86 protein-coding genes and 1 pseudogene (2 of these 87 cut by a window edge) are annotated in these 115343 nt (G+C 60.1%); 50 read left to right on the forward strand and 37 right to left on the reverse strand.

Annotation, left to right across the window (positions count from 1 at the left end; all coding sequences use genetic code 11):
• Positions 1 to 805, forward strand: partial view of an alpha/beta hydrolase family protein gene (locus tag BLL38_RS00780; protein ID WP_076960861.1) — the 3' portion only. The gene continues 233 nt to the left of window position 1, outside the view; 805 of the gene's 1038 nt are visible here — the last part of the coding sequence; its start codon lies beyond the left edge, outside the window; the stop codon is at positions 803 to 805.
• On the opposite strand, the gene BLL38_RS00785 is transcribed toward BLL38_RS00780, so the two are convergent.
• Both BLL38_RS00785 and BLL38_RS00790 read right to left on the reverse strand, forming a co-directional pair.
• Positions 799 to 1971, reverse strand: coding sequence for an MFS transporter (locus BLL38_RS00785; RefSeq protein WP_076960862.1), 1173 nt, complete (start codon positions 1969 to 1971; stop codon positions 799 to 801). The genes BLL38_RS00780 and BLL38_RS00785 overlap by 7 nt on opposite strands.
• Positions 1972 to 2138: 167 nt before the next feature.
• Positions 2139 to 3725: an ABC-F family ATPase gene (locus BLL38_RS00790; RefSeq protein WP_076960863.1), complete on the reverse strand. Its 1587-nt coding sequence runs from the start codon at positions 3723 to 3725 to the stop codon at positions 2139 to 2141.
• Between the two features lie 469 nt (positions 3726 to 4194).
• Between BLL38_RS00790 and BLL38_RS00795 the strand changes: the two genes are divergently transcribed.
• Positions 4195 to 5007, forward strand: a complete 813-nt coding sequence (locus BLL38_RS00795; protein ID WP_076960864.1) for a class I SAM-dependent methyltransferase — start codon at positions 4195 to 4197, stop codon at positions 5005 to 5007.
• 134 nt (positions 5008 to 5141) lie between these two features.
• On the opposite strand, the gene BLL38_RS00800 is transcribed toward BLL38_RS00795, so the two are convergent.
• Complete coding sequence (locus BLL38_RS00800) at positions 5142 to 5552, reverse strand: TIGR03067 domain-containing protein (protein ID WP_076960865.1); 411 nt, start codon at positions 5550 to 5552, stop codon at positions 5142 to 5144.
• A 405-nt stretch (positions 5553 to 5957) separates the two neighbouring features.
• Between BLL38_RS00800 and BLL38_RS00805 the strand changes: the two genes are divergently transcribed.
• From BLL38_RS00805 to BLL38_RS00820, 4 genes are all read left to right on the forward strand, one after another.
• Positions 5958 to 7298, forward strand: coding sequence for an LPS O-antigen chain length determinant protein WzzB (locus BLL38_RS00805; RefSeq protein WP_076960866.1), 1341 nt, complete (start codon positions 5958 to 5960; stop codon positions 7296 to 7298).
• Between the two features lie 284 nt (positions 7299 to 7582).
• A complete protein-coding gene (gene lpxO, locus BLL38_RS00810; protein ID WP_076960867.1) occupies positions 7583 to 8482 on the forward strand; it encodes a lipid A hydroxylase LpxO in 900 nt (299 codons plus the stop codon).
• A gap of 185 nt (positions 8483 to 8667) precedes the next feature.
• Entirely contained in the window at positions 8668 to 8985 is a 318-nt protein-coding gene (locus BLL38_RS00815) for a hypothetical protein (RefSeq protein WP_076960868.1), read from the forward strand.
• Between the two features lie 19 nt (positions 8986 to 9004).
• Complete coding sequence (locus tag BLL38_RS00820; protein ID WP_076960869.1) at positions 9005 to 10165, forward strand: PQQ-dependent sugar dehydrogenase; 1161 nt, start codon at positions 9005 to 9007, stop codon at positions 10163 to 10165.
• 42 nt (positions 10166 to 10207) lie between these two features.
• Here BLL38_RS00820 and BLL38_RS00825 read toward each other — a convergent pair whose 3' ends face one another.
• Positions 10208 to 10687 (reverse strand): nuclear transport factor 2 family protein, encoded by a 480-nt coding sequence (locus BLL38_RS00825; RefSeq protein ID WP_076960870.1) that lies wholly within the window; start codon positions 10685 to 10687, stop codon positions 10208 to 10210.
• A gap of 44 nt (positions 10688 to 10731) precedes the next feature.
• On the reverse strand, positions 10732 to 11295 hold the full coding sequence (locus BLL38_RS00830) for a TetR/AcrR family transcriptional regulator (RefSeq protein ID WP_076960871.1): 564 nt from the start codon (positions 11293 to 11295) through the stop codon (positions 10732 to 10734).
• A gap of 124 nt (positions 11296 to 11419) precedes the next feature.
• Between BLL38_RS00830 and pssA the strand changes: the two genes are divergently transcribed.
• A complete protein-coding gene (gene pssA / locus BLL38_RS00835) occupies positions 11420 to 12763 on the forward strand; it encodes a CDP-diacylglycerol--serine O-phosphatidyltransferase (RefSeq protein WP_076960872.1) in 1344 nt (447 codons plus the stop codon).
• Here pssA and BLL38_RS00840 read toward each other — a convergent pair.
• Complete coding sequence (locus BLL38_RS00840; RefSeq protein WP_076960873.1) at positions 12760 to 13962, reverse strand: MFS transporter; 1203 nt, start codon at positions 13960 to 13962, stop codon at positions 12760 to 12762. The two genes, pssA and BLL38_RS00840, sit on opposite strands and share 4 nt — an antisense overlap.
• Before the next feature lie 183 nt (positions 13963 to 14145).
• On the opposite strand from BLL38_RS00840, the gene BLL38_RS00845 reads away from it, so the two are divergent.
• Entirely contained in the window at positions 14146 to 15162 is a 1017-nt protein-coding gene (locus tag BLL38_RS00845; protein WP_076960874.1) for an AraC family transcriptional regulator, read from the forward strand.
• Between the two features lie 88 nt (positions 15163 to 15250).
• Here the strand turns inward: BLL38_RS00845 and BLL38_RS00850 are convergent, their stop codons facing one another.
• From BLL38_RS00850 to BLL38_RS00885, 8 genes are all read right to left on the reverse strand, one after another.
• Complete coding sequence (locus tag BLL38_RS00850; protein WP_076960875.1) at positions 15251 to 16666, reverse strand: efflux transporter outer membrane subunit; 1416 nt, start codon at positions 16664 to 16666, stop codon at positions 15251 to 15253.
• A complete protein-coding gene (locus BLL38_RS00855) occupies positions 16663 to 19842 on the reverse strand; it encodes an efflux RND transporter permease subunit (RefSeq protein ID WP_076960876.1) in 3180 nt (1059 codons plus the stop codon). Before BLL38_RS00855 ends, BLL38_RS00850 begins: the two co-directional genes overlap by 4 nt.
• A 15-nt stretch (positions 19843 to 19857) precedes the next feature.
• Positions 19858 to 21105 (reverse strand): multidrug efflux RND transporter periplasmic adaptor subunit MexE, encoded by a 1248-nt coding sequence (mexE, locus tag BLL38_RS00860; RefSeq protein WP_076961133.1) that lies wholly within the window; start codon positions 21103 to 21105, stop codon positions 19858 to 19860.
• A 242-nt stretch (positions 21106 to 21347) separates the two neighbouring features.
• Entirely contained in the window at positions 21348 to 22310 is a 963-nt protein-coding gene (locus BLL38_RS00865; protein WP_076960877.1) for an arsenic resistance protein, read from the reverse strand.
• Between the two features lie 62 nt (positions 22311 to 22372).
• Positions 22373 to 22999 carry a LysE family translocator gene (locus BLL38_RS00870; protein ID WP_076960878.1) on the reverse strand — a complete coding sequence of 209 codons (627 nt, stop codon included), beginning with the start codon at positions 22997 to 22999 and terminating at the stop codon, positions 22373 to 22375.
• A gap of 96 nt (positions 23000 to 23095) precedes the next feature.
• Positions 23096 to 24508: an ArnT family glycosyltransferase gene (locus BLL38_RS00875; protein ID WP_076960879.1), complete on the reverse strand. Its 1413-nt coding sequence runs from the start codon at positions 24506 to 24508 to the stop codon at positions 23096 to 23098.
• Positions 24508 to 25494: a glycosyltransferase family 2 protein gene (locus BLL38_RS00880; protein WP_236309530.1), complete on the reverse strand. Its 987-nt coding sequence runs from the start codon at positions 25492 to 25494 to the stop codon at positions 24508 to 24510. Before BLL38_RS00880 ends, BLL38_RS00875 begins: the two co-directional genes overlap by 1 nt.
• A complete protein-coding gene (locus BLL38_RS00885; protein WP_076960880.1) occupies positions 25475 to 25882 on the reverse strand; it encodes a GtrA family protein in 408 nt (135 codons plus the stop codon). The genes BLL38_RS00880 and BLL38_RS00885 overlap by 20 nt, the downstream gene beginning before the upstream one ends.
• Before the next feature lie 870 nt (positions 25883 to 26752).
• On the opposite strand from BLL38_RS00885, the pseudogene BLL38_RS31770 reads away from it, so the two are divergent.
• Together BLL38_RS31770 and BLL38_RS31775 are read left to right on the forward strand one after the other, a co-directional pair.
• A pseudogene (locus BLL38_RS31770) lies at positions 26753 to 27037 on the forward strand (HAMP domain-containing protein); the annotation flags it as partial.
• A gap of 132 nt (positions 27038 to 27169) precedes the next feature.
• Complete coding sequence (locus BLL38_RS31775; RefSeq protein WP_413469161.1) at positions 27170 to 27895, forward strand: methyl-accepting chemotaxis protein; 726 nt, start codon at positions 27170 to 27172, stop codon at positions 27893 to 27895.
• Between the two features lie 60 nt (positions 27896 to 27955).
• Here BLL38_RS31775 and BLL38_RS30250 read toward each other — a convergent pair whose 3' ends face one another.
• The 3 genes from BLL38_RS30250 to BLL38_RS00905 form a co-directional block, all read right to left on the reverse strand.
• On the reverse strand, positions 27956 to 28972 hold the full coding sequence (locus BLL38_RS30250) for a fimbrial protein (protein ID WP_130898188.1): 1017 nt from the start codon (positions 28970 to 28972) through the stop codon (positions 27956 to 27958).
• Positions 28973 to 29162: 190 nt separating this feature from the next.
• Positions 29163 to 30575, reverse strand: a complete 1413-nt coding sequence (locus BLL38_RS00900) for an amidase (protein ID WP_076960882.1) — start codon at positions 30573 to 30575, stop codon at positions 29163 to 29165.
• A gap of 87 nt (positions 30576 to 30662) precedes the next feature.
• Complete coding sequence (locus tag BLL38_RS00905; protein ID WP_076960883.1) at positions 30663 to 31955, reverse strand: MFS transporter; 1293 nt, start codon at positions 31953 to 31955, stop codon at positions 30663 to 30665.
• 97 nt (positions 31956 to 32052) lie between these two features.
• On the opposite strand from BLL38_RS00905, the gene BLL38_RS00910 reads away from it, so the two are divergent.
• Complete coding sequence (locus tag BLL38_RS00910) at positions 32053 to 33036, forward strand: Lrp/AsnC family transcriptional regulator (protein WP_076960884.1); 984 nt, start codon at positions 32053 to 32055, stop codon at positions 33034 to 33036.
• A gap of 96 nt (positions 33037 to 33132) precedes the next feature.
• Here the strand turns inward: BLL38_RS00910 and BLL38_RS00915 are convergent, their stop codons facing one another.
• Positions 33133 to 33795, reverse strand: a complete 663-nt coding sequence (locus BLL38_RS00915) for a hypothetical protein (RefSeq protein WP_076960885.1) — start codon at positions 33793 to 33795, stop codon at positions 33133 to 33135.
• Positions 33796 to 34055: 260 nt separating this feature from the next.
• Here BLL38_RS00915 and BLL38_RS00920 point away from each other — a divergent pair, with 260 nt between their 5' ends.
• The 7 genes from BLL38_RS00920 to BLL38_RS00950 all read left to right on the forward strand — a co-directional run bounded on the left by BLL38_RS00920 (position 34056) and on the right by BLL38_RS00950 (position 41451).
• Positions 34056 to 35003: an AraC family transcriptional regulator gene (locus BLL38_RS00920; protein WP_076960886.1), complete on the forward strand. Its 948-nt coding sequence runs from the start codon at positions 34056 to 34058 to the stop codon at positions 35001 to 35003.
• A 107-nt stretch (positions 35004 to 35110) separates the two neighbouring features.
• Entirely contained in the window at positions 35111 to 36487 is a 1377-nt protein-coding gene (locus BLL38_RS00925) for a Rieske 2Fe-2S domain-containing protein (RefSeq protein ID WP_076960887.1), read from the forward strand.
• Entirely contained in the window at positions 36484 to 36972 is a 489-nt protein-coding gene (gene benB, locus BLL38_RS00930; protein WP_076960888.1) for a benzoate 1,2-dioxygenase small subunit, read from the forward strand. The genes BLL38_RS00925 and benB overlap by 4 nt, the downstream gene beginning before the upstream one ends.
• A gap of 10 nt (positions 36973 to 36982) precedes the next feature.
• Positions 36983 to 38005 carry a benzoate 1,2-dioxygenase electron transfer component BenC gene (gene benC / locus BLL38_RS00935; protein WP_076960889.1) on the forward strand — a complete coding sequence of 341 codons (1023 nt, stop codon included), beginning with the start codon at positions 36983 to 36985 and terminating at the stop codon, positions 38003 to 38005.
• 10 nt (positions 38006 to 38015) lie between these two features.
• Positions 38016 to 38777, forward strand: coding sequence for a 1,6-dihydroxycyclohexa-2,4-diene-1-carboxylate dehydrogenase (locus BLL38_RS00940; RefSeq protein WP_076960890.1), 762 nt, complete (start codon positions 38016 to 38018; stop codon positions 38775 to 38777).
• Positions 38778 to 38830: 53 nt separating this feature from the next.
• A complete protein-coding gene (locus BLL38_RS00945) occupies positions 38831 to 40165 on the forward strand; it encodes an MFS transporter (protein WP_076960891.1) in 1335 nt (444 codons plus the stop codon).
• 38 nt (positions 40166 to 40203) lie between these two features.
• Positions 40204 to 41451, forward strand: coding sequence for an OprD family porin (locus tag BLL38_RS00950; protein WP_076960892.1), 1248 nt, complete (start codon positions 40204 to 40206; stop codon positions 41449 to 41451).
• Positions 41452 to 41613: 162 nt separating this feature from the next.
• Here BLL38_RS00950 and BLL38_RS00955 read toward each other — a convergent pair whose 3' ends face one another.
• Positions 41614 to 46464 carry an RHS repeat domain-containing protein gene (locus BLL38_RS00955; protein ID WP_076960893.1) on the reverse strand — a complete coding sequence of 1617 codons (4851 nt, stop codon included), beginning with the start codon at positions 46462 to 46464 and terminating at the stop codon, positions 41614 to 41616.
• Positions 46465 to 46622: 158 nt separating this feature from the next.
• Between BLL38_RS00955 and BLL38_RS00960 the strand changes: the two genes are divergently transcribed.
• Entirely contained in the window at positions 46623 to 47567 is a 945-nt protein-coding gene (locus BLL38_RS00960; protein WP_076960894.1) for a Dyp-type peroxidase, read from the forward strand.
• A 3-nt stretch (positions 47568 to 47570) separates the two neighbouring features.
• On the opposite strand, the gene BLL38_RS00965 is transcribed toward BLL38_RS00960, so the two are convergent.
• The 3 genes from BLL38_RS00965 to BLL38_RS00975 form a co-directional block, all read right to left on the reverse strand.
• Positions 47571 to 48632, reverse strand: a complete 1062-nt coding sequence (locus BLL38_RS00965) for a YkvI family membrane protein (protein ID WP_076960895.1) — start codon at positions 48630 to 48632, stop codon at positions 47571 to 47573.
• Between the two features lie 82 nt (positions 48633 to 48714).
• On the reverse strand, positions 48715 to 49095 hold the full coding sequence (locus BLL38_RS00970) for a RidA family protein (RefSeq protein WP_076960896.1): 381 nt from the start codon (positions 49093 to 49095) through the stop codon (positions 48715 to 48717).
• A gap of 27 nt (positions 49096 to 49122) precedes the next feature.
• A complete protein-coding gene (locus BLL38_RS00975; protein ID WP_076960897.1) occupies positions 49123 to 50259 on the reverse strand; it encodes an NAD(P)/FAD-dependent oxidoreductase in 1137 nt (378 codons plus the stop codon).
• Positions 50260 to 50451: 192 nt separating this feature from the next.
• Here BLL38_RS00975 and BLL38_RS00980 point away from each other — a divergent pair, with 192 nt between their 5' ends.
• Positions 50452 to 51048, forward strand: a complete 597-nt coding sequence (locus tag BLL38_RS00980; protein WP_076960898.1) for a helix-turn-helix domain-containing protein — start codon at positions 50452 to 50454, stop codon at positions 51046 to 51048.
• 13 nt (positions 51049 to 51061) lie between these two features.
• On the opposite strand, the gene BLL38_RS00985 is transcribed toward BLL38_RS00980, so the two are convergent.
• The 3 genes from BLL38_RS00985 to BLL38_RS00995 all read right to left on the reverse strand — a co-directional run bounded on the left by BLL38_RS00985 (position 51062) and on the right by BLL38_RS00995 (position 53403).
• The gene (locus BLL38_RS00985; protein WP_076960899.1) at positions 51062 to 51961 is read right to left on the reverse strand and encodes a LysR substrate-binding domain-containing protein; all 900 of its coding nucleotides are present in this window, start codon (positions 51959 to 51961) and stop codon (positions 51062 to 51064) included.
• Between the two features lie 57 nt (positions 51962 to 52018).
• Entirely contained in the window at positions 52019 to 52771 is a 753-nt protein-coding gene (locus BLL38_RS00990) for a maleate cis-trans isomerase family protein (RefSeq protein ID WP_076960900.1), read from the reverse strand.
• 134 nt (positions 52772 to 52905) lie between these two features.
• Positions 52906 to 53403, reverse strand: a complete 498-nt coding sequence (locus BLL38_RS00995) for an Lrp/AsnC family transcriptional regulator (protein ID WP_076960901.1) — start codon at positions 53401 to 53403, stop codon at positions 52906 to 52908.
• A gap of 194 nt (positions 53404 to 53597) precedes the next feature.
• Here BLL38_RS00995 and BLL38_RS01000 point away from each other — a divergent pair, with 194 nt between their 5' ends.
• From BLL38_RS01000 to BLL38_RS01040, 9 genes are all read left to right on the forward strand, one after another.
• Positions 53598 to 54431: an alpha/beta hydrolase gene (locus BLL38_RS01000; RefSeq protein ID WP_076960902.1), complete on the forward strand. Its 834-nt coding sequence runs from the start codon at positions 53598 to 53600 to the stop codon at positions 54429 to 54431.
• Positions 54428 to 55369, forward strand: a complete 942-nt coding sequence (locus BLL38_RS01005) for a tryptophan 2,3-dioxygenase (protein ID WP_083743017.1) — start codon at positions 54428 to 54430, stop codon at positions 55367 to 55369. The genes BLL38_RS01000 and BLL38_RS01005 overlap by 4 nt, the downstream gene beginning before the upstream one ends.
• A 5-nt stretch (positions 55370 to 55374) precedes the next feature.
• Positions 55375 to 56595 (forward strand): kynureninase, encoded by a 1221-nt coding sequence (kynU, locus tag BLL38_RS01010; RefSeq protein WP_083743024.1) that lies wholly within the window; start codon positions 55375 to 55377, stop codon positions 56593 to 56595.
• Between the two features lie 172 nt (positions 56596 to 56767).
• A complete protein-coding gene (locus BLL38_RS01015; protein ID WP_076960903.1) occupies positions 56768 to 58162 on the forward strand; it encodes an amino acid permease in 1395 nt (464 codons plus the stop codon).
• Entirely contained in the window at positions 58159 to 59214 is a 1056-nt protein-coding gene (locus tag BLL38_RS01020) for a carbon-nitrogen hydrolase family protein (RefSeq protein WP_083743018.1), read from the forward strand. Before BLL38_RS01015 ends, BLL38_RS01020 begins: the two co-directional genes overlap by 4 nt.
• Entirely contained in the window at positions 59204 to 60322 is a 1119-nt protein-coding gene (locus tag BLL38_RS01025) for a cupin domain-containing protein (protein WP_076960904.1), read from the forward strand. The genes BLL38_RS01020 and BLL38_RS01025 overlap by 11 nt, the downstream gene beginning before the upstream one ends.
• A gap of 1 nt (position 60323) precedes the next feature.
• Positions 60324 to 61241: a fumarylacetoacetate hydrolase family protein gene (locus tag BLL38_RS01030; protein ID WP_076960905.1), complete on the forward strand. Its 918-nt coding sequence runs from the start codon at positions 60324 to 60326 to the stop codon at positions 61239 to 61241.
• A 111-nt stretch (positions 61242 to 61352) separates the two neighbouring features.
• The gene (locus BLL38_RS01035; protein ID WP_076960906.1) at positions 61353 to 62621 is read left to right on the forward strand and encodes an OprD family outer membrane porin; all 1269 of its coding nucleotides are present in this window, start codon (positions 61353 to 61355) and stop codon (positions 62619 to 62621) included.
• 244 nt (positions 62622 to 62865) lie between these two features.
• Positions 62866 to 64725, forward strand: a complete 1860-nt coding sequence (locus BLL38_RS01040) for a calcium-binding protein (protein ID WP_076960907.1) — start codon at positions 62866 to 62868, stop codon at positions 64723 to 64725.
• A 168-nt stretch (positions 64726 to 64893) separates the two neighbouring features.
• On the opposite strand, the gene BLL38_RS01045 is transcribed toward BLL38_RS01040, so the two are convergent.
• From BLL38_RS01045 to BLL38_RS01075, 7 genes are read right to left on the reverse strand one after another with little or no spacing between them, the layout of a single operon-like run.
• Positions 64894 to 65718: a DUF4198 domain-containing protein gene (locus BLL38_RS01045; RefSeq protein ID WP_076960908.1), complete on the reverse strand. Its 825-nt coding sequence runs from the start codon at positions 65716 to 65718 to the stop codon at positions 64894 to 64896.
• Between the two features lie 8 nt (positions 65719 to 65726).
• Complete coding sequence (locus tag BLL38_RS01050) at positions 65727 to 66050, reverse strand: hypothetical protein (protein WP_076960909.1); 324 nt, start codon at positions 66048 to 66050, stop codon at positions 65727 to 65729.
• 29 nt (positions 66051 to 66079) lie between these two features.
• Positions 66080 to 67075 carry a metal ABC transporter solute-binding protein, Zn/Mn family gene (locus BLL38_RS01055; RefSeq protein WP_242627581.1) on the reverse strand — a complete coding sequence of 332 codons (996 nt, stop codon included), beginning with the start codon at positions 67073 to 67075 and terminating at the stop codon, positions 66080 to 66082.
• Entirely contained in the window at positions 67072 to 67977 is a 906-nt protein-coding gene (locus tag BLL38_RS01060; RefSeq protein WP_076960910.1) for a metal ABC transporter permease, read from the reverse strand. Before BLL38_RS01060 ends, BLL38_RS01055 begins: the two co-directional genes overlap by 4 nt.
• On the reverse strand, positions 67974 to 68654 hold the full coding sequence (locus BLL38_RS01065) for a metal ABC transporter ATP-binding protein (protein WP_076960911.1): 681 nt from the start codon (positions 68652 to 68654) through the stop codon (positions 67974 to 67976). The genes BLL38_RS01060 and BLL38_RS01065 overlap by 4 nt, the downstream gene beginning before the upstream one ends.
• A gap of 14 nt (positions 68655 to 68668) precedes the next feature.
• Positions 68669 to 69601, reverse strand: a complete 933-nt coding sequence (locus tag BLL38_RS01070) for a metal ABC transporter solute-binding protein, Zn/Mn family (protein ID WP_076960912.1) — start codon at positions 69599 to 69601, stop codon at positions 68669 to 68671.
• Positions 69598 to 69867, reverse strand: a complete 270-nt coding sequence (locus tag BLL38_RS01075) for a DUF6162 family protein (protein WP_169897583.1) — start codon at positions 69865 to 69867, stop codon at positions 69598 to 69600. The genes BLL38_RS01070 and BLL38_RS01075 overlap by 4 nt, the downstream gene beginning before the upstream one ends.
• Positions 69868 to 69883: 16 nt before the next feature.
• Between BLL38_RS01075 and BLL38_RS01080 the strand changes: the two genes are divergently transcribed.
• The 4 genes from BLL38_RS01080 to BLL38_RS01100 all read left to right on the forward strand — a co-directional run bounded on the left by BLL38_RS01080 (position 69884) and on the right by BLL38_RS01100 (position 85689).
• Complete coding sequence (locus BLL38_RS01080; protein ID WP_090412714.1) at positions 69884 to 83770, forward strand: hemagglutinin repeat-containing protein; 13887 nt, start codon at positions 69884 to 69886, stop codon at positions 83768 to 83770.
• Positions 83771 to 83785: 15 nt separating this feature from the next.
• The gene (locus BLL38_RS01090; protein WP_076960913.1) at positions 83786 to 84025 is read left to right on the forward strand and encodes a hypothetical protein; all 240 of its coding nucleotides are present in this window, start codon (positions 83786 to 83788) and stop codon (positions 84023 to 84025) included.
• 300 nt (positions 84026 to 84325) lie between these two features.
• A complete protein-coding gene (locus BLL38_RS30255; RefSeq protein WP_139201304.1) occupies positions 84326 to 84634 on the forward strand; it encodes a hypothetical protein in 309 nt (102 codons plus the stop codon).
• 617 nt (positions 84635 to 85251) lie between these two features.
• Positions 85252 to 85689, forward strand: coding sequence for a WapI family immunity protein (locus BLL38_RS01100; RefSeq protein ID WP_076960915.1), 438 nt, complete (start codon positions 85252 to 85254; stop codon positions 85687 to 85689).
• 457 nt (positions 85690 to 86146) lie between these two features.
• Here the strand turns inward: BLL38_RS01100 and BLL38_RS01105 are convergent, their stop codons facing one another.
• Both BLL38_RS01105 and BLL38_RS01110 read right to left on the reverse strand, forming a co-directional pair.
• The gene (locus tag BLL38_RS01105; protein ID WP_076960916.1) at positions 86147 to 87415 is read right to left on the reverse strand and encodes a tyrosine-type recombinase/integrase; all 1269 of its coding nucleotides are present in this window, start codon (positions 87413 to 87415) and stop codon (positions 86147 to 86149) included.
• Positions 87416 to 87568: 153 nt separating this feature from the next.
• Positions 87569 to 88483: a LysR family transcriptional regulator gene (locus BLL38_RS01110; protein ID WP_076960917.1), complete on the reverse strand. Its 915-nt coding sequence runs from the start codon at positions 88481 to 88483 to the stop codon at positions 87569 to 87571.
• Positions 88484 to 88730: 247 nt separating this feature from the next.
• On the opposite strand from BLL38_RS01110, the gene BLL38_RS01115 reads away from it, so the two are divergent.
• The 4 genes from BLL38_RS01115 (at position 88731) to pgm (ending at position 95065) form a co-directional block, all read left to right on the forward strand.
• A complete protein-coding gene (locus tag BLL38_RS01115) occupies positions 88731 to 89753 on the forward strand; it encodes a zinc-dependent alcohol dehydrogenase family protein (RefSeq protein WP_076961139.1) in 1023 nt (340 codons plus the stop codon).
• A gap of 700 nt (positions 89754 to 90453) precedes the next feature.
• Positions 90454 to 91866: a hypothetical protein gene (locus BLL38_RS01120; RefSeq protein WP_076960918.1), complete on the forward strand. Its 1413-nt coding sequence runs from the start codon at positions 90454 to 90456 to the stop codon at positions 91864 to 91866.
• 43 nt (positions 91867 to 91909) lie between these two features.
• On the forward strand, positions 91910 to 93310 hold the full coding sequence (locus BLL38_RS01125) for an aminotransferase-like domain-containing protein (protein WP_076960919.1): 1401 nt from the start codon (positions 91910 to 91912) through the stop codon (positions 93308 to 93310).
• Positions 93311 to 93424: 114 nt separating this feature from the next.
• Positions 93425 to 95065, forward strand: coding sequence for a phosphoglucomutase (alpha-D-glucose-1,6-bisphosphate-dependent) (pgm, locus tag BLL38_RS01130; protein WP_076960920.1), 1641 nt, complete (start codon positions 93425 to 93427; stop codon positions 95063 to 95065).
• Between the two features lie 158 nt (positions 95066 to 95223).
• Here the strand turns inward: pgm and BLL38_RS01135 are convergent, their stop codons facing one another.
• Positions 95224 to 95919, reverse strand: a complete 696-nt coding sequence (locus BLL38_RS01135) for a pirin family protein (RefSeq protein WP_076960921.1) — start codon at positions 95917 to 95919, stop codon at positions 95224 to 95226.
• Positions 95920 to 96146: 227 nt separating this feature from the next.
• Between BLL38_RS01135 and BLL38_RS01140 the strand changes: the two genes are divergently transcribed.
• A complete protein-coding gene (locus tag BLL38_RS01140) occupies positions 96147 to 98612 on the forward strand; it encodes a UvrD-helicase domain-containing protein (protein WP_076960922.1) in 2466 nt (821 codons plus the stop codon).
• 45 nt (positions 98613 to 98657) lie between these two features.
• Here BLL38_RS01140 and BLL38_RS01145 read toward each other — a convergent pair whose 3' ends face one another.
• Positions 98658 to 98930, reverse strand: coding sequence for a DUF1652 domain-containing protein (locus tag BLL38_RS01145; RefSeq protein ID WP_076960923.1), 273 nt, complete (start codon positions 98928 to 98930; stop codon positions 98658 to 98660).
• 257 nt (positions 98931 to 99187) lie between these two features.
• Between BLL38_RS01145 and BLL38_RS01150 the strand changes: the two genes are divergently transcribed.
• Genes BLL38_RS01150 through BLL38_RS01165 form a run of 4 tightly spaced genes read left to right on the forward strand, consistent with a single transcriptional unit; the run spans position 99188 to position 102977 of the window.
• Entirely contained in the window at positions 99188 to 100012 is an 825-nt protein-coding gene (locus BLL38_RS01150) for a helix-turn-helix domain-containing protein (RefSeq protein ID WP_076960924.1), read from the forward strand.
• 49 nt (positions 100013 to 100061) lie between these two features.
• Positions 100062 to 101468, forward strand: a complete 1407-nt coding sequence (locus BLL38_RS01155; protein WP_076960925.1) for an NAD(P)/FAD-dependent oxidoreductase — start codon at positions 100062 to 100064, stop codon at positions 101466 to 101468.
• A 27-nt stretch (positions 101469 to 101495) separates the two neighbouring features.
• Entirely contained in the window at positions 101496 to 101837 is a 342-nt protein-coding gene (locus tag BLL38_RS01160; RefSeq protein WP_076960926.1) for a cupin domain-containing protein, read from the forward strand.
• Positions 101838 to 101897: 60 nt separating this feature from the next.
• On the forward strand, positions 101898 to 102977 hold the full coding sequence (locus BLL38_RS01165) for a polyamine ABC transporter substrate-binding protein (RefSeq protein ID WP_076960927.1): 1080 nt from the start codon (positions 101898 to 101900) through the stop codon (positions 102975 to 102977).
• A gap of 62 nt (positions 102978 to 103039) precedes the next feature.
• Here BLL38_RS01165 and BLL38_RS01170 read toward each other — a convergent pair whose 3' ends face one another.
• Positions 103040 to 103834, reverse strand: a complete 795-nt coding sequence (locus BLL38_RS01170; RefSeq protein ID WP_076960928.1) for a helix-turn-helix transcriptional regulator — start codon at positions 103832 to 103834, stop codon at positions 103040 to 103042.
• 212 nt (positions 103835 to 104046) lie between these two features.
• Here BLL38_RS01170 and BLL38_RS01175 point away from each other — a divergent pair, with 212 nt between their 5' ends.
• The 8 genes from BLL38_RS01175 to eprS all read left to right on the forward strand — a co-directional run.
• Complete coding sequence (locus BLL38_RS01175) at positions 104047 to 105411, forward strand: APC family permease (RefSeq protein WP_076960929.1); 1365 nt, start codon at positions 104047 to 104049, stop codon at positions 105409 to 105411.
• Between the two features lie 9 nt (positions 105412 to 105420).
• Positions 105421 to 106518: a DmpA family aminopeptidase gene (locus BLL38_RS01180; RefSeq protein ID WP_076960930.1), complete on the forward strand. Its 1098-nt coding sequence runs from the start codon at positions 105421 to 105423 to the stop codon at positions 106516 to 106518.
• Positions 106519 to 106933: 415 nt separating this feature from the next.
• Entirely contained in the window at positions 106934 to 108382 is a 1449-nt protein-coding gene (locus BLL38_RS01185) for a serralysin family metalloprotease (RefSeq protein ID WP_076960931.1), read from the forward strand.
• Between the two features lie 72 nt (positions 108383 to 108454).
• A complete protein-coding gene (locus BLL38_RS01190) occupies positions 108455 to 108823 on the forward strand; it encodes an AprI/Inh family metalloprotease inhibitor (protein ID WP_076960932.1) in 369 nt (122 codons plus the stop codon).
• Between the two features lie 175 nt (positions 108824 to 108998).
• Complete coding sequence (locus tag BLL38_RS01195) at positions 108999 to 110750, forward strand: type I secretion system permease/ATPase (protein WP_076960933.1); 1752 nt, start codon at positions 108999 to 109001, stop codon at positions 110748 to 110750.
• Entirely contained in the window at positions 110747 to 112069 is a 1323-nt protein-coding gene (locus tag BLL38_RS01200) for an HlyD family type I secretion periplasmic adaptor subunit (RefSeq protein WP_076960934.1), read from the forward strand. The genes BLL38_RS01195 and BLL38_RS01200 overlap by 4 nt, the downstream gene beginning before the upstream one ends.
• A 2-nt stretch (positions 112070 to 112071) precedes the next feature.
• Complete coding sequence (locus BLL38_RS01205) at positions 112072 to 113409, forward strand: TolC family outer membrane protein (RefSeq protein WP_076960935.1); 1338 nt, start codon at positions 112072 to 112074, stop codon at positions 113407 to 113409.
• 92 nt (positions 113410 to 113501) lie between these two features.
• Positions 113502 to 115343, forward strand: the 5' portion of a protein-coding gene (eprS, locus tag BLL38_RS01210) for an autotransporter serine peptidase EprS (protein WP_076960936.1). The gene runs 1083 nt beyond the window's last position; 1842 of the gene's 2925 nt are visible here — the first part of the coding sequence; it begins with the start codon at positions 113502 to 113504; the stop codon falls past the right edge of the window.

A 115343-nucleotide genomic window follows, 5' to 3' on the forward strand; every position in this document is an offset into this window, starting at 1 on the left:
CATCGGCCGCTTTGCGCTGCTGATGCTGTCCCACGGCAATACCGGCACGCCCCTGGCCTTGCACGACCTGGCAACGTCGCTGGCGCGCAAAGGGTTTGTGGTGGTGGCGGTGCTGCATCCTGGTGACAACTACAAGGACCACAGCCGCCTGGGCACCTTGAGTAACCTGTATGGGCGCCCGCTCCAGATTTCTGCAGCGATTAGCGCCACCCTGGGCGACCCGATGCTGTCGCCGTTCGTCAATGTGGGCCAGGTGGGCGTGATCGGCTATTCGGCGGGCGGCGAGACGGCGCTGATCCTGGCCGGGGCCAGGCCGGATTTCGAGCGCCTGCGCCGCTATTGCCAGGAACGTCCCGAAGACCGCGACGCCTGTACGACCAAGGGTGAGCTGGTGGTCGACCGCGATGACCTGCAACCCCAGGCCGATCCCCGGATCCACGCGTTGATGCTGATGGCCCCGCTGAGCCTGATGTTTGGTCGCCATACCCTGGGCGACGTGCATGTGCCGGTGCTGCTGTACAGCGGCGATGGCGACAAGCTGGTGGCCGTGGACAAAAACGCCGCCGCCCTGGCGCGCAAGCTGCCGCAGCCGCCGGATTTCAAACTGTTGGCCGGGGCCGGGCACTTTATCTTCATGGCGCCCTGCGATGACGAGCAACTGGCGCTGATGCCAGCGCTGTGTACCGATGCCGATGGGGTGGACCGCGAGGGCATCCACCGCGACCTGGTCTCCGAGGCCGGGCGTTTTTTCAGCCGCGCCCTCGGCCAGCACGCGCGGGCCGGCATGCAGACCGCGGATCAGTAGGCCCGGCGCATCAGCAGCAAGGTCAGGCCCAGGCCCGTGACGCAGAGCAGCGCCGCGCCGAAGAAGATCCATGAGTAACCCAGGTTCAAGGCCACCGCGCCCATCAATGGCCCGGCAATCGCCAGCGCCAGGTCGAAAAACACCGCATAGGCACTCAGCCCCGCGCCGCGGCTGCTGTTGGGCACCTGTTTGATGGCTTCGACGCCCAGTGCCGGGTACACCAGCGACAGGCCAAACCCGGTGAGGCCGGCGCCGATCAGGGCGATGGCGGGAGAGGGCGCGAGCCATAGCAGGGCCAGGCCGAGGGTTTCCAGGCTCATGCAGGCAATTGCTGCGCGAAAGCCGCCAAAACGGTTGATGCTGGAGATAAACAGCAGGCGCGAGAGGATAAAACAGATTCCAAACACCGTCAGGCACCAGGCGGCGTCGGTCCAGCCGCGACTGAGGTAGAACAGGGTAATAAAGGTGGTCAGGGTGCCGTAGCCGATGGAGGCCAGGCACAGGCTGGCGCCAAATGGTGCAATCCGCCCGAACACCGCCCAGAACGGCAGGCGCTCGCCGCGCACCACCGGCACCGAGGTTTTTTTGCGGATCAGCACCAGGCCCAGCCCGGCCAGCAGCGCCAGGGCCAGGCCCAGGCTGTTGTAGCCGTATTGCGCAACCATCACCACGCCCAGCGGTGCGCCAATGGCGATAGCGCCATAGGACGCGATACCGTTCCAGGAGATCGAGCGCGCGGTGTGTTCGGCGCCGACCTGGCCCATGCACCAACTGATGGTGCCCACGCCGATCAGGCCCTGGGCCACGCCCAGTAGCACGCGGCCGACTAGCAGGATCCCCAGGCTCAGGCTGGGCAGGCTGTGCAGCAGCGTGGCGAAAAAGGTCAACACGCCGCCGAGCAGGATGCCGCTCAAACCGAGCACGATCGCCCGTTTGGTGCCGAGGTTGTCCGAGATACGCCCGGCCATGGGGCGGCTGAGAAGGGTGGCCAGGTACTGCGAACCGATGGTGATGCCTGCCACCACGGCGCTGAAGCCCAGTTGTTCATGGACGTAGCCGGGAATCACCGCAATCGGCAGGCCGATGCAGATAAACGCGATAAAGGTATAGAAGACGATGGAGACGATCTGCAGGGTGATCGACAGGGAGCTGGGGGCGGCAGGCATGGAGGCTTATTCGCGGCAGGGCGGTGAACGCATCATGGCAAGGGCATGGGAAAAAAGGAAGCAGGCTAACGATCCAACGACAGCGTCATTTCCGTCAATGCAAAAAGCCCCGTCACTGCTGACGGGGCTTTTACTTGCTGCTTGTGGCTAACCGCTATTGGCTGCCCTTAAAACACCACACCCTGGCTACGCAGGTAGTCGTCGTAGGTGCCGCTGAAGTCGATCACGCCGCTTGGGCTCAGCTCGATGATACGGGTGGCCAGGGACGATACGAACTCACGGTCGTGGCTGACGAAAATCAGCGTGCCCGGGTAGTTCTCCAGCGCCAGGTTCAGCGCCTCGATGGATTCCATGTCCAAGTGGTTGGTCGGTTCGTCCATGATCAGCACGTTGGGTTTTTGCAGGATCAGCTTGCCGAACAGCATGCGACCTTGCTCGCCACCGGAGATGACCTTGACCGACTTGAGGATCTCGTCGTTGGAGAACAGCATGCGGCCAAGGGTGCCACGGATCACTTGTTCGCCTTGAGTCCATTGACCCATCCAGTCGAACAGGCTCATGTCGTCTTCAAAGTCATGGGCGTGGTCCTGGGCGTAGTAACCCAGTTCAGCCGCATCGGTCCACTTCACGCTACCGGCGTCCGGGGTCAGTTCGTTGACCAGGGTGCGCAGCAGGGTGGTCTTGCCGATACCGTTCGGGCCGATGATCGCCACGCGCTCGCCGGCTTCAACCTGGAAGCTGAAGTCCTTGAACAGCGGCTTGCCGTCAAAGCCTTTGGCCATGCGCTCGACGATGACCGCCTGGCGGTGCAGCTTCTTGGTTTGCTCGAAGCGGATGAACGGGCTCACACGGCTCGAAGGCTTGACCTCGGCCAATTGGATCTTGTCGATCGCCTTGGCGCGGGACGTGGCCTGCTTGGCTTTCGAGGCGTTGGCCGAGAAGCGGCTGACGAACGATTGCAGTTCGGAGATCTGCGCTTTCTTCTTGGCGTTGTCCGACAGCAACTGCTCGCGGGACTGGGTCGCCACGGTCATGTACTCGTCGTAGTTGCCCGGGAACAGGCGCAGTTCGCCGTAGTCCAGGTCAGCCATGTGGGTGCACACGCTGTTCAGGAAGTGACGGTCGTGAGAGATGATGATCATCAGGCTGTTACGTTGGGTCAGGACGTTTTCCAGCCAGCGGATGGTGTTGATGTCCAGGTGGTTCGTCGGTTCGTCGAGCAGCAACACTTCCGGGTCCGAGAACAGCGCCTGGGCCAGCAATACACGAAGCTTCCAGCCTGGGGACACTTCGCTCATCGGGCCGAAGTGCTGCTCGATGCCGATACCCAGGCCCAGCAGCAGTTCACCGGCACGGGATTCGGCGGTGTAGCCGTCCATTTCGGCGAACTCGGTTTCCAGCTCGGCCACGGCCATGCCATCTTCTTCGCTCATTTCCGCCAGCGAGTAGATGCGATCGCGCTCGGCCTTGACCTTCCACAGCTCTTCGTGACCCATGATCACGGTGTCGATCACGTTGAATTCTTCGTAGGCGAACTGATCCTGGCGCAGTTTACCCAGGCGCACGTTCGGCTCCAGCATGACCTGGCCGCCGGACGGATCGAGGTCGCCCCCGAGGATTTTCATGAAGGTCGACTTGCCGCAACCGTTGGCACCGATCAAACCATAACGGTTACCGGCGCCGAACTTGACCGAGACGTTCTCAAACAGCGGCTTGGCGCCGAACTGCATGGTGATGTTAGCTGTGGAGATCAATTACTTTACCTATCAATAGCTTGGGGTGCGCTTATTTGGGCCGGGACCCATTCGGAGCCCGGGCCAACGGGCATGCGTCAACAGCGACATCAAGGCGTGAAGCCCAGTCGCCGAGCAGAAAATATGGGGTGCATGTTGGAATTTGGCGCGCATTGTCGCATATGTGAGGCGCGAGTTATATGACAGGCAGGCCTGTCGGACGGCGAGCAGTGCCTGGCTTGGTTATTTGGGCTGTAAATTCTACAAAATTCATCAAGTTGTATCGAAATTGTCTCGATTGTCCGATCCCGTGTTGATAACAGTTGAACATCCAATGGTCGTGGATTAAGTTTCCACCGTTCGCCCTGCAGTGATGGCTCTTTACCGGTTCAGGGATGGCGAGGCTGTCGGTGCGGGGCGAACCACCTTTTTATTTTTTGACGGCGCTCATTGCCATTGTGTTGCGCACGCTCAACCGTTTGGAGACGCAATGGACACGCTGTCTGCTCAACAGGCCATCGCCAGTAACAAGGCCGCCTGGAACGAATCCGCCGCACACCATAAAGCGACCGAGCACTGGCAAGGCCTGCTTGAGGCCGTTGGCGAGCCGGGGTTCAGTTGCCTGGATCCGACCCTGACCGCCCTATTGTTGCAAGTGGGGATCAAGGGCCGGGACGCGGTACAACTGGGGTGCAATAACGGCCGTGAAAGCCTGTCGCTGTATGGGCTTGGCGCCAGCAGCGTGGTCGGGATCGACCAGTCCGATGCGTTTCTTGCCCAGGCTGCGGAACTGGCCAGCCGGTCGCCACATTCACCTGAGTTTATCGAAACCGATATTCATCATTTACCCGAGCGCCTGCACGGGCGGTTTGACATCGCCCTGATCACCATCGGCGTGCTGAATTGGATGCCGGATATCGCGCTGTTTATGCGGCATGTCGCCAGCACCCTGAAAGCAGGGGGGACGCTGGTGATCTACGAGACCCATCCGTTCCTGGAAGTGTTCGACCCCCAAGCTGCCAACCCGATGTTGCCGGCCACTTCATACTTTCGCCGCGAGCCTTTTGTGCAGCACGAGGCAATTGTCTATGAGGGGGCGAGCAAGGGGGCCGCGGCTGCCTCTTACTGGTTCGTGCATACCCTGGGGGAGATTGTCAGCGCGGCCATCGCGGCGGGGTTGCAGTTGCGGCATCTGCAGGAGTACCCACACTCCAATCGTGAAGAAGTCTACGACCAGTACGAGGACCAGGCGGCGCAATTGCCGATGTGCTACACCCTGACCGCCGTCAAGTGCCCGGCCTGAAAAAGCCAGGCAAAAAAAGGCCCGCTGGGGCGGCGGGCCAAGGGATTTACTTGAGGAGTTGGGTTCAACTTATCGCGCCAAACGTGAAGCGTTTGTGAAAATCCTGTCGCTAAAACGGATGCCGCCCAACCCCCTCAAGCCCGGCGCACGAAGGTGCGCATTATCTGCCCTGGCGTCGTACTGAAATGCGTCGGCCGGGGCATGCCTTCATCTGCTGCGATAAACACGAAGCGCTCATCTTCCAGGGTGTAGCTCGCAGGCAGGCATTTGCCGGCGTCGGCCCCGATGGCATCGATCCAGGTAATGCTCTTGGGCGTGGTGCGGGCGTCCAGGGTAAAACACCCCTCCAGCAAGACCTTGCCATCGAGGGTCATGACCTGGAATCGATCCCCCTCAATTGTGGTTAGCGCACCGGGCGCACTGTGTTCATCCGGTGGGTTGGCGATGCCGCTGTCTTCCAGGGCGATCTGCTCCCAAGTGCCTTGCAGGGCCTGTCGATCCCGTTCGGTCGGGCACGGGGTGGCGTGGGAAGAGGGCAATGGCATGCAAAAACTCCTGTTTTGATAAGGCCTCAATGGCGGGCTCGCCGACAGCAAGAAATGTTTCCTGTCGAGTTTGGTTATTAGGTTTTGTAGGAAATCTCCCAAAGTTGTGCGCCTGTCGGGTTTTTTCCTTTGCCAGCAGATATTTAAAACGATTTTGGCCTATCGTGAGAAGGATGTTTCTTGATATGTCATCTACGCTGAGCGGCGTCCTATATGACATTAATCTTTCTGAAGGAAAACAATCTCGATGCGGTAGGGACTTTTTCAGTGACTGAATGGTCGGATGACCGTTGCCTTATGTCGTATTAGCCATATCCAGGGCGTTGTCCCTGCATTCTCAATTGGTTATTCAGATCTATTGTGTAGTGGGCAGCCAGTGTCCACTTTTTGAAGGGTGTCCCCATTTTGAATAGAACTCCTCAGGTTCAAGCCCCCGTGGTGTCTGATGAAATTGATTTATTTGACCTGTTCCACTCGATCTGGCGGCAAAAGAAACTGGTAATCGGTTGTACCCTTTTTGCAGGCCTGGTGGGCGTTGGCTACGCGTTGTTGGCCCCCCGTGAGTACCAGGTCAGCAGTGTGCTGCGCCCTGCGGCTATCAATGAGTTGGATGCCCTCAATCGTTCCGAAGTCTACAAGTTGCCGCCGGCGGACGCGCTGGCCAAAGTGGGCGCGCAACTGGATTCGTACGATGCGCGACTGAGCTTCTTCAAGGCCAACCCGGCGTTGTTCCAGGCGTTCCAGAAGCCGGGGCGCAGCCTGGAACAGAGTTTCGAGGCGTTCAACCGCAACTCGATCAAGCTGATCCTGCCTGACCCGAAGAAAGCGGACTCCTTGAGCAGCTATATTCGCCTCGAACTGCAATACCCCACGGATATGGACGGGGTGGCGATTCTCAACGGGTTTGTCGACTACGCCATTGCCGCCGAGCGCGAACAAGTGGGCGCCGACCTGAAGGTGATCGTCAACAATCGCCTCACTGAGCTCAAAGGCAAGATTGACGCAGCACGCGCCAATTACGAAACCGACAAGGAATCGAAAATCGCCAAGCTGCTCGAAGGCGACAAGCTCAAGCGCGCCCAGCTTGAAGATGAACTCAGCGCCTTGCGCCTGCAGATGAAAATGCAGCGCTCCAACCGCTTGGCCGAGCTCAATGAAGCCATTTCGATTGCCAAGTCCATGGGCATCAAGAACCCGACCACCCCGTCGTCCATGGCCGATGCCGGGCGCAACGGCTCCAGCCAGGTGATGCGCACCGAGGTCAACAACCAGCAGATTCCCCTGTACTTCCTGGGTACTGAGGCCCTGGAAGCCGAGCGCACGGCCTTGCAGCAGCGGACCAGCGACGACTTCACCAACAGCCGTGTCGCGGAAATCGGCAAGGAACTGCAGTTGCTGGAGGTCAATCGCCAGGTCGAGGTTATGAAGCGGCGGGGCAATGAAGATATTTTCCTGCAGGATGTCGAGCCCTTGCGTGCTGAAGTGGCCCGCCTGCGCGGCCTGAATATCGATATGAGTGCCTTGAAGCTGGTGACGATTGACCGGCGCGCCCAGGAGCCGCTGAGCCCGATCAAGCCGAAGAAAGTCCTGGTGGTTGCCTTGAGCCTGGTGGCCGGGTTGCTGTTGGGGATGTTTATTGCGCTGGTTCGCCATCTGGTCCTGACACGGCGTACCGTGGGCTATCCAGCCCTGGACGATGACCGCTTTACCCGGCGCGAACGCAAGGATGACCAGCCATTGGGCTGAGTCGCGCGAGGCCTTTCCCGGGCTGCGTCGCAGCCCGGCATACCCGCCACCGCACTTTCGGGGTGGCGCGGCTATACAGTTGGAAGACACCTTTTCACAATTCTTAGTTAACCTTTGGTTACAATCTGTGGCTAAAATAACTGCCATTGGCCACTATCCGAATGGTCTCCAAGACACTCGTGGGCCTGTTAACGAATTGTGATTTCAGGGGCTGCATTTTCCATTTCGGGCTCGGCAGGGCCTAAAGGGGCAGCCAGTACTCTTCTGATATGTGACGAATTCCCGTGAAACTCATCATTGTTGCCCTTTACGTTGTCTCCATTGCGTATGTACACCTGCGTGGCCGGGTGCGACATAAGCTGGGCCGGCAGTTAAGCGACCACTCGACCTTCCTTGCACCGGTCAACTGCTTCCTCTACGCGTTCTCCAGGTTGCCCGGCCGGCCTTACTTGTCGCCCAGTGACTTCCCCGACCTGAGCCCGCTGCAGGAGCATTGGCAGGTGATTCGCGAGGAAGGCCAGAACCTGATGCGGGCCGGGGAGATCAAGCGTTCGGATCAATACAACGACGTGGGTTTCAACTCGTTTTTCAAGTCGGGCTGGAAGCGTTTCTACCTCAAGTGGTACGGCGACAGTCACCCTTCGGCCATGAAGCTGTGCCCACGCACCACTGAGCTTGTGCAAAGTATCGGTTCGATCAAGGCCGCGATGTTTGCCGAATTGCCGCCAGGTTCCAGGCTGGTGCGCCATCGTGATCCCTACGCGGGTTCCTATCGTTACCACCTGGGCCTGGATACCCCCAACGATCCAGGCTGCTATATCAATGTGGACGGTGAGAACTACTACTGGCGTGACGGCGAGGCGGTGATGTTCGATGAGACGTACATCCACTACGCCGAAAACACCACGACGCAAAACCGCATCATTCTGTTCTGCGATATCGAGCGGCCCATGAAGTATCGCTGGGCGGCGGCGTTCAATCGCTGGTTCAGCCGCAACGTCATGGCCGCTGCCGGCTCGCCCAATGATGCCGGGGACAAGACCGGCGGCTTGAACCGCGCCTTTACCCGCCTGTACAAAATCCGCCTGCGGGGCAAGGAGCTGAAAAAGCGCAACCGTAGCCGCTACTACCTGGAAAAGTGGGCGATCTTCGCCGGGTTGGCGCTGCTCTTCATATTGATCTGATCTCATCCGGGGGGCATATCAGTCCGACGGATTCGTCCCCCAGTCTCTGCGCCATCTGCTGGCTGTTGCCCAGGCTCTGCAAAGCCGTGTTACACCTGCCTGGAAACTATTTAGTTACCCAGCCCGAACCCAACGCGTAGCGTGTTATCGAATGCAGGTATTCCTCGCCCCAGAGAGGCTTTGTCATGAACCGCCGTACACGCAGCCTTGTGGTGCTGGTCCTGGGCCTCGCCTTGAGTGGCGGGGCCCAGGCGCAGAACCTGCCCGGCAACAACAACCCGTATAACAGCCCGATCAAGCGGGCCAACCCCAACAGCATGCAGGGCACGCAGCCCTCGATGCCCGCCACGCGTGGCACCTACACCGCGCCTGTGCCTCGGCCGCCGACCCTGGAAAACGGTGGCATCGGCAACCGCTACCCGCAGCGTGATGCAGCCCCCGCACGTCCTGCCCCGCAACCCTCAGCCCCGACGCAAGATGCCAACGGCAATCGCCGGCCCTGAACGCAAGGAGCCCCACGGTATGTTTCTACGCAAATCTCTTTTAGCGACCTGCTGTGCCAGTGTCTTGGCCGCCGCACTGCCCGCGTTTGCTGCTGCCGATACCCGGCAGTTTCCCAGCGAGCAAGGCAGCATCAGCGTCACCCCGATTGTCAAAGGCCTGGACCACCCCTGGGCCGTGGCGTTTTTGCCAGACAAGCAGGGCTTCCTGGTTACCGAACGTCCTGGCGCGCTGCGCTTTGTGAGCAGTGATGGCAAGTTATCCGCCCCCCTGAGTGGCGTGCCGCACGTGTGGGCCAAGGGGCAGGGGGGCTTGCTGGATGTGGTGCTGTCGCCTGATTTCAAGGAGGACCGCCTGGTTTATCTGTCTTACGCGGAAGGCGGCGGCGAGGGCGGGACGGCTGGCACGGCGGTGGGGCGTGGCCGCTTGAGCGCGGACCTGAGCGGCTTGCAGGACTTCCAGGTGATCCTGCGCCAGGAGCCCAAGTTGTCTACCAGCAATCACTTTGGTTCACGCCTGGTGTTTGACCGCGATGGCTACCTGTTTGTGACATTGGGGGAAAACAACCAGCGTTCCACAGCCCAGGACCTGGACAAGTTGCAAGGCAAGGTCGTGCGGATCTACCCGGATGGCCGCGTGCCGGATGACAACCCGTTTGTCGGTCAGCCGGGGGCCCGGCCGGAGATCTGGTCCTATGGCCAGCGCAACCCCCAAGGTGCCGCACTGAACCCCTGGACCGGCACCCTCTGGGAAAACGAACACGGCCCGCGCGGTGGCGATGAAATCAATATCATCGAGCGTGGCAAGAACTACGGCTGGCCACTGGCGACCCATGGCATCAACTATTCCTTGCTGCCGATTCCCGAGGCCCTTGGCAAGACAGCAGACGGCACGGTCGGCCCGCACCATGTATGGGAAAAGTCGCCGGCCATCAGCGGCATGGCGTTCTACGACGCCGACCGGTTCAAGGCCTGGCAGCACAACTTGTTTATCGGCGCCTTGGCCAGCCAGGAGCTGATCCGCTTGCAGTTCGACGGCGATCGGGTGGTGCACGAAGAGCGCCTGCTGGGCGAGTTGAAGGCGCGCATCCGCGACGTACGCCAGGGCCCGGATGGCTTCCTGTACGTGCTCACGGATGAAGCGGATGGCGTGTTGTATCAGGTGGGTTTGCAGCAGGATTGAGCTATAAGCGGCAAGCACACTGGGTGCTTGCCGCGAAACCCCCTACAACCCCAATTCCGACAACCCCGGGTGATCATCCGGGCGCCGGCCCAGTGGCCAGTGGAATTTGCGTTCGCTTTCCTTAATCGGCATGTCGTTGATGCACGCATACCGGTTGGACATCAGGCCATCCTGGTCAAACTCCCAATTCTCGTTACCGTAGGAGCGGAACCAGTTGCCGGAGTCGTCGTGCCATTCATAGGCATAACGCACGGCGATGCGGTTGCCGGTAAAGGCCCACAGCTCCTTGATCAGGCGATAGTCCAACTCCCTGGCCCACTTGCGTGTGAGCAATGCCCGGGCCTGCTCGCGGTTGTGGGCGAATTCGGCGCGGTTACGCCACTGTGTGTCCAGGGTGTAGGCCAGCGACACGCGTTGCGGGTCACGGGAGTTCCAGCCGTCTTCGGCCAGGCGGATCTTTTCAAGCGCCGATTCCCGAGTAAAGGGCGGTAATGGCGGACGCAGGTGTGCATTGTCTGACATTTGAGAGTTCCTTCAGAACATTAATCGTTAAACCCATCCAACGTTCAAAGTGCCAATAACGTTTGCGCCATGCATTGCGCATTATCAGCAGCGGTTACATCGCCCATGATCAGGGCCATGGTAATGGCGCCATCCACCAGGATCAGCAGGTGCGCGGCCTGTTGCTCCGGGGCGGGGGTGCCATGTGCCTTGCACAGTTCGAGCAGGTACTCGAACAGTTTCTGTTTGTGCGCCTTGGCCAGCAGGCGTACCGGGTCTTGCGGGTTGCCGGTCTCGCCGCTGGTGTTGATAAAGGCGCAGCCGCGAAAGTCCGCGGAGCCAAACCAGCGCTTGAGGGCGCTGAACACGCCAAGCAAGCGCGCGCCGCTGTCAGCGTAGGGCTCGACCTCGCTGCGCAGCCACTGCAGCCAGCGCTCGTCGCGCCGCTGCAGGGCGGCGATCACCAGTTCGTCCTTGTTGGCGAAGTAGCGGTAGATGCTTTTTCTGGAGACGCCGGCGGTTTTCACCAGCAGATCCATGCCGGTGGCCGCAATGCCATGCCGGTAGATCAACTTTTCGGTGACGTCCAGGATAATGTCGCGGGTTTCACTGCTGGTCATATCGTTCATGTCGCCAACAGTAGAACGATCGTTCTTCTTGGTCAATCAATTATTTTCGGCATCCCGTGGGCAGACCTGGCCACCCCCATGGTGTAAGCTCTCGGGCTCTTCGGATTCGATCATTGCGGGCCCTATGCCGTCGTTATTCAAACGTTCCCTGTTACCCAAGTTGCGCGGTTTTCCCCTGACCGCCGATGCTATCGAGGTGCTGTCCGGCGCCGCTGAGTTTCGCCGCTGCCTGCTGGAGAACATCGCCCAGGCCCAACACCGTATCTACCTTGTCGCCTTGTACCTGCAACAGGACGAAGCGGGCCAGGAGGTGTTTGACGCGCTGCATGCCGCCAAGGCTGCGCGGCCCGAGCTGGAGATCGTGGTGATGGTGGACTGGCTGCGCGCCCAGCGCGGCCTGATCGGCGCGGGCAAGCAGCCGGGCAACAGCGCCTGGTACCAGGCGATGACCCAGGCACACCCCACGCACGTGCCGGTGTACGGGGTGCCGGTGCAAACCCGCGAGCTGTTTGGTGTGCTGCACCTGAAGGGCTTCGTGATCGATGACAGCGTGCTGTACAGCGGCGCCAGTCTCAACAATGTGTACCTGCACAAGTTCGACAAATACCGCTTCGACCGCTATCACCTGATCCACAACAAACCATTGGCCGACTCCATGCAACACCTGGTGGAGCACGGGCTGGTCGCGTCCAAGGCGGTACACCGCCTGGACCTGCCCAACCTGCCCACCACCCGCAGCCTGCGCAATGACATCGGTGACTTGCGCAGCCGGCTCAAGCACGCGACCTATGACACCACGGCCGGCCAGGCTGGCATTGGCGGGTTGTCGGTCAGCCCGTTGCTGGGGGTGGGCAAGAACAACCCGCTGAGCCGGGTGATCTGCGAGCTGATCGCCAGCGCCCAGCAGCAGTTGACCCTCTGTACCCCGTATTTCAACCTGCCGCTGCCGGTGACCCGGGAAATCAACCGTGCGCTGGCCCGTGGGGTGAAGATCGACATCATCGTCGGCGACAAGACCGCCAACGACTTCTACATCCCGCCCAGCGAACCCTTCAGGATCATCGCCGCGCTGCCGTATCTCTACGAAATCAGCCTGCGCCGCTTTGCCAAGCGCCACCAGCGCATGATCGACAGCGGCCAGCTCAGCCTGCACCTGTGGCGCGATGGGGATAACACCTATCACCTCAAGGGCATGTGGGTCGACGAGCGCTACACCTTGCTCACCGGCAACAACCTCAACCCCCGAGCCTTCCGCCTGGACCTGGAAAACGCCTTGCTGATCGACGACCCCCAGGGCCAGTGGCTGGCGCCACGGCGCAGCGAGCTTGCAGAGATTTTCCGGCATGCCACGCGGATCCAGGGCTACCAGCAGTTGCAGACGCTGGTGGATTACCCCGAAGCCGTTGGCAAGTTCTTGCGCCGGGTCAGCCGGGTGCGGGTCGAGCGCTTGCTGTACCGGATCCTCTAGTGGCGCGGTGCCGGCCAGAGCGCAACGAGCAACAACAGGGCGGCGGCGACCAGGTAGGGTAGCCGCGGTTCGACGGCATAGATCAGGGTGGCGGCCAGGGGCCCGACCACCACGCCCAAGCCTTGCGCCGCACCCACCGAGCCGGCGGTGGCGCCTTGTTCCGAGGCCTCCACCGCATTGGCCGCCAGGGCGGCAAACGCCGGGAAGATCCAGCCCATGCCCGCCGCCGAGACGAAGAAGCACAGCCAGAGGATCCACGCCGTATCGGCGAACATGCTGCCGGCAAAGCCCAGGGCGGCGACGATGGCGCCGACGCGGATCATCCGCAGCGGTGGCCACTCCAGTTTACGCACCAGCAACTGCGAGCAGATCAAGGCCAGGCCCACCATCGTCAGGGCGATCCCGGCGGTTTGGGCGGCGTCAGCCGGGTTCATTTTCAGGCGATCAAGGGCGAAAAAACCCACGGTGATCTGGGCGATGGACACACACAACATGGCGACAAAGGCCACCACCAGCGGGCGGCGCAGGCGTGGGTCCGCGAGGTTGACGGCCTTGGGCGGTTGCTTGAGGTGCAGTTCCTGGCGGGGCAGTTTTACCAGCAGCACCAAAAAGCCCGCCATTGGCAACAGCGCCATGGCATAGAACGGCAGGCTCAGGCTGTAGCGGGCCAGCAGCGCGGCAATCGCCGGCCCCAGCACCAGGCCACAGGCGTTGGCCGCCCCCAGCGAGGCCATGGCCTGGGTGCGGTGGGCCGGCTCGATATTGTCCGCGATCAGCGCGTAGCCACCGACCGGGATCGCGGCGTAGAACACCCCGATCAACCCGCGCCCCAGCACCAGCCCGATAAACGCCAGCATGGCCGAGGGCAGCAGTTGCAGGGAGGCATCGATAAACACGCACAGCGCCCAGTACGCCAGGGTGAAGCCGCCGGTGCCCAGCAGCAGCACCCGCCGCCGGCCCAGGCGGTCACTGGCCTGGCCCCAGGGGCGCGCCAGCAGCATCCAGATCACCCCGGACACCGTCACCGCCGCCCCCGCCTGCCAGGTCGCCAGCCCCAGCACCCGGGCGATGGGGCCGATCAGCGAGACAAACGCCATCATCGCCATGGTGCAGGCCATATTGGCGATCAGCAGGGGGCGCAGGTTGAATGTCACTGGAGTGGGCAAGGCAGCATCAAGGCTGGCGGCTGAATCAGGCATGGGAAATCTTCCGTGAATAGGATCGATTGAACGTTATAGGTAAGACGGCTAAACACAAAGCGCGATTAACCACGATGATACAAATCCACAGCCCACGCGCGCGCGGCATCGGTGCGCAATTTGGGTTTCTCATCTGCCCACACGCTCCTACAATGGCCAACCTACAAGCTTGAGCCCTGGCCCATGTCGGAAAAAGACACAATCTCCATCCACCTGGTTGGCGAAGCCCTGTTGCAGAGCTGTGCCCCCGGTGCAGCGACGTGGGAGGCCCTGAACAAGGTCGGGATCGACCCCGTGTTGCTGGAGCAGCCCGCCGCCCGGGTCCCGGCGCTGGCGTACGCCCGGCTCTGGCGCTTGCTGGCGCGGCGCCGGGATGATGAGTTCTTTGGCATGGACCCACGCAAGCTCAAATCCGGCAGCCTGGCGTTCCTGTGTCATGCCTCCATGGCCCAGCCCACCCTGGGCGAGGCCCTGGAAACCGGCCTGGGCTTCCTGTCGTTGATGCTCGAACACCTGCCCGCGCAATTAGTGCGCCAGCAAAGCCTGGCGGAAATCGTCTTGCTGGAACCCGAGCCCGAACCGCGGCGGGCGTTCACCTATTTTTGCTACTGGATGATCGTCCACGGTGTTGCTTGCTGGTTGGCCGGCCGGCGCATCCCGATCCTGGCGATTGAACTGCGCGGCGCGCAGCCGGCGTTTTGTGAGGATTACCAGGTGATGTTCTCTGACAACCTGCGCTTCGACCGGCCCCGCACCCGGATGATCTTCTCGGCTGACTGCCTCGACCTGCCGATCAAGCGCAGCCCCGAGGAGCTCAAGCGCTTCCTGGCCCATGCGCCCGCCAACATCCTGGTCAAATACCGCGACCCGGACAGCCTGGCGATGCGCATCAAGCATGACCTGCGCCAACAGCCGGCCCAGCAGTGGCCGGAAACCGAAAGCCTGGCCCAGCAATTGTGCATGTCCGCGTCCACCCTGCGTCGGCGGCTGGCGGAAGAAGGGCAGACCTACCAGGGGCTCAAGGACAGCGTGCGCAAGGAGTTGGCGATTGTCTGGCTGGCCGAAGCCGAGATCAGCTTTGCCGAGATTGCCAGTCGCCTGGGTTTTGCCGATGTGAGTTCGTTCTACAAGGCTTTTCGCAAATGGTCGGGATCCAATCCTGGGCATTACCGTAGTTTGATCCTCACCGAAGTCAACTGATCGCACAGACAAAAAAAGCCCCATGACCGAATGGACCACGGGGCTAAAAATTGGTTGGATGCGACCAACCAAAGGAGCTCTGTCTACATCATTGGCGGCTGGCGACCACCGTTTCGGGCTGCCAGCCACCACCCAGTGCCTTGTAGATCGCCACGATGCCGCGATACAGGTCCACTTCGGCCAGGGCCTGGGCGTCTTCGGCGAGCAGGCGCTCGCGCTGGGCGTCGAGTAGCACGAGGAAGTCGGCGGTGCCTTCGCGGTAGCGGATCTCGGCCAGGTCGGCGGCGGCGCGGCTGGATTCGCTCTGGCGGATCAGCGAGACCAGACGTTGCTGGCGCTTGCCGTAGTCGCTGAAGGCGTTCTCTGACTCTTCCAAGGCCAGCAAGACTTGCTGCTCGTAGGTGGCCAGGGCGCCATCGGCCTCGGCATCGGCACCGCGCAAACGCGCGCGTACGCTGCCCAGGTCAAAGGCGGCCCAGGTGATGCTCGGGCCCAGGGCCCAGGCATTGGCGGCCGATGAACCGATCTGCGAACCGCGGCCAGCCGTAAACCCGAGGAAACCACTGAGGCTGACCCGTGGAAACAGGTCGGCCTTGGCCACGCCGATACGCGCGGTGGCGGCTGCCAGTTTGCGTTCGGCGCTGAGAATGTCCGGGCGCCGTTGCAGCAGTTGCCCCGGGTCGCCAATCGGCAAGGCCTTGGCAATCGCCGGCAGGTCGGCCGGGCTCAGGTCCACCGTGAGTTTGTCCGGGCGCTGGCCGAGCAGGGTGGCGATGCGATTGCGCTCGCGCACTTGCTCGGCCTGCAATTGCGGCACGCTGGCCTCGACCGCCGCCAGGCGCGCATCGGCACGCACCACGTCCAGTTGGTCGCCGACGCCGGCATCGCGCAGGCTTTCGGTGATGGTGCGCGAATCCTGCTGGTTCTTCAGGTTGGCCAGGGCGATTTTTTCCCGCAGTTGCGCGCCGCGCAGTTGGCCGTAGGCGTCCACCAGTTCGGCAATCATCGTGACTTGCAGTTGGTAGAGGTCGGCCTCGGCCGCTTGCTGGTCGGCGTCACTGGCTTGCAGGTTACGTTGGATACGGCCAAACAGGTCCAGCTCCCAGGCCATGTCCAGGCCCAGGTCATAGCGCTCGCTACTGACTCGGCGGGTAGTCTGGCCGGGGATCTGGCCCTTGGCCAAATCACTGCTGGCACGGCTGGTGATGGTTGGCATTGCATCATTGCTGGCGTCATCGCGAATCGCCCGGGCGGCCCGCAGGCGGGCAAAGGCGACCCGCAAGTCACGGTTGCCACTCAACGACTGGAGGACCAACTGGTTAAGGGTCGGGTCCTCGAACTGCTGCCACCAGATGCCTTCAAACTTGGCGTGGTCGTACTGCCGGGCATCGGCGGCGGCGGTGATAGTGGCCGCCTCCAATGGCTGGGTTTTATAGTCCGGGCCCACGGCACAGGCGCTGAGCGCCAACACCAGCAGGCTCGGCAGGAACACCTTCACACTCATTGCTGTGTCTCCAGCTTCAAGGCCTTGGCCGCTTTGCGCGCATCGCTGCGCTCCACATAACGACGGATCAACACGTAGAACACGGGCGTCAGCAACAGGCCGAAGAACGTCACCCCGATCATCCCGGAGAACACGGCTACACCCATGGCATGACGCATCTCGGCACCCGCGCCGCTGGAGAGCACCAGGGGCACCACGCCCATGATGAAGGCGAACGAGGTCATCAGGATCGGCCGCAGACGCAGGCGGCAGGCTTCCAGCACCGCAGCCAGCGGGTCGAGGCCTTCTTGCTGTTTATCCTTGGCGAATTCGACAATCAGAATCGCGTTCTTACAGGCCAGGCCCACCAGGACGATCAAGCCGATCTGGGTAAAGATGTTGTTGTCGCCACCGGACAGAATCACCCCGGTAATGGCCGACAGCAGGGTCATCGGCACAATCAGGATCACCGCCAACGGCAGGCTCCAGCTTTCGTATTGGGCGGCCAGTACCAGGAACGCCAGCAAGACACACAGCGGGAACACGAACAGCGCGGTATTGCCCGAGAGGATTTGCTGATAGGTCAGGTCGGTCCACTCGTAGGTCATGCCGTTGGGCAGTTCCTCTTTCAACAGTTTCTCGATCGCCTCTTGCGCCTGGCCCGAGCTGTAGCCAGGGGCGGCGTTGCCGTTGATCTCGGCGGTGATAAAGCCGTTGTAGTGCATCACGCGGTCCGGCCCCGAGGTGTCGCTGACCTTGATAAAGGTCGCCAGCGGGATCATCTCGCCCTTGTTGTTGCGCACTTTCAACTGGCCGATCTGCTCGTCTTCAAGACGGAACTGCTGCTCGGCCTGGACGTTGACCTGGTAGGTACGGCCAAAGCGGTTGAAGTCGTTGGCATACAACGAGCCCAGGTAGATCTGCAGGGTGTCGAAGATGTCGCTGATCGCCACGCCGTGGGTCTTGGCCTTTTCACGGTCGATGGCGGCATCGACCTGGGGCACGTTGACCGTGTAGCTGGTGAACAGGCCAAACAGTTCCGGCACGTTGTGGCTCTTGGTGATGATGTTCTGCACTTCTTTGTACAGTTCCTCGTAGCCCAGGTTGCCGCGGTCTTCGACTTGCAGGCGGAACCCGCCGATGGTACCCAGGCCCTGTACCGGCGGCGGTGGGAAGATCGCCATGTAGGCTTCCTGGATATCGGCGTACTTGCCGTTCAGGGCACCCGCGATTGCTCCGGCGGACATACTCGCGTCCTTGCGCTGGTCAAACGGCTTCAAGGTCACGAACACAATGCCGCTGTTGGGGCTGTTGGTGAAGCCGTTGATCGACAGGCCGGGGAAGGCCACGGCGCTTTCCACACCCGGTTGCTTGAGGGCGATATCCGACATGCGCTTGATCACGTCTTCGGTGCGATCCAGGCTGGAAGCGTCCGGCAGTTGGGCGAAGGCCACCAGGTATTGCTTGTCCTGGGCCGGGACGAAACCGGTCGGGGTGTGGGCAAAGCCAAACCAGGTCAGGACCATCAGGCCGGCATACAGGAACAGGGCGATGCCACTGCCACGGATCACCCGGCGCACGGTGCTGACGTAGCCACCGCTGGCCCGCTCGAAGAAGCGGTTGAACGGGCGGAACAGCCAGCCTCCGAACAGCTTGTCGAGCACCTTGGAGAAGCGATCCTTGGGCGCGTCATGGCTGCGCAGCAACACGGCGGCCAGGGCCGGGGACAAGGTCAGGGAGTTGAAGGCCGAGATCACGGTGGAAATCGCAATGGTCAAGGCGAACTGCTTGTAGAACTGCCCGGTCAGGCCGCTGATAAAGGCCGCCGGAACAAACACCGCACACAGCACCAACGCAGTGGCAATGATCGGGCCGGTCACTTCGCTCATGGCTTTTTCGGTGGCCGGGAACGGTTCCAGGCCCAGCTCGATATTACGTTCGACGTTCTCCACCACCACAATGGCGTCGTCCACCACGATACCGATGGCCAGCACCAGGCCGAACAGTGACAGCGCATTGAGCGAGAAGCCAAACAGGTGCATCACGGCAAAGGTGCCGATCAACGAGACCGGCACGGCCACCAACGGAATGATCGAGGCGCGCCAAGTCTGCAAGAACAGGATCACCACCAGCACCACGAGGACCAGGGCTTCAAACAGGGTATGCACCACAGCCTCGATGGAGCCACGCACGAAGATGGTCGGGTCATAGACGATGCTGAAGTCCATGCCTTCGGGGAAACTCTTTTTCAGCTCCGCCATCTTGTCGCGCACTTCGTTGGAGATCTGGATCGCATTGGAGCCAGGGCGCTGGAAGATCGGCAGTGCGACCGCCGGCTGGTTGTTGAGCAATGAGCGCAAGGCGTATTGGCTGGAGCCCAATTCGACCCGGGCAATGTCCTTGAGGCGGGTGATTTCACCGTTATCGCCGGCACGGATAATGATGTTCTCGAACTCGTCCTCGGTGACCAGGCGCCCCTGGGTGTTGACGGACAGCTGGAAGCTGGTGGCCGTCGGCGCGGGTGGCGCGCCCAGCGCACCGGCCGCTACCTGGCGGTTCTGTTCGCGGATCGCAGTCACCACATCGGTGGCGGTCAGGTTGCGCGAGGCGGTCTTGTTCGGATCCAGCCACACCCGCAATGAGTAGTCGCCCATACCGAACAACTGCACATCACCGACACCCCCCAGGCGCGCCAGCTCATCCTTGATATTGAGGATGGCGTAGTTGGACAGGTAGAGCATGTCGTAGCGCTGGTCCGGGGAGGTCAAGTGCACCACCATGGTCAGGTCGGGAGAGGCCTTGTCCACGGTGATCCCGATGCGCGTCACTTCTTCCGGCAGTTTGGGCTGGGTGCGGGTCACCCGGTTCTGCACCTGCACCTGTGCATTGTCCAGGTCAGTGCCCAGGGCGAAGGTGATGGTCAGGGTGAGCTTGCCGTCGGCGGTCGACTGCGAGGACATGTAGAGCATGTTCTCGACGCCGGTGATTGCCTGTTCCAGCGGCGCGGCCACGGTTTCCCCGATGACCTTGGGGTTGGCGCCGGGGAAGTTGGCACGCACGACCACGGTCGGCGGCACCACTTCCGGGTATTCGCTGATCGGTAATTGGAACAGCGAAATCGCGCCGGCGATCAGGATCAGCAGCGACAGGACCGCTGCGAAGATCGGCCGCGAAATGAAGAACTTGGAAAAATTCATCTTGTGTGTAGTCCCTTAACCGCGTGGAGTCGTGACACTGGCGAGCTTGGACGCGGTTTTATTTTGCGGGGCGACTTGTTCCAGGTTGCTGGCTTCAAGCGCTTGTCGTTGTTTGGCCAAGGCGGCGAGGGTGGCCTGGCTGGCCATCGGGACGGTTTGCGGGGCGACCGGCGATCCCGGGCGTACCCGTTGCAGGCCCTTGACGATAATGGTGTCGTCCTTGCTCAGGCCGCTGCGCACGATACGCAGGCCTTCGATCTTCGGCCCCAGTTCCACGGCGCGGTAGGCCGCCTTGTTGTCGCCCTCCATCACCAGCACGAATTTCTTGCCCAGGTCGGTGCCCACGGCTTCGTCAGTGATCAACACGGCGGAGTAGGTGCCGCTGCCCACCAATTTCAGGCGCGCATACAGGCCGGGGGTGAAACGCCCGTCAGTGTTATCGAACACGGCACGGCCACGGATGGTGCCGGTGGCCGGGTTGACCTGGTTGTCGACAAAGTTCATCTGGCCCAGGTGCGGGTTGCCGTCTTCATTGGACAGGCCCAGGTACACCGGGGTGGTCGCGCCGCGACGGCCCTGGCGCGCCAGCTCGGTGTACTTGAGGTACACACGCTCATCGGCGTCGAAATAGGCGTAGACCTTGTCGGTGGAGACCACGCTGGTCAACTCGGTGACATCGGCGGTGACCAGGTTGCCGGCGGTGATCGCGGCGCGGCTGACACGGCCACTGATGGGCGAGGTGACCCGGGTGAAACTCAGGTTCAGGCGGGCCAGGTCCAGTTGTGCCTGAATCCCGGCCACGGCGGCGCGGGCTTCCTGGGCGGCGGTGGTGCGCGAGTCGGCCAGTTCGGCGGAAATCGCATTGCTCTGGCGCAGGCGCTCGCCACGCTGGGCCTCGTTGTCACTGCGCGAGGCGGCGGCGCGGGTTTGTTGCAACTGGGCTTCAAGGCGACGCACTTCAGCCTGGAACGGACGCGGGTCGATCTGGAACAGCAGGTCGCCTTTTTTCACCAGCGCGCCCTCGGTAAAGGCTACCTGATCGATCTGGCCCGACACGCGTGGACGGATTTGCACGGTTTCCGGCGCTTCCAGGCGGCCGGTGAATTCATCCCATTCGTTGACCGGTTGTTCCAGGACCTTGGCAACGCTGACTTTGCTGGCGGGCATGGCAGCGGCCTGCTCGGGGGCCTTGCCGCATGCGCTTAACACCAGCACGGCCAAAAGGGCCAGGGGATAGCGCAAATGTTTGAGTGACTGTTCCATGAGGTGCATCCGCCAATCTATTTGAGATGGGCGGATCATGCTCGGCCTGTGTGCTATCTCACGAATCGAATGAAACAAAGGTAACTATCATTCGGAATGATATAAGCGTCAGCCAAGCCTTCTAGGATGGGGGTTTTGTTAGGGGGCTATCAATCCCATTGATGACAAGACACTGTTGCGCGAACTGCAACCCAGCAAAACGCCGGCTTGCTGGTACGCTGGCATGCGACACGGGCGCAACCCTAGCGGCTGCGCCAGACCAGGGCCGGGATGAGGCGGATATAAATCAGCTCAAACACCAGCTCGATCAAGGTCTGGGTGATGACGGCAGCGGCGGCCAGCGCGCGGAGCTCTTCCGGCAGCGCCAGCGCCAGCGGCAGGACCACCAGCGAGTTGCGGGTTGCGCTGCTGAACGTAACCGAACGCGCGGTGGTTGCCGGCAAACCAAAGGCCCGGGCCGTCAGCGCGCCGACCACGGGCGCCAGCAGCATAAAGCCTAAATAGACGGGCACCACCGGCAGCAACTGTGCAAACGCCTGCGCAACCAAGGCGATCTGCGACCCCATCACCACGATCAACACCGCCGCCATGGCCGGTACGGGCATCCACGCCCAAGCGTCGTTCCAGCGTTCGACCATACGCGAGCGCCGGGCCCCGGCGCCGGTCAGCACCGCCAGCAGCAGTGGCAGCACGATCAGCAGCAAAAAGGCCTCGACAAACGGGCCGATGGCGATCGCCACCGCCGCGTCGCCGGCCGGTATCAACGCCAGGTACAGCGGCAGCAGCGACAACTGCAGCAACAGCAAGACCGGGGTGGCGGCCAGCGTCAGCCGGGCATCGCCTTTGCCAAGATGGGTAAACACCACCACGTAGTCGATGCACGGCGTGAGCAGCACCAGCAATGCACCGATCAGGATGGCCGGCCGGTCGTGCAAGCCGAGGGTCAGGCCCCAGACCAGCAGCGGGATCAACACAAAGTTGGCGACCAGCAGCGCCGCCATAAAGCGTTTGTTGGCAAGCCCCTGGCGCAGTTGCAGAAACGGGATCTGCAGGAACATGGCGTACATCAGCACGGCAATTGCCGGGGTTACCAGGGCGCCAAGACCCGGTGCGGCCTGCGGGGCGAGCAGGCCTGCGAGGGCCGCGCCGATAACGGCGACGAGGTAGACGGGGATCTGGTTCTGCTCAAGTTGCTCTCGGGTCACGGGGTGTCCTGGTCACGGAGGCGGGGCGGTCTGCGCCGTGCAGGGTAACCGAAACAAGGCCCTTATTTTTGACTGAGTGCCGCCACCGAAAGCCCGGACGCGACGAAGGTCAGTCCGGCCCCCACATTCAACCCATTGACGACTTTGGGCTTGCGCTGCAGCCACGTCGAGAGGCGTGTCGCAAAAATCCCCATGAGCGCGAAGCCCAGGGCGGTCAACGCGGCGAACCAGGCACCGTAGACCATCATTTGCAGCGTGACCGAGCCCAGTGACGGGTTGACGAATTGCGGAATGAACGCGAGCACAAACAGCCCAGGCTTGGGGTTCAGTGCCGCCGACAGGAAACCGGTGAGGAAGATGCTGTTGAGCGGTTGCCGTGCCGCCGGCTTGAAGTTGATCAGGCTGCGTGAACGCAAGACCTTGATGCCCAGCCACAACAGGTAGCTGGCGCCGATGACCTTGACGACCCAGAAGGCCACGGCAGAGGTCTGCATCAACAGGGTCAAGCCCAGTGAGGCCGTGGCCACATGAAACACAATCCCGGTGCCCGATGCGAGCCCCGAAACGGCCGCCGCCATGCGCCCCTGGCTCAGGCCCCTGGCGATGGCCAGCAGGTTGTCCGGGCCGGGGGAGAGCACCAGCAACAGGCAGGCGGCGGTATAGGTCAGCCAGATATCCAGGGGGAACATAACGACAGTCCTTTTCGTCAGGGCGAAGGCCGCTATCCTGCTCCCGCGGGCGCCCCGAGATCAAGAGTGCTGTCGCCACCGCCCAGGCCGGTGTGCTCAGGCAGGAGGCTTGAGCGGTTCGCACCTGAACAACACACTCTGGCTGGCACGCAGCTGTTCGACACAGTTGAACGGCTGCAAGGCCTGGATGCCACGCTTGAGGTCGCGTTCACGACGGGCGATATAGAACCTGGGGTCATCCGGCAGGGTGCTGAAGTCCTTTACCTGGCGAGCCTGGCCATTGGTATAGAACTCCCCCGCATAGGAGCGACGGCCCCAGTAGTAAAGGTTTCCAGGCTTGCTTGCCTGCAATTGCTGCCAGGCGTTGGCAAGGTCGCGCTGGTTGTTCGGCCGGTCAAAGACGCGGCCATCGATGGCGGCAATCGGCAGCCACACCGGCAGCAGCAGTGCCAGGCTCAACCCGGTGACAGTTTTGCCGGTACGCCAAGGCCCGTGATTGAGTGCGCCCGCCAGCAACAGGCTCCAGGCTGGCAGCGACGGCAGCAGGTAAGTCCACAGGATATTGCCGGAGAACGTGAAAAACACCGGCGTGGCCAGGGCCCACAGGGCAATGAACGCGTAGTAGCGCCCCGCCAGTGCCGAGCGTCGAAAACCAAAGTAAAGCGCGGGCAACAGCAGCGTCCATGGGAAAAAGGCGAGCAACAGGTCCAGCCAGATCGCCCCGATTGGCCGGGCATGGGCACTGCCATACAAGTCGCCGGCCCAATCACTGACCACATAGCGTTTCCAATGCTCTCCCACGAGGAAGTAATCGAGAAAACCAGGCGTACGCTGTTCGGCAATCAGGTACCAGGGCACGGCGATCAGCAGCATCAGCAAGAGGCCGGTGATCCAGGGCAAGCGCCAAAACGCGCGCCATGGGCGGTAGCAGAGGGTCCAGATGAGCGCTGGAATCGCCACCAACACGACCGCCAACGGCCCCTTCGCCAGCAGCCCAAGCCCCAGCCCGGCAAACCCGGCCAGCGCCCAGCGCCGGTCCCCCTGGGTTATGCCGCGCCAAAAACCATAGCTGGCCAGCAGGACCGAGAAACTCAGCGCCGGGTCGGTCAACACCACACCGGCCGACAACAGGCCGAGGGTCGAACTGGAAAAGATAATCGCCGCCAAGAGCGCGGTTTTTTCGTCCACTTGCTCACGGGCAAAACGGATGATGAGCAGGCAACTGGCAACATGAAACAGCCATGCCGGAAAGCGAATGGCGAATTCATTGATGCCCAGCAGCTTCATGCCCAGCGCCTGGCTCCAGAACGACAGTGGTGGCTTGCCCCAAAAAGGCACATCCACCTGGAACAGTGGGGTTACCCAGTTCCCGAGGACCAGCATCTTGCGCGCCATTTCAGCGTAACGGGCTTCGGAGGTGTCCATCAGCGGGTAGAGGCCCAGGCTGGCCAGGCGCAGGCCCAAAATGGCAATCAATAGCAGCCATAGCGTACGGGTTGTCATGGTCATCAATGCTTTTCTTGTTCACGAGGAGGGGTTGGGCAGGTGTGTTCTGGCCGCTTGGGGGCTTCGCCGAGCAGGTTGTTGAGCAGATAGATGGGGCGTTGCCGGACCTCGCTCAGCGTGGCCCCCAGGTATTCGCCGATCATGGCGATGCCCAGGGCAATAAACGCGGCAATGCCCATGATCACGTGATGGGAGCTGACGGTGCTGACGCTCATCTGATGGATGAGAAAGACCAGGGTCGCGACAAAAATCACCAGGCTGAGCAGGCTGAACCAGCGCAACGGCTTGCGCGAAAGCGCCAATACACCTTCGATGCCCAGGTCGATCAATGCCAGCGGCCCCCACTTGCTGAGGCCGGCGCTGCGCGGCTCACGGTCGTAGGGCAACTCGATGGTATTGAACCCCAGCCAACTGATCAGGCCTTTCATGAAGCGTGTGCGCTCTGGCATGGCTCGCAACGCTGCCAGGGGCGCCGGGCCGATCAGGCGGAAGTCGCTGACGTCGGCGGGAACATCAAACTTATCGGCCAGGAAGTTCATCAGTTTGTAGTAGAGATGGGCACTGATGCGTTTGCTTGAGGTATCCGATAGGCGACTGCGGCGCTGCATATTGACAATATCGCTGCCGGCAAGCCAATGATGAACCATTAATGGAATAAGTTCGGGTGGGTCTTGCAAGTCGGCATCAATAAATAACACCGCATTCCCGGCCGCGTAATCCAGACCGGCGACCATGGCCGCTTCCTTGCCGAAATTGCGGCTTAGATTCAGGCATCGAACTCCGGGCGTCTGGCAATAACCGTCCAGTAAAGACAGCGTTCCATCGCGGCTGCCATCATTCACATACAACACTTCGTGGTGAATGCTTAGTGTCTTGAGTACTGCCATGAGACGTTTATGAAAGATCGGAAGTACCTTGGCTTCGTTATAACAGCAGATAACCACACTGAGCAGCGGGCGAGGGGGGCGCTCAGGTCTTGACGGGTTCATGGCGAAAGCTCCAGTACTGATTGATTCGATAAGTGATCAACGTCAGGGCGAGGGTGGTCATCACTTGCATCGGCCAAAGGTGCTGGGGCCAGAGCTCCAGCAGGACGGCCATCAGCGCCAGGTTTGCGCAGTTATAGGCGAGGGCCGTGATGCAAAAACGCAACCATTGATAAGCGTCGGGTGGGTGGTTTTTTGTAAACGTCCAGCGTTTATTGCCTTGGTAACTTACGGCGGTTCCGGCTATGGCTCCCAGCAGCGTCGCAATGAGTGCCGGTAGAACCTGCGACAATAACAAAAGTGTTATGTAATGAGTGCCGGTAGCAAGTATTCCAACTGTTAAATAGCAAGGTAGGGGGGTGTAAGTGTCACGGTATGCAGGGGGCTTCATCGAAAGAACTACGCGTATTCAAGAGTCTGTGTGGCGTTGACTTTAACTATTTATGGGCGCCAGCGTGTGAAAAAAGTGTTTAATAACGCTGATATTACCAAAGTGTAATTTTGGCGTTGGTTGACTGTAAGAGTTTGCGAGTTATAGCCGAAAAAGCACTGTTGTTTATTCCAGTGGTCCGCGTTTCTACCTGGCGCGTGGCGACTCCCTGGGGGGCGAGTGGATGGGCTCGGTCGTGGCTACGGAGCGCCAGTCTCAAAAGACACCGAGACCTAAATCGCCATTACCGCAGCGAAAACCTGCAAGTAGGCTTAAATCATGGGTAGCGAACGCGTCGATGTGTTTTACACGACAGCCATCAGCACCTTGTTTTAGTCCATAACCGCAGAGGGTTCAGGGATGTCGATAAAACTACGTCTGTTATTGCTGATCGGCACCAGTGTGCTCACGGTTCTTATCATCAGCCTGGTGAACTACCTGGGGAATGCGCGCATGGAGGCGGCGATGATTGACAGTGAGGTCAGCATGACCGCATTGAGCAATCACCTGGAGGCCGACATGATGCACGACGCGCTGCGTGCCGATGTGCTGTCGGCGATGCTGGTGGGGCTGGGCAAAAGTGTCAGCAGCCGGGAGCAAGTGCAGGAAGCCATCTCTGAACATGCGGGGCATTTTCGCAAGGCGCTGAGTGATAACCTCGGGCTTCCCCTCAACGACACCCTCAAGAGCGCGCTGAGCGGTATCAAGCCCAGCCTCGACACGTACATTGCCTCGGGTGAGCGGATTGTCAGTGTGGCGATGGACGATCCCGTCGCCGCGCAACAAGAGCTGGGCGCCTTTACCAGCGCGTTCACCCAGCTGGAAGGCCAGATGGCCAGTTTGAGCGAGCTGATCGAAAACAACTCCAAGGCCAGTGGCGAGCAGACCCGTCAAACCGTGCGCAGCGCCAACTTCACCCTTGGCGTGGTGCTGGTGTTGTGCCTGTTGTTACTGAGCGCCCAAGGCTATTGGGTTACCCGCAGCATCATGCGGCCGTTGCAATTGGCGCGGCAGATTGCCGAGAGCATTGCCCACGGCAACCTCAGCGAATCGATTCCCGAAGCTGTCGGCCGCGATGAGGCCAGTATGCTGATCCGCAGCCTGGCGGTCATGCAGCATGACTTGCGCGGCATGATTGAGGCGGTGCGCAACAACGCCCAGGGCATCACCCGTATGAGCCAGCAGTTGAGCAGCGGTTGCCATGAGGTGGCCGTCAGCAGCCAGCAGCAGAGTTCGGCGGCGGGGACCATGTCGGCCGCCACCAGTCAAATGACCGCCAGCATCGAGGAAATCACCCGGCATGCCGTGCACGCCCTGGAAATGGCCAACCAGGCCGAAACCCTGGCCAAGAACGGCGGGCAGGTCATTCACCAGGTTGTGAGCGATATGGACGGCATCGCCCAGTCGGCGCAACAGTCGGCCCAGGTGATCCGCACGCTGGACAAGGAGTCCGAAGGGATCTACAGCATTATCCAGGTGATCAAGGGCATCGCCGACCAGACCAACCTGCTGGCGCTCAACGCGGCCATCGAAGCCGCCCGCGCTGGCGAGCAGGGCCGCGGTTTTGCCGTAGTGGCCGACGAAGTGCGCAGCCTGGCGGGGCGCACCAGTGCTTCCACCCAGGAAATCGCCAGCATGGTCTCGCGCATCCAGCAAAGTACCCGCGAGGCGGTGACCAGCATGGAAGCCGGTGTGGCCCAGGTGGATAAAGGCATGGCGGTCACGGCCGATGTGGAACGTGCGATTCGCGAGATTCTGGATGCGACGTTGAACACCACACAACTGGTCCACGACATCACGCGCACCATTGGCGAACAAAGCCTGGCCAGTAATGAAATTGCGCATCAGGTCGAGATGATTGCCGGGATGTCGGAGGGCAATACCCGGGTGATTGGCCAGACGGCGGGGACGACGGATGAGTTGTCGGCACTGGCGGGGCAGTTGGCGCAGTCGGTGGGGCGGTTTCGGCTTTGAGGGGGGGCGGGCGTTGTCAGCAATGTACGGCGCCCCAAGGCGCTAACGCTTAGGGTTGGTTCAAAGGTAACTCATGATGAACCAGAGCTCTGCGTTGGCAGTTCCAGGGACCATCCCTGGATCGAACCCGCCTTTACTTCCCGTTTGTAGTATCCGAATGTATCGCCCAGCTAATGGGATGGTAAAACTCCCTCCTGAAGCTGAATAGTTGCCTGCGGTGTAGTCTTGGTCGAAGACAACGGGTTCTTCGTTCTCGCCGAGTATTTGTAAAGCCAAACCTTTAGCCTTTGAACTTTGATTTAAACTAATCGTCCCGTTAAATACATCTCGCACAGGGCTGCCCGGCGTTGTTTTCAAGGAATAGGTGACTTTGTTCATGCCTGTAGGGCAGTTGTTAGCCTTGATATTGAACTGTACCGATTTGGAATAAGCCCCCATCGTTGGAAATGAGCTGATATCGTGAGGCCCCATGTCGACTTGAACGTCCGGCGTTTCGCATGATTGTGGAATTACGGACGTTCCAGCACCAATAATTTCCATGGCTAATGGTTCGGTTCCGCCTATAGCGTCGCGGCCGAGGATGCCAGGAGCAATTCGGGAGTTAGAAATATTTCCAATTTTCACTAATCGAATCGCATGAGAGGTCCCGTTGTAACCAAAACCACCCACCTTTTGCTTTATTGAGCCTGGAAAGCCTTTTAACAGCTTATCGATATCAGTACGTAACCACTGCCAAGCGATTCCCGTATCTCCAATTGGGAATGTAACGGCGTCGGGTACGGTAGAACCAACACTATTTATCACGCCTTTGCTGGATTCACTCGTGCACTTAAACGAGCTTGCAACGTTCTGAAGTGTGCTGGGTGGGCTTTCATATAAAACGGTCCCGTTCGGCGCGTCGCGTGGAAGCGATATTGTAAGGGGGAGCGTAAATTTGACTGAGCTTTGCTGGTGACCCGGATAAAAAGAGCATGTTGCCGCTGTCGCATTCCACGATAAAATTAACAGTGCAGTAAGGGTCGCTGGTTTTAGTATGTCCATCATCAAAAAGCTCATTGTAAAAATTGTCTGTTGCATTTGGCGACTCAGGGCGTGCATTGCCGTCCCTTACAGTAGCCTGCTACGCCAGTAATCTATCTGGTCAGATCCGAAGTTAGAATCAGATGATTCTTATTGTTTTGTGATGATGACGTCAGGCGGCCGCAGCAGAGGCTGCATTGGCCTGACTGGAGGCGTGCCGCTAGATGCTGCTCGGATGGATCCTGGCTTAAAGCCCCCACCGCTCAAGCGCAGGCTTGCGCGCGTCAAGCAAGAGTGAAGGTGCCATCGCGCTCGCTATTTTCAGCAAGTGCATGTCGGTAGACACCGGGGATAGCAGCTGCACGCCAATCGGCATCTGGGCTTCATCGAAACCGGCTGGCAGGGCGATTGCTGGAGTGCCGAGGTAATTACCCGCTCGGCTGAACTGGCCAATACTGGTGTGGTGGGTGTCTTCGTCATCAAGGGGCAAGGCACCGTGACCGCTGACAGGCATCAACAATACACCGGATAAACCGATCGTTCGTGTGAAGGCCTCGGCTGCCTTGGCACGCTGTGCAATGGCGTGTTCGTAGGCGTCGCGGCTGATATCCGCACCCGCCAGGATTCGATGGCGTACGACCTTCCAGAGTAGCTGCGCGGGGTCATGCGCAAGGTGCCCAAACTGGCGATAGCCCTCATAGGCAATGATCATCGAGTTGCACTCGGAAAGCTGGCCGATATCCAACTCAGCCTGGGGAGCCCAGTTCTCGAGCGTCCAGCCGGCCGCGTGCAGATTGACCAATACCTGATCCCAGACCCGGCGGGTGCCCATGGACAGCACACTGGGGAACGCCCCCTGGTCCAGTACGAACACTGTGCCCGGCGTGGCGGGCAGTAGCTTGCTGGCAAGTTCAGACTGAATGTCCAACCCAGTGCCGGTAGACGGGCTGGCCATGATGGCTGTGAGCGCATGGGCGTCGTCAACGTCGCGGGCGATGGGGCCCAGCACGTCCAGGCTTGGTGCCAGTGGAACGACACCGTCGACGCTGATGAGTCCGCTGGACGGCTTGAAGCCGACCAAATGATTCAGCGAGGCGGGAGCGCGTATCGATCCGCCGGTATCCCCACCGACGGCAATGGGGGCAAGCCCGGCGGCGACAGCGACCGCCGCGCCTGAAGAGGATCCGCCCGGGGCACGCTGCTGCTTGGCGTCCCAGGGGTTCCAGGGCGTGCCTCGGGTCGGGTTTTGTCCAGATAAGCCGAAGGCAAACTCGGTCATCTGGGTCTTGCCCAGGATCACCATGCCGGCCGCCTGTAATCGTTGCACGACGGTGCTGGTCGCGGAACTGATAGCCGTCAGGCGGCTTAACGAACCTGCCGAGGCCAGGGTGTTGGCGATTTCGATATTGTCCTTGATGGCCACCGGCACGCCATGCAATGGGCTCAAGGAGTGACCGGTATCGAGCGCACTGTCGGCGGCATCGGCTGCCGCCAAGGCTTGCTCCGGGAACACGACCGTGAAGGCGTTAAGCGCACTGCTGCGGGCAATACGGTCGAGAAAATATTGCGTGACGGCGCGCGAGGTGACCTGCCGGGTCGCGATCAGATGGGCAATCTGCCGGGCAGTCTGGAAACAAAGGGCTTCGGATTGTTCGCGCATAATGTCTGGGTTCTAAGATGGGTGAGTCGGTATCCCCGTCTTCGACGGTCGTTGACGGGGATTGCATCGCGTTGTTCGAGCCAGTGCCTATTTCAGTGACTTTCCGGCGGTCTCTGGCATTTTGATGAAGGTCACAAGGGTGAGCGCGGCGCCTGCGAGCACGTAATAGAAGAACCAGCTCTCTTGGCCATGGCTCTGCAACCAGGTCAGCAGGTAAGGCGTCGTACCGCCGAGCAAGGCCACCATCAGGTTGTAGGGCGCACCAATGCCGACGGCGCGCACGCTGCTGGGGAACTGCTCGGACATGATGGCTGGCGCGATCGAGGTATAAAGCGCGTAGAGCAACAGGCCGAACAGCTCCACCATCAGGATCGACGAGAACGTCGGCTGCATGTTGGTAATGATCGGGTAGAAGAACAGCAGGTAACCCAGGGCAAAAGCGATCAGTTGCGGCTTGCGCCCGAACTTGTCAGAGAGCATGCCGAAAAGTGGGTGCACGAGCATGAACGCGACCATGGCAACCGTATTGGCCGCAAAGGCTGTCGAAGACGCTACGTGCAGCGCCCGGATGGCATAGGTTGGGATGTAGATAACGAACAGGTAAAAGGCAAATGTGCTGAGGATCGAAAAGCCCACAATGCGCAGGGTCTCGCGCGGATAATCGCGCAGCAGGGTGCGTAGCGGTTGCTTCTCTACTTTATTAGAGGATTGCGGCGTGGAGGCTTCAGCTTCAGGCACCGACATCCGCAGCCAAATGCCTGCGATACCGCCCAGGGCACCGAGCAGGAACGGAATGCGCCAGCCGAACTCTCTCATCTGCTCGTCGGTGAGCAGGGTGGTCAGGGCCCAGCCGATCGCCGATGCGGTCAGAATGCCAGCGGCGGAGCTAAAGAAGACAAAGCTCGAAAAGAAGCCGCGACGGTGATCTGGCGCTAACTCGGCCAGGTAAGTAGAGGCGGACGCGTATTCACCGCCCAGCGACAAGCCTTGCATCAGTCGCGCGATCACCAGCAAAAACGGGGCGAGCAGACCGATCTGCTCGTAGGTGGGGGTAATGCCGATCATCAGTGAGCCGCCGGCCATCAGCATGATGGTGACCCCCAATGCGGATTTGCGGCCATAGCGATCCGAGTAGATGCCTAGCGCCCAGCCACCGATTGGACGCATGAAGAAACCGACGGCGAAAATAGCGAACGTCGCCAGTAAGGACGCCGTTTCGTCAGTTTTCGGAAAAAATTGTGTTGAAAAGAACACCGCGAACGACGCATAGATCGTCCAGTCGAACCACTCCACCGCATTGCCAATGCTGCCTGCCGCAATTTTACGCGCGGTGGATACCTGCGGCTTTACCGCTTGGGACGTTTGAGTCGCATAATTCATTGGCTTGTGCCTTTGGTTTTGAATTGTAATTATTTTTGGACATGCGCGGCTTTGTTTTGTTTTAATTTGGCCACTTGAATTAAGGTATTGTAAGAATATGGTCTCGTCAATCGTCTATACGGATGAAAAAAGACATTTCGCACTGGATGAAGCCGATTTGGCCTGCCTGATTGCGCTACAAGCCAACCCACGCGGCACCTGGCGCGACCTGAGTGCGTGCTGCGATGTGGCCGAGCGGACGCTTTCACGCCGCCTGCAACGCCTGATGGACAGTGGGTATATCCGGGTGATCGGCGAGCTTGATCCGGTTGTCGTCGGTGGCGGCCCGGTGCTGCATGCGTGGATTCGGGTCGCCGACGGGCGCCAGAGGGAAGTGGCGGAGCACCTGGCGCAGTTGGCGCAGACGCAGGTGGTCATGGCGACAACGGGAGAGTTCGACATCTTCACTGAGATCAACTTACCGAGCGTGGAGGCGCTGTCTGACATGGTGGTGCGAGAGCTGCCGCTGGTGCCAGGGGTAAGGCAGGTTCAATCGCAAGTGGTCCTCAGGTCGTTCCGGCGCGCCAGTCGCTGGCGGATCGATGGGTCGGTGCCTACTGAGCCGGTGCTGGCTGGGCCTGTGAGCCTGAGTGCTGACGAGATGCGGCTGCTGGGGGCGTTAATGCTGGATGGTCGGGCCAGCCTGGGCGTGCTGGCGGAAACCTGTGGCGTCAGTGAACCGAAGGTTCAGCGGATGCTGAGTGGGCTTGTCGACAGCAATGCCCTGACCTTTCGTGTAGAGCTTGAGCCTCTGTTGGTGGGCTATGGGGTCGAGGCGATCCTGTCGTTGCAAACCCGACCGGGGGCGGCGGAGGGGGTTGCCCTGGAGCTGGCCAAGGATGAGCACACGCGCTGCCTGTTCGGGACCAGTGGAGGCTCGCAGTTGTTTTGGCATGTGTTGTGTCGTGATATCCATGATCTGTGGACCGTCTCAACCGCCCGGATGGGAGCCTTGGAGGGGATTATTTCTTGTGAGACCAATACGGTGGTCAGAGCCTATAAAAGGGCGGGGCGAGTGCGTCGCGGGCTTATGGTCGAGTAGTAGGGTGGCTAGCCCTCCGTTTGTTCGCCGGTTGGCTGGACGAACCCGCCCTATGAACCCAAGTCAGAATGGGCTACGAGGCGCAACAGTATAAAATCAGCCCCTGTTTTCAGGGGTGCTTTTACAATCCGTCACTTGGGGATAAGGTCGACAAACCAAGACCCTATCCTCTTTCGGTTCAAAGCCATGATCTATCATGCAGCGTTGCACTTTGGCTGTGCGTCCGATGCTGGCGACTTGCGAATTCGACCCGAGTGGCTTCGGATAGCCGCAGGCGTACATGACCGGCAGCGCTTCATGATTATTGGCAAGTTGTACCGAGAAGTGGCGTGATGCACCCACTTTACGCCAGGTGACCTGCATGTCTTCATACCGACCAGAGTCGGGTTTTATTGGATAGAAGCCTTCATCTTCGCCATACGGCAATGCTTCGAGTTGGGACAGGCTAAGCGGGCGACCATTTTTTTCTTCGACGCACGCCGGAATATCCTTCATGACTTCACAAAACTCAAACCCATCTTTACGCTTAAAACCCAGGCGCTGCATACACTGGAACTGCAGCACCCGCTCGTTTATTGGTAAATGCATCATTGAAGTGTCTACCGGGTCACCACATTCCGTCATGGCCGCTTTAACACCGTCTGCGGTCGTGGACGTGCGTTTCCACTGCGTGAATTCGGCGGGTGGCGGACAACCGGTAAGTAACAATGACAATGCGATCAGGGCCGGGAAGGTAATGATCTGACTTTTGCGCAACATAATGATCCTTGTTTATGTAAGGCGGCGCCAAGGCTGTCTGAGTTTTTGCAACATCAATCGAGATAATCGTCCAGGTAAACACGTATCAAGACATGTCGCCACCCAGATTGTCGTACGCCGCATGATGCCCGGCCTAGTGCGGATTATCGACCTAGGCAAAGCTGACCATACCTGCAGGGTATCCCGTCAGACCTTATCCATATTGGACGCTTGCGACGCCACGCCTCAGCCTGAGGCCAATAACTATAAAGAGGCGCACCATGACCGTGCTATTGAGTGAGCGCAGCCAGATTTTCCAGGGTGCCGATGCCTATGCCGTGTCGGATTATGTCAATCAGCATGTAGGCAGCCACTGTATTCGCCTACCGCCCAGGGGCCGGCCCATGGCGAGCATCAGCCACCGGACCTTTTCCAGCCTGGACTTGTGCCGTATCAGCTATGGCGCGCCGGTGCGGGTCACGTCGGTGGCGCTGGAGAGCATTTATCACTTGCAGATCCTGCTGACGGGGCACTGCCGCTCCGATTCCCGGGGCGAAGAGCAGGTGTTCGGGCCGGGCGAGATTCTGCTGATCAATCCCGATGACCCGGTGGACCTGACCTATTCGGCCGACTGCGAGAAATTCATCATCAAGTTGCCGGTACGCCTGCTGGAAAACGCTTGCCTGGCGCAGCACTGGACGCTGCCGCAGCCGGGGATCCGTTTTGCGGCGGCGCGCCATGCGCTCAGTGAACTGGGCGGTTTTTTGCCGTTGCTGGGCCTGATCTGCCATGAGGCGGAGAACGCCGCCGAGCCACACGTGCAGGACCTGTATGAGCGGATTGTGGCCAATAAGCTGTTGGCGCTGCTGGCCAGCAACGTATTGCGGGTGGTGCCCCAGGCGGCGCAAGGGGGTGGCTTCGAGGCGGTGCGCGAGTTTATCGAGGGGCATCTGGGTGAAGACATCAGCATCGAGCAGTTGATGGCGGTGGCCAAGGTCAGCGAGCGTTCGCTGTACAGCCTGTTCGAGCGCCAGGTGGGCCTGTCGCCCCGTGACTACGTACGCCGGCGCAAGCTGGAGCAGGTGCACGCACGCTTGCAACTGAGCACCGCGCGCAGCGTGACGGAAGTGGCGCTGGACTATGGCTTTATGCACCTGGGGCGTTTCTCCGAGGCCTATCGCAAACGCTTTGGCGAGCTGCCTTCGCAGACCTGGAAGCGCCATCGCTGAGGCGCTTGCGCCAGCCGGATACTGATGTGCAGGAAGCGGATATTGAGGAGTGGGACGAACACGTACGGTGAGGGCGCCTGATACAAGAACAACGGAGGGCCTGCCCCATGACCAGTACACTCGACCGCCTCGCTGTACAACTGCGCGAGTCCGTTCAGGAAGATCCCGCGACCGGGGTGTTCCGCTGCCGCCGCGACATTTTTACCGACCCCGACCTGTTTGCCCTGGAGATCAAGCATATCTTCGAGGGCGGCTGGCTCTACCTGGGCCATGAAAGCCAGGTGCCGCACATCAACGACTACTACACCACCTGGATCGGCCGCCAACCGGTGGTGATCACCCGCGACAAACAAGGCACCCTGCATGGCCTGGTCAACGCCTGTGCCCATCGCGGCGCCATGTTGTGCCGACGCAAGCAGGGCAACAAGGGTTCCTTTACCTGCCCATTCCACGGCTGGACCTTCAGCAACGCCGGCAAGCTGCTCAAGGTCAAGGACGGCAAGACCGGGGCCTACCCGGACAGCTTCGACTGTGACGGCTCCCACGACCTCAAGCGCCTGGCGCGTTTTGAAAACTACCGTGGCTTTCTGTTCGGCAGCCTCAGCGAGGCGGTGCCGGAACTGAGTGATTACCTGGGCCAGACCCGGGTCATCATCGACCAGATGGTCGACCAGGCCCCCCTGGGCCTGGAGGTGCTGCGCGGCAGTTCGTCCTATGTCTATGACGGCAACTGGAAACTGCAGATCGAGAACGGCGCTGACGGCTACCACGTCAGCTCCGTGCACTGGAACTATTCGGCGACCATGGGCCGGCGCAATTACGAGGCCGAAGGCACACGCACTGTCGACGCCAATGGCTGGTCGAAAAGCCTGGGCGGGGTCTACGCCTTCGATCACGGGCATATCCTGCTGTGGACGCGCCTGCTCAACCCCGAAGTGCGCCCGGTGCATGCCCACCGCGCGGCGCTGGCCGAGCGCCTGGGCCAGGAGCGCGCCGACTTTATCGTCGACCAGACCCGCAACCTGTGCCTCTACCCCAATGTGTACCTGATGGACCAGTTCTCCACGCAGATCCGTGTGGTGCGGCCCATTGCGGTGGACAAGACCGAAGTGACGATCTATTGCATGGCGCCGATTGGTGAAAGTGCCGAGGAGCGGGCCACACGTATCCGCCAGTACGAAGACTTCTTCAACGTCAGCGGCATGGGCACCCCGGATGACCTGGAAGAGTTCCGCGCCTGCCAGACCGGCTACCAGGGCGCGACCACCCTGTGGAATGACCTTAGCCGTGGCGCCAAGCAGTGGGTTGAGGGGGCCGACGACAATGCCCGGGCCATGGGCATGCAGCCGCAGCTCAGCGGGGTAAAAACCGAAGACGAGGGCTTGTTCGTGCGCCAGCACGCGTATTGGGCCGCAAGCCTGCAGCGTGCGATCGAACGTGAACAGCAAGGCCTGATCGCCAGCGACCGGGAGGTGCAGCCATGAGCCTGTCCCGTGAGCGCCTGCTGGACTTTCTCTACCGCGAAGCACGCCTGCTGGATGACCGCCAGTGGGATGAGTGGCTGGCGTGTTATTCGCCCAAGGTGCAATTCTGGATGCCTGCCTGGGATGACGACGACACCCTCACCGAAGACCCGCAAAGCGAAATCTCGCTGATCTACTACCCCAGCCGCGACGGCCTGGAAGACCGCATCTTTCGGATCAAGACCGAACGCTCCAGCGCCAGCACGCCCGAGCCGCGCACCGTGCACATGCTCTGTAACCTCGAAGTGCTGGCCGACGATGGCGCGCAGGTGGAGCTGCGTTTCAATTGGCACACCCTCAGCCACCGCTACAAGACCACGGACAGCTATTTCGGCACCTCGTTCTATGGCCTGGATATCCGCGGCGAGCAGCCGTTGATCACGCGCAAGAAGGTGGTGCTGAAAAACGACTACATCCACCAGGTCATCGACATCTACCACATCTGAGGACACCGCCATGACGTATGCCATTGCCCTGAACTTCGAGGATGGGGTGACCCGCTTTATCGACTGCCAGGTGGGGGAGAAGGTCCTCGATGCCGCTTTCCGCCAACGTATCAACCTGCCCATGGACTGCTCGGACGGGGTGTGCGGCACCTGCAAGTGCCGCTGTGAAACCGGCGCCTACGACTTGGGCGACGACTACATCGAAGACGCCCTGAGTGCGGATGAAGCCCAGGAGCGCCAGGTGCTGACCTGCCAGATGGTGCCGCACTCCGATTGCGTGATTGCCGTGCCGGTGCCGTCCAGCGCCTGCAAGACCGGCACCACGCGCTTTGCCGCGACACTGGCGAGCATCACCCGGCATGCCGATGCCGCGCTGGAGGTGAGTTTCGAGCTGGACCACGCGCCGGTGTTTCTGCCCGGGCAGTACGTGAATATCGACGTGCCCGACAGTGGGCAGACCCGCTCGTATTCATTCAGCAGCCGCCCCGGGGAGACGCTGGCCAGTTTCCTGATCAAGCATGTGCCCGGCGGGTTGATGAGCGGCTGGCTGGAGCGCGCCCAGCCGGGCGACAGCGTGCTGATCACCGGGCCACTGGGCAGTTTTTACCTGCGTGAGGTGGTGCGGCCGCTGCTGTTGTTGGCCGGCGGCACTGGCCTGGCGCCGTTTCTGTCGATGCTTGAAGTGCTGGCCCTGCGCGGGGAAACCCGGCCGATCACCCTGATCTATGGGGTGACGCGGGATCAGGACCTGGTGCTGGTCGAGGCCCTGGAGGCCTTCGCCGCGCGGCTGCCCAACCTCAGGCTTGTCACCTGTGTGGCCGACCCGCAGACCGCACACCCGCGCCAGGGGTATGTCACCCAGCATATGGCCAGCGAGGTGCTCAACGACGGCGATATTGACGTCTACCTGTGCGGGCCGCCGCCAATGGTCGATGCGGTGCGCCAGCACTTCAAGAGCCAGGGCGTGAGCCCGGCCAGTTTCCATTACGAGAAGTTCACCCCTAACGCTGTCGCGAGCTCTGACGCCGCCTGAGGAAATCAGCATGACTCTACGTTTTGACACCAAGGTTGCGCTGGTCACCGGCGCCGCCCAGGGCATCGGCCGGCGCGTGGCCGAGCGGTTGCTGGAGGAGGGGGCCTGGGTGGTCGCGGTCGATCGCTCGGAACTGGTGCACGAAGTGCAGCACCCGCGGGTGCTGACCCTCACCGCCGACCTGGAACAGCATGCCGAGTGCGCCCAGGTGATGGCCGCCGCCCAGGTGCGTTTCGGGCGCATCGATATCCTGGTCAACAATGTGGGCGGGACCATCTGGGCCAAGCCCTTCGAGTACTACGCCGAGGCGCAAATCGAGGCCGAAGTGCGCCGCTCGCTGTTCCCCACCCTGTGGTGCTGCCATTGCGTGCTGCCCTACATGCTGGAGCAGGGCAGCGGCGCCATCGTCAACGTGTCTTCGGTTGCCACGCGCGGGGTCAACCGGGTGCCGTATGGCGCGGCCAAGGGCGGGGTGAATGCCCTGACCGCCTGCCTGGCCCTGGAGACCGCCGGCAGCGGCATCCGCGTCAACGCCACCGCGCCGGGCGGCACCGAGGCCCCGCCGCGCCGCATCCCGCGCAACAGCCAGGCGCAGAGCGAGCAGGAGCGCGCGTGGTACCAGCAGATCGTCGACCAGACCCTGGACAGCAGCCCGATGAAACGCTACGGCAGCATCGACGAGCAAGTGGGCGCGATCCTGTTCCTGGCCTCTGACGAAGCCTCTTACATCACCGGCGTGACCTTGCCGGTAGGCGGTGGCGACCTCGGCTAATAGCGTTCCACCTGCAGACACTGACTCACAACAACAATAATGAGAGCACTGCCATGCGTACCCATGACGTTCATTCGATTATCGATAATGCCCCGTTCAACCGCTTCCACTGGTTGATTGTCAGCCTGTGTGCCTTGCTGTTGATCTTTGATGGTTATGACTTGTTTATCTATGGCGTGGTCCTGCCGTCGATCATGCGCGAGTGGGGCCTGACCCCCTTGCAAGCCGGCGCCCTGGGCAGTTATGCGCTGTTCGGCATGATGTTCGGCGCGCTGATCTTCGGCACCCTGGCCGACCGCTTCGGGCGCAAGAAAGGCATTGTCTTTTGCTTTGCATTATTTAGCGTCGCCACGGTGGTCAACGGCTTTGCCAGCAGCCCCACGGAGTTCGGCATCTGCCGGTTTATCGCCGGGCTTGGCTGTGGTGGGCTGATGCCCAACGCCGCCGCACTGATCAACGAGTATGCACCGAAAAAAGTACGCAGCACCTTGATGGCCTTCATGTTCAGCGGCTATTCCCTGGGGGGCATGCTCGCCGCCAGTGTGGGGATTTTCATGCTGCCGGCCTACGGCTGGTCGTCGATGTTTTTCGTGGCGGTTATCCCGCTGCTGCTGTTGCCGTTGATTGTGTTGTGGCTGCCCGAGTCCATCGGGTTCCTGATCCGCCAGGGCCGGATGGAACAGGCCCGGGCGCTGCTCAATCGCCTGTCGCCAGGCACGCCGATCAACCCCTTGGATGAACTGCTCATCACGGACGTCAAACGCCAGGGCGCGTCGGTGGTGGAGCTGTTCCGCCATGGCCTGGCGGTACGCACAGCCATGATCTGGACGGCATTTTTCTGTTGCCTGCTGATGGTCTATGCCTTGAGTTCGTGGCTGCCCAAACTGATGGCCGGGGCCGGCTACAGCCTGGGGTCGAGCCTGTCGTTTTTGATTGCGCTGAACCTCGGGGGCATGGCCGGGGCGCTGCTCGGCGGGCGGCTGGGGGATCGGTTGAACCTGGTGAAAGTGGTGATCAGCTTCTTTGCGGCCGCCGTAGTCTCCATCAGCCTGCTGGGCATCAACAGCCCGATGCCGGTCCTGTACCTGCTGATCTTTATCGCCGGCGCCACCACCATCGGCACCCAAATCCTCCTGTATGCCGGGGCGGCGCAGCTCTATGGCTTGTCGATCCGCGCCACCGGCCTGGGCTGGGCCTCCGGCATCGGGCGTAATGGCGCCATCGTCGGCCCGCTGTTGGGCGGCGCGCTGATGGCGATCGAACTGCCCCTGCAACTGAACTTTATGGCCTTTGCCATTCCCGGTGCCGTGGCGGCGCTGGCGATGACGGTGTTCGCCCTGAACGAGCGGCGCACCCGTATTGCGTTACCAGCCGCCCAGGCGCTGTAGCTACACCCCTGTCGATAATAAAAACAAAGAGCAACGACATGAACACACAACGTATCTGGCTTTCCCTGCTAGGGCTGCCCCTTGCGGCAGTGGCGGGCGAGGGTGGTTTTTTCAACGGTTCCACGGCCACCTTGCAGGCCCGCAACTATTACTTCAGCCGCGATTTTTCCGACATCGTTGGCGCCAACCAACAGTCCAAGGCCCAGGAGTGGGGCCAGGGCTTTATCCTCACCTATAAATCCGGTTATACCCCCGGCCCCGTGGGCTTTGGCCTGGATGCCCTGGGCACCCTGGGCCTCAAGCTCGACAGCAGCCCGGACCGGGTCAATAGCGGCCTGCTGCCGGTCAAGGACGACGGGCGTGCCGCCGACGACTACAGCCGCCTGGGCCTGACCTTCAAGGCGCGGGTCTCGCGCAGCGAGTTGAAAGTCGGTGAGTTGCAACCCAACCTGCCGGTACTGGCCTTCAGCGATATCCGCCTGCTGCCGCCCAGTTACCAGGGGCTGAACCTCAGCTCCAGCGAGATCGCGGGCCTTACGCTACAGGCCGGGCACTTGAGCACTACCAGCCTGCGCAACGAGGCCGGTGACAGCAAGATGATTGCCATGCTCGGCCATGTGCCGCAGCGCGGGGCACAGAGCGATGCCTTCAACTATGTCGGCGGCGACTATGCCTTTAATCGCGAGCGCAGCAGCGTCGGCCTCTGGCATGGCCAGTTGCAGGACATCTACGCCCAGGACTTTATCGGCTTTAAGCACAGCCAGCCGTTCGGGACGTGGGTGCTGGGCGCCAACCTGGGCTACTACACGGCACGCGAGGAGGGCGGGCAGTTACTCGGCAAGATCGACAACCAGGCTTTTTTCTCACTGCTGTCGGCCAAGCGTGGTGGCCACACCTTCTCTGTCGGTTATCAGGCGATGTATGGCGACAGCGCTTTCCCACGGGTGTTTGCCAATATCACGCCGCTGGGCAACGAGGTGCCCACCTACGAGTTCGCCTATACCGACGAACGCTCCTGGCAGGTGCGCCATGACTACAACTTCGCCGCGCTGGGGATGCCGGGGTTGACGACCACGGTGCGCTATATCACGGGCAACAACGTCAACACCGGTGCCGGCTATGAAGGCCGCGACCGTGAGCGTGACCTGGATATCGGGTATGCCGTGCAAAGCGGCGTGCTCAGCGGCCTGGGGATTCGCCTGCGCAATGTGATGGCGCGATCAAACTACCGCAGTGATATCAATGAGAACCGGTTGATCCTCAGTTATACCTGGACGCTGCTTTAAGCGCAGCGCTGCCCTGGCAGGTCCATGACCTGCCAGGGTAATTCCGATAGGCCTTCCAACTTCTGGTGCGGCACAAGGACATTTCCCTGTTATGCGCCAGAAGCGTTCCGTAGGTCATCCGCGACCGACTTTGTCACCATCATTCAAGCCCGAATCGACACCTCACCGGCCCCTGGTACTCAGCCACAACCCGCGGAAGCTGCCAAAGGGCAACCAGGTCGCATCACCGACGGCTGTATTGGCAAGCTGAGCGGGTTCAGACTCAAGGGTCTTCTCCATTCCCAAGACGCCAGAGGTCACGAAAGCGAGCGAATTCGCATCACCAAGGTTGAACAGGTTTGAAGGCCTGATCTCAAGGGCTGGCGGCGCAGGGGCTGTTGTCCAGAGGCGTTCAACCCAGCGAAACAGGCGAGATTGCCTGAGCGTGCGGGTCACGGTGGTTGACACCTTGTCTATAAGGTTCCTGGCGACCGCAGGAAGCGAGCGACTCAGATACATGGAGAGACGTGCCACTTTGACCGCAACTGTTCCCACCCCGAATAGAGCGCCAGTGATCAGGGAAGTCCAGGCCAGTGCGGCGGACGCATCGGGATCTGTTTCCTGGATAAGCACTGAAACGACACCGGTGACGAGCGAGGTCAATGCCAACCCGACAATGGCTGATGTCACTAGCAGCGAAGCCCCGCCCGTCATCACGGCAGTCAATACACCAATGCCGCCCCACAATATCGTATGAATCAAAGAGCCTTCCATGGCCCCCAGACTCAGAGGGCCAGGCAGCTCGTCGCCCCAGATTTCTCGTAAGCGCTCAGACACGGAAAACTGCCCGGAGGGGTCCTTGAAATTAACCGGATCGCCTTCGGCACAATAGGCATAGAGATTAGGCCCACCCTTACCAAATGGGCCGAGTTTATCCGGGGTATGAAAGCACATGCTGGAAGCGTCGTAGTAGCGATGGCCCATACCCAGCGGGTACTGGCCCGTGGTGTTGTCGCGGTATTCGCCGTTGAAGCCCAGCATGGAGTCGGACTCATCTGAAAAATGCTCACCGTAGGCGGTATACGCGTGATGCTTGAGGGTTTGCGCTTGTACATCGTAGCTGACCAACACGCTGCCATTGCCGTCTCGCAGTTCATACAGCGTGCGGTTGACTCCAGAACGCTTGATCTGCTGGACGGTACAGGCGGCACTGCCGGGGTTCAGGTTGCGGCTGCTGTCGTTGTTGCCGGGGGCGTAATCGCCACAGGCCTGGAGCCCGTTGTAGATGACCTGGCTTGGCCCGCCGCCGTCATCGCGGATCATCAGGCGGTCGGTGGGGTCGTAGCGATAGTGGACGCTACCGGCCTGGATCAGCCGCCCCAGCCAGTCATAGCTGTATTTCTTGCCGGTCTGGTCCTGGGTTACCCGTCCCGCTGCGTCGTAGCTCAAGCTGGCAGAGGCGGGGTAGTCCGCATGACTGTTCTCGACTTTGGCAAGACGGTAGCCGTTGAGGCTGTCGTAGGTGTAAGAGGCCGTGTTTTTCGCGAGGCCGAAAGTGGTGATGCAGGTGATCACGTTACCCAGTGCGTCGTAGGTGAACGCCTGTTGGTCGATCTCTTTGTTCTTCGGTGTCTTTGGCCGCCAGACACCGGTGGTGGTGCAGGATTTGAGCCGGCCACCGGGGGTATAGGTCAGGCTGCGCGAACCGAGTACGGTGGTGCCCTGTTTCAACTGGAGCGTTTTGAGCTTGTCATCGGGGTAATAGGTGCTCTCTAGCCGCAGGTCAACTTTGCCGGTGAGGGTAAATTGGCGGCTGGTTTCACGTTGTTGTGAGTCGTGGGTGTAATTCACCTTGAAGGTTATTGGGGAGATGGGCGCCAGGTTATAAGGGCCGGCGATGGTTTCTTCCTGAAACTGTCCCTGAGCATCGTAATCATGGCTGGTGGTGAAATGATAGTTATTGGTCGCGTAGCGTTGCCCGCTACGACTGTAGAGGAATAGCGTCTGCTGACCCTGTACGTCAGTGTTGTTGAGTAAGCGTGCGCCTGGTGAGTGGGTATAAAGCACTTCCTTGCTTTGCCCAGGCTCGGTTTGCACCCGTTGTTGGGTGATATTCAGATAGAGGTCATGGTTGTACTGGAGGAAATGTTCGCCCTCGGATGCCGTGGCAATACCTTGTGTGCCATAGGCGTAGGTGAACGTCTTCTGTGCGCTGCCATCCACCGTGCTGACCTTGGCCAGGCGATTGCCCAATTCCTTGATGTAGTCATGCTTGAGCGTGCGGCCGTCGGCGGTTACGGTGGTGGCGGGCACTGGGCTCGTACCGGTGTAGGTGTAGATCTCGGTGCAACTGCCACGGGTCAGTGAGGTCACCCGGCCCCAACTGTCGAAGCTGCGTTTGCCCAGGACCTGGCGTTTTCCGGCGGACTCAAGCTCGATTTGCGTGGCCTCTTTGAGCAGCCAATGCACCGGGTAGGTGTAGTGGTAGCTGTAGATGAAGGAGGGCGCGAGCAATCCTGGAGCTTTTTCGCTGTGTTTCTCCTGCAGCAGCCGACCGCTGCTATCGTAGGTATAGTCAATCGTGGTGGAACCGAATTCGTTGTCAGTGTGCAGCCGCTCCACTTGCTTGGCCCGGGTATAGCTGGCCGCCTGGGTTTGATAAACCGTGCCGTTCTGGTCTTTCCATTCAATCTTCTTAATGGTTTCGTCCGTGTTATAGAACGTGACGGTGGCATGCTTGTCGGTGGCCTTGCCGGTCCATTGCGTGCGGGTGAGCGCGACGGGGTCATACTGATCGAAGTCTTCCCGGCCATCGCTGTAGCGTCGGCCGCTGACGGCATTCCAGTCGTCGTACTGAGCTTCCTGCCAGAGGGTGAGCTGAGTCCCGTTCTCGTTGTAATCAAAACTCGACATGCGCAGTTCACGCCCAAGGCGGTCATAGGTCACCGCCTTGGTTTGCTTGCGTTGGCTGCCTTCGAGCAAGTACTCACTGACCAATCGGTCCTGGCCGTCGTATTGGCTCAAGTGGGTTTTCCCGCTGGGTTCGGTGATTGCCACTTGCCCCGGGGCGGGGTAGGCATAGGTGGTGACCTGGCGATACGTGGTGCTTTGGGCGCAGGTGGTCAGAGTGATGAGCTGCCCATATGGGTTGTAGGCAAATTCGGTACGGTTGCCATCGCTGTCGACCTGGCGGACAAGACGGCCACTGAGGACACTGTGGGTTTGCGACGAAGTACGGGTATTGCCGGTTTCATCGGTGTCGGTGGTTGTGGTGGTCAGTTCTGTATTTCCAACCCCGCCCAGCACGTAGTTAAAGCTGCGTATTGGGTCGGTGAACACGGGCCGTCGGTCCTTGGTTCCCAGGGTGCTGCGGGTAAGCGTTTTTACGCGACCTTTACGAAAGTCGTTGCTTTCAAAGTATTCGACACGTTGGCCGATCAGTGCGGCATCGAAAGCCAGTTCATTGACGAGACTGCCCTGTAAAGTGCTGATGATTTTAGAGTTACTTAGGCCCGATATTGCTTTATACGCGTGGTACTTGAAGGTGATGATATTGAGTAGCGTGGGAAGTAGCCCGGGTATTAGCTCTGGAATAACTGCCAATAGCCCAGGGTCGTCGACAATTTCAGTGTCAAGATAAGTAGACGAAAATAACTCGATGGGGGTTGTCAGGACAGGACTCCATGAGTAATCAATGGGGTTATTGGTTTGCTGGTTGGACGTTAATCTAATCTCCTCCAGTAAACTATTTAATGTGATTTCTCCGTTTGTCGTAGTCTTATGTATTCCCAATGGGCTCTGCTCTGGAGCAGGTATATAGTCCATCGCAGTAGTTATATTATTTTGTCGATTGTTGACAAGCGCAGAGTGAGTGTTAAAACGATTTTCATTTTTTTCTTCCCGACTTCTGCCTGCCTTTGTGTACGTTGTAGAGATCGTGCGGCTAAGTAGTTCTGCCTGCGCGATCATCATATATTTTTGTTGTGTTTGTGCCGTCCCTTGGACAAGAACTTCCGATGTCACGTTATGTTGTTCATTGTAGTTATAGGTAGTCGTGCGAATCGCCGGCACGCCCTCGCTCATGATTGTGCGGTAGTGGTCCGGGTCCTGGCGCTGGTACACATAGGTGGTGATAACCGGTGTCCCGCCGCCATTGGGTGTCAGGGTGTGGGTGCTGACGCACGGCAGCGCCGACAGCTTGGGGTTGTCCGGGAAGGTCAGCCCGTTGTCCAGGTATTGCACCTGCTCCTGGAGCCCGTCGAAGCTGGTGATGCTGGTCAGCAGCCAGCCACAGGTCGGGTGATCCAGGTACTCGAAACTGCTTTTGATATCCGCCCCCAGGCTGATGGACTTGAGGGCGTAATCCTCGATGGCCAGGGTGTAGCTCAGGGTTTCGACGGCATCGTCGGGCCAGAAGGTCATCGTGGCCGAACTGAGGACAGGCGTGGCCGTCGGGTCTCCCGGGGTGTATTGCACCTTGAGCAGGCTGCGGGTGGCGTCGCGGATTTCGGTCAACTGGATCTGGTAGTAGGTTTTGGCGTCGATGATATGGGCGGTGGTCATCCAACTCAGGGTCACGCGGTTGTAACCATCGGTGGTCAGGGATTCGGGCACGTAGATGCTGGTGTCCGGCAGCAGTGCCAGCACTTCCGTGCGCCCACCTTTGCGGTGAACGGTTAGTTTGCCGGCGTTCCATTGCGCAATCACGGCGGATTGCTTGATATCTATATTCTTTTCCACCGTCAACACCTCACCGGAATGCAAGGTGAGCTTCTTGTGGCGTTCGCTGTAGGTGGTCATGGCATAGAACCAACCATCCCCCAGTGCCGCTTCGTTATTGACCACCGGGGTATTGTGCAGGCTCATTTCGATTACCGGCCCGTTGCCGGCATTGCCGGTCACCGCCGGCAAGGGCACATAGACTTCAAACAAGCCGGTGCGCGGGTCCACTACATTGCGCTTTTGTGTGGTGGCATTGAAGATCGGATCGTTTTCGTCGTCGGTTGGGTCGGTGCCCATCGGGTTATGCGCCATCATTCTCTCCTAGAGATTTATATCCCTGTTCAAAAACTACGTGGCCGCTGGCGCTGACGTAACTGTCAACTCTCACAGTCATTTATATCGTTTGGTAATGGGTGTAGGATTTTTTACTCTCTCCTTTAACCGTGGAGCTGCGTGTGGAACCCCTGACGATGAACCCGAATAGTGATCCCCAGTCTGTGTGTAGCCCTATTACCAGCGCCGCCATATTCATGGTCGCCACACTTGCCCCCGGCAATGAGGCGGCCAGGACCGTGCGCGAGTGGTGCGGCGATATCGCAGGCCTGACACGCTCCGTCGGCAAGCGCGTGCCCGATGGCAACCTGACCTGTGTCTGCGGCTTTGGCTCGACGGCCTGGGATGCCTTGTTCGGCAGCCCGCGTCCGGCGTCCCTGCATCCGTTTCAGGCGGTCGGTGTGGCGGGGCGCATGGCGGTCTCCACGCCGGGGGATGTGCTGCTGCACATTCGCGCCGATCGGATGGACCTGTGTTTTGAACTGGCCACGCACATCATGGCGGCCCTCGGCGATGCCGTGAGCGTGGTCGATGAGGTCCAGGGGTTCCGCAATTTCGATATGCGCAGCATTATCGGTTTTGTCGATGGCACCGAGAACCCCACCGGGCGCAAGGCCGTGGGATTTACCATCGTCGCCGAGGAGGATCCGGCGTTCAGCGGTGGCAGCTATGTCCTGGTGCAGAAGTACCTGCACAACATGCCGGCCTGGAATGCCTTGTCCACCGAGGCCCAGGAGCGGGTGATCGGGCGTACCAAGCTGTCGGATATCGAGCTGGGGGATGACGTCAAACCGAGCAATTCCCACAGTGCCTTGACCACCATTACCCAGGATGGCGAGGAAGTGAAAATCCTGCGCGACAACATGCCCTTTGGCCGGCCGGGAGCGGGGGAGTTCGGCACCTATTTCATCGGCTATGCGCGCTCACCGCAGCCACTGGAACTGATGCTGCAGAACATGTTTGTCGGCCGGCCCGCCGGCCATTATGACCGCCTGCTGGACTTCAGCACGGCGGTCACCGGCGGTTTGTTCTTTGTGCCGTCTGCTGATCTGCTGGAGGCGTTGGCCGAGCGCGCGCCTTAGCGGTTAATAAGCCCGGGAGACCAGGCGTCCCGCACGTAGCCAACCAACGACCACGGCGCCAATCAGCAAAAAGCCCAGGTAACCAAACAGTGGATAGACCTGGCCCACCAGGCTGACAAACCCGACCAGGCTGCCGGCAAACGCCAATGCGCCGGCGGCGGCTGAGCCGAGGCGGAATGTGCGGGTGCCTGCCGGCAGCAATCGGGCCGAAAAGGAATACAGGGTGCCGACAGCGGTATTGACGATCATCAGGAAAATGATCACCGCCATCAGCAGGCCGAGGACCGGCGAAACCTCCGTGGCGATGGACAGCATGGGCATGGGCAGGTCCGCCACGCTGTCCAGGCGTGACAGCAGGCCCAGGCTCATCACCAGCATCAGCAGCCCGAGCAACGCGCCGCCGAAGATGCCGCCCCAGATCGCCTGTTTCTCGGATTTTGCGGCGCCGCCCATGATCGCAAGAAACGGCACCCCCGCCACGATGTTGTAGGACACGTACAACAACGCGCCCAGCAGCCAATGGCTCGCGCCGGCGTCTTGCTGGCTGGCCAGCTGGTTGAGTTCACCGAAACCCAAGCCCCGGGTGGCGACGCCATACAGGGCAACGCCTGTCGCGGTCAGGATCAACAGCGGTGTGACGGCGCCGATCATGCCAATGACCTTCTTTACATCCAGGCACACGATCGCGACCACAAGCAGGGTCACCGCCGCGCTGCCGAACAGGGCGGGGATGGCGAACTGTTGTTCCAGCAAGGCCCCACCCCCGGCCAGCATGACCACCGTCACCGCAAACATGAAAAAGGTGATCATCAGGTCGACAAAGGTGCCCAGGTAACGCCCGCACAGCGCATGCACCACGTCCTTGTGGGACTTGGCCCGCAGCCGGCTGCCCATGCCCGCCAGGGCCATGCCCAAAAAGATGAAGAGCGCGGCGCTGACCACCGACCCCAGCAGCCCCCAGATGCCGAAATCCACGAACATCAGCAGCAGCTCCCGACCGGAAGCGAACCCTGCTCCGACAATGACACCAACAAAGGCACCGGCGATTTTCAGACTTTCTTTCATGACGATTTGCCTCACATTATTGTTGTTATGGCTTGAGGGCAGGCCACTGCTCATGGCCTCCCGGGGCATCGTGCTGGGTCAATCAACGGGCGCCGAGCCACGCCTGGACTTCGATCTCGACATCGACCCCCAGCGCCAGTTGGGTGCCGCCGACCGTGGAGCGCACCGGGAAACCGTCGTGGAAGTGGCGCTTGTACACCTCGTTGAAGCCAGCGAAGTGCTGCATGTCCGACAGCCACACCGTGGCCTTGATCACGTGCTCGAAACCCGCCCCGCATTCGGCCAGGGTCTCGCCGATGCGGGCCATGGCCGCCTCGGTCTGCTCGCGGATATCACCGAGCACCACCTCGCCCAGGGGGGTCATGGGGACTTGCCCGCTGAGGTACAAGAAATCACCGACCCGGATGGCCTTGGAGAACGGGTAGGGCAGGTGGCTGGGGTAACGCTGGAAGGTGTCAGACATGGCATGCAACCTCATTGGGATGATGGATTAACGCAAGCGGCCAGGGGCCAGGCGCTGGGGCTCGACGCCCTGGCGGCGCAGGGTGTCGGGGAGGGGTTGATCGAGTAATTGGCTACAGGCCAGTTGCGACACACCGGCTGCGGACTGAATGCCATAACCGCCCTGTGCCGCCAGCCAGAAGAAACCTTCGCAATGATTGTCCCAGCCGACCACCAGGTCACCGTCGCCGACGAACGAGCGCAGGCCGGCCCAACTGTGGCGTGGGCGGCGAATGGTCAGGGAAGTGGCAGCCTCGATGTGGTAGATGCCGGTGGCAATATCCAGCTCTTCGGGCATCACATCCTGGGGCGGGACGGGATCGGCGTTGGCCGGTGAGCCGAGCAATTGCCCGGCGTCGGGTTTGAAGTAGAAGCTTTCGTCGATGCCGATTACCGCCGGCCAGCGTGAGCAGTCCATGCCCTCGGGGCCGTCGAAGGTAAAGGCAGTACGTCGGCAGGGTTGCAAGCCAATGGGCGGCACACCGCACTGCTGTGCGACCTGGTCTGCCCAGGCACCTGCGGCATTGACCAGGTGGCGTGCGCGCAGTTGGCGGCCGTCGGCCAGGGTCAGGTGCCAGTGACGGCCTTCGCGGGTGGCGCCACTCAGGTGCGCATCGCAATGCAGCACGCCACCGGCGCGGCGCATGGCCCGTAAAAAGCCTTGGTGCAGCCCATGGACGTCAAGGTCGCGGGCGTCGGTTTCGAGCATCGCCCCGGCTACCGCCTCGGGGCGCAGGCAGGGCACCCACGCCAGGGCCTGCTCGGTATCGATCAATGACACATTGGCGGCCTGTGCCTGGCTGGTGGCGAAGGTGTGCTGCAACAGCGATTGCTGCGCCTGGCTGGCGATGTACAGGCAACCACGGGGTTCGAGCAGCGCATGTTCGGTGAAGTCGGTTGGCGGCTGCTCATAGAAGTGGCGGCTGGCGCGGGTCAGGGCCTGGATCTGCGGGGTGCCATAGCTTTCCATGAACATCGCGGCGGAGCGTCCGGTGGCGTGGTAACCCGGCTGGCTTTCACGTTCGAGCACCACGACGCTGGCTTGTCCGGCCAGGCGATAGGCCAGGGAGGCCCCGGCAATGCCACCGCCAATGATGGCGAAATCGAAACATTCGCTGTCGTGCATCGCGAGTACCTCCTGTGTCTGGGACTGTTTGTGGGGAGAGGGCCGCAATGCCCTGTCCTCTGTTTTTGTAATTCTCAGATAAGAGAAATGTAAGATATGAGAATTTCCCAGTCAACCCATAACCTTGAGGTATTATTCAGCCCCATGCCCTGGCTCAGTCCCAGTCACCGATTTGTACAACAGAGAGTCTGCATGAGTTCCACGCCCCATCCCTTGATAGATCGCGCCCAGGTCGGTGCCCGCCTGCGGGCTATCCGCAAACACCAGAAGTTGACGCTCAAGCAATTGTCCGAGCGCTCAGGCGTGGCGTTGTCGACCTTGTCGAAGATGGAACTGGCGCAAGTGTCGGTGAGTTATGAAAAACTGGCCGCCGCCGCGCGAGCCCTGAGTGTGGACATTGCCCAACTGTTCAGCCCGGGTAAACAGGGGGGCAGCGCTGTACAGCCGACGGCGGTCCGCACCGCCATCGACGGGGCGGCCGGTTACAGCACGGGCAATTATGACTATCACCCGATGGCGGGGGATTTCCCCGGGCGCAGCATGACGCCCATGTATGCGCGGATCTTTGCGCGGGAACTGAGTCAATTTGAAGACTACATCCGTCACCCTGGGCAAGAGTTTGCGGTTGTGCTGTCAGGCCGTGTACGCATTCAATTTGAAACGGGCGAATCCCTGCGCATCGGCTGCCGCGAGACGGCCTATTTCAACAGCGCCATCGGCCATATTTACCTGGCAGAAGGCGAGGAGGGCGCGGTCGCCGAAGTGATGGTGGTGATGTCGGAGTACTGAGGTCATCGGCAGCTCAAGCGCTGGGCACGGCGTCGACCGCCAGCAGATGGTCCAACAGCAGTTGCGCTGCCACGGGCAGGGCGTCGCGCGAGGCTACGCACAACGCCAGTTCCCGCTGGGCCCAAGGCTCATCCAGGGGCAGGACCCGCGTGTTGGGCAGGTTGTAAGTGCGCGCGCTGCCTTGGGGCAGGATGCCGATGCCGATACCCGCATCGACCATAAGGCACAACGCGTCATAGCTGGACACTTCCATGCGCAATTTCAGTGTGCGGCCCAGGTCGTTGGCGGCCTTGATCATCTGGAAGTTCAAGTGGGTGCCGCTTTTGAGGGCGACAAACTCATCATCGAGGATGGCGTGGAAGCGAACGCTGGTCTCATTGGCCAGCGCATGATCCTTGGGCACGAGCAACACCAGGCGATCGCGGCGAAACGGAAAAACCTCGATATCCGCGCCATGGGGCATATGGGTAAAGAGGCCGATGTCGGCCCGTTTTTCGGCAATGCCCCGGGTAATGGCCAGGCTTTCCTGTTCTTCCAGGGTGATGGTGATCAACGGGTAAAGCGTCATGAAGGATTTGAGCAGCGCCGGGAGAAACTGACTGATCGCCGAGATGTTCGCCAGCACCCGCACCGAGCCGCGACGGCCATCGGAGTAGTCCCGCATTTGCACGGCGATGTCGTTGAGGTTGTTGAGTGCGCTTCGCGCAAGATACAGCAAGGAAATACCCGCTTGCGTCGGGGTAATGCCTTTGTTGGTGCGTACCAGCAGGCTTAAGCCGAGGGATTCTTCCAGTTCGCTCAAGCGTTTGCTGACCGCCGCCGCGGCGATGTGTTCGCGCTGGGCGGCGGCGCTGATCGTGCCCTCTTCAATGACACTGATAAACAAGCGTAGGGAGACGGGATCAAGTTTCATTGCCGGCTCCAATTTGCCTGCCTGAGTATGACCCATACTAACCGCTACGCTTGAAGATCAGAATGCACCGGACAACAGATAACCGGCGTTCGGGACTTGGGCTTTCAAACCCAGGGTCTTGAGGATCTGGTAAACAGTGCTCACCGAGGCTGACAGCACCGGCAGGGCGAGGCGATCCTGGACGATTTGGATGGCCGGCAGCGAGGGCATCTGGACACACGCCGACAGCACCACGCCGTCGGCTGAGCCGATGTTCAGGCGATCGGCATGAGCGATCAGGTTCATCGGGTCCAGGCGCCCGACGGCCAGGTTATCGGAGACCTCCAGGCTGATGGAGTCCGTCACCTCGATGCCGGCTGCTTCGATGTAGTCGATCACCTGTTGCGTCAGGGGCTTCATGTAGGGCGTCACAATCGCCACTTTCTTCAAGCCCAGCACATTGATGCTGTCGATCAGGGCACCGGCGGAGCTGAGCACCGGCGTCGGTGCCTCATTGCTTTGCACGACCTTGGACAGGCGTGCCTGGGACACTTTGTGGTAACCCGGGCCCTGGCACATGATTGCGACCAGGCAAGCGTAAGCCATGACATCACAGCGCGCATCACTCAGCTCCAGGGCACAGCGATCACTGTCGGCATCCATTTTTTTCAGCTCGTCGTGGCTGACATTCTTCATGCGCATGCGCGCGGAATGAAAACTGAAGCGCTCTTCGGGAAACTGGGCGTAACGAGACGTCAGCATCGCCGGGATTTCAGTCTCCATGGTGGTATTGGAGCTTGGAACGATTTGACCGATACGAAAGTTTTTCATGGCTTGACCCCCTCTGAAATAAGCTCGCGCCCAAGGCGTTTGCCTGTGTGGGGGCATGTTAAGAGGGGGTTATGGCCCCGTACATCAGTGGTTCGCGAGCCCACCATCGTCAACGGCGATGGCGGCGGGTGCCATTACTGGCTGAACAGGTAGGGCATGCCTTGCAGGGGGAGGCATTGGGTTTCCTTGATTTCGTGCATCACGAACGTGCTGCGCACTTCCTTTACATGGGGCAGGGCAGCCAGCACCTTGCGGCTGAAATTCGCAAAGGTGTCCAGGTCGGGGGCGACGACCCGGATCAGGTAGTCGTCCATCCCCGAGAGGATGTAGCAGCTCAGTACATTGCTCAGCCTGGAGACGGCCTGCTCAAACTCTTGAGCGTGCTGTTCCATGTGGGAAACGATTTTCACGAAGACAAACGCATCGATGCCAAACCCCAATGCCTTGCGATCCAGTTGCAAGCTGTAGTCGCGAATAATGCCCGCGTCCTCCATGCGCTTGACCCGACGCCAGCACGGTGACACCGAACTGTTGACCTTTTCGGCCAGGTTGGCCATGGAAATGCGGGGGTCACTCTGCAGGACGCAGAGGATTTCCCGATCCAGTGCAGACAGTTCGATAGCGGCAGGCATGTGCGGGTCCTCAGGCAGGAAAAAGAGGGTATTTTTGTATTTATGCGCGGCAGGTGGAAAGACTAACCATTTTTTGCCTTCGATTGGAAACGAATAACCGGGCGACGTCGTTTTTTGCCAGCAGACAAGCAAAATTTACCTGGCCGATCTCCCTAAAATGAAACCGTCAAAACAAACGATTGGCGGGCGTACTCATGGCAATGTCGCTAACGGCTCTGGAACGAGCCTACTCACCCAGCTCTGTCGCCCCGGACTTTATGTCCGTGGTGCTTCAATACCGAGCGCTCAGTGATCTTATGTGTACCCGGCATGCCGCCACGCGTATTGAGTACGGCCAGGGTGCCGATGAATATTCAATCCTGTTCGAGCCGGCCACCCAGGCCGCGTCATCGATGCTGGTGTTCATCCATGGCGGCTACTGGCAAGAGCTTTCGGCGCAGGACTCTTGCTTCCCGGCCGAGGGCCTGCTCGCGCACCACATCGCATATGCGGCCATCAACTACAGCCTTGCCCCCGCTGCGAATATCTTTGATATGGCCCGGCAATGCTGCCGTGCCCTGGAGGCGCTGCAGGCGGCCCGGCCGAACTGCCGGATAGTGATCGCCGGCAGTTCGGCCGGTGCGCACCTGGCGGCCATGCTGTTGACCTTCGACTGGCGCGCACGCGAAGGCGGCCAGCCACCTTTTGCCGCCGCGCTGTTGATTTCCGGGATTTACGACCTGCGTCCGTTGATCCCGACCTACATCAATACGCCGCTCAAGCTGACCCTGGATTCGGCGCTGGCGTTAAGCCCCCAACTGCAACCGATTGTCAGCCCTTGCCCGACGGTTGTGTGCTTTGGCCAGCAGGAAACCGATGCGTTCAAGCAGCAGAGTCGCGACTTTGCACAGCGCCTGATCAGCGTGGGGGCCGACGTCTCCTTGTATGAAGTTCCAGGGCGTAATCACTTCGATATCGTTTTTGATATTTCCCAGTCAGCCACCTTGATTGGCGCTGACGTACTGCGGTTGTCAGGAGTACCACAATGAAAAAAACACGAAGCCGGCACATTCCCCTGGTGCGTGATCCCGCACTGGAGTTGTCCTTGGTCAGGCAGATTGATCAGACGAGCCACGAGAGCCGGGAAAAAAGCGTCAAGCAAACCTCGGGCCAGCCCATGGTCGACTTCGATGGGACCAGTAACCCTTACATCGACTATCACCGCAACGATTTGCTCCTCAGCACCCAGCATATGCGCAGTGAAGGTCATGATGAGATGCTGTTTATCCTGATCACCCAGTGCACGGAGCTGACGTTCAAGGCGATCCATTTTGAAGCCTACAATTTCCAGCGCCGTATCCAGGAAGACGACCTGCCCGGGGCCCTGGTCCTGATCCCGCGGATCAAGCGCCTGTTCGAGTACCTGATCAAAACCTGGGACGTGCTGTCGACCATTACCTCTGAGGGCTTCAATGAGTTTCGCAATAACCTGGGGATTTCTTCAGGCCAGCAGTCCTACATGTACCGCCATGTCGAATTTATTCTCGGCAATAAATCGGTGCGTCTGGCCCAGGCCCATGCCAACAACCCGGATGTGTATCCCTACCTTGAACAGGCGCTGAAATCCCCCAGCCTGTATGACGACGTGTTGCGCTATCTGCACCGCCGTGGGGTGGCAATGCCTGCGGATGCCCTGGAGCGCGACTGGTCGCAGACCTATGCCGTCAATGCGGGCGTGGAGGATGCCTGGATGACGGTGTACGCCGATCCTTCTGCGGAAAATGACCTCTATCAGTTGGGCGAAGGGCTGACCGAGATTTCCGATTTGTTTTCCCAATACCGCTGGCGGCACTTCAGTTCGGTCGAGCGCATTCTGGGCTTTAAACCCGGCACCGGAGGATCGGCAGGCGTGGCGTGGCTCAAGCACGTGGTAGAGCACCGATTCTTCCCGGAGCTTTGGACAATTCGTACACGGTTGGGAGCTTGATCAGTATGTTGGGTACAGAAAATGTGGCAGGCACGGATCCGCTGGCATCGATGCGTGAGCGTTTCACGATACCGGAAGGGGTGACTTATTTTGACGGCAACTCGCTGGGGCTGATGCCAAGGAGCGTGGGCCCGAAGGTCAGCGAGGTGGTGGAAAAACAATGGGCGCAGGGCCTGATCCGCTCCTGGAATGATGCCCACTGGCGTGACCTGGCCACCCGCACCGGGGAAAAAGTGGCCCGTCTGATCGGTGCCGGCCCCGGCCAAGTGGTGGCCTGTGATTCGACCTCGGTCAATCTGTTCAAGGTCCTGGTCAGCGCGGTCAGGCTGCGCCCAGGCCGCACGCGGATTGTGACGGACATCGATTCCTTTCCAACCGATTTGTACATCATCAATGAAGTTGCCAAGACCCATGGCTTGATTGTGGATGCCGTGCCGGCGGCCAGCATCCCCCAGGCCCTGGATGTGGATGTCGCCGCCGTGGTGTTGACCCATGTCGATTACCGCACGGCACATATCCACGATATGCAGGCCTATACCCGGGCCTGCCAGGCAGCCGGGGCGTTGATGATCTGGGATCTGTCGCATACCGCCGGGGCAGTGCCTTGCGAACTGGATGCCTGTGAAGTCGATTTTGCCATCGGGTGTGGCTACAAGTACTTGAATGGCGGCCCCGGCGCCCCGGCGTATCTCTATGTTGCCAAGCGCCATATCGAGCAATGCGAACAACCTCTCACAGGCTGGTTTGGTCATCGCGCGCCGTTTGACTTCGACCTTGAGTACGCACCGGCGCCAGGGATTGAGCGCTTCTTCTGCGGGACGCATCCGGTGCTGGGCTTGTCAGTGTTGCACAACGCCCTGGATGCTTTTGAGGGTGTCAACCTGCAGGCGCTGCGGGCCAAGAGCACAGCCCTGACCCGCCACTTCATGGAGGCTGCGCAACACAGGCTTGCAGCCCATGGCTTTGTCATCGCCTCGCCCATGGACGATGCACAGCGTGGCAGCCATGTATCGCTGCGGCACAAGGCGGGATACGAAATCATGCAAGCCCTGCAGAAACGCCAGATCATTGGCGACTTCAGACTGCCCGATTTCATGCGTTTCGGTTTTGCCCCGCTGTACAACAATGTTGATGAAGTGGAGCACTTGGTCAGCGCACTTGAAGAGATTATGGTCAACCGTGAATGGTTGGTTATTTCCGGTGAAGAACGCAAAGCCTTCACCTGAACAAGTTGTTTTAGAACATTGATTTGATTGGATGGTGTTTTATATCCGGCACTCCGGTGCCTGATAGTTTTTGTCTCGGCCCTATTACGCATAAAAAACGCGATTGCCCGCTCAGGGTAGCGCAATAACTTATAAGGCTTAATGAACAGTTCTGCTGTTCAGAGGATGACCTATGTCTACTGTAGATGGTATTACGCAGCGGGAAAATGGTTTAAAGAGGCTATTGAGCAAACCGCAACTGACCATGATTGCAATCGGCAGTGCCATTGGCACTGGCTTGTTCCTGGGCAGCGGCACGGCGATCGGCATGGCAGGGCCGAGCGTCATTCTGAGTTATGCGATCAGCGCCCTGGTGGCATTTATCCTGATGGCCTGCTTGAGCGAGATGGTGGTTGCGCACCCGGTTACCGGGTCGTTTGGCGCCTATGCCGAAGTGTACCTGGGCGGGCTCGCCGGTTTTTTGGTGCGCTACGCCTACTGGATTTCCGTGGTGCTGGTGATTGGCACTGAAGTCACCGCGATTGCGGTCTACATGCAGTATTGGGCGCCGGGGTCGCCCGCCTGGTTATGGATTGCCATCTTCTCCGGCGCGATTATTTATTTGAATACGCAAACCGTCAAAGTGTTTGGGGCTTTTGAATACTGGCTGGCGTTTTTCAAAGTGGCGGCGATTGCTGCATTTATTGTGATCGGTAGTTATATCGTGTTTAAAACACCTGCCGACAGCGGTATTGGCTTCGATAATTATATGGAGGGGGCAGGTTTTTTCCCTAATGGGTTCTTTGGGACCTGGTCGGCGGCCATTATCGCGTTATTCAGTTTTATTGGTATCGAGTTTATCGCCGTGGCCGCCGGCGAGGCGGACAACCCAGGCGCTGCGGCAAAAAGCGCCTTCAAGTCGGCATTGTTTCGCCTGGTATTTTTCTACATCTTCACCGTGGCGCTCATGGTCGCCATTGTTCCATGGCAAATGGCCAATGAACGTGAGAGCCCCTTTGTCCTGGTGATGAAGTTGATCGGTATCCCGGGCAGCGCGGGCATCATGAACTTTGTGATCCTGACGGCAGCGTTGTCGGCGATGAATGCCCAGTTGTATGTGGCCTCACGCATGATCTTCAGCCTGTCCCGTACAGGCTATGCCCCGAAAATGCTGGGTAAGGTCAGCGCCAAGGGGGTGCCGCTCAACAGCTTGTTTTTCTCGACATTCGGCGTGGCCGCTGCGGGCTTGTGCAGCGTGCTGTTGGACCAGGGCACCTTCATTTTGATGATGTCGATTGCCATGTTCGGCGCGCTCTTTACCTGGCTGATGATTTTCATCACGCATTGGCGCTTTCGCCGCCATTACCAACACCACAACCTCACGCTTGCTTTCAAAGTCAGAGGTTTTCCGTTGACCACGCTGGTGGGGGGCACGCTGATGGCGGCGTTGCTCGGCACCACGCTGCTGGTTCCACAGTTTCGCATGACGCTGGTGACTGGCGTGCCACTGCTCCTGGTGCTGGCTATCGCCTATCGCTGCATCCATCAGCGCCTGCCCACGCTGGCTACCCTGGAGGAGAAGGGATGAAGATCTATCCGCCGTTCATTGCCGCCGCTGTACAAGCCGCACCGGTGTACCTGGAGGCTGACGCCACGGTTGAACTGGCCTGTCGCTTGATCGCCGAGGCCGCACACAACCAGGCGCGCCTGGTGGCGTTTCCTGAAGTCTTTGTGGCTGGCTATCCCTACTGGAACTGGACGATGAACCCCGTAGAGGGCAGTGCGTGGTACGAGCGCCTGTATGTGAGCGCCATTGATGTGCCCGGGCCGCAAACCGAGCGGCTGTGCGCGGCCGCCCGGCAGGCCAACTGCGTTGTCGTCATCGGTGTGAACGAGCGCGGTGCCCACAGCTACGGCACGCTCTACAACACGGTGCTGATGATCAGCGCGCAGGGCCACCTTATCGGGCGCCACCGCAAGCTGGTGCCCACCTGGGCCGAGAAGCTGACGTGGACCGGCGGCGATGGCAGTTCGTTAACGGTCCATGAGACCGAACTGGGACCGATCGGCGCCCTGGCCTGTGGCGAGAACACCAATACCCTGGCGCGGTTCAGCCTGTTGGCCCAAGGCGAACTCATCCACATTGCCAACTACATTGCCTTGCCCGTGGCGCCCGACGACTACGACATGGTCGAGGCCATCAAACTGCGCGCCGCGGCCCATGCCTTTGAGGGCAAGGTCTTCAATATCGTGTCTTGCTCGGCGATCTCGGAGCCGATCATCACTGCCGTGGCCGGGGACGATCCCAAGGCCCGGGCCATGCTGGAGCGCAAGAACAGCGCGTTTTCCGGGATTTTCGGCCCCGATGGTCGTTTGCTGACTGAGCCGTTGATTGACCGGGAAGGCATCGTCTACGCGCAGATCGACCTTAGCAAATGCATCCAGCCCAAACAGATGCACGACATCGTCGGTCACTACAACCGCTTCGATATCTTCAGTCTGTCGCTCAACAAACGCCCGCTCGAGGCACTGAATATCATCACTCAAGAACCGCTCGCTTGCCCTCGCGTGCCGCTGGGCACAGAGGCGTCGCCCAATGACGAGAGGTTCACTGCTGGAGCTAGCCGCCATGAAGGATGACAACGTTGAAGGCCGTGCCCGAGTCGTCAATACACCGCAGCTCAACGCGTATTACGAGCAGCTTGCCGAATACGAGGCGGGGGCCTTGTGGACGGTGGCCAATGACATCGAGCCCTGGGAGCCCAAGGCCCATTCGGTTCCGATGATTTGGCGCTATCAGCAACTGCGTCCCCTGGTGCTGCGCTCCCTTGAACTGGTCCGCCCGCAAGAGGCCGGACGCCGGGTCATCATGTTGGTCAACCCCAAGCGGCATGATGTCAGCGCGGCGGTCGGCCTGTTGTACACCGGCCTACAGGTCATGAACCCGGGGGAGGCGGCCTCCGCGCATCGGCACATGGCGTCTGCCTTGCGCTTTATCATCGAAGGCGAGGGCGCCTATACCATCGTCGAGGGCGAGCGGGTGAGCCTCAACCGCAATGACTTTGTGATCACCCCCAATGGCACCTGGCATGAACACGGCAATGATACGGGAAGCGGTCCTTGCATCTGGCAGGACGGGCTCGATATTCCGCTGATCAACACCCTGGAGGCGAACTTCTACGAAGTGCATCCCGACTTGCACCAGCGCGTCACCCGGCCCCTGGATGCGTCCTACAACACCTACAGCCATGCCGGCGTCAGGCCCTTGGAACCGGATTGGCGCAAAGCCTATTCACCGTTGCTGAAGTATTCGTGGACACACACCTACGAGGCGCTTTGCCAATACGCGCAAGCCAGCGAGGGCTCGCCGTTCGACGGGGTGATGCTGGAGTACGTGAACCCGCTGACCGGCGGGCCGGTCATGCCCACCCTGGGGGCCACTATGCAAATGCTGCGGGCCGGGCAAGCGACCCGCGCCCACCGTCACACGGGCAATGTGATCTATCACGTGGCCAAAGGCTGCGGGTATTCAATCATCAATGGGCAGCGCTTTGACTGGGAGGAACACGACATTTTCTGCGTGCCTTCCTGGGCGTGGCACGAGCACGCCAACCTGTCGCCGGACGACGATGCCTGCCTGTTTTCATTCAGCGATTTTCCCGTGATGAAAGCCCTGTCGATCTACCGCGAAGAGGCCTATGCCCTGAATGGCGGCCATCAAATTATGACTCAAGCTCAGGAGAACTGATATGCGTTTGGTAACCTACCAGAACCGTGCTCGCACCGATGCGGCCCGTCTTGGCGTATGGCTCGGTGAGCGTGTGGTTGATGTGGCGCGCCTGGCCGCCAGTGCCGGCCAGACACTGCCGGACTCCATGCTGGGCCTGATCGATGCCGGCCCCGATGCACTGGCGTTACTGGGCCGGTTATGTGACCCGTACGCCGACCAATGGCCGCCAGGCACCTCGACCTGGCGGGACAATGTGCACCTGCTGGCGCCCATTCCACAACCGCGCAAGAACATCTTTGGCATTGGTCTTAATTACCGTGAACACGTCGCCGAATCCAGTCGCAGCCTGGACACGGCGGCGCAACTGCCGTCACAACCGGTGGTGTTCAGTAAGCCGCCAACCAGTGTGATCGGGCCCGGCGATGGGATCGAACACAACGCCCAACTCACCCAGCAACTGGATTGGGAAGTGGAACTTGCGGTGGTGATCGGGCGCCAGGCCAAAGGCATTGCCGAATCGCAGGCCATGGATTACGTGTTCGGTTATACGGTGATCAACGACATCAGCGCGCGGGACAATCGCCGGGCCGGGCAGTGGATCTTCTCGAAGGGGCAAGACACTTATTGCCCCATGGGGCCTTGCCTGGTAACCGCCGACGAAATCAAGGACCCCCACAACCTGGCACTGACGCTCAAGAAGAATGGGGAACTCAAGCAAGCGTCCAATACACGCCATATGTTGTTCAGGATTCCCGCGTTGATTGCCGATATTGCCAGTGCAATCACCCTGGAGCCGGGCGACATCATTGCCACAGGCACCCCCTCGGGTGTGGGAGCCGGGCGCACGCCGCAAGAGTGGATGGTGCCCGGGGATGTTATTGAGGCCTGGGTGGAGGGTATTGGCCTGTTGCGCAATCCCGTGGTGAACAGTCAATAAGCGCAAGGGCTGTTTGACTGGCGTGTTCTTGTTGTAGCTCCTACTTAACTTAAATGATGACTTGGGTGTGTCCTCGCGGATATGCCCACGACTTTGCTCGGGTGTATGAATATGAATAATAAAAAAGTATATGTCCTGATCGTTGTGGCCGCTGCGTCCATGCAGGCACGAGCCGAAGAACCATTGCCCACCAATGGGTTTATTCAAGACAGCAGCCTGAATATTTTATTAAGGAATGCGTATATCAGCCGCGATTACAAAGATGGCAATCAAGACAAGGCCGAATGGGGGCAGGCGATAAGTGCCAGGTTCACCTCTGGATTTACCGACGGGTTCATCGGGTTTGGGATCAACAGCTTTGCTGACTACGCTGTTCGCCTGGATGGCGGCAAGGGTCGCAGCGGTGCTGGCGGTATCGACTTTTTCAAGCAGGGCGACAGTGGGGCGCCTGCCGACGACATCGCCAAGGCTGGTGCGTCAATCAAGTTGCGTCTCTCCAAAACCGTCGTTGAATATGGTGACCAGATGCCGGTGTTGCCGGTCTTGCGGCATGACAGTGCCCGCCTGCTACCGGATGCCTACACCGGCACCCTGATCACCTCCAGAGAGCTTGAAGGGCTGGAAGTCAATCTTGGCCGTTTTACGGCGCAGTCCAGGAAAAGCGCCGAGGGGCGCGACAGTGGCGGGCTGGACAGGATCGATGTGTACGGGGTGCGCTATCGTTTCAACAATCGCCTGAGTGCAGCGCTGTACGCTTCAGATATCCAACAGGTCTTGAAGCGCCACTATGCCAATCTGCTGTATGAAATGCCGCTTGAGCAAGAGCGTTCGCTGACCGTTGACTTCAATGCCTATAAAACCCGCCTGGACAAAGACTTCGCGGCCGGGGCCGGTCGGGACAATGTGATCTGGAGCCTGGCCGCCACCTATAAGACGGGGCCCCATGCGTTCATGCTTGCCCACCAACGCAATACCGGGGACACCGGATACATTTACGGTCGCTATCAAAATGCCGGTGGGGTGGGGGACAGCAATGGCACGATTTATGTGGCGAACTCCTACTGGTCTGACTTCAATGCCGAAGATGAGCGTTCCTGGCAGTTGAGCTATGCCTATGATTTTGGCGCCAGCGGGGTACCCGGGCTGAGTTATCGGGTGGCCTATGTACGGGGTGACAACATCAAGACGCAGAGCACCGGTGACGGCCGGGAGACTGAGCTGTTCAATCAATTGCAGTATGTGGTGCAAAGTGGCAAGGCCAAGGACCTGAGTTTCAAGGTTCGCAGCTCGCACTTGAACGTCTCCAATAAAGCGAGCAATTACAATATAGGGGGTAACGAACTGCGCATTTTTGTTGATTACCCGATCAGTATTTTCTGAGGGGCGGTAACGTTGATGGGTTAATAGCGATAAAGAACATATTTGCCTATATATAAGGCAAATCTGCCAATGTTAAATTTCCATGCCCTGTCGATAAAACAACCCTGTAGGGTTAGCGCGGGCTCGGAACACCAGATCTATTAGAGATGTAAGTCCAGGCCTGGAAGTTTTGATCGTAATAATAAAATGCTGTATTTCCAAGTGCTTGTTTTTCTTAAAATTCAAATAACAGGAAAAATGAATTATGGCGATATTTGATTACAAAGGGCAAGACGCCCGTACGCTCATTTCTGATGCCTGGAACCTGGCCACCTACGCCAGTGGTGTTGCCACCGTCGGGGTGCTTTACAACATACCCGGGGCGGTCCTTGGCGAGGGCAACACCTTCACTCTTCCCCAGGGTTGGCGTGAGATTAATGCCAGCGAGCTGAATGTCGATAAAAGCCATCTGGACCTTACGGGGAGCTTCACCGGCGGGGATGTCCTCGGTGCCCAGGCCCGGGTGTTCGGGCAGTACGACAGTAGTGGCCAGTTGACCAAAATGGCTTTTGCCTCTGCCGGTACCAACTCGCTGATCGACCTGGCAGGCTGGCCAGCCATGATCGACAACTCTTATATCAACGGTTTCGATTACCTGTTGGATGCCGTCAAGGATTACGCCATCGGCAAAAACCTCAGCGGCAAAGACGTACTGGTTACCGGCTACAGCCAGGGAGGCTCGGTGACCAACAGCATGTTCCTGGCCAAGGACACTCTGGCAGATGGCTTTTTCAAAGACTCGGACTATTTCGGCATGGAGTCGCCCAAGGTCGGCAACGACAGTGGCATCTTCAACTTTGGCTTTGAAAACGATGTGGTGCACCGGCTGATCGGCGAAGAAACCAACCTGGGCAGCGCCGCCATCGACGCCCTGACCGGCAGCGATATCAACTACACCTCGACCACCGACAACATCGTGCTCTTCGACACGATCTACGCTTTGCCTACCTGGCCCAATGGTCCGTTCTCCATTGCCAACCTGACAGGCTGGGCTGCCCACCTCGAAGGCATTTTCATCAACCCCATCCAGACCATCAGCCAGTCGACGTTCTACGACTACATCGAGCGTGACAGCACCATCATCATCAGCAACCTCGACCCGATCAGCCGCAGCTTCACCTGGGTCAGCGACAAAGCGACGGCGACCTCCAACCACTATGGCACCCCGGCGTTCCTGCTCGGGACGTCCAGCGCCGATAAGCTGCAAGACGGTCGCCACGATGACTTCCTCGATGGCTTTGCCGGCGACGACAGCTTCCGGCTCAGCACCGGCACCGATACCGTCGCCGGCGGCGCGGGCAATGATAAGGTGTTCCTCAAAGGCGCCGCGGCGAACTATGAAGCGGTCAATCTGAGTGACGGTACCGTGTTCCTCAACGATACGAGCGGCCAATACGGGCTCAAGGAACTGCGCGGCGTCGAGCACGTAGAGTTTGAAACGGCCCTGGCCACCAATGCCAGCCAATTGCCCCTGATCGGCAATTTTCTCAGCAGCATCGGCCAGGCGTTGACCCCGGCCTACACCATCACCAGCGGCAAGCTGGATTACGAAGGTTGGTTCGGCCAGGACAAGTCGTACAACAAAGCCATTGAAGGCACCACGCTGGCTGACAACCTCAATGGCACCAGCGGCCGTGACCTGATGTTTGGCCAGGCCGGTAACGACACACTGAGCGGCGGCGGTGGCAATGACCTGTTGCACGGTGGCGCGGGCAACGACACCTTGTTGGGCGGTAGCGGCAATGACCAGCTTTATGGCGCCGCCGGCAACGATATCCTGGTGGGCGGGCAGGGCAACGATCTGCTCAGTGGCGGCGTCGGCAGTGACGTGTTTGTCTTCGACCAGGCAGGCTTTGGCCAGGATCGGATCAGCGACTTCAACATTCACCAGAACGGGCTGGATGTGCTGGTGTTTTCCAAGTCGCTCTTCGCCTCTACCGATGCGGTGATCAGTGCCGCCAGCCAGCAAGGCAATGACACGCTGATCCAGGCCGGAGACGCCAGTGTCACACTGGTGGGCTTCAACCCGGCGAATCTGAGCGCGGATATGCTCAGCCTGGTCTGAGAAACACACCTGTGTTAACGGCGCCACCTTCTTTTACAAAAGAAGGTGGCGCCCAGTGACCGGCTGCCATCCACGCCATGCCGTCTGCGTCGCCAGCCAGTTTGCAAGCGTTGCCGAAAACCTGTTCCCAACTCATCACTCCATCCGCGACAGCGGTAGGGAGTCGACTCATTTCATATCCCTGGCCTGCACCCACAGCACCGCGTCCTGGGACAGGGGTTTGCCTTTATGGGTTTTCGTCGCCCCAATGTTGAGCGCTGCAATGCCCCACCAGCCGGCGCGGGGCAGGCCGATGCTCACGATCCCCTGGGCATCCGCATACGTACTCAGAGACTTGAAGGCCGGTTGGGGAGCCGTGACATAGTCTTGCTGGCCGAAGACGTTGTTGGCGATATCGACGGAGTGGTTGAGGTATTCGACTTCGACCTCGGCGAACGGCACGGGCTTGCCGTCGGCCAACACCACGGCGCGGAACACGCCCCCGGTCCAGTTGGCATAGGGCTTGTTGAGGGCCTGGATTTCCACCGGCAAGCCCTGCGGCTCTGACCAATTGCCGGGTACGCCGCCCACGTTCACGATCAGTTTGGTGAACTGCTGGATATAGACGTCTTCCTCGGTTTCCAGGTAGGGCTCGGGTTCGAGTACAAACACATGGTCGCCCAGTGAGCGCACCAACGCCCGTGGAATCGACGCACGGTAGGCGCTCGCCTGGTTGCCGCGACTCTGCCACTGGACAGGTCGCAGGTAGTGGCGCAGGTCGGTTTGCTCGCCGCTGTGGGAGCCGATATGGCTGAAGGCGCGGGGTTGCCCCATGGCCATGGTCGGCCCGGCGGAGAACGGGTGAGTGAACACGATTGCAAACTCCAGGTCATCTGCACGCGACAGCGCCGTTTCCTTGACATAGAGCATCTGGAAGTGGGCCTGGGCGGCGCAGCTCACGCACCCGAAGGTCACGGCAGCGAGGGCTTGCAGCAGTCGTGGTGTGATCGCCATGGTCGATGTCACCTTGAAATATCGGAGGACTGGATTGTGGTGTCATGGCCGTCTCCACCGAGGAACACCACACGATAGCTGCCGGTGGGCGCCTGGAACCTGTAGCTGTTGTCCTGGTCGACACGGGCGTCGAGCAACAGCTTGTTGCTTGCGTCCTGGACCTGGATTTTTCGACCCTCGGCGGAACTGCCATCGGTATAGCCCGCCTCGCACTTCACCCAGTCATCGTGCTCGATATAGCAGTCGAACACGGGGGCATGGGCCAAGGCTGCCTGACAGCACAACAGTGCAGCGGTCATGAACATCGGTTGGGCCAAATATCGGGGTTTCATAAGGTTTGAGTCTCCACAGTCGAGGTTGATCACTGCGGTGCCGATGCTTGAATGGCAGCCGCAGGGTTGCCAGCCGGCGCAAAGGCCGCCAGCAAGGCATCCAGGTTGGCACTGAGCAGGGTTTCGTAGCGGTTGGCCGTGTTGGCGAGCAGGCCCGGGTTGCCGGTATCCAGTCTCAGCAAGCGTGCGCCACCGGCCTCGATGGCCTGTGCAATCCTGGAGTCAGGTGCCCACTTGTGGACCACCACGCGGATCTCCCGCTCGCGCAGGTAGCGGGTCAGGGCGGCGCGGTCGGCGTCACTCCAGTCGATATCCTGGCGGACGAACCAACCGTCGACATACACGCCAAACTCGCCAAACAGATAGACCAACTCGTTGGCCAGCGACAGCACACGCAGATCCGGTACTTCCAGCAGGCGCGCACCGTAGTCGGCCTTCAACCGGCGCAATCGGCCGTCCAGTGCGGCAAGGTTGCGTTCTATCTGCGGCGCATCGGCGGGGGATAAACGTGCCAGGTCGGCGGCAATCAGCGCCGACATGCGCATGGCATTGACAGGCCCAAGCCAGGCATACGGCGACGGGTCGCCAGCGCCATCACGAACGCCAGCCCAGGGCACATCGCTGGAGGGCACGCGGGTCACGGCCACGCTGGGCTTGAGGCTGTCCCATGAGCGTGAGGCATCGATCTCGACGATCCGCAGGTTGTGGCGCCGGGCCGTGGCATACAGGGGGTCAGCGCGCCACAGGCTGCTCAGGGTGACCACGGCGGCGGCCTGCTGGAACAGCGCCGGTTCCAGGCGTGACAGCGCGCTGGCCTGGCTTTCCATGGGCACGCCAGCCTCTGGCGGAACCCGTACCACCTCGAGGCGCGTGCCATCGCCGAGTGCCGCAGTGAGCGCAAAGAGCGCCGGCAGGGCAACAAGCACTGGCTGGCGTTCGGCTTGCGCCAAGGCCGATGACGGGCCGCCCAGCAGCAGTACCAGCAACGCCGGCCAGAGGCGGCGCAGAACAGTAGGCCGGGTCATACGCTGGCTCCCCTGAACCGGGACGCGGTGGCGCGGATCACGGTGGTGGCCACGAAGACCAATGCCGCGACGATCACAATGGCACCGCCCGTCGGTACGGGAATCTGGAACTGCATCGGGGCCAGGATCCCGACGACACAGGAGAACGTCGCGATCAGGACGGCGCGGGTGACCAGTCCCGGCAGGGAGTGGCTGATATTGCGGGCTGCCGCTGCCGGTATCAGCAGCAAGGCCTCGACCAGCACGGCACCGATGATCTTCAGGCAGGCGACGGTCACCAGTGTGACCAACACCACGAACAGGTATTCGACGCTGCGCACCTTTACGCCACGCGCATGGGCCAGGCTCGGGTTGAGGCTGGACAACAACATCCCGTTGTACAGGGGCAGCCCGATAAGTGTGCACACCACCGTTATGCCAAGCAGTACGTTCATGTCGCGGTGGTCGACGGCCAGGATGGAGCCGAACAGCACGCTTTCCATCACATGGGTATTGATCTTCGCCGAGACGAACAGCAGCAACGAAGCGCCGACCGCCAGGGAAATGGAGAGGAACACGCCGATCAGTGTGTCGTTGGCCAGTGTGGTGCGGTGCTGCGTGTACTTGAGCGTCAGTGCGAACAGCAGGCAGAAACCGAACATTGAAAAGTACGGTGAGGTGTAGGATTCGCCGATCAACACGCCAATGGCCACGCCGGTCATCGCCGCATTGCCCACGGACTGGCTGAAGAACGCCATCCGCTTGATCATCACCATCGAACCCAGCACACCCAGCAACGGCCCGATCAGAACGGCACACATCAGTGCATTGATCACAAACTCGTATTCAAAGGGTTGCGGCAAGAGGTGACTCGCGGCAAGGGCCTGGAGCCGGTCGCGAATGAAGTCATACAAGGCACTCATCGAATCACCTCCAGCCAGCGGTCGATCTGATCGGCGGGACCATGAAACAGCACCCGTTGGTTGATAACGGTCACGGACTGCGCGAGACGCCTGACCTGTTCGAGGTCATGGTTGATCCACAGAATGGTGACGCCACGGCCCAGCAGCTCGCCCACCAGCGTCTCCACCAGGCGTACACCTGCCTCGTCGATCCCGGCGGTCGGCTCATCGAGAATCAACAGCCAGGGCGCCGGGCTGATTGCCTGGGCCAGCAGCACGCGCTGGCGTTGGCCACCCGACAGGCTGCCAAAGGGTTTGGCGCCCATGGCGGCCATGCCGGTACGTGCCAGGGCCTGGGCATTGGCCACCTTGGCGGCGCGGCTTGCGCCCAGGAAGGCGGGCCGGCGTTGGCCCAGCAAGGCCATCAGATCGTTGACTGTCATCGGCACATTGCGGTCCAGGTCCGGCAATTGCGGGACATACCCCAGCGGCGCTGTGAGCGCACCCTCCAGGCGCACCTCCCCGGCATGGGGCATTTGTCCCAGCAAGACACGCACGAGTGAGGTTTTGCCGCCGCCGTTGGGGCCCACCAGGCAATGGAGCGTGCCGGCCTCCACGCGCAAGCTCACCTTGTCCAGCACCTGGGTGCCTTCCAGTTGCAATGAGACGTTATCGAACACTATCGCGGGTCCGCGCATGGCTTGATCCTCCTTCATCGCTGCATGTATTCAACGGCCGCCGCCAGGGTCTCGAGGTTTTCACCCATGGCCACCTCGAACTCGTCCGCGCTGTAGGCACTGCCGGTGATGTGAGACAGCGCGAAAACCTTCACCCCGGTGGCGGCCTCGATAGGCTTGGCCAGGTCAATGGAAAAGTGTTTCTCGGCAAACAGCACGCGCACATCGGCCTGCTTGATCGCCTCGATGGTGTTGGCCAGCTGGCGTGCTGTCGGGGCGACGCCATGGCGCGGCTCGATCACGGCACTGACGAACAGGCCGAACTCCTGCATCAGGTAGTCGTAGCCGGCATGGGTTGTCGCGCAGCGGAACGACGCCAGGTCGAGTGCGGCGAAGCGCGTCATGAAGCGTGCCCGTAGTGCGCGGATACGTGCGGCGTATGCCAGGGCGTTGTGTCGATACGCGCTGGCGTTGTCCGGGTCCAGTTCCCCCAGCCGGCGAGCGATCTCGAACACCTGTTGGATCGCTGCCGTGGTGGAAACAAAGGTGTGCGGGTTGACCACCTTGGCGCCTCCCTGGTCGCCACCGATGGGAATCAGGGCCACCGAGGCATTGGCCTGGATAATCGGCAATGTCGCCCCGCGGCCGGCGGCCTTGATGATCTGCGAGGCCCACTCATCGTGCCCGATGCCGTTGACGACCAGCGCATCGAGAGTCATCGCACGGGTGATGTCATCCGGCTGCGGTTGGTAGTTGTGCGGGTTGGCCTGTGCCGGGATCAGCGCAACGACCTGTGCCCGATCGCCGACGATGTTTGCCACGAAGCTGTAGTAAGGGTGCAGTGTGACGCCGATTTTCAGGGGGGTGCCCGAGGAAGGGCCGGTGCCGGCAAACGCGATGGCAGGTAGCAGTACCAGCAGCGCCAGGTAATGGCGCCACAGGGCAGGGTACTTCTTGGACAGGTTCATGGCTGGGTTCCTTTTACGCGTTCGACTTCACTGGCACCGTCGTAGGGGATGACTTGGCGCCAGCCGCTGCCGACCAGGGATTCGGGCTTGACGATGCCGGGGTAGGGGGCGTTCGGGTCGCGGTGGACCCAGATCGTTGCCTGGTTGGCCCACATCACACCGGCATGGGCGTGGCCGATGACGAGCAGGTAGGCGCTCTGGCCGGGGGCGCGGCCCCCTGAGCCGTAGTAGACCGTCGCCCCCTGGCCCTGGGTGGCCCGGGACACGTCGCTGGTGGCCGGTGTGAGCAGCGATGGACGCCTTACTCTCAATGCGGCGGAGGTGACCAACGATGACGCAACGCTGTCCAGCGCCGACGCGTTTCAAGTTACCACCGGCAAGCTGAGCAACCAGGGCGGCCAGTTGAACAGCGGCAGCCAATTGGGGGTGACGACGACCGCGCTGGACAACAGCCGCGGCGGGCGCATTTCTAGCCAGACCGAGTTGAGCCTGGACCTGCAAGGTGGGCATCTGGACAACCGCAAAGGCTTGATCAGCGCGCCCGGGCAGCTGTTGCTCAAACAACTCGGCAGCGTAGATAACCAGGGAGGTGAAATCTCCAGCGCGCATGCCTTTGACCTGGCGGCCACCGCCCTGAACTCAGCAGACGGCAGGCTGCTCAGCCAACAAGCCTTGACCCTGCGTATCGCCCAGGCACTGGACAATACCCGAGGCCTGATTTCCGCCGCAGCCTTACACGTGAACAGCACCAGCCTGGACAACCAGGGCGGCAAGTTGAGTGCCGTCAGTGAGTTTAATCTCGATATCAACGGCCTGTTGGATAACCGTCGCGGTGAACTGCTCGGCCAACACGGCACCGTCAACGTGGCGGCACTGGACAACGGCCAGGGCCGCATCCAGGGTGATAACCGACTGGCGTTGACCAGCCTGGGCGCAGTCAGCAACAGCAAGGGTACGCTGGTTGCCGGACAGGCACTGACGGTCAAGGCGGCCAGCCTGGACAACCAGGCCAAAGGCCGCGTCACCAGCCAGGGCGATGTGCAACTGCTGGTGGGCAAGATGGATAATCGCGGTGGCAAGGTCACTTCGGTAGGCCGCTTGCAGGTCCAAGGCGACGCGTTGGATAACCGCGAGGCCGGTTTGCTCAACTCAGGCCAGGCCATGGACCTGACCATCGGCAAGGTGGACAACCGTGGAGGTGAGATAGCCAGCGTGACGGAACTGACGCTGGCGGGACGCGACCTGGACAACAGCAACGCTGGCCGTGTGTTGGCCAGCGGTGCGCTGCAATTGACGCTCGACCACCTAAATAATCAGCTCAAGGGCATGGTGTCCGGTCAGCAGGACGTCAACCTGAAGGCCACCCGCCTGGATAACAGCGCGCAAGGCAACCTCTACGCCAAGCGCAATCTCGATGTGAGCCTGGCCAGCCAGGCCGACAACTCCCAAGGAGTGATACGTGGCGACGGTATGTTGCAACTGCGCAGTGCCAGCCTTGGCAACAACGGTGGGCGCATCAGCAGTGGTGGAGCACTGCTGCTGAAGGTTGACGACGCCATCACCAACCAGCGGGGCGAGGTGCTCAGCGCAGGCGCCGCGACAATCACCGCTGGCAGTTTCGATAACAGCCAGGGGCATATGGTCGCTGATGAAGCCCTGCAACTGACGACCGGAGTACTGCTCAACCAGCGCCAAGGCCGTGTCACCAGCGCCGATCGCCTCAAGCTGATCGCAACGTCTGTGGACAACCGTTTTGAAGGCCGCATCGCCAGTGGCAAGGCGCTCGATGCCAGCATCACCAACCTCGACCAGCGCGGCGCCGGCGAGCTCTATAGCAACAGCGAGCTGACCCTGGACATGAACCATGGTCAACTGAATAACGCCGATGGCTTTATCAATGCACCCGGCATGCTACTGCTCAAGAACCTCAAGGACGTCGACAACCGCCAGGGTGAGATCTCCAGCGCACACGCCTTCGCTCTGACTGCTGACACTTTGGACAACAGCGGCGGCAATCTGCTGAGCGATCAGCGCCTTAGCCTCAAGGTCGAACAGGCTCTGCTTAACGTCAAAGGCTTAATCTCGGCCGCCGGTATCAGGCTTGAAGCTACGCACCTAGACAACCGCGAAGGCAGTATCAGCAGCTCGCTGGACGCACGCCTTGCCGTCAAGGCAGACGTACTTAACGACCAGGGCGAAATCACCAGTGCGGGCAAAACCCAACTGAGCGCGTCCAGCCTGACCAACAACCAGGGCCAAGTGCTGGGTGATGTCAGCCTGGACTTGAAGGTCAAGGGCGCGGTGGATAACCAGGGCGGCACCCTCGGCGCTGGCACACTGTTGGATTTGCACGCCGGCAGCCTGGATAACCGCCAGGCCGGGCAACTGGTCAGTAATGGCCAGCTCAACGCAACGATTGATGGGCTCCTCGACAACCATGCCAAGGGGGGGGTGCTGGCCAAAGGTGCGATGGACCTGCGCACCGGGCGCCTGGATAACCGCGAAGGGCAAGTGACGGGCCAGGACATGCTGACCCTGCACAGTGCGAGCGTCGATAACCTCGCAGGCATGATCCTCGCGCAGAAGGGCCTGCAGCTCAATGTCGGCGAACTGGGCAACCAGCAGGGCGTGCTCAAAAGTATGGCCGACCTGGTGTATACCGGCCATCAATTGACTAATCAGAAGGGCCTGATCAGTGCTGTGGGCCCACTGCAACTGACGGCCGATAACTTGCAAAACGCAGGTGGCCGAATCGCCAGCCATGGCGACCTCTCGGCAGCCCTTGGCGTACTGGCCCAGCAGGGCGGTGAGTTGGTTGCACAGGGTGAACTGAGTTTGAGCGCGGCGTCTTTGGACAACCGTGACAGAGGCCTGGTAGGTGCGAAAAAAGCGCTGAAACTGTCGGTCGACACCGTTGATAACCGCGCAGGAGAAATCTCCAGCCAAAGTCGCGTCGACTTCAAGGGCCAGCGTTTGGATAACAGCGGTGGCAAGCTAGTCGCCGGCACGGCACTGGAATTGGCCGTGGCTCATATCATCAATCAGGCCAAAGGACTGGTGTTTGCCCAAGACAATCGTTTCAACGGCGTCCGCCTGGAAAACAGCCAAGGTACGTTCGCTGGCCAGCAGTCACTCAGCATTACGTTGGCCGCCAATCCCGAGACCGAACTGGACGCGCTGCTGGATAACCAACAGGGACAGATCAGCAGCGCCGGCACACTGCAACTGACCAGCAACAGCCTCGACAACAAGGCTGGCGCCATCTCTTCTGCGGGCAACCTGCGGCTTGCTGCTGTCAGCGCTATCGCCAACCAGGGCGGCATCATCGAAACCGACGCCGGCCTCGTTCTTACAAGTGCGAGCCTGGACAACGGTCCAAGCGGCTTGCTCAACAGCCGCGGTGCGCTGAGCCTGACCACTGGCGTCTTGAACAATAACGGGCGCATTACCAGTGCCGATCGCCTGGAGCTCTCGGCCAGCCAAGTGGACAACACCGGGCGTATTGCCAGCAGCCAGCAGTTGACGGCCAACGTGACCGGCCTGAATCAGACTGGTGGTGAGCTGTTCAGCAACACTCAGCTTGAGCTGGACCTCAATCACGGCCAGTTGAACAACGTCGGTGGCCTGATCAATAGCCCGTTGCTGATGCTAAAGAACCTGGCGGATGTGAACAACCAGCGCGGTGAGATCTCCAGCCAGCAAGCATTCACCCTGGCCGCCCGCAATCTGGACAGCAGCGCTGGCAAGCTGATCAGCAATCAGGGGCTAACCCTGCACGTGGAAAACCTGCTGGCAAACGCCAAAGGCGTGATCAACGCCGCTTCGCTCAATCTCCACAGCGCTCAATTGGACAATAGTGACGGCCTGCTTAACAGCCGCGACGCACTGGAGGTCTCTGTCAGCCAGCGACTGGATAACCAGCGCGGTAGCCTGATGGCTGATGGCGAATTGCTGTTGGCTTCCGCTCGGCTCGACAACCGAGACGGCAAGGTTGCGGGCAAGGCTTTGGTGAGCGCCAAGGTCGATCAGGTCGATAACCGTGGCGGCCAGTTGATCAGCACCACGGCGCTGGATCTGCGCGCGACCTCGCTGGACAACCGCAAAGGCCTGGTAGGCGCGGAAAAGGCGCTGACGTTGCAGGTAGGCAGTGTCGACAACCGTGGCGGCGAACTGTCGAGCAATGCCGACCTGAGCATGACCGGGGAAAGCCTGGATAACAGCGACAGTGGTCGCGTACTGGCAGGGCAAGCGCTGAGCATCACGGTTGCCAAGCTGCTCAATCGCAACTTGGGCCAGATCAATGCGCAACGGTTGGTGCTCAGTGGCCAGCACCTGGATAACAGCACCGGCAAGTTGTTCGCTCAGCAGTTGCTGCAACTGGACTTCAAGGGCGAGCTGAACAACACCCAGGGTGTCATCAGTAGCGAAGGGCGGTTGGATGTTAACGCCGCAAGCCTGATCAACCGCCAGGGCCGAGTGTCCAGCGCGCAGGCGTTGGCGCTGGAGCTGACAGGGGCGGTAGATAGCGCAGACGGTCAGTTGGTGACCGACAGCACGTTGCACCTGCGTAGCGCGAGCATGGGCAATCAGCGAGGCGTGCTCAGCGGCAAAGGGGCGGTTTCCGTCACTACCGGTGCGCTGGACAATAGCGGTGGTCGCCTCAACAGCGGTGACAGCCTGGACCTGAAAGCCGCGCTGCTGACTAACAACGTCGGCAGCATCGGCAGTGCCCAGACGCTGAAGGCCAGTGTCGATGGCCTGGATCAGCAGGGCGGCAAGTTGTTCAGCAATACGGGCCTGACGCTGGACCTGAACAATGGCCAGTTGAACAACCAGCAGGGGCTGATCAACGCGGCCGGACCGCTAGTGCTCGAACGCCTCAATGACGTGAACAACCAAGGCGGTGAAATCTCCAGCGGCCAGGCCTTCAAGGTCGTGGCGCGCAATCTGGATAACAGCAACGGTCGACTGCTCAGCAATCAAGGATTGGCGCTGCGGATCGACCAGGTATTGAGCAACGTCAAGGGGCTGGTCGCCGGGGCGAGCCTGAGTGCGAGTGCAGCCTCCGTCGATAACAGTGGCGGTACGCTCACCAGTCGCGGCAACCTGGCGCTGACCAGCACCGGCCTGCTGAACAATCAGCAACAGGGCCTCATCAACGCCGCACAAGGGCTGACCGTCAATACGGGCAACCTCGCCAACCAAGGCGGCACTCTGCTCGGTAACAGTGCCTTGACGCTGAATGCCATGGTCCTGGACAACAGCGCCAATGGGTTGATCAACAGCCAGGGTCGTCTCGACCTGAATGCCCAGTCGCTGGATGCCGGCGACGGTGGTGAGGTATCGGCCAAAGGTGACATGGACCTCAAGCTCTCGGCCTTGGCACTTCGCGGCGGCAAGTTGATCGGTGACCAGGGCGTGACTCTGGACCTGGCCGGCGGTGACCTCGACAACCGTAAAGGCTTGATCCTCGCCAAGGGTCTATTGATCCTGAAGAACCTGCGCGACCTGCAGAACCAGAGCGGCGAGCTGTCCAGCCAGGGCGCCCTGAGCCTGGCGGCGCGTCACCTTGATAACAGCGCAGGCGCGCTTATCAGTCAGCAACGGCTGACGGTGAATGCTGGCGACATGGTCAATCGCGGCGGCCTGATGTCTGGCTGGCAGGGGGTGAACCTCATCGGCAACAGTCTGGACAACCGTGGCAGCGGGACGCTGTCCAGCCGCAACGGCAACCTCGACGTGAACCTCACTGGTGGCTTGCTGAACAGCGGCGCTGGCGCACTGGCCAGCCTGGGACGCTTGAATGTCAGTACTGCGCTCTTGGATAACAGCGACAAAGGGGTCATCTCCAGCGGTGCGCAGCAGGTCTTGACGGTCACTGGCGGGCTGAACAACACCCAAGGTGGGTTGATCGACAGCGGTGCAACCCTGGACCTGAGTGCCACGGATCTCGATAACAGCGCCGGCAGCATCACCACTCAAGGCAACCTGAACCTGCTAGGTGGCAATCTGATCAACAACGCTGGCTCGTTGATGGGCAACGGCCACCTGCTGCTCGACCTGCGTGGAAACCTCGGCAACGTCAACGGCAAGATTGCCGGCACCGAGTCTGTGGTGGTCAAGCAAGCGATCGAAATTGATAACCGCGGCGGCCAACTGGCCAGCCAGGGGCGTTTGGCCCTGGCCATGGGCGGCTTGAACAACAGCCAAAGTGGCACCGTCGCCGCCAAGGGACCGCTGGCGATCGACGCCAGCGCGATCGTGCAAAACAACGCTGATGGCTTGATCTACAGCCAAGAGGGCGACCTGCAGATCAAGGCCTTCGGCCTGAACAACGTGCAAGGCAAGTTGCAGGGGCAAAATGGCCTGCGCGTGGAGGTCAATGGCGACCTGAACAACCAAGGCGGCAACCTCATCAGCCAGACCGGTGATGTACACCTTAAGGCGGGTAGTCTCGACAACCGTGGCGGTGTGCTCGCCGCGCTCAAGGGCGATATCGACGCAGGCATTGTCGGTATGCTGCGCAACGGTTTTGACCTGAGTGCCAACCGTAAGGCCGGCCTGATTCAAGGTCAGGCGCTGCTGCTCACTGCCAGCCAGCTCGACAACCAGGGCGGCCACCTTGCCGCGCAAACCGGTGACGCGCTGCTGAACGTCGCAGCCCTCAATAACCAGCAAGGCGCGCTGTATGCCAAGGGGTTGATGCGGGTCAATGGAGGCAACCTCGATAACAGCGCCGGACAGATTGCCGGTGACCAGATTGCATTGGGGCTCACTGGCCAGCTGACTAACCAAAGCGGCTTGATCGAAAGCACTCAAAACCTGGCACTGACGGCCAATGCCGTCGATAACCAGGACGGCAAGTTGCTCGCCCTGGGGCGTTCGGGCAGCACGCAATTACAGATCGGCAACGTGTTCGACAACCGTAACGGCGCCGTGGAAACGGCCAATCAGGATCTGGCGCTGGCGGCTGCCAGCTTTCAGAACAGCGGCGGTAAGCTACTGCATATGGGCGAGGGCATCTTCGACATCTCGCTGTCAAACGTGACCGGCGCAGGCGGTGAAATCGTTACCCGTGGTGGCCTGACCCTCAACGCCGATACCTGGACCAACACCAGCGTGATCCAGGCCGGGCGCTTGAATGTCAACGTCAACCAATTCACCCAGACCGAAACCGGTCAACTGCTGGCAACCACACGCCTGGACGGCAAGGGCGGCAATTGGGTCAACCATGGACTGATTGCCAGTGATGGCAGCTTGAAGCTGGATCTTGTCGGCGCCTACAGCGGCAATGGCCAGTTCACCAGCCAGGGCGGGCTTGACCTGCACGTGGGCCAGTTGGACGTGAGCAACAGCGCCAGGATTACCGGCGGTGGCGACACCCTGGTCAGGGTTGATGGCCAACTCAACAACCATGGCCGCCTGACCTCCGCGACAAACCTCAACCTTTCTGCTGGCGGCCTGAACAATTACGGGACCTTGGGAGCGGCACAGAATGTGACAGTGACCAGTGCGACCCTGCTGAATGACCGTGGCCTGCTGTTCAGCGGCAACGACATGACCCTGCATAGCAACACCCTCACCAACCAGTACGGCGACATCTACAGTCTGGGACGCCTGGACGTCGTCGGTCTTGATGGGGTGAGCAAAGCCAGCAGTCTGCAGAACGTATCTGGCAGTATTGAGTCCAGTGGTGACATGTCGCTGAAGGTAGCCATCCTGACGAACCGTCGGGACTTATTTCAGACTCAGGACAAAGCAGGCACTGGCGGCTCACTTACCAACATTTGTTGGGATTGTAGCGGCGGCGATTTCGTTGTCGACTTTGTCGGCACTGAGAACTTTCAAAGTGAGCTGTTGAAAACCTCGGCGGCCTCCACGATTCAATCGAGTGGTCGGATGGATATTGCCGCCAACAGCGTGCTCAATGAATACAGCGTCATCGCCTCCGGCGCGGATATGAATATCACCGCGGATCAGCTAACGAACAAAGGTGCTACATCAGGTTCCGGGGTACGTACCCGCACCTGGCAAATGGTGTCGTCCAACAAAGTGTACTGGCGTTTCAAACGGGGCGTCATGGACCCCTACAACGCCCAATCAGGCCCTAAAAGCTTGCCGGTCGAGGCGTTGTCGGCGTTTTCACTGATTGGCGACACTCTGGTGTCGACCGCTGGCGCATCACTGGCGCCCGCGATTATCCAGGCGGGCGGCGCACTGAGCATCACTGCCGCCAAGACTTTGGTCAACAGCAGCGAGACACCTTTCACAGCCCTTACCCCGCGCACCTTGCGCAATGAAGACACCCGTGTCGGCAGCGCTCCGGCCACTGTGGTGGTGCAACTTGCCTCGCAGTTGCCCCCCGACCTGGCACAGCAGCAAGTCAATCCGCTGACCTTGCGCGGGTTTAGCCTGCCGACCGGTACCCACGGCCTTTTTCACCTCAGCAGCCAGTCGGTCAATTCGACTCAGGCGGCACAGACCACTGGCGGCCCACAAAGTTGGAGCATGGGCGGCGCGAGCCTCGGCCTGGCTCAACGCCAGGACGCACAGCCTGCGCTGGAGGCTCGCAGTTTTGCGGTGAGCAACGTTGCTCAACAGGGCGCTGCAACGCGCCAGTTGGACCCGACGACACGCCAGGTCGATAATGTCACGGCCAACATCAAGGCGTTGGATGTTTCCGGGGGCGCTGAGGTCGGCACCGGCTTCGCCTGGACACCCGGCCAGATTACCATCGGCAATATTGCCCGTGGCGATGGCATAAACACCCAGAATCCGTCTGCAGGTTCGACCCTGCCGGTTGCCAAGTTGACCGGCGACCTGGCCCTGACTGAGCGCGATACACGCATCCAGGTCACCACACCTGGCGATATCGCCCGCCCGACCTTGAATATTCCGGGTGTGACCCCTGTGCAACTGTTGGCCAGCACACCAGCTACCCAGAGCCCGGGCAGTCGTCCGACTCAAGGGCCTGCGGTGATCGCCCAACCGCTTGACGCAGGTGCACAAACCACAGCGGTCGCCACCCAGACCGTCAACCGTGCGCAGGGCTTCATGCCGACTGGGCCGGTGTCCCAACCGCACAAATATTTGGTCGAAACCAACCCGGTACTCACCGACCTCAAGCAGTTCATGAGCTCGGACTACCTGCTTGCAGGCTTGGGCTATAACCCGGATGACAGCGCCAAACGCCTGGGCGACGGGCTCTACGAACAGCGCCTGATCCAACAAGCCGTGCAGGCGCGCACCGGGCAGCGTTTTATCGACGGTCAGAACACTGACGAGAAGCTGTTCAAGTACCTGATGGACAATGCCATCAGCAGCAAGCAGCAACTGAACCTGGCAGTAGGCGTGTCGTTGACTTCCCAGCAGGTGGCGGCCCTGACTCACGACATAGTGTGGCTTGAACAACATGAAGTGAACGGCGAAAAAGTGCTGGTGCCGGTGCTTTACATGGCACAGGTCGATAACCGTCTCGCACCGAGCGGTGCATTGATCGCCGGTAATGACCTGAACCTGATTGCCGGTGAAAACCTGGAGAACGCCGGCACCCTGCGAGCCAGCAACAATCTGTCAGCCAAAGCCGGCAACGACCTAACGAACAGCGGCGTGATCGAAGCCGGCAACCGTCTGGACCTGCTGGCGGGCAACAATATTGTCAACAAGTCCGGCGGCATCATTGCCGGGCGCGATGTCACGCTGACGGCCGTCCATGGTGATGTGCTCAACGAGCGCGCCGTCACCCGTACCGGCGACGGCACAGCGGCACGGCGTGATTACCTCGACAGCGTGTCACGTATCGAGGCTGCCAATGACCTGACCCTCAAGGCCGGTCGCGACGTGGCCAATACGGGTGGTGTGCTGCAAAGTGGGCGCGACGCCCTGATCACTGCCGGGCGCGATGTGCGTATTGATGCTGTTGAGCAGCGCAATGGCATCGACATGGGCAGCCGCCTGCGCACAGAAACCGTGACACAAAACGGCGCCAGCGTGGAGGCCGGTCGTGATCTTTCGGTGTCGGCAGGGCGCGACTTCTCTGCCATCGCCAGCCGCATCGACGTCCAGCGCGACCTGAATATTTCGGCCACCAAAAACCTGAGTGTTTCGTCTGCGGCCGACGAACAGCATTCCTCCAGCAAATCCAAAAAGGTCACTCAGTCCCAAGACCACATCCGCCAGGTGTCCAGCGTGCTAACGGCCGGTGGCGACGTGTCGTTGAAGGCCGGCAAAGACCTGGAACTGACCGCCAGCCGAATTGCCGGTGGCGGCAACGTCGCGCTCGAAGCACAGCGCGACCTCAGCATCCTCTCGGCACTCGACGAAGATGCATCGTTCTACTCGAAAAAGAGCAAAGGCTCGTTCGGTCGCAGCAAAAGCGAACAACGTGAAAGCTACGACAGCACCAACGTCGCCTCCGTGGTCGAAGCCGGCAAAGACCTCACCCTCAATGCCAGCAAGAAAACCGACGGTGGTATGAACATCGAAGGCGGGCGTGACGTGACTGTGATCGGTAGTCAGTTGAAGGCCGGCGGCGATATGTTGCTCGGTGCCACTGGCGATATCGCAGTGTTGTCGGGTGTAGAGGAGCATGGCTCGTACAGCAAGAAGACCAAGTCCGGATTCCTCGGCTTATCCAAGAGCGGTAAGAGCCAGTTGCAAACGACAGCAAGCCAGGTGGGCAGTGAGCTGGATGCCGGCAACGATCTGGTTGTCGCCGCAGGCAACGATGTACGCGTGCGGGCCAGTGAGATCAGTGCTGACAACGATGCCGAGTTGAGGGCTGGGTTGGTGAATAACAGCGGCGATATCAACCTGATCTCTGCCAATGACACAGCGTATAGCCGCAGCGAAAAATACGAGAAAAAGACGGGCTCTATTTCTGGAGGGTTCCTGGCGATTACCTCGGCCAAGAAGGCCGGGCGCGAAGCCCAGAGCAGCACCAGTGTCGGTAGCCAGGTCGCGGCGGATCGCGATGCAAACTTGCAGGCTGAGCGCGATATCAACCTGGTGGGCAGCGGGATCAGTGCCGGGCGTGACGTTAGCCTCAATGCGGGGCGCGATGTCAATGTACTTGCTGCGCAAAACAGAACCAGCGAGCGCGACTGGCAGAAAACCAAGCAGACCGGTATCGGCGTGTCGAGCGATGCTAATGGCGTGACCTTGTTCGTGGGGGCAGATAAAAGCGCAGAGAAAAATCGCCTTGAGCAGCAAACAGCGGCAGCCAGCCAGATCAGTGCTGGGCAGGACCTGGCGATCAATGCCAAGCGGGATATCAATCAGCGTGGGTCTGATCTATCGGCAGCCAATGACGTTGATCTGAGAGCCGGGCGGGATATCAATATTGATGCGGCGCGTGAGCGTTTGTTGATGGAGCAGCAGCGGGAAAAGGAGCGTAATGGGTTGAGTCTTGCGATCAACCATAACTATGGCGACACCAAGGATGCAGTACAAGGTGCCGGGAAAGGAGAGGACAGTGTCAGCAAGAGTTCCAGCACGCTAAAGGCTATCGATGGAGTTGCTCAATTTACGAGCGGCGCTACCCCCGATGGTAAGTTCGGTAATAGTTCACAGGGCACAACCCAACAAGTTGTCGAACAAACCAACCGTTCCTCAACGCTCAGTGCAGGCAATGATATCAATCTGTCCGCAGGTAACGATGTCACGATCAAAGGAAGCGAGTTAGGCGCAGGGCGTGACATCAACATTCAAGGACGTGATGTCACCCTCGATGTGGCTAAAGGCGGAGTAACTGTTGAAAACAATGAGCGTCAGAGTTGGAGTGGGCTTCATGGCGGTGTCAGCGGTGGATTCAAGGTGGGGGTCGGTGGTAGCCACGGCGTAGCCAGTCAAGATCACAATCGCGAGTCTTCCGGTGCAACAGCGTTGGATGCGGGGCGTAATGTCAATCTCAACGCGAGCAACGATCTGAGTCTGGTCGGCACGCAAGTTAAAGCTGGTCGCGATATTGATCTGAAGGCCGGCAATGACTTGAACATTGGTGCCTCTCATAACAGCTATGTGAAAGAGGACACCAGGAGTAGCGGTGGGGGCGAGGTCGGATTTGCTGCGCAAGACGGTGCAATCGGTGTTTATGCCAGTGTGAGTTTGGGCAAGGGCGACCTTGAACGTGAAGGCGTGAGCCAGCAGGAAGCCTATCTGTATGCCGGTGATCGTTTGGGCTTTGACAGTGCCCGAGATACTAACATCGCAGGTGCTCAACTGCGGGGCGACAATGTTGTGGGCCGGGTTGGTAGGGACCTGAATGTATCGTCTGTAGCGGATACCGGTAAGGTCAAAGGTAAGGAATTTGATGTCAGTGCGACGGTTACCGTCGGGTTTGGTTTTAGCGCAAGCGGCTCAGTGGGCTACGGTCAGACCAGTGGTAAAACGAATTGGATTGAAGATCAGACGCGTATCACGGCCAAGGACACCGTGGATATCCGTACGGAGAAACATACCCAACTTGATGGTGCCCTGATTGCTGCCGATACCGGCAAACTCAAACTGGATACGGCAACCCTCGGCTTCTCCGATATTGCTGGAGAAGATAAAGAGCATGGGTACTATCTGAACCTGGGTGGGACTTACAGCCAGAGCGGTCGTGCTACTCAAGACTCCAGTCAGGTCAGTAAAGGCAAGGACCAAGCAAATGGCTGGAGTGCTACCGGTTGGGAGTACGACAAGGATCGTGAACAAACTGTTCGTGCCACGGTGGGGCCGGGTGAGGTTGTCGTCCGCGACGATACCAAAGCCGGTACGGATGCCACTGCCGGACTGAATCGTGATACCAGTAAAGGATATGAAATCACCCGCGACGATGAGTCTCGAACAGACCTGTATGTCACGAGTTCGTCGATCGATGATGTGCGCCATCCCATAAAAACGATCAAGCAACGTGCTGTTGAGCTGTATAACTACGATAAACAGGCCCAAAAAAACTGGGATGCGGCGAGTAACGGGATGAGCGCCGTCATCAATAAGGTTGAGGCCGCGCTCGGTCGTAAGATGGATGCGGGTGTGCTTGCTATCGGCGGCAAAGACTTGGCCGAGAACACCCTCGAAGCGCTTATCCTATCCGGCAAAAGCCGCAACGCTGCCATGGATATGATGAAAGACCCTGGCTTTCAAGATGGGGTCCTGAAGCAGCTTAATGAAATCATGCATGTTAATGATGCTGATCTGAAAGCGGTGGAAGCACAGATCAAGCCAGGGTTGGACAAGTACATCCGTCAGGCAAATGAGTTACCACCTACAAACGTCACGGAGAGGAGAACTGCCCAGCAGGAAACTTTAGACTTTGTATCCAATATAAATCAGTACATTCAAGCCAATCCGGACAAGGCTGAAACGGTCGGTTACGTCCTCGCAGTCGCCCAGGGGCCAAAGGGCATGATGCAGATGGTTGTGTCAAAAGCCATCGAAAATACGTCCTATGGCGAGAAGCTGGCTCAGAAGGTGGATGAGCTTCAGACTAGGATGGGCAAGGCGCTGGCGGACCAAATGCTTGGTGTCTCCGAGCCGGAAGATCAGCTTAATGCGGCGAAGCCAGACGACCAGAGGCTCATCGGCGGCGGGGAATTGCTGATCAGTGTATTGATTGGTGCGGTACCGGGGGGAGCGAAAAGGAACGAGCGTGTATCTGTTACCGTCAAGGATAAGCCCACCGGAGGGGGCACTGAAAAGTCCCCTGAGGTGGCCTTGGGTGCAAAAGGAGTGCGTGCTCCCGTAGTTAATCCGACACCAGCGCAAGTGGCCACTGCTGAGAAGTTGGGTGTTGATCCACGGTGGGTAAAATCTGACGGAAGTCCCGATTGGCCAACGAAAGCAAATAATGGTTTCGATGGCGGATTCGATGGGCCGCCGAGGGTTGCTGAGCTTCAACCAGGCCAGACGTTTGATAGGTACGGTGGCCGATTTGATGAGAAGGGTAATTTTACTGATCAAGGTAAATTTGTGGCACCGAAGGATGTGCCGTTTGATCAGCGCGCTTTGCCTGACTCGAGCCTGAAATCACCATATCAACAATATGAAGTTATAAAGCCTATTCCAGAGGTAAACTCCGGAAATGCAGCACCGTGGTTTGGAAAGCCAGGCGGGGGAACGCAGTATCAATTACCTATGAGTATTGATGAGTTGCTGAAGGAAGGCTTCATCAAGCCAATAAAATAAGCTAGGGGGATAGCAGTGAAAATTGAACAAATAGCTGAATGTTTTTTCAAATACGCAAATGAACAGGGAAATCCATATGATAAATTCCCCTTGGGGACGGAGGTGGATGAGTTTGGTGCCCCATACATTGAAATTTCTGGTTCAGGGAAGCTGGCCATTGTTGCGAAGGATCGAGGCGAAGAGTGTCTAAGGAAAGAAACAACATCGCCGGAAGTGCTGGCCAAATGGGTGTATGAGGTTTTCAACAAGGATTAATAGGTCGGTGTTGGAGTAGTTATTTACATTGCTCCGTCCAGATTGAAGGTGCAAAAGGAGTGTCAGGTTCGACTCTGACGAGGGACGAATTGATCTCGGGCTTGCCTTAATGCCAGTCAGTTAAGCCTTTTTGTAGGAGCGAGCTTGCTCGCGAAGAACTTGAGAGCGCCGCGTTTACCTAGCAAACACGCGTTATCGTTGACGTCCTTCGCGAGCAAGCTCGCTCCTACAGAAAGCAGAATCCGCTTAACTGACTGGCATTAGGGCTTGCCTGGAGGAACTAAGATTACGCCAGGAAATGTGGTTGATATCCGTAGGTTGCCAGATGGCCGAACCGTCTGGTTGAAAAAGGGTACTGATGCTGCCGGATTGCAACATATCTACAAACGACACGAAGTCGACTTTGTCAATAAAGACATCTCACGTAATGACATTTCCACTGTAGTAATGAACGCTCTTGAACGTGGACAGGTTATCGGGACCAACGGTTCTGCTAATGTTTACCGCATCACGTACAATGGTGTTGAACAAAATATTACAGTTGGGGTTGGCTCAAACGGCTTCGTGGTTCGAGCTAATCCGGTCAGTTCTTGGAAGCCATTGCCATGATTAGGTTAAGACTAACGAGTGAATATTTGGCTGGGCCAATATTCTGCCCAGATCCGGATAGAATGGGGCACGTTGATATCGAAGATTTACCCCTCTCTCAAGAGTTGATGGCGAAAATCAGTAAGTGGGACGGTGAGTACCAAGCGACGTTCAACAGCGACTACCCTCCCGATTCTGGTTTTACCACTCCTGAGGCAGAGCTTCGGCACAAAGCCGAAGTCTAGACTTAACAGTTTTTAGAGGCTCGGACGTTATTTGATAGTTGCCGATTTTTCGGTCGCAACGGTTAGGTTAAATTCAATTGATCACATTATCGCTGTTCAAAGATGACGAGATCTTAGCACCTCGGCTGGGGCTTACTCATCAGGAGGTGCTTGGGGTTTTCGGTAAATCTGGATAGGCCTTTCAAACCATGATATTACCAGGCTTAAGGATCCAAGAACGAAAAGTATAGGCTTCAAAACACCTAGTGATATCGAAAAAAATTGCAATAAATGGACTAAGTTCGATTGTGGTGATGATACCGTTGGGTATGGATACAAAGGGCTTGCGGCGATTTTCAATCCTGTAACTAACAAGATTATTATCTTTAGGTCGACAAAAAGCAGAGGCTAAATATGATTTTTTTGTTTGATCGAGGGAATAAGTTTGCGCTCAGTATACAAGCATACGAGTTTCCCGAGGCGAACGATGAGCTAGATGCTAATTGGTTAGTCGTTGGTATAGAAATAGAGCAAGAAGATGGGGTGGGGTGGCGAGCGCATGGACCTTATCTACGCACCCGTGAGTTAGTAAAGCTATTGCGCTGGCTGCAAAATTTGACAGTTAAAGCTACCCCTTCAAGGATGGATTTTATGGAGGGAGAGTTAGCGTTTGATTATACGGACGATATGCTGCTTGGGATCAAGCTTGACTTTAGCTTTCATCCTAAAGGCGCAGAGTATGATTATTTAGTTGATAGGGAGTGCTCACTATATTTCAGAGTTAATGATAAAGAAATAGCTGATCTGATTTTTGCTGTTGAGCAAACTATAAAGACGTTTCCTGAGCGATAAGTCGTGAGAGGAGCTTACTTTTACTGTTGGCTCTTCCGCCGTAAAATGGAATAGAGCAGAACTGGGCTAGATAAGTTCTATCCAGCGGTGGTGTTCTGTCAGAAACATATTTAGCATTTTTTGGAAGGTTGTTAAGCAAGTGGATAAATCGCTTGAGAAAGGAGTTTTCAAGGGGGCATACATGCCGGTGGCGATGTGATTGTCGTGTGTTACGCGGACGGCAGCGTGGTGGATTTCACGACGCAATGGCGTAAAGCTGTAAACGTCTCGACTTGATCTGACAACCCTCTTTAAAAAGAACGGGACCGGGGTTGATGGTGTGTGAGCAATCACTAACCCAAGAGGATTAGCCCTACGTGAACGTTGCCGAACTTAAAAGCTCAATGTTTTCAAAGGGGTAGACGTTTAGTAAGAAACTCGTTCCCCGCTCCACTATCTTGATTTTTAACCTGCATCGTCAATCTGTCGTCACTCGCGCGGCGTTCTGCCTCAACAGGTCCAGATAGTCAGCCCATTGTTGAGCCGCTTCCCGGCGTTGCGCTAGTAGTTGCGCACGTGCATACACAGCCCCCAGCGCACCTGGCATCCGGTGGGATAGCGACAATTCGAGCACGATGGGATCAATTCCCAAGTGTTCGTGGGCAATAGTCCGGTAGGTGGCACGAAAGCCGTGGGCAGTGATGCCGTACTCTGGCCAGATATGCTGAAACGACTTGAGCATTGACGTCGGGTTGATCGGGCGGCCTGGATAGACCGGCGAGACGAACACCCAACCTTTACCTTCGTCATCCACTACGCGGGTTTGTCTTAGCTTGCGCAACAGGGCCAATGCTTGTTCAGGTAAAGGCACGATGTGTTTGCTTTTGTCCAGATGCCTGGTTTTGCTCACTACGTAGCGCCAATCGGCGCCGACCAGGTCGACATCTTCCCAGCGCATCCGCACGAGTTCGCCAGGGCGCACTGGCAACATGACCAGCAGACGCATCGCGTTGGCAACACTGCCGTCGTCGCACTCATCCAGACGTAAAAGAAACCTGCCCAGATCGGCTGGCCTTTCAATCGCCGGATTGCTGGTTACGACGTGGCGAATCCTCAACTCCTCGACATTACTGAGCGCCACGTTGCGCTCCACCCAGCCGCGACCTTCAGCGAAGCCGAGGATGGAACGGATGATTGTGCGTACACGTCGGGCCATCGCCATGAGACGTTGCTGGCGCAGTTCCGTGATGATGGTGGTGATGTGCTCAAGCTTGATCTCGCTGACCGGTTTACTGCCGACTGCAGGCAGAATGTGGTTTCTCAAGGCTCCGCGAAAACCCGCGATGGATTTGCTCACCAGTTGGGCAGATTTGAAAGCCATCCACTGCTCGGCTACGTAGGCGAAGGTGCGCTGCTCATTGAGCCGCTGTGCCTCGATCTTGGCGGTTTTAGCCTTGAGCGGCGCGATGCTGTTCGCCACGTCGCGGCGTGCGCTGCGGGCAATGTCGCGCGCCTCCTTAAGGCCGATATCAGGGTACGTACCGATCGAAAACCGGTTTTCCTTGCCATGCAGGCGATATTTCAAGCGCCAGAACTTGGAAGGAGGGTTTCCGATTTTGCGTGACGCGCTCACCTCCAAGTAAAGACCGGGGACTTCGCCATCGGCATGTTTGCCAGGGGTAATCACTGCGCGTACGAAAGCGTCGGTCAGTTTTCGCTTGAACAGAGCGCCTTCTCGGGCTTGCATAATTGGGGGCATCGTTTTTTAAAAAATAAAAAATGTGCCCCCAATTATGCCCCCAAAAGCCTCAGAACTCCTTGGAATTGGACGGACGCCCATGGACTCGAGATGCTTTAAGCTAATGTTTTATAAGCATTTATAGAACATAGTAGAATTTTGTTACAAACTCTCGGGGTCCCCAAAAAACATCTGAATCCGCGACCGCAACCACCGTTCCCCCGGATCGTTGTCCTGTGAGCCACGCCAGGCCATATGCAATTCAAAACTGCGTACCGGCAACGGCGGGTCTTCGGCGCGCAGGCCACCGGTGGCGGTCAGGGCTTCGGCGGTGTAGTCGGGGACGGTGGCGAGGATATCGGTGCCGGCCAGCAGGGTGCCCAGGCCGTTGAACTGCGGAACCGCCAGTACCACATGGCGTTGGCGGCCGAGTTTTTCCAATTCTTCATCAATAAACCCGCTGAGGTCGCCGGCAAACGAGACCAGGGCGTGAGGGCGGGCGCAGAAGTCGTCCAGGCTCAGGGCGCCGGGCACGCTGTCGGCGCGCAGTAGCTTGGGTAGGCTGCGGCGCAACAGTTTGCGCTTGGCATTGGCCGGCAGGTCGGCGGTGTAGCTGACGCCAATGGAGATTTCCCCGGAGGCCAGCAGGCCCGGCATCAGGATGTAGTTGACGCGGCGGATCACCAGCACAATGCCCGGCGCTTCGGCGCGCAGGCGCTTGAGCAGTTGCGGCAGCAAGGCAAACTCGACATCGTCCGACAGGCCAATGCGAAACACTGCGGTACTGGTGGCCGGATCGAATTCGGCGGCGCGGCTGACGGCGGTGGAAATCGAATCCAGGGCCGGCGAGAGCAGGGCGAAAATTTCCACGGCCCGGGCCGAGGGTTCCATGCTGCGCCCGGTGCGCACGAACAGCGGATCATCGAACAGCCCGCGCAGGCGCGACAAGGCGGCGCTGATGGCCGGCTGGCCGAGGAACAATTTCTCGGCGGCGCGGGTCACACTGCGCTCATGCATCAAGGTTTCGAATACGATCAACAGGTTCAGGTCGACACGACGCAGGTCGTTACGGTTCATCTTGTGTCCTGGCAGATTCAGCGAGCTTGACGTGAGCGGCCACATGACAACAATGGCCGGCATGAATCTTACGGGGAAAGGCTGGTACTCTGCACCGGCTAATTCAGTTTTCCTACGCCGCCTAGGGTATTTTCCTAGGCGGTGGAATCAATGACAGACATGACGACTATTAATGGCGACCGGTGGCCTTGCCCCGAAAGCCCAGATAAAGTTCATGGCATTAGAGGTCACTTTGGCGAGGTTTGCGATGTCCCGCACGATCCGTTTTCACAAGTTTGGTCCGGCCGAGGTGCTCAAGTGCGAAGAGCATGAAGCCACGTTGCCCGCACCGGGCGAAGTGCAGGTGCGTGTCGAAGCGATTGGCATCAGCTGGTACGACATTCTCTGGCGGCAGAACCTGGCGTCGTCCCATGCCCGTTTGCCTTCCGGTCTGGGCCATGAAATGGCCGGTGTGGTAATGGCGCTGGGCGAGGGTGTTGATGACCTGGCCGTTGGCGACAAGGTCGCCAGCTTCCCGGCCGAGAGCCCCAATGATTACCCGGTGTATGGCGAACAGATTATTTTGCCGCGTTCGGCCCTGACCCGTTACCCGGACGTCTTGAGCCCGGTGCAGGCCAGCGTGCATTACACACCGTTGTTGATTGCCTACTTTGCCTATATCGACCTGGCGCGGGTCAAGCCCGGGCAGTTTGCGCTGGTCACGGATGCCAGCCATTGTGCCGGGCCTTCGTTCGTGCAATTGGGCAAGGCGCTGGGGGTGCGGGTGATTGCCGCGACCAAGAAGGCTGAAGAGCGCGAATACCTGCTGTCCCTGGGTGCCGAAAAGGTCATCGTCACCGAAGAGCAGGACTTGCTGATGCAAATCAACAAGTTCACCGACGGGCGGGGCGTGGATGTGGTATTCGACGGCCTGGGTGGCCCGCAGATGTCGCTGTTGGGCGATGTGCTCGCGCCCCGTGGCAGCCTGGTGTTGTATGGCCTGCAGGGCGGCAACCAGACACCGTTCCCGGCCTGCGCCGCGTTCCAGAAGAACATCCAGTTCTTTGTGCACTGTATCGGTAACTTCACGGGCAAGCCGGAGCTGGGCATTATCCAGGACCAGGCGGCACTGCAGCGGGCCCTGCGTGAGATCAACCAGTTGACCGCAGACGGTGTGCTGGTGCCGCTCAAGACCCGGGTGTTCCCGTTCAGCGAGTTTGTCGATGCCCATCGTTATATGGACGAATGCCCATGCCGCGAGCGGGTGGCGTTGCAGGTTGAAGCTGTTTGATCTGTGGGAATGTTCGTAATCGGACATTCCGCCCGTGCTTGCCATGGGGCAAATACGCCATTTAGAAGGACAGGATCTACGTCCTGGCTGAGTCGCCCGCCGGGATTCTTTCCCTACAAAACCTGCCGTTGATGCCGCCGCTGCCCTGAATCCCAGAGCAGCGGCGTTTTACATGGGGGCTGCGCTCAGTCCCGGCTCGCCAAACTGCACTGGTTTTTGCGCCGGGTCTGTATCTTTTAATCATCAAGCAAGCGCTGATAATTGCCCGGTCACTTTCATCTCAAGGACTGAGCAATGATTGCAGAAAACAACTCAACACACCGGTTCGCGGTAACTAACAAGTCGTCTTGTATGTCGGCCCAGGGATATTGGCCTGCACAGAGAGCGATTAAGTGTGCGCGAACTAAACCCGGCTTTTGCCCTGCGCTGCATATGTCAGATAACTCTTTAATATTTGAGTTAAAGGCTAGTAGGAAGTTGTAAGACCTTTCCTAGGCTGGCCGACAGGCCAGCGTAGGGGCTTTCTTCAGCAGGTGATGGCATCTTCGCCGGGATGTTCCAACAGGCGCTTTGTTGTGCGGTGCTAACATTTAGCTATCAGCTTTGCCGCAACAGGCGTCAACTCCAAGTAAACAGCAGGTCGGACAGGCACGCCTAACTGCTTGCCCGGAACTGACAGTTAACCTCAGGTAGTAAAGCTATGAGCGCTATTCACGAACAAGCCATGAACTATGTGTACCAGCAAGTGTTGCAGCGGTTGCAGGGCTACTTCTCGCGAGCGGAGCGCACCGCACTTCAGTTATTGATTCAGCGGCTGATTGTGGCGGCAGGGGGCATCGAACAGATCGGTGACTACAAAGTACTGGTCGCCCATGGAGGCGGTAAAGGCAGCAGCTATGCATTGGCCTTCCTGCGTGCCGCCCAATTGACCATCGCCGGCCGTGCGCCGAGGAGTTTTCAGTTGCGCGTCGCCACCCTGCGCCATACGGGGATGACGCAAGCCGCACTGGACAGCATTCACCGTGGCTACAGTGCGTTGTTTTTCCATGACGACCCCCGGGTCGAGTTATTGATGGTGGAAAATCAGGAAGTCTTGCCCTTCAACCACCTGCGTCCGGCCTCCACGGCGGGCCAGGATATTGGCCGGCGCAACATGTTGATGGTTGGGCATATGAGTTCGGGGGATATCCGTGCCAGTTTGTGCAACGACGGTTACTTGTCCCTGGGGGATTTCTACCGCCGCATTACCGCCTGGGACGCCGGGGTGCATGCCTTGGTCAGCAGTGATTCGCCGCGCAAGCAGAATCAATACCTGGCGTGGCTGGTCAGAACCACCCGCGCTGCCGGCATGAAAGGCCACGCCGGCCGACCGCTGGCGCTCAACGCCCTGTTTACCCGTATGGATGATTGCAGCGCCGACTATTACCGCGACGTCTATGGGGAACATTACGCGACACAGGATGCCTCCACCCACAAGGAGGTGCATAGGCACCTGGCCTATATCGGCGTGGCCGATCTGCTACGTGCCGCGGAGCAGGACCCCACGGCATTGCTCAACGACTTCATGGGCTACAAGCAGGATGAGTTCGCCTTTCAGTTCAGCAACCCGGACTACGCCAACCCGTTGCTGATGGCGCATATGCATGGCCTGCAAGCAGAGGTGCTGCTGGGCCTTGACTATCAACAGGGGGTCACGGGGTTTATCGAGCAAGCCATCGGTTTTATGCGGCGCAAACAAATCCCCGAACTGCTGATTGCCCAGGCCGGCACCCGGGACGGGCGCATGCTCGCGGCCACCTACGCCCGTGAGTTCTTTGGCCTGGAAGAAAGCCAACTGGTGTGCCTGTTGTTCTCACCGTTTATCCAGCAAGGGCAGCGCCTGGAAGCCTTCTTGCGCCGCTGCCATCCCGGCATGCTGGTGGCGTTGCCCGAGCTGCACAAAGCCCTTGAGGGCAAGTCGTCGGCCGAGTTGATCCAGCATTGGGTGGTCGATACCAGCGGTTTACCCCTGGCACTCTTGCAGCATCTGTACCGCACCCATGTCGCGGCCAATGCCGCCTGTATCAATAGCGAGGAGCCAACCACCGGGCCACACGGCGCGCCAGGGCGCTGAGGGTGGATGCGCTACGGCAGCCGTTGCCCGGGCAGAGAACGTCATGAGGGAGGATAAGCAGGCCGACTTCGCCTATCAGGCGGTCTATCGCTACATGATCAACCTGATCAATGAAGTGGGCACCGAGGCCAGGGTCAAGCTGCCGTCCTTGCGACACTTGGCAGAGCGTTTGAATGTGTCGATTTCCACTATTCAATACGCTTACTCACTGCTGGAAAAGGAGGGCAGGGTGTACTCGGTGGCCAAGTCCGGCTACTACGCCTTGCCCATTGCCGCCAATACCCCGTGCTGCAGCGCCGGTGATTTGCTCGAACGCCTGTATACCGGCGCGCGCAGGCCGGGGATGTTGGTGCTCAGTGCCGATGAACCGGCGCAACTGTTGTCCCTGGACGGGCCGTTGCTGCAATTGGAGCGTGAACTGGTGCGCCAGTATCCGCGCCAGTTGCAACCTTATTCCCAGCCGTGTGGCATCTGGGAACTGCGGGCGGCACTGGCGGCGCGTTATACCCGTTCGCCCACACGTTGCTGGCAGGCGGATGACGTCTATATCGGCGCTGACCTACGGGGTGTGCTGGCGATCCTGATCGAAGTGCTGGCGCTCAACGGGGCGGCGGTGCTGGTGGAGTCACCGTGTGACTGGCTCATCCTGCGCCTGCTGCAAGACGCCGGGGTGCGCGTGATTGAATGGCCGTGCAACGAGCAGGGCCGGCTCGACCTGGCCTATCTGGAGCAGCAACTGCGGGCCGAGGGGGTGCAACTGGCCTTGTTATCCTCGACCCCCGGCCTTGCCACGGGCAAAGCCTTGAGCCTGGCGGAGCAGACGCAAGTGGCAAGGTTGCTGGAGCTCTATGGCTGCTGGCTGTTGGAGAATGATGTCCACGGTGGGCTGGAGTTCGAGGCATCTACCCGCTACCTGCGGGATGTGGTGAACCCCGCACGGCTGATCGTATTTTCCACGTTTGAGAAAGTCATGGGGCCGGAAGCGCCCTATGGTTTTCTGCTTTCGCGGCACTTGAGCGCGCAATTGCAGCGCCAGTTCCTGTTGCGCGCATTTTGTTTGTCGTCCCTTCGCCAGCGGGCAATAGCCCGGCTGTACTACACGGGCCGCCTTGACCTGCACCTGCAGGACTTGCGCGCACAGCTCAAGGCACACGCCTGCGCGATGCAGGTGCACCTGGCGCAGCATCTGGGCGAGCGGGTGACATACCGGGTGCCGCAGGCGGGTGCCACCTACTGGTTGCGCTCGACCGAGGCCGTGGACATGCGCCGGGTATTCCAGGACATGTTGGCACGCCAGGTGGTGATTGCCCCCGGCGAGTTGTTCAGCGTGAGTGGCCTGTACCAGCAGCACTTTCGCCTGAGCCATGTGCTCAGCACACATCACCGCCTGGACCTGGTGTTGGAGGCGTTGGCACAGGCGCTTAAGCAGGGGCAGAACAGATGAGTGGGTTCTGTCGGAAATATCACTGATTATTGTGGGATAGATACCGTCGCATGGCGGTCGAACACCCAGTAAACTGCATTCCTTTTCCGAATCCTTCTTTTCAGAGGTTTTTGCATGACTCTCAGTCCTTTTGCGGGCAAACCGGCGCCAGCTCAATTGCTGGTGGACATCCCGCGACTGGTAACGGCCTATTACACCGGCCAGCCCGATGCAGCAATCTCCACGCAACGTGTCGCTTTTGGTACCTCCGGGCACCGTGGCAGCTCTTTTGACTTGAGTTTCAATGAATGGCACGTACTGGCCATCAGCCAGGCCATTTGCCTGTACCGCGAGGCGCAAGGCATTGATGGCCCACTGTTTGTCGGCCTCGACACCCACGCGCTGTCCACGCCGGCCGGCGCCAGTGCCCTGGAAGTGCTGGCGGCCAATGGCGTGCAGGTGATGCTCGCCGAAGGCGATGAATACACGCCGACCCCGGCGATTTCCCACGCCATCATCTGCTACAACCGTGGCCGCACCCGTGGGCTGGCGGATGGCATTGTCATCACCCCGTCCCATAACCCGCCCCAGAGCGGCGGGTATAAATACAACCCGCCCAACGGCGGCCCGGCCGATACCCATGTCACCAAATGGATCGAAGCCAAGGCCAACGAACTGCTGGCCGCCAAGCTGGCCGGGGTCAAACGCATCTCCCATGCCCAGGCCTTGAAAGCCGACACCACCCATCGCCATGACTACCTCAACACCTACGTGGCCGACCTGATCAATGTGATCGACATGGACGCCATCCGCAGCGCTGATCTGCGCCTGGGCGTGGACCCGCTGGGGGGCGCCGGGGTGCGCTACTGGTCGGCCATTGCCGAACATTACCGCTTGAACCTGGAGGTGGTGAATACCGAGGTCGACCCGACCTTCCGCTTTATGAGTGTGGATTGGGACGGGCAGATTCGCATGGACCCATCCTCCAGCTATGCGATGCAAGGCCTGATCGGCCTCAAGGAACGCTTTGACGTGGCATTTGCCTGCGACCCCGACCACGACCGGCACGGCATCGTCACCCCGTCTGGCGGGTTGTTGGCGCCGAACAACTACCTGGCGGTGTCCATCGACTACCTGTTCCAGAACCGTCCCCAGTGGCGTGCGGATGCTGGGGTGGGTAAAACCGTGGTCAGCAGTGGCTTGATCGACCGCGTCGCCGCACGCATCGGCCGACGCCTGTACGAAGTGCCGGTGGGCTTCAAGTGGTTTGCCGACGGCCTGTTCGAGGGTTCCCTGGGCTTTGGCGGTGAAGAAAGCGCAGGCGCGTCCTTCCTGCGCAAGGATGGCCGCGTGTGGAGCACAGACAAGGACGGCCTGATCCCGGCCTTGCTGGCCGCCGAAATGACCTCGCGCAAAGGCCAGGACCCAAGCCAGATCTACCGCGGCCTGACCGACGCCCTGGGTGAGCCGTTCGCCATCCGTGTGGATGCCAAGGCCACGCCGGCACAGAAGGCGCTGCTGGGCAAGCTGGCGCCGCAGCAGGTCACCTCCACGCAATTGGCCGGGGAAAGCATCCAGCAAATCCTCAGCCATGCACCGGGGAACGACCAGCCGATTGGCGGGCTGAAAGTCATGACCGAAAACGGCTGGTTTGCCGCACGACCGTCAGGCACCGAGGATATCTACAAGATCTATGCCGAGAGCTTTATTGGCGAAGATCACCTCAAGCGCCTGGTGGAAGAGGCGCAGGTGTTGGTGGATGGCGCCATTTCCTAACGTGTGGGGGCTGGCTTGTGTGGCTGGCTTGCCTGCGATCGCATCGCCTCGGTCTAACTGATACACCGAGGTGTCTGCATCGCAGGCAAGCCAGCTCCCACACAAGCCAGCTCCTACACAAACCCGCTGCCACAGTTGGTTTGGTGCCAGGCTTGAGATCAGGCCAGGTCTACCAGCACCACTTCGCTGTCTTCGACTGCCGTCACCCGTAACACCCGCTCATCTTGCACCGCAACGCCATCCCGCGCCTGCGCTCGCAGGCCATTGACTTCGATCACCCCGGTCGCCGGCACCAGATACGCCCGGCGCCCTGCATCCAGGTGGTACTCGGTACTTTCCCCGGCCTTCAGGTTGGCCGCTACCAAGCGTGCATCGGCACGAATACGCAGGCTTTCATGGTCGCCGTGTTTGCCGCTGGCCAGGGTCACGAAGCCTTCGCGCTCGCCCTTGGGAAAGGGCTTGGCGCCCCAGGAAGGGGGCAGGCCCGCTTCATTGGGAATGATCCAGATCTGGAAAATCTTGGTCGCCGTGGCTTCCAGGTTGTATTCGCTGTGGGCAATCCCGGTGCCCGCGCTCATCACCTGCACGTCGCCGGCCTCGGTGCGGCCCTTGTTGCCCAGGTTGTCGGCATGGCTGATGGCGCCTTCGCGCACATAGGTGATGATTTCCATGTCGCGGTGCGGGTGCTGTGGGAAGCCGGTGCCCGGCGCGATGATATCGTCGTTCCACACCCGCAGGTTGCCCCAGTGCATACGCTTAGGGTCATGGTACTCGGCAAACGAGAAGTGGTGATGGGCATCCAGCCAACCGTGATTGGCACCGCCCAGGGAAGTGAAAGGTCGAAGTTCAAGCATGATCGTCTCCTGTTGATGGGCCTATCATCCAGCAGCACATAATCGATAAAAAGCGTAAAAAATGCCTGATTCCCATCAGGTAATTCGATTGCTTCCTGTGTTCCACAACTAGACCCCAGCTTCAGTTCATCGCCTAACTGCATGAAGCCAAAGCAATTGGCTGGAACTGTCAGGGGATTCCGGCGACCATAGGGCTTCTGTTCGCCCAAGCCCCCGCAGGAGTCCGCGTGCTGCAACACACCCCTGATCTGCCCCCCGAACTGCGTCCCCTGGCGCAAATGCCGCTGTTCAAGCGCCTGGCTGCCCGGCTGTTTGGCCACGGTTTGACACGTCTGCGGGCCCAGCATCGTTTTTCGTGGCTGCATGGCCAGGCCGATGGCTTTCGCAGCGGGCATGAGGCGGGGGTGGAGTATGGCTACCGCGAAGGCAAGCGCGATGGTATCGAGGAGGGCCGTCAGGTCCTGTTGATTCGCGACTTGCGTAGTGATGAGCACCGTGCCCCGGGGGTGGACGACCGCCTGTTCGACGATTGGCGCCTGCCACTGACACCCGACCTGAAAAAACGCATCAAGGCCGATGTGGCACGCCTGCTACCGGCCCATGCGCAGCCCAGCGCGGCGCAGTGGAAGATGATCTTCAGCGACACCCCGTCGACCTCGGTGGTTGCCGGGGCCGGGGCTGGCAAATCCACGTCGCTGGTCCTGCGCATCCTGCTGTTGAGCCATTACCTGGGCTTCGAGCTGAGCTCCATGACCGTGGTGACCTTCACCCGCGAGTCGCGCAAGGACTTTATCAGCAAGCTCATGGAGATCCTCAGCCTGTGGGGCCAACCCCTTGGTTTGAAAGAGGCCCAGGCCGTGGTGCGCACCTTCCACTCACGCATCTTGCCCATGGTCCGCAGCCTGCCGGGTTTCGAGCGGTTGCAGGCCTTCGAGAACCTGCACCACGGCACCTATGATGACGAGGCCGATAGCAACCCGTTTGACCTGCGCATCAACGAGGCCCAACGCCAGCAGCTCAATGCCTGTTATCACGGGCTCTATGGCCGGCATGCGTGTTTTCGCGAACTGATCGCGCCGATGGCACGCCACGCCCTGCAGCTCAAGGAGTTGGAGCGCGACCACCCGGATGTGCAAAAACGCGTGGCGGTCACCGAGTTGGCGGCCAAGCGTGATGAAGAGCTGTGCGATGTGATCGAGGACCTGTGGTTGCGCGCCGGCGCGTGGCCGATCAAGGGGATCGAGCCCAGCCGCCAGCGCGTTGAAATCAATGGCGCGTCGTTCCACTGCCATGGCTATAGCGCCGAACTGGAGGCCTGGGTGGTGCTGGGCTTCGACGCCCGGGAAAGCCCACAGCTCGCCCGGCCCGGGGCCAAGCTGTCGGTGCGGGCCGAATGGGCGGTCAAACGCACACTGTTTCAAGCTTTCTGTCACAAGCCATTGATATGGCTGGATAACTACGAGTCATCCAAGCGTCTGTTGAGCAGCCTGGCGGGCGAGACCACCTCCGGTCCGGGGTTTGATTACAAGGTCAAGGGTGAGCTGGCTTCGGCACCGCTGCTCGACTGCTTTGTCACCGCGGCCGGGTTTATCGAGAACCTTGGCCTGGATGTGCCCACGGCGGTAGGCCAGATGAGCTTTGCCAAGGATGACCCGGACCGTGGTTTCTTCGAGGCCCTGAGTCTTTTCTGGAAAGCCCTGGAAGATCACCTGCTCGACCAGTCGCCGCCGATCATGACCTACAACCGCATGTTCTCGCTGTTTGGCGAGAACACCCCGGAAAACCTCAAGTTGCTCAGCGATGGGCTGTTGCGCCCGTTGTCGCACTTGATGATCGATGAGTTCCAGGATGTCTCGCCACAGATCGTGGCGTGGATCCGCGCCAGCCTGCACGAGATCCGCCGACGCGGGCCGGCCATGCACGTGGGGCGCGGGGCCCAGCATTCCTCGCTGTTATGTGTCGGGGATGACTGGCAGTCGATCTATGGCTGGCGCGGCAGTTCGCCCAAGTACTTTATGGAGTTCAACAAGGAGTTCCCGTCCCCCAGCACCACCCGGGTGATGCTGGGGGAGAACTTTCGTAGCCACCAGCACATCATCGATGCGGCCGAACATATCGTTAAGGCCTCCCCCGCGATCAGCGGCAAAAAGGCCAAGGCCAGCGGTACGGCCAAGGCACTGGTGCCGGTACAGGTGCTGGATCGGGACGAGGCGGCCCTGGCGCAGCAATTGCTGGCGCACTATCAGCGCGGCGAATCGGTGTTAATGTTGTATCGAAAAAGTAGCGATAAGTTATTGATTCAGGAGCATATTCAATCTTTAGTTAATCTTGATTCCAGCTTGCCGCCGGCCATGCGCCGCCTCAAGCAACTGACCTACCACAGCGCCAAGGGGCTGCAGGCCGATGCGGTGTTTTTGCTCGGCGATTGCCAGCACCTGACCCGCTCGCCCTACAAGAACCAGGTGTACCGCATGGCCGGGCTGGGCAAGGACGGGGATGCCGAGCCCTACGACAATGCGCAAAGAGACGAGGTGCTGCGCCTGGCCTATGTCGGGATTACCCGGGCGGTCAGCCATTGCTATTGGTATGTCGAAGGGCAGGAAGGCCAGGGGGCGAATGCACCCAGGGCGTCGGATCGGGTGGCGGGGGGCAAATCGTTCTTTGATGATCGCCGTGCTACCAAGGCGCGATAGATCAAATGTGGGAGCTGCCGCGCGGGGCGAGACCGCTCCCACCCTTCAGGCCTGCAGCAACTGCGGTCGCACAAACGATTCCAGCTCAGCCTCAATCGCCTCGATAATCCGCTCCACATCCGTGGCATTCATCACCGTGGCACAGGGAAGGCCGGCGATGGCAATCAGGGTTTCGCCACTTGCGCGGTCAAACAATCGCGCGATCATGCTGCCAGGCGCGTCCATGCTGCCTTCAAAGCCCACCGGGTGAAAATGCCAGCGCATCAGTTGGCATGCATTGGGAAATGTCACTTTGTTCATGTGGCCCACCTTGTTCATTGAGCGCTTCCTTTAGCTCGCGGCAAGGGCGCCAGGCCCATCAATGGTCCTGACCGTGAAGCTTAAAAAATAGCACTCACTCGCCATGGGCACCGGGGTTTTTTCTGTCCGTTCGGCAGTTGCTTGCAAGAAGTATGACGTGGGTCATGTCTTACAAATGCTTAGGCAAAAGGCCATTATCGAAAACCCTCACTTGGCCATTGAAGCGCTCGGTAAAGTTGTGCAAGCTCCGCGCTTTAGCCGTTTTCGAGTGTTGTATGCCACAGACCGTCCCGGCCGACAGCCCGCAACAGACGCCAGCGACTGCCGAGGTGGTATTGCGCCATCACCTGTGCTGGAAACTCCGCGACCTGGACGGGGTGATGGCGCACTACCACCCGGATATCCAGTACCACGACTTCTTCCAGAACCGCGTGGTGTGCTTTGACCAGTTGCGCGAGTACCTGCAAGCCAGCATGCCCCGGGACCCCGACGAGGCCATTGAACACACCGATCGCATCCGCACCGACGGCGATACCGCCTTTATCCAGTACCGCGTGACGTTGCGCGGTGGCCAGGGCCTGGTGTCGTTTCGCACCAGCGAGGCGATCACCGTGCGTGACGGGCTGATCTGGCGCGTCAACGAGTACGCGTCCCTGGTGCACGAGCCCGCCACCAGCCGCTTGCAGTCCCTGGCCACGCGCCCGACCGTCAGCCGCCTGGGCTTGTCGCCACAGCAACTGAGCTACCTGGCCAACGATTTGCAGCAGTACTTCCAGCGTCAGCAACCCTATCTCGACCCGGAATTGGACCTGCAACAGGTGGCCAAGGCGTGTGGCTACAGCCGCAACCAGATTTCCTACCTGCTCAACCAGGTGCTGGGGCAGAGTTTCTATCGCTACGTCAACCAGGCCCGCCTGCAGCATTTGCTGGCGGCACTGGAGGGCGCCACGCCGCCGATCCGTATCGATGAACGGGCGTTTGCCGCCGGTTTCAATTCGTTGTCGGCGTTCTACAGCTGTTTCCGCCAGCATACCGGCCTGTCGCCCAAGGCCTACGTCAAACAAATTTCCCTGCGTGCACGCGCGCAAGACGACGACTGAAGCCAGGCACTAGGATCACGCCATCGACGTTGGGTGGTGGAGTTCTGGTATGCCGGCATGGCGCAAGATCAGTTTATGGATGGATCAGTTGCAAGAGCCGCTCAAGGCGCGTGCGGCCCTGGGGCACGACCTGGATGTCGACGTGGCCATTATTGGCGCCGGCTACACCGGGTTGTGGACCGCCTATTACCTCAAGCGCCACGCGCCGCAGCTCAAGGTGGTGATCATCGAGGCGCAGACCGCCGGCTTTGGCGCTTCCGGGCGCAACGGCGGCTGGTTGATGGGCAATCTGCTGGGCGAAGATCGTTTGCTTGCCGGGCTGCCCGCCGAGCAGCGCCGGGCCTCGTTTGACCTGCTGCACGGCATCCCCGATGAAGTCGGGCAGGTCCTGCAGCGCGAAGGTATCGATTGTGACTACCGCAAGGGCGGGGCGCTGCACTGCGCCGCCCGTTACCCCGAGCAGGAAGCCAGCCTGCGCGCATACCTGGCCAAGCTCCACGGCCAGGGCCTGACCGACGATGACTACCGCTGGCTCAGCCCCGAGCAACTGGCCGGGCAGGTCCGCATCGCCTCGGCCTATGGCGCGGTCTACACCCCGCATGTGGCGACGATCCACCCGGCCAAGCTGGTGCGCGGGTTGGCGCGGGTGGTCGAAGCCATGGGTGTGGCGATCTACGAAAACAGCCCGGTCACCCACTGGCAATCCGGCAGCCTGCGCACCGACCAGGCCCAGGTCCGCGCCTCATGGGTGGTGCCGGCGGTAGAGGGCTATGCGCCGACGCTCAAGCCCCTGGGCCGCTATCAACTGCCGGTGCAGAGCCTGATCGTCGCCACCGAACCGCTGCCGGCCAGTACCTGGGAAGAAATCGGCCTGAACCAGGGCCAAGCCTTCGGGGAAAGCAGCCGCCAGGTCACCTACGGCCAGCGTACTGCCGACAATCGCCTGGTATTTGGCGCCCGTGGCGGCTATCAGTTTGCCGGCAAGCTGCGCCACAACTTCGACCTCACCGACAGCGAAGTGCAATTGCGCCGCTACCTGTTCTGCGAGCTGTTTCCGCAACTCAAGCAGGTGCGCGTGACTCACTCCTGGGGCGGCAACCTCGGTATGTCGCGGCGCTTTCGGCCGCACATGCTGTGCGACCAACAGAGCGGCATCGCCTTGTCCGGCGGGTATGGCGGGGAGGGCGTGGGCGCCAGCAACCTGGGTGGCCGGACCCTGGCCGACCTGATCCTGGGGCGTGACACGCCGCTGGTCCAGCAACCGTGGGTCCTGCGTGATGGCGGCCTGAATGCCCTCCGGGGCTGGGAGCCGGAGCCGTGCCGCTGGCTGGGCTACAACGCGATCATCCGCAGTTTCGTCCACGAGGACCAGACCCTGGCCGACCCGAACACCGCGCCCTGGCGGCGCAAGCTGGCCAGCGGGATGGCCGGCTTCATGGAAGGGTTCATGCACTAAGTCGTTTCAATCACCACAGGTATGACCATGAGTATTACCCAGTTCAAAGACACCCTTGACTGCCACTTGCCAGACTCAAGCCCGGTTGCCGTGCCCCTGGGCACTCCGGTCGCGGTGGCGTCCACCCTCAGTGTGGTGCGCAACGATGGCGTCGAAACCGGCATCTGGGCATGCACCCCGGGCCGCTGGCGGCGCCAGATCGTGGCGCAGGAGTTCTGCCACTTTATCCAGGGCCGCTGCACCTTCACCCCCGATAACGGCCAAACCCTGCATATCGAAGCCGGCGATGCACTGATGTTGCCGGCCAATAGCACGGGTATCTGGGATATCCAGGAGACCGTGCGCAAGACCTATGTGTTGATCCTCTAATCTTTTGATCCTTGATCGCCTGCCATAAAAACAGCCCTATAACCGCCAGGAAATCGAACCATGAGACCCATTGCCCTGTTGCCCTTGATGTTGGTGGCGTCCCTGACCCAGGCCGCCGAAACGGTGAAAATCTACAACTGGTCGAGCTACATCGCGCCGGACACCACCAAGAACTTCCAGAAGGAAACCGGGATCGGTTTCAGCTATGACGTATACGACAGCAACGAGACCCTGGACGGCAAGTTGATGACCGGTAACTCGGGCTATGATGTGGTCTTTCCGTCCAACCACTTCATGGCCCGGCAGATCCAGGGCGGGGCCCTGAAAAAGCTCGACAAGCGCCAGTTGCCGAACTGGAAAAACCTCAACCCGGTGCTGCTCAAGGCCCTGCAAACCAACGATCCGGGGAATGAGCACGGCTTCCCGTACCTGTGGGGCAGTACCGGTATCGGCTACAACATCGACAAGGTCAAGGCAGTGTTGGGCGAGGATGCGCCGGTCGATTCCTGGGACTTGATCTTCAAGCCCGAGTACATGGAAAAACTCAGCAAATGCGGGGTGGCGATCCTCGACAACGGCCCGGAACTGCTGCCCATTGCCCTGAATTACCTGGGCTTGCCGCACCACAGCAAGAACCCCGAGGACTATAAAAAGGCCGAGGCGCTGCTGATCAAGGTGCGGCCGTATATCGCCTACTTCCACTCCTCGAAATACACCGGCGACCTGGCCAACGGCGATATCTGCGTGGCAGTGGGCTTCTCCGGTGACGTGCTACAGGCCGAAAGCCGCGCCAAGGAAGCCAAGAATGGCGTGAAGATCGGCTACAACATCCCCAAGGAAGGCGCTGCGATCTGGTTCGACATGGTCGCCATGCCCGCCGACGCCCCGGATGAGAAGGCCGGCTATGCCTTTATGAATTACCTGCTGCGCCCGGACGTGATGGCCGGCATCACCAACTTCGTGCACTACGCCAACGGCAACAGCGCCGCCGACAGCCTGGTGGACCCGCAGATCAAGGGTGACACCAAGGTGTACCCGAGCGAGGAAATGATGGGCAAGCTGTTCGCCCTCGAAGCCATGCCGATGAAGATCGACCGCATTCGCACGCGGACCTGGAACACCATCCGTACCGGGCGTTAGATACGTGTGACTGATCTACCGCCATCGCCGCGATGGCGGCAGGCCAGTCACCCTCGACCTCCCTATGGGTTATCCAGGTCATGCCCCAACGACTGGATAAACAACGAAAACAACTCCGGCTGCGACGAGATATCCAGCTTGGCGTACAGGTGGCGCCGATGCACCTTGACCGTGTCCGGCGAGATGCTCAGGCGTTCGGCCATGGCCTTGGATGAGAACCCGCGCAGTACCAGGCGGGCGATTTCCAGTTCGCGTTCGGACAGCACCCCACTGCCAAAATGGCTCAACGCATCGCGAATCTGGCTGGCCATGGCCGCGCCAGCCGGTGCGCGCCGGGTGCTCTGCTGCCAATGCTGCTGCATCAAGGGCAGCACCCACGCCGCCAGCAGCGTCAGTAGCCCGGTTTCTGTGGCGGTAAACACGCGCTGCATCCCCAAAGACAACGACAAAGTACCAACCCCGGGTAGCTGGAGGATGAATTGCACTTCATCCTCCAGCACATTGTCGTGAAAGTAATTGAGGAAGTACTCACTCTGGCGGAAATGATCCGGCGCCACCTCTTCCAGGCGATACACGCCACTGGCGTAGCCTTCGCGGCACGCCTGGAAGAATGGATCGAGCAGGTACAAGCCATTGAGGTACACCAGCATCGACGCCGGTTTGCTGGTGGGCTGCGCGTCGTACTCCTCCAGCGCCTGGGGCGGGCCGTCCATGGGGTAGAAGATCGCCAGGGCGTTGTCGAAGGCCAGGTTCTGGTGCAGCAGCAACACCAGTTGCTTCCAGAAACGCTCGGTGCCAATTTGCGACACGGTACGCCCCAGGCCCGCATGCATGCCGATTTCCCTGAACAGGCTCATGTGATGGGTTCCGATGGCTGAAAGATCGGCCAAGGGTTCGGCTTTTGCCCGATCCCGTCAAGGGGAGTACTCCAATAGGGGAATTGGCGGGCGCCGGCACAGCGCCTAGATTCCCTGGCATTCAACGGGAAACATATCCCGGGCCGGCTTTTTCTTTCGTTTCTGCCTCAAACCAGCTTTCCAATAAAAAGAATAAACAAGAGGATAACGATATGAGCGCAACCCCCACGCCTGACGGTGTGCTGAAACCTACCTTGAGTGTGTTCGATGTGGTGGCCATTACCGTTTCGGCGGTGACCCCGGCCAGTTCCGTCTTTGTCATTGCGCCGTTTGCGATCCAGCAAGCCGGCAGCGGGGTGTTCCTGGCGTTTGTCATGGCCGGGTTGCTCGCGCTGATGTTCGCCTTTTGCTACGCGGAACTGGGGCGCGCCCATAACAGTGCCGGCGGGGAGTATGTGTACGCCAAGCGCGTGTTTGGTGGCATGGCCGGCTACGCGACCTTCCTCACCGTGCTGGTGATGCTGCTGTTTATCCCGCCAGTACTGGCCACCGGCGCGGCAACCTACCTCAACAATGCCCTGGGCACGACATTCGATTCACAAACCGTGGCCCTGATGATCGTGGTGTGCAGTTACGCCCTGGGCATCCTCAATATCAAGCTCAATGCCTGGATCACCGGCACTTGCCTGCTGTTGGAAGTGGCGGCGTTGCTGGTGATCGTGTTTATCGGCTTCGGCAACCCGGTGCAGCCCGCCAGTGTGCTGTTCCAACCGCAGATCGTCGAAAACGGCGTGCTGCACCTGGCGCCCTGGGCCCTGGTGATCGGTGCGGTGGGCATCGGCCTGTTCTCGTTCAACGGCTACGGCCCGGCAGTGTTGCTGGCCGAAGACATGAAATGCGGCGGCAAGGGCGTGCACAAGGCGGTGCTGTGGTCCCTGGGCCTGGTGGTGGTGATCGAGCTGGTGCCGATCACTGCGCTGTTGATCGGCGCCCCGTCCCTGAGTGCGATGATCAGCAGCCCGGACCCCATCGGCTACCTGCTGACCAGCCATGGCAATGAAACCCTGTCACGCCTGGTCAGCGCCGGGATCTTCCTCTCGGTGTTCAACGCCATTGTCGCCATCGTGATCCAGATCGGCCGGGTGGTGTTCAGCAGTGGCCGCGATGCCCTGTGGACGCCGACCATCAACAAACTGTTCACCCGCATCCACCCGCGTTGGGATTCGCCATGGCTGGCCACGCTGTTCCTGGCGATCCCTTCGGCGCTGCTCAGCTTCAGCTCTAACCTGGCGGACCTGACGTCCTTCAGTGTGCTGTTGATCATGCTGGTGTACCTGATCGTCGCCCTGAGTGCGCTGATGAGCCGGGTGCTGTTGCGCGACCGCGAGCACCCGTACCGCATGCCCCTGTGGCCGGTGCCGGCGTTGCTGGCCGTGGCGGGCGCGGGTTATCTATTGTTCACCTTGTTTATCGCAGCCTCCCTGCGCGACATCATGATTATCATCGGCCTGCTGGCAATGTCGGTGATCCTGTATTGCATCAGCGGCCGGTCGAGTCCGGCGTTTCAGAAACTGTAAGGAGTGGTTATGCGCGCACGTCAATTGGGCATTACGTTGGGGCTGGGCACGCCCGGCGAATTGAATGCGATTACCGACGTCCCCGGGGTTCGGGTCGGCCACAGCACGCTCAAGGCGCAGATCGACGGCAAGCAAGTGCGTACCGGGGTCACGCTGATCCAGCCGCGGGCCGGCGCGGCGCGGCTACAGCCGTGTTTTGCCGGGTATCACGTGCTCAATGGCAACGGCGACGCCACCGGCCTGGAATGGATCGGCGAAGCCGGGTTGCTGACCACGCCCCTGGCGATCACCAATACCCACAGTATCGGGATTGTGCGCGACACCCTGATAGCCCTGGAGCGCGACAGCCTGGACGATCCTGCGGTGTATTGGTGCATGCCGGTGGTGATGGAGACCTATGACGGCCTGCTCAACGATATCTGGGGCCAGCACGTTGGCCCGGAGCATGTGCTCCAGGCCATGGCCAGCGCTGAATCCGGCCCGGTGCAGGAGGGCGCCGTGGGCGGCGGCACCGGGATGATCTGCCATGAGTTCAAGGGCGGCATCGGCAGCGCTTCACGCAAGTTACCGGCGGAGCAGGGCGGTTGGACCGTTGGCGTGCTGGTGCAGGCCAACCACGGCAAGCGCCAGGAACTGCGGGTGGATGGCTATCCGGTGGGGCGCCACTTGATGGACATTGCCTCGCCGTTTGCCGGGCGGGGCACGCCGGGCATGGGCTCCATCGTGGTGATTATCGCCACCGACGCACCGTTACTGCCGCACCAGTGCCAGCGCCTGGCGCAACGTGCCTCCATCGGCATCGCCCGCACCGGCGGCGGGACCGAGGATTCCAGTGGCGATCTGTTCCTGGCGTTTGCCACCGGCAACCATGATCTGCCACCGGCAGATTATGGGCGCAAGGACCTGCCCCTCAGTACGGCGCTGAGCATGGTCAATAACGATCATATTTCGCCCTTGTTCAGTGCGGCAGCAGAGGCGGTGGAAGAGGCCATTATCAATGCAATCCTCGCCGGGGAGGACATGACCACCGCCGATGGCGTACGGGTGCCGGGGCTGGAGGGGCAGACGCTGCTAGAGGCCCTGCGCCAGACGGGGTGGCGTGGCTAGTCTTGAGATCGCTATCGCCGGCTTGCCGGTGATAGCGGCCGACAATAAAGCAGCTGCTATTTAATATATCCCAATGACACGGTGGCACTTTATAAGTGCGCCCCTATCAATGTATTGGATCCATTCCGCATTAAAGTGTGACCTGTCTGGCATTTAAGTGTTTAGCACTATTTAATATTTAAATAGCCGGCTTCCCGTCACCCAGCCCATAAAAAAGAATATAAACACTTAATTCCCAATGTTTGCAGGCGTTATTCCTTGCACGTACTTTTCCAACAAAAAAAATACTGGACGTGTGATTTAAAATTGTGTCAGTTTTCTTTCGCCTTCATAAGAGGCGAGTGATAGGACGATCTCGCCAGAGAGCGTCATATCGGACAAAAACTGTTCCACTTGCAAACAAGGAAGTACGTTTATGTCGAAAGTAAAAGAGAAAGCTATTGTCTCGGCAGCTCAAACAAGTAGTGCCTATTCGCAAATCGATAGCTTTAGCCACTTGTATGACCGTGGCGGCAACCTCACGGTCAATGGCAAACCTTCATTCTCTGTCGACCAGGCAGCCGACCATTTGCTGCGCGAAAACGCAGCCTACCGGGACGTTGACGGTAACGGCATCATCGATCTGACCTACACCTTCCTGACGTCGGCCTCCCAGGCGACCATGAACAAGCATGGCATCACCGGGTTCAGCCAGTTCAGCAACCTGCAAAAAGGCCAGGCCGTACTGGCCATGCAATCCTGGGCCGATGTGGCCAAGGTTACTTTCACCGAGAAAGCCTCGGGCGGTGACTTCCACATGACCTTCGGCAACTACAGCGGGGGCCAGGATGGCGCCGCAGCCTTTGCCTACCTGCCCGGCACCAATGACAAGTACCACACGAGTGGCACGGATGGCACCTCGTGGTACCTGATCAACAACAGCTACACCGCCAACATCAACCCGGGCCTGAACAACTACGGACGCCAGACCCTGACCCACGAGATCGGCCATACCCTGGGCCTGGACCACCCTGGCGACTACAACGCCGGGACCGGCAACCCGTCTTACCGAGACGCGGATTACGGCCAGGACACCCGTGGCTACAGCGTCATGAGCTACTGGAGTGAGTTCAACACCAACCAGAACTTCACCAAGGGCGGGGTAGAGGCTTATGCATCCGGCCCGCTGATCGACGATATCGCGGCGATCCAGAAGCTCTACGGCGCCAACTACAACACCCGTGCCGGTGACACCACCTACGGCTTCAACTCCAACACCGGGCGCGACCACCTCAGCGCCACTTCCAATGCCGACAAGCTGGTGTTCTCGGTGTGGGACGGCGGCGGCAACGACACCCTGGACTTCTCCGGCTTTACCCAGAACCAGAAAATCAACCTCAACGAGACCTCGTTCTCTGATGTGGGTGGCCTGGTGGGTAACGTGTCGATCGCCCAGGGCGTGACCGTGGAAAACGCCTTGGGTGGTTCGGGCAACGATCTGCTGATCGGCAATGCGGTGGCCAACACCCTCAAGGGTGGGGCCGGCAATGACCTGATCTATGGCGGGGGCGGGGCCGACAAACTGTGGGGCGGCGCGGGTTCGGACACCTTTGTGTTCGGGGCCAGCTCCGACTCCAAGCCGGGCGCGGCCGATCAGATCCTCGACTTTACCTCGGGTTCGGACAAGATCGACCTGACCGGCATCACCAATGGCAGCGGCCTGCATTTCGTCAACGCCTTCACGGGCGCTGCCGGCGATGCGGTGCTGACGTATGCCTCGGGCACCAACCTGGGCACGTTGGCGGTGGACTTCTCCGGGCACGGCGTGGCGGATTTCCTCGTCACCACCGTGGGCCAGGCGGCGTACAGCGACATCGTGGCGTGATCAAGGCGTAACGAAGGGCGGCGCCCTGGCGCTGCTCTTTCCTTGCGAAAGCCCCGTAAACAGGTAATGGTGATGACTATTTTTCGCAACGCAATCGCCTGGTTGATCCCGGCATTGCTCGTGTCGGCAGGAGCCAACGCAATGGCAAGCAGTCTTGTTTTACCCAGCCCCGCGCAACTGGCCGGGCACTGGCAATTACGCCAGCAAGGGCAGGTCTGCAAGCTGGATCTGATCGCCCAACCCAACGCGGTGGCCGGTGACATTGGCTGTGCGCAACAGTGGCTGGAGCAAACCCCCGTGACCTGGCTGCCCACCCCGGATGGCATATGGTTGATGAATGCCGAGGGCACAGGGATTACCCATTTAAACCGGCAGAAAGATGGTGAGTATACTGCCACTTCCAAGTCTGGATTAACCCTGGTATTGCAACGTACGCAGTAACTGAATATAACGGCTATATCGTTATAACCGTTGCACCTGGCGTTATTTGTTGAAAGTGACAGTTATTTGCCTGTCACTTTGGGTGCACTTATCACGATTGAAATAGTTGCCTGCCCCATTATGGAGCGCCGGGCAGACTGTTGTGCGTATTCCAACCCTGGGAAGATCAAGAAACATGGCGAAGACCACTCCCGCTGCACCGCTGTTTAAAGCCCTTGGCGATTATAAAAGTATCTTGATCAGCGTCGGTTTTTTCACCGCGCTGATCAACCTGCTGATGCTGGTGCCATCCATTTATATGCTGCAAGTCTATGACCGGGTCCTGTCATCGCAGAACGAAACCACCCTGGTGATGCTAACCCTGATGGTGGTGGGGTTCTTTGCCTTTATCGGCACCCTGGAAGTGGTGCGCAGTTTTATTGTGATCCGCATCGGCAGCCAGTTGGAGCGGCGCTTCAACCTGCAGGTGTACAAGGCCGCCTTCGAGCGCAACCTGCAACGGGGCGAGGGCCACGCCGGGCAATCCCTGGGGGATTTGACCCATATCCGCCAGTTCCTCACGGGGCCGGCGCTGTTTGCGTTCTTTGATGCGCCGTGGTTTCCGATCTATCTGCTGGTGATCTTCCTGTTCAACGTGTGGCTGGGGGTGTTGGCCACGGCCGGTGCGGTGCTGTTGATCGCCCTGGCATGCCTCAACGAATACCTGACCAAAAAACCGCTGCGCGAAGCCAGTGGCTATTCCCAGCAGTCCACCCAATTGGCCACCAGCCACTTGCATAATGCCGAGACCATCCAGGCCATGGGCATGTTGGGGGCGCTGCGCAGTCGCTGGTTCCAGGTGCATTCGCGCTTTCTCGGCTTGCAGAACCAGGCCAGTGACACCGGCTCGGTGATCAGCTCCCTGAGCAAATCCCTGCGCCTGCTCCTGCAGTCCCTGGTGCTGGGGCTGGGCGCCTTGCTGGTGATCAAGGGCCAGATGACGGCCGGGATGATGATCGCCGGCACCATCCTGATGGGCCGGGTGTTGAGCCCGATCGACCAGTTGATCGCGGTGTGGAAACAATGGAGCTCGGCCAAGCTGGCCTATCAACGCCTGGATGAGCTGTTGCAGGAATTCCCGCCCGGGGCCCAGGCCATGGCATTGCCGGCGCCCAAGGGCCAGGTGAGTTTCGAGCAGGTCAGTGCCGGCCCACCGGGGCGGCGGGTGGCGACCTTGCATCAGGTCAGCTTCAACCTGGCGGCCGGCGAAGTGCTGGGGGTATTGGGGGCCTCCGGCTCCGGCAAGTCGACCCTGGCGCGGGTACTGGTGGGCGTCTGGCCAACCCTGGCCGGCACGGTGCGCCTGGACGGTGCCGATATCCATCGCTGGGACCGTGACGACCTCGGCCCCCATATCGGCTACTTGCCCCAGGACATCGAACTGTTCAGCGGCAGCATCGCCGACAACATTGCGCGTTTTCGCCAGGCGGATCCCGAGCAGGTCGTGCAGGCCGCCCAGCAAGCCGGCGTACATGACCTGATCCTGCGCTTGCCCCACGGCTACGACACGGTCCTGGGCGATGACGGCAGCGGCCTGTCCGGCGGGCAGAAGCAACGGGTGGCCCTGGCCCGGGCCTTGTATGGCGGGCCGCGCCTGATTGTGCTCGACGAACCCAATTCCAACCTCGACACCGTGGGCGAGGCCGCCCTGGCCAGTGCCATCATGCAGATGAAAGCCCAGGGCGCCAGCGTGATCCTGGTGACCCACCGTTCTTCCGCCCTGGCCCAGGCCGACAAGCTGCTGGTGCTCAACGAAGGCCGCCTGCAAGCGTTTGGCCCCAGCCAGGAGGTACTGCGGGCACTGTCCGGCCCGCAGGAGCCACCCCGTGAAAAGGCCGGCGTCAGTTTGAACCGTCAATATCCTGCGGCAAGGAATCCAGGCCAATGAGTACCGATGACAGCCTGCCTCTTGAGCAGACCTTTCCCGAGCGCGATGCGCGCTTTTTTGCCCGTCTGGGCTGGTTGATGACCGTGCTCGGTGCCGGTGGCTTTTTCCTGTGGGCCAGCCTGGCGCCGCTGGACCAGGGCATTGCGGTGCAGGGGACGGTGGTGGTGTCCGGCAAGCGCAAGGCCGTGCAAACCTTAAGCCCTGGCGTGGTCAGCCGGATTCTGGTGCGCGAAGGCGAGGTGGTGAAACAGGGCCAGCCGTTGTTTCGCCTCGACCAGACCCAAAGCCAGGCCGACGTGCACTCCCTGCAAGCCCAGTACCGCATGGCCTGGGCCAGCGTCGCCCGCTGGCAGAGCGAGCGCGACAGCTTGCCCGCGGTGATCTTTCCCGCCGAGCTGAGTACCTCCCCCGATCCGGCCCTGGCCCTGGTGCTTGAAGGCCAGCGCCAGCTGTTCAGCAGCCGGCGCGATGCCTTTGCCCGCGAGCAATCCGGGATCCGCGCCAGTATCGAAGGCGCCAGCGCCCAGCTCAACGGCATGCGCCGCGCCCGCACCGACCTCAGCGCCCAGGCCCAATCCCTGCGTGACCAGTTGAGCAACCTGCAACCCTTGGCCGACAACGGCTATATCCCGCGCAACCGCCTGCTGGAGTACCAGCGCCAGTTGTCCCAGGTGCAACAGGACCTGGCGCAGAACAGCGGCGAAAGCGGGCGGATCGAGCAAGGTATTCTCGAATCGCGCCTCAAGTTGCAGCAGCACAGCGAGGAATACCAGAAGGAAGTGCGCAGCCAGTTGGCCGACGCACAACTGCGCAGCCTGACCCTGGAGCAGCAACTGACTTCCGCCGGCTTCGACCTGCAACACAGTGAAATCAACGCGCCGGCCGATGGCATCGCGGTCAACCTCGGGGTGCATACCGAGGGTGCCGTGGTGCGGGCCGGGGAAACCCTGCTGGAAATCGTGCCCCAGGACACGCGCCTGGAAGTCGAAGGGCGCCTGCCGGTCAACCTGGTGGACAAGGTGGGCAGCCATCTGCCGGTCGATATTCTGTTCACCGCCTTCAACCAGAGCCGTACGCCTCGGGTGCCGGGGGAGGTGAGCCTGATCTCTGCCGACCAGTTGCTCGATGAAAAAACCGGGGCACCGTACTACGTGCTGCGCACCACGGTCAGCGACGCCGCCCTGGAGCAACTCCAGGGCCTGGTGATCAAGCCGGGCATGCCCGCCGAGATGTTTGTGCGTACCGGCGAGCGCTCGTTGCTCAACTACCTGTTCAAGCCGCTGCTCGACCGTGCCGGCTCGGCGTTGACCGAGGAATGAGCATGAAGCCTGTGTTCATCGCCTTGTTCCTCGCCTGCAGCAGTGCCCAGGCCGCCATGGGCCCGTTCGATGTGTATGAACAGGCCCTGCGTAACGATCCGGTGTTCCTTGGCGCAATCAAGGAACGTGACGCCGGCCTGGAAAACCGCACCATCGGCCGCGCCGGCCTGCTGCCCCGGCTGTCCTACAACTACAACAAGGGCCGCAACAACTCCCAGGCCACCTTGCCCGACAACCGTGGCGGGACCTACCGCGACGACCGCAACTACAACAGCTACGGCTCGACCTTCACCCTGCAACAGCCGCTGTTCGACTACGAAGCCTATGCCAACTACCGCAAGGGCGTGGCCCAGGCGCTGTTTGCCGACGAGAACTTTCGCGACAAGAGCCAGGCGTTGTTGGTCCGGGTGCTGACCTATTACACCCAGGCCCTGTTCGCCCAGGACCAGATCGATATCGCCCGGGCGAAGAAGAAGGCCTTCGAGCAACAGTTCCAGCAGAACCAGCATTTGTTCCAGCGAGGCGAGGGCACCCGCACCGACATTCTGGAGGCCGAATCCCGCTATGAGCTGGCCACCGCCGAAGAGATCCAGGCCCTCGACGAGCAGGATGCGTCCCTGCGCGAACTGGGGGCGTTGCTCGGTGTGCAGAGCGTCAATATCGCTGACCTGGCCCCCCTGAACCAGGACTTTGCCGCCTTCACCCTGACACCGGCCAACTACGACAGCTGGCATGAACTGGCGTTGACCAACAACCCGAGCCTGGCCTCCCAGCGCCAGGCCGTGGAAGTGGCGCGCTACGAGGTGGAGCGCAACCGTGCCGGGCACTTGCCGCGCATCAGCGCGTACGCCAGTTCGCGCAAGCAGGAATCTGAGAGCGGCAACACCTACAACCAGCGCTACGACACCAACACCATCGGCATTGAAGTCAGTGTGCCGCTGTATGCCGGGGGCGGCGTATCGGCCTCTACCCGCCAGGCCAGTCGTTCCATGGAACAGGCCGAGTATGAACTGGAGGGCAAGACCCGCGAGACCCTGATCGAACTGCGGCGCCAGTTCAGCGCCTGCCTGTCGGGGGTGAGCAAGCTGCGCGCCTATCAAAAGGCCCTGGCCTCCGCCGAAGCGCTGGTGGTGTCGACCAAGCAAAGCATCCTCGGCGGCGAGCGCGTCAACCTCGACGCTCTCAACGCCGAACAGCAGCTGTACAGCACCCGTCGCGACCTGGCCCAGGCCCGTTACGACTACCTGATGGCCTGGACCAAATTGCATTACTACGCGGGCAACTTGCGTGACACCGACCTGGCCAAGGTCGATGAAGCCTTCGGCCCGGCCCAACGCTGACCCTGTAGGCGCCAGCGCCTACAGGGGGGTAACAAACACAATAAAAAGAGGAAGGATCCGTGAACGCAAAACACCGAGGCTATCACTGCGCCATGTTGTGTGGGCTGGCCAGCCTGGGCACCGTCCAGGCTGCGCCCTATGTGGAAACCGGCAAGCTGGGCGACCCCGCCAGTTGGCGCTCGGCGGAGTATCAAAGGGATTGGGGCCTGGGGCGCATGCAAGCCGATCAGGCCTATGCCGCGGGGATCAGCGGGGCCGGGGTGAAGATCGGCGCGCTGGACTCGGGCTTCGATGCCAGCCACCCGGAGGCCTCCCCGCAGCGCTTCCACCCGGTGACCGCCAGCGGCACTTATGGGGATGGCAGCCCGTTTTCCACCACTGGTGCGCTGAACCCTAACAACGATTCCCACGGCACCCACGTCACCGGCACCATGGCCGCTGCGCGTGACGGCGCGGGGATGCATGGCGTGGCGTATAACGCGCAACTGTATGTAGGCAACACCAACGCCAACGACAGCTTCCTGTTTGGCCCGACGCCCGACCCCAGGTATTTCAAGGCGGTGTACAACGCCATGGTCGATTCCGGGGTGCGTGCGATCAATAACAGTTGGGGCAGCCAGCCCAAGGATGTCAGCTACCAGACCCTGGCCGGCCTGCACGCGGCCTACGCGCAACACTTCAACCAGGGCACCTGGCTGGACGCGGCCGCCGATGTGGCCCGGGCCGGGGTGATCAATGTGTTCAGCGCCGGCAACAGCGGTTATGCCAATGCCAGCGTCCGTTCGGCCTTGCCGTACTTTGAACCTGAGTTGGAAGGCCACTGGCTGGCGGTGTCGGGCCTGGACAAGGCCAATAACCAGAGATACAACCAGTGCGGCATCGCCAAGTACTGGTGCATTTCCACCCCTGGTGCGCTGATTGACAGCACCATTCCCGGCGGCGGCTATGGGGTCAAGTCCGGCACCTCGATGTCGGCGCCCCATGCCACGGGCGCCCTGGCGCTGGTGATGGAGCGCTACCCATACTTGAACAACGAGCAGGCCTTGCAGGTGTTGCTGACGACGGCCACGCAGCTGGACGGTTCACTGACCGTCGCGCCGACCGCCAAGGTTGGCTGGGGCGTGCCGGATCTCGGCCGGGCGATGCATGGCCCGGGGCAGTTGCTGGGGGCCATGGACGTCAACCTGGCGGCCGGGCAGGGCGATGTGTGGAGCAATGGCATCTCCGACCAGGCGCTGCTGCAGCGCCAGGCCGAAGACACTGCCGAGCACCTGGCCTGGCAGCAGACCCTCAAGGACAAGGGCTGGGAACAGGGGCTTCGCGCCGGTGCCAGCCAGCAGGAGCAGACCGACTATGCGGTGGGCATGGCCCGGGATGCGGCGGCGGCCCAGCGTATTTACCAGGGCAGCCTGATCAAGTCCGGCGCCGGCAGCCTGGTGCTCAGCGGCGACAGCACTTATCGCGGCCCGACCACAGTCAATGGCGGCGTGTTGAAGGTCGATGGCTCGCTGACCTCGGCGGTCACGGTGAATGCCGGTGGCACCTTGGGCGGCTCCGGGCGCATCGGCGCATTGCAGGCCAATAGCGGCAGCCTGGTCGCGCCGGGCAATTCCATCGGCACCTTGAACGTGGCCGGGGATGTGCGCTTTGACGCTGGTTCCACCTATGCGGTGGAGCTGTCGAACGCCAGCAGCGACCGTATCGTCGCGGGCGGCAAGGCCACCCTCAACGGCGGCACGGTGACCCTGGCCCTGGAAAACAGCCCGAGCCTGCTCAGCCAGCCCCAGGCGCAAAGCCTGCTTGGCCGCCAGTACAACATCCTGCAAGCGGCGGGCGGGATCACCGGCAGCTTTGGCGCGGTACTGCCCAACTACCTGTTCCTTGGCGGCAACCTCGACTACGCGGCCAACGGCGTGCAACTGGCTATCGCGCGC

The sequence above is a fragment of the Pseudomonas gessardii genome (assembly GCF_001983165.1).
Classification (GTDB): Bacteria; Pseudomonadota; Gammaproteobacteria; order Pseudomonadales; family Pseudomonadaceae; genus Aquipseudomonas; species Aquipseudomonas gessardii.

Excerpts from the sequence above, each read along its gene's own strand:
- BLL38_RS01115 (WP_076961139.1), top strand. The coding sequence starts at position 88,731 with ATGTCCCGCACGATCCGTTTTCACAAGTTTGGTCCGGCCGAGGTGCTC.
- BLL38_RS01035 (WP_076960906.1), top strand. The coding sequence starts at position 61,353 with ATGAATAATAAAAAAGTATATGTCCTGATCGTTGTGGCCGCTGCGTCC.
- BLL38_RS00920 (WP_076960886.1), top strand. The coding sequence starts at position 34,056 with ATGACCGTGCTATTGAGTGAGCGCAGCCAGATTTTCCAGGGTGCCGAT.
- BLL38_RS00850 (WP_076960875.1), bottom strand. The coding sequence starts at position 16,666 with ATGAGTGTGAAGGTGTTCCTGCCGAGCCTGCTGGTGTTGGCGCTCAGC.
- BLL38_RS00995 (WP_076960901.1), bottom strand. The coding sequence starts at position 53,403 with ATGCCTGCCGCTATCGAACTGTCTGCACTGGATCGGGAAATCCTCTGC.
- BLL38_RS00885 (WP_076960880.1), bottom strand. The coding sequence starts at position 25,882 with ATGAAGCCCCCTGCATACCGTGACACTTACACCCCCCTACCTTGCTAT.
- BLL38_RS00845 (WP_076960874.1), top strand. The coding sequence starts at position 14,146 with ATGTCGGAAAAAGACACAATCTCCATCCACCTGGTTGGCGAAGCCCTG.
- kynU (WP_083743024.1), top strand. The coding sequence starts at position 55,375 with ATGTTGGGTACAGAAAATGTGGCAGGCACGGATCCGCTGGCATCGATG.
- BLL38_RS01105 (WP_076960916.1), bottom strand. The coding sequence starts at position 87,415 with ATGCAAGCCCGAGAAGGCGCTCTGTTCAAGCGAAAACTGACCGACGCT.
- BLL38_RS00980 (WP_076960898.1), top strand. The coding sequence starts at position 50,452 with ATGAGTTCCACGCCCCATCCCTTGATAGATCGCGCCCAGGTCGGTGCC.
- BLL38_RS01015 (WP_076960903.1), top strand. The coding sequence starts at position 56,768 with ATGTCTACTGTAGATGGTATTACGCAGCGGGAAAATGGTTTAAAGAGG.
- BLL38_RS31775 (WP_413469161.1), top strand. The coding sequence starts at position 27,170 with ATGTCGGCCGCCACCAGTCAAATGACCGCCAGCATCGAGGAAATCACC.
- BLL38_RS00800 (WP_076960865.1), bottom strand. The coding sequence starts at position 5,552 with ATGCCATTGCCCTCTTCCCACGCCACCCCGTGCCCGACCGAACGGGAT.
- BLL38_RS01000 (WP_076960902.1), top strand. The coding sequence starts at position 53,598 with ATGGCAATGTCGCTAACGGCTCTGGAACGAGCCTACTCACCCAGCTCT.
- pgm (WP_076960920.1), top strand. The coding sequence starts at position 93,425 with ATGACTCTCAGTCCTTTTGCGGGCAAACCGGCGCCAGCTCAATTGCTG.
- BLL38_RS00825 (WP_076960870.1), bottom strand. The coding sequence starts at position 10,687 with ATGTCAGACAATGCACACCTGCGTCCGCCATTACCGCCCTTTACTCGG.
- BLL38_RS01060 (WP_076960910.1), bottom strand. The coding sequence starts at position 67,977 with ATGAGTGCCTTGTATGACTTCATTCGCGACCGGCTCCAGGCCCTTGCC.
- BLL38_RS01200 (WP_076960934.1), top strand. The coding sequence starts at position 110,747 with ATGAGTACCGATGACAGCCTGCCTCTTGAGCAGACCTTTCCCGAGCGC.
- BLL38_RS01175 (WP_076960929.1), top strand. The coding sequence starts at position 104,047 with ATGAGCGCAACCCCCACGCCTGACGGTGTGCTGAAACCTACCTTGAGT.
- BLL38_RS01150 (WP_076960924.1), top strand. The coding sequence starts at position 99,188 with ATGCCACAGACCGTCCCGGCCGACAGCCCGCAACAGACGCCAGCGACT.
- benB (WP_076960888.1), top strand. The coding sequence starts at position 36,484 with ATGAGCCTGTCCCGTGAGCGCCTGCTGGACTTTCTCTACCGCGAAGCA.
- BLL38_RS01155 (WP_076960925.1), top strand. The coding sequence starts at position 100,062 with ATGCCGGCATGGCGCAAGATCAGTTTATGGATGGATCAGTTGCAAGAG.
- BLL38_RS01045 (WP_076960908.1), bottom strand. The coding sequence starts at position 65,718 with ATGGCGATCACACCACGACTGCTGCAAGCCCTCGCTGCCGTGACCTTC.
- benC (WP_076960889.1), top strand. The coding sequence starts at position 36,983 with ATGACGTATGCCATTGCCCTGAACTTCGAGGATGGGGTGACCCGCTTT.
- BLL38_RS00880 (WP_236309530.1), bottom strand. The coding sequence starts at position 25,494 with ATGAACCCGTCAAGACCTGAGCGCCCCCCTCGCCCGCTGCTCAGTGTG.
- BLL38_RS00975 (WP_076960897.1), bottom strand. The coding sequence starts at position 50,259 with ATGCACGACAGCGAATGTTTCGATTTCGCCATCATTGGCGGTGGCATT.
- BLL38_RS01110 (WP_076960917.1), bottom strand. The coding sequence starts at position 88,483 with ATGAACCGTAACGACCTGCGTCGTGTCGACCTGAACCTGTTGATCGTA.
- BLL38_RS00925 (WP_076960887.1), top strand. The coding sequence starts at position 35,111 with ATGACCAGTACACTCGACCGCCTCGCTGTACAACTGCGCGAGTCCGTT.
- BLL38_RS00815 (WP_076960868.1), top strand. The coding sequence starts at position 8,668 with ATGAACCGCCGTACACGCAGCCTTGTGGTGCTGGTCCTGGGCCTCGCC.
- mexE (WP_076961133.1), bottom strand. The coding sequence starts at position 21,105 with ATGGAACAGTCACTCAAACATTTGCGCTATCCCCTGGCCCTTTTGGCC.
- BLL38_RS00855 (WP_076960876.1), bottom strand. The coding sequence starts at position 19,842 with ATGAATTTTTCCAAGTTCTTCATTTCGCGGCCGATCTTCGCAGCGGTC.
- BLL38_RS01070 (WP_076960912.1), bottom strand. The coding sequence starts at position 69,601 with ATGAACCTGTCCAAGAAGTACCCTGCCCTGTGGCGCCATTACCTGGCG.
- pssA (WP_076960872.1), top strand. The coding sequence starts at position 11,420 with ATGCCGTCGTTATTCAAACGTTCCCTGTTACCCAAGTTGCGCGGTTTT.
- BLL38_RS00795 (WP_076960864.1), top strand. The coding sequence starts at position 4,195 with ATGGACACGCTGTCTGCTCAACAGGCCATCGCCAGTAACAAGGCCGCC.
- BLL38_RS01190 (WP_076960932.1), top strand. The coding sequence starts at position 108,455 with ATGACTATTTTTCGCAACGCAATCGCCTGGTTGATCCCGGCATTGCTC.
- BLL38_RS30250 (WP_130898188.1), bottom strand. The coding sequence starts at position 28,972 with ATGCAACAGACAATTTTTACAATGAGCTTTTTGATGATGGACATACTA.
- BLL38_RS01100 (WP_076960915.1), top strand. The coding sequence starts at position 85,252 with ATGATTTTTTTGTTTGATCGAGGGAATAAGTTTGCGCTCAGTATACAA.
- BLL38_RS01160 (WP_076960926.1), top strand. The coding sequence starts at position 101,496 with ATGAGTATTACCCAGTTCAAAGACACCCTTGACTGCCACTTGCCAGAC.
- BLL38_RS01050 (WP_076960909.1), bottom strand. The coding sequence starts at position 66,050 with ATGAAACCCCGATATTTGGCCCAACCGATGTTCATGACCGCTGCACTG.
- BLL38_RS01040 (WP_076960907.1), top strand. The coding sequence starts at position 62,866 with ATGGCGATATTTGATTACAAAGGGCAAGACGCCCGTACGCTCATTTCT.
- BLL38_RS00965 (WP_076960895.1), bottom strand. The coding sequence starts at position 48,632 with ATGAAAGAAAGTCTGAAAATCGCCGGTGCCTTTGTTGGTGTCATTGTC.
- BLL38_RS00870 (WP_076960878.1), bottom strand. The coding sequence starts at position 22,999 with ATGTTCCCCCTGGATATCTGGCTGACCTATACCGCCGCCTGCCTGTTG.
- BLL38_RS00915 (WP_076960885.1), bottom strand. The coding sequence starts at position 33,795 with ATGTTGCGCAAAAGTCAGATCATTACCTTCCCGGCCCTGATCGCATTG.
- BLL38_RS00900 (WP_076960882.1), bottom strand. The coding sequence starts at position 30,575 with ATGCGCGAACAATCCGAAGCCCTTTGTTTCCAGACTGCCCGGCAGATT.
- BLL38_RS01170 (WP_076960928.1), bottom strand. The coding sequence starts at position 103,834 with ATGAGCCTGTTCAGGGAAATCGGCATGCATGCGGGCCTGGGGCGTACC.
- BLL38_RS01005 (WP_083743017.1), top strand. The coding sequence starts at position 54,428 with ATGAAAAAAACACGAAGCCGGCACATTCCCCTGGTGCGTGATCCCGCA.
- BLL38_RS00990 (WP_076960900.1), bottom strand. The coding sequence starts at position 52,771 with ATGAAAAACTTTCGTATCGGTCAAATCGTTCCAAGCTCCAATACCACC.
- BLL38_RS01055 (WP_242627581.1), bottom strand. The coding sequence starts at position 67,075 with ATGACCCGGCCTACTGTTCTGCGCCGCCTCTGGCCGGCGTTGCTGGTA.
- BLL38_RS01030 (WP_076960905.1), top strand. The coding sequence starts at position 60,324 with ATGCGTTTGGTAACCTACCAGAACCGTGCTCGCACCGATGCGGCCCGT.
- BLL38_RS01120 (WP_076960918.1), top strand. The coding sequence starts at position 90,454 with ATGAGCGCTATTCACGAACAAGCCATGAACTATGTGTACCAGCAAGTG.
- BLL38_RS01135 (WP_076960921.1), bottom strand. The coding sequence starts at position 95,919 with ATGCTTGAACTTCGACCTTTCACTTCCCTGGGCGGTGCCAATCACGGT.
- BLL38_RS00785 (WP_076960862.1), bottom strand. The coding sequence starts at position 1,971 with ATGCCTGCCGCCCCCAGCTCCCTGTCGATCACCCTGCAGATCGTCTCC.
- BLL38_RS01145 (WP_076960923.1), bottom strand. The coding sequence starts at position 98,930 with ATGAACAAGGTGGGCCACATGAACAAAGTGACATTTCCCAATGCATGC.
- BLL38_RS01195 (WP_076960933.1), top strand. The coding sequence starts at position 108,999 with ATGGCGAAGACCACTCCCGCTGCACCGCTGTTTAAAGCCCTTGGCGAT.
- BLL38_RS00820 (WP_076960869.1), top strand. The coding sequence starts at position 9,005 with ATGTTTCTACGCAAATCTCTTTTAGCGACCTGCTGTGCCAGTGTCTTG.
- BLL38_RS01025 (WP_076960904.1), top strand. The coding sequence starts at position 59,204 with ATGAAGGATGACAACGTTGAAGGCCGTGCCCGAGTCGTCAATACACCG.
- BLL38_RS00875 (WP_076960879.1), bottom strand. The coding sequence starts at position 24,508 with ATGACCATGACAACCCGTACGCTATGGCTGCTATTGATTGCCATTTTG.
- BLL38_RS00985 (WP_076960899.1), bottom strand. The coding sequence starts at position 51,961 with ATGAAACTTGATCCCGTCTCCCTACGCTTGTTTATCAGTGTCATTGAA.
- BLL38_RS01180 (WP_076960930.1), top strand. The coding sequence starts at position 105,421 with ATGCGCGCACGTCAATTGGGCATTACGTTGGGGCTGGGCACGCCCGGC.
- BLL38_RS01125 (WP_076960919.1), top strand. The coding sequence starts at position 91,910 with ATGAGGGAGGATAAGCAGGCCGACTTCGCCTATCAGGCGGTCTATCGC.
- BLL38_RS00940 (WP_076960890.1), top strand. The coding sequence starts at position 38,016 with ATGACTCTACGTTTTGACACCAAGGTTGCGCTGGTCACCGGCGCCGCC.
- BLL38_RS01205 (WP_076960935.1), top strand. The coding sequence starts at position 112,072 with ATGAAGCCTGTGTTCATCGCCTTGTTCCTCGCCTGCAGCAGTGCCCAG.
- BLL38_RS00955 (WP_076960893.1), bottom strand. The coding sequence starts at position 46,464 with ATGGCGCATAACCCGATGGGCACCGACCCAACCGACGACGAAAACGAT.
- BLL38_RS00960 (WP_076960894.1), top strand. The coding sequence starts at position 46,623 with ATGAACCCGAATAGTGATCCCCAGTCTGTGTGTAGCCCTATTACCAGC.
- BLL38_RS00905 (WP_076960883.1), bottom strand. The coding sequence starts at position 31,955 with ATGAATTATGCGACTCAAACGTCCCAAGCGGTAAAGCCGCAGGTATCC.
- BLL38_RS01165 (WP_076960927.1), top strand. The coding sequence starts at position 101,898 with ATGAGACCCATTGCCCTGTTGCCCTTGATGTTGGTGGCGTCCCTGACC.
- BLL38_RS00840 (WP_076960873.1), bottom strand. The coding sequence starts at position 13,962 with ATGCCTGATTCAGCCGCCAGCCTTGATGCTGCCTTGCCCACTCCAGTG.
- BLL38_RS00830 (WP_076960871.1), bottom strand. The coding sequence starts at position 11,295 with ATGAACGATATGACCAGCAGTGAAACCCGCGACATTATCCTGGACGTC.
- BLL38_RS00970 (WP_076960896.1), bottom strand. The coding sequence starts at position 49,095 with ATGTCTGACACCTTCCAGCGTTACCCCAGCCACCTGCCCTACCCGTTC.
- BLL38_RS00950 (WP_076960892.1), top strand. The coding sequence starts at position 40,204 with ATGAACACACAACGTATCTGGCTTTCCCTGCTAGGGCTGCCCCTTGCG.
- BLL38_RS01185 (WP_076960931.1), top strand. The coding sequence starts at position 106,934 with ATGTCGAAAGTAAAAGAGAAAGCTATTGTCTCGGCAGCTCAAACAAGT.
- BLL38_RS01020 (WP_083743018.1), top strand. The coding sequence starts at position 58,159 with ATGAAGATCTATCCGCCGTTCATTGCCGCCGCTGTACAAGCCGCACCG.
- BLL38_RS01065 (WP_076960911.1), bottom strand. The coding sequence starts at position 68,654 with ATGCGCGGACCCGCGATAGTGTTCGATAACGTCTCATTGCAACTGGAA.
- BLL38_RS00945 (WP_076960891.1), top strand. The coding sequence starts at position 38,831 with ATGCGTACCCATGACGTTCATTCGATTATCGATAATGCCCCGTTCAAC.
- BLL38_RS00910 (WP_076960884.1), top strand. The coding sequence starts at position 32,053 with ATGGTCTCGTCAATCGTCTATACGGATGAAAAAAGACATTTCGCACTG.